At 70.7% G+C, this 82,899-nt stretch carries 85 protein-coding genes and 3 pseudogenes (1 of these 88 running past the window's edge); 44 read left to right on the top strand and 44 right to left on the bottom strand.

Going from position 1 to position 82,899, the window contains the following annotated elements:
• Positions 1–169 precede the first annotated feature (169 nt).
• Positions 170–1,309, bottom strand: a complete 1,140-nt coding sequence (locus tag AB0C35_RS19100) for an Mrp/NBP35 family ATP-binding protein (RefSeq protein WP_358457377.1) — start codon at positions 1,307–1,309, stop codon at positions 170–172.
• Between the two features lie 109 nt (positions 1,310–1,418).
• Here AB0C35_RS19100 and AB0C35_RS19095 point away from each other — a divergent pair, with 109 nt between their 5' ends.
• Complete coding sequence (locus AB0C35_RS19095; RefSeq protein WP_358457375.1) at positions 1,419–1,868, top strand: MarR family transcriptional regulator; 450 nt, start codon at positions 1,419–1,421, stop codon at positions 1,866–1,868.
• A gap of 91 nt (positions 1,869–1,959) precedes the next feature.
• Positions 1,960–2,683 (top strand): annotated as a pseudogene (locus AB0C35_RS19090) (DDE-type integrase/transposase/recombinase); the annotation flags it as partial.
• A 60-nt stretch (positions 2,684–2,743) separates the two neighbouring features.
• Here AB0C35_RS19090 and sigJ read toward each other — a convergent pair.
• From sigJ to AB0C35_RS19070, 4 genes are all read right to left on the bottom strand, one after another.
• Positions 2,744–3,595, bottom strand: coding sequence for an RNA polymerase sigma factor SigJ (sigJ, locus tag AB0C35_RS19085; protein ID WP_358457373.1), 852 nt, complete (start codon positions 3,593–3,595; stop codon positions 2,744–2,746).
• A complete protein-coding gene (locus AB0C35_RS19080; RefSeq protein WP_358457370.1) occupies positions 3,592–4,170 on the bottom strand; it encodes a carboxymuconolactone decarboxylase family protein in 579 nt (192 codons plus the stop codon). Before AB0C35_RS19080 ends, sigJ begins: the two co-directional genes overlap by 4 nt.
• A gap of 388 nt (positions 4,171–4,558) precedes the next feature.
• Positions 4,559–5,053 carry a DUF1003 domain-containing protein gene (locus AB0C35_RS19075; RefSeq protein ID WP_358457367.1) on the bottom strand — a complete coding sequence of 165 codons (495 nt, stop codon included), beginning with the start codon at positions 5,051–5,053 and terminating at the stop codon, positions 4,559–4,561.
• Positions 5,053–6,351: a CBS domain-containing protein gene (locus AB0C35_RS19070; RefSeq protein ID WP_358457364.1), complete on the bottom strand. Its 1,299-nt coding sequence runs from the start codon at positions 6,349–6,351 to the stop codon at positions 5,053–5,055. Before AB0C35_RS19070 ends, AB0C35_RS19075 begins: the two co-directional genes overlap by 1 nt.
• Positions 6,352–6,491: 140 nt before the next feature.
• Here AB0C35_RS19070 and AB0C35_RS19065 point away from each other — a divergent pair, with 140 nt between their 5' ends.
• A complete protein-coding gene (locus tag AB0C35_RS19065; protein ID WP_358457361.1) occupies positions 6,492–7,391 on the top strand; it encodes an RNA polymerase sigma-70 factor in 900 nt (299 codons plus the stop codon).
• A gap of 19 nt (positions 7,392–7,410) precedes the next feature.
• Here AB0C35_RS19065 and AB0C35_RS19060 read toward each other — a convergent pair whose 3' ends face one another.
• On the bottom strand, positions 7,411–7,923 hold the full coding sequence (locus AB0C35_RS19060; protein WP_358457358.1) for a hypothetical protein: 513 nt from the start codon (positions 7,921–7,923) through the stop codon (positions 7,411–7,413).
• A gap of 39 nt (positions 7,924–7,962) precedes the next feature.
• Between AB0C35_RS19060 and AB0C35_RS19055 the strand changes: the two genes are divergently transcribed.
• Complete coding sequence (locus tag AB0C35_RS19055; RefSeq protein WP_358457355.1) at positions 7,963–8,916, top strand: CoA ester lyase; 954 nt, start codon at positions 7,963–7,965, stop codon at positions 8,914–8,916.
• A 66-nt stretch (positions 8,917–8,982) separates the two neighbouring features.
• Positions 8,983–10,329, top strand: coding sequence for a CPBP family glutamic-type intramembrane protease (locus AB0C35_RS19050; protein WP_358457352.1), 1,347 nt, complete (start codon positions 8,983–8,985; stop codon positions 10,327–10,329).
• Positions 10,330–10,340: 11 nt separating this feature from the next.
• Here the strand turns inward: AB0C35_RS19050 and AB0C35_RS19045 are convergent, their stop codons facing one another.
• Entirely contained in the window at positions 10,341–10,730 is a 390-nt protein-coding gene (locus AB0C35_RS19045) for an NUDIX domain-containing protein (protein WP_358457349.1), read from the bottom strand.
• An 84-nt stretch (positions 10,731–10,814) separates the two neighbouring features.
• Between AB0C35_RS19045 and AB0C35_RS19040 the strand changes: the two genes are divergently transcribed.
• From AB0C35_RS19040 to AB0C35_RS19025, 4 genes are read left to right on the top strand one after another with little or no spacing between them, the layout of a single operon-like run.
• Complete coding sequence (locus tag AB0C35_RS19040; RefSeq protein ID WP_358457346.1) at positions 10,815–11,462, top strand: DUF6758 family protein; 648 nt, start codon at positions 10,815–10,817, stop codon at positions 11,460–11,462.
• 22 nt (positions 11,463–11,484) lie between these two features.
• Positions 11,485–12,351, top strand: a complete 867-nt coding sequence (locus AB0C35_RS19035) for a PHP domain-containing protein (protein WP_358457343.1) — start codon at positions 11,485–11,487, stop codon at positions 12,349–12,351.
• A 10-nt stretch (positions 12,352–12,361) separates the two neighbouring features.
• Positions 12,362–13,066 carry an MBL fold metallo-hydrolase gene (locus tag AB0C35_RS19030; protein WP_358457340.1) on the top strand — a complete coding sequence of 235 codons (705 nt, stop codon included), beginning with the start codon at positions 12,362–12,364 and terminating at the stop codon, positions 13,064–13,066.
• Between the two features lie 7 nt (positions 13,067–13,073).
• Positions 13,074–13,967, top strand: a complete 894-nt coding sequence (locus AB0C35_RS19025) for a PD-(D/E)XK nuclease family protein (protein ID WP_358457337.1) — start codon at positions 13,074–13,076, stop codon at positions 13,965–13,967.
• A 46-nt stretch (positions 13,968–14,013) separates the two neighbouring features.
• Here AB0C35_RS19025 and AB0C35_RS19020 read toward each other — a convergent pair whose 3' ends face one another.
• The 11 genes from AB0C35_RS19020 to AB0C35_RS18970 all read right to left on the bottom strand — a co-directional run bounded on the left by AB0C35_RS19020 (position 14,014) and on the right by AB0C35_RS18970 (position 20,679).
• Positions 14,014–14,922, bottom strand: a complete 909-nt coding sequence (locus tag AB0C35_RS19020) for an oxygenase MpaB family protein (RefSeq protein ID WP_358457334.1) — start codon at positions 14,920–14,922, stop codon at positions 14,014–14,016.
• Positions 14,923–15,006: 84 nt separating this feature from the next.
• Positions 15,007–15,516, bottom strand: coding sequence for an NUDIX domain-containing protein (locus AB0C35_RS19015; RefSeq protein WP_358457331.1), 510 nt, complete (start codon positions 15,514–15,516; stop codon positions 15,007–15,009).
• Positions 15,492–15,860 carry a hypothetical protein gene (locus tag AB0C35_RS19010; RefSeq protein ID WP_358457328.1) on the bottom strand — a complete coding sequence of 123 codons (369 nt, stop codon included), beginning with the start codon at positions 15,858–15,860 and terminating at the stop codon, positions 15,492–15,494. Before AB0C35_RS19010 ends, AB0C35_RS19015 begins: the two co-directional genes overlap by 25 nt.
• Positions 15,861–15,947: 87 nt before the next feature.
• Positions 15,948–16,769 (bottom strand): alpha/beta hydrolase, encoded by an 822-nt coding sequence (locus AB0C35_RS19005; RefSeq protein ID WP_358457325.1) that lies wholly within the window; start codon positions 16,767–16,769, stop codon positions 15,948–15,950.
• A gap of 70 nt (positions 16,770–16,839) precedes the next feature.
• The gene (locus AB0C35_RS19000; RefSeq protein WP_358457322.1) at positions 16,840–17,337 is read right to left on the bottom strand and encodes an SRPBCC family protein; all 498 of its coding nucleotides are present in this window, start codon (positions 17,335–17,337) and stop codon (positions 16,840–16,842) included.
• Positions 17,334–17,708, bottom strand: a complete 375-nt coding sequence (locus AB0C35_RS18995; RefSeq protein WP_358457319.1) for a metalloregulator ArsR/SmtB family transcription factor — start codon at positions 17,706–17,708, stop codon at positions 17,334–17,336. Before AB0C35_RS18995 ends, AB0C35_RS19000 begins: the two co-directional genes overlap by 4 nt.
• 69 nt (positions 17,709–17,777) lie before the next feature.
• Positions 17,778–18,074, bottom strand: a complete 297-nt coding sequence (locus tag AB0C35_RS18990; protein ID WP_358457316.1) for a hypothetical protein — start codon at positions 18,072–18,074, stop codon at positions 17,778–17,780.
• A 10-nt stretch (positions 18,075–18,084) separates the two neighbouring features.
• Entirely contained in the window at positions 18,085–18,276 is a 192-nt protein-coding gene (locus AB0C35_RS18985) for a DUF1059 domain-containing protein (RefSeq protein WP_358457313.1), read from the bottom strand.
• A 313-nt stretch (positions 18,277–18,589) separates the two neighbouring features.
• The gene (locus tag AB0C35_RS18980; protein WP_358457310.1) at positions 18,590–19,429 is read right to left on the bottom strand and encodes a helix-turn-helix transcriptional regulator; all 840 of its coding nucleotides are present in this window, start codon (positions 19,427–19,429) and stop codon (positions 18,590–18,592) included.
• Positions 19,430–19,531: 102 nt separating this feature from the next.
• Positions 19,532–19,900 carry a DUF4440 domain-containing protein gene (locus AB0C35_RS18975; RefSeq protein ID WP_358457307.1) on the bottom strand — a complete coding sequence of 123 codons (369 nt, stop codon included), beginning with the start codon at positions 19,898–19,900 and terminating at the stop codon, positions 19,532–19,534.
• Positions 19,897–20,679, bottom strand: coding sequence for an NmrA family transcriptional regulator (locus AB0C35_RS18970; protein ID WP_358457304.1), 783 nt, complete (start codon positions 20,677–20,679; stop codon positions 19,897–19,899). The genes AB0C35_RS18975 and AB0C35_RS18970 overlap by 4 nt, the downstream gene beginning before the upstream one ends.
• A gap of 41 nt (positions 20,680–20,720) precedes the next feature.
• Here AB0C35_RS18970 and AB0C35_RS18965 point away from each other — a divergent pair, with 41 nt between their 5' ends.
• On the top strand, positions 20,721–21,641 hold the full coding sequence (locus tag AB0C35_RS18965; protein WP_358457301.1) for an AraC family transcriptional regulator: 921 nt from the start codon (positions 20,721–20,723) through the stop codon (positions 21,639–21,641).
• 24 nt (positions 21,642–21,665) lie between these two features.
• Here AB0C35_RS18965 and AB0C35_RS18960 read toward each other — a convergent pair whose 3' ends face one another.
• Positions 21,666–22,244 (bottom strand): carboxymuconolactone decarboxylase family protein, encoded by a 579-nt coding sequence (locus AB0C35_RS18960; protein WP_358457298.1) that lies wholly within the window; start codon positions 22,242–22,244, stop codon positions 21,666–21,668.
• A gap of 156 nt (positions 22,245–22,400) precedes the next feature.
• Here AB0C35_RS18960 and AB0C35_RS18955 point away from each other — a divergent pair, with 156 nt between their 5' ends.
• Positions 22,401–22,685: a helix-turn-helix domain-containing protein gene (locus AB0C35_RS18955; protein WP_358457296.1), complete on the top strand. Its 285-nt coding sequence runs from the start codon at positions 22,401–22,403 to the stop codon at positions 22,683–22,685.
• A 27-nt stretch (positions 22,686–22,712) separates the two neighbouring features.
• Here AB0C35_RS18955 and AB0C35_RS18950 read toward each other — a convergent pair whose 3' ends face one another.
• Positions 22,713–23,219 carry a PH domain-containing protein gene (locus AB0C35_RS18950; RefSeq protein WP_358457293.1) on the bottom strand — a complete coding sequence of 169 codons (507 nt, stop codon included), beginning with the start codon at positions 23,217–23,219 and terminating at the stop codon, positions 22,713–22,715.
• A gap of 56 nt (positions 23,220–23,275) precedes the next feature.
• A complete protein-coding gene (locus tag AB0C35_RS18945) occupies positions 23,276–24,154 on the bottom strand; it encodes an alpha/beta fold hydrolase (RefSeq protein WP_358457290.1) in 879 nt (292 codons plus the stop codon).
• Positions 24,155–24,223: 69 nt separating this feature from the next.
• Here AB0C35_RS18945 and AB0C35_RS18940 point away from each other — a divergent pair, with 69 nt between their 5' ends.
• Complete coding sequence (locus tag AB0C35_RS18940) at positions 24,224–24,910, top strand: glycerophosphodiester phosphodiesterase family protein (protein WP_358457287.1); 687 nt, start codon at positions 24,224–24,226, stop codon at positions 24,908–24,910.
• Positions 24,911–24,965: 55 nt separating this feature from the next.
• Here AB0C35_RS18940 and AB0C35_RS18935 read toward each other — a convergent pair whose 3' ends face one another.
• The 8 genes from AB0C35_RS18935 to ligD (AB0C35_RS18900) all read right to left on the bottom strand — a co-directional run bounded on the left by AB0C35_RS18935 (position 24,966) and on the right by ligD (AB0C35_RS18900) (position 32,252).
• Positions 24,966–26,477, bottom strand: coding sequence for a DEAD/DEAH box helicase (locus AB0C35_RS18935; RefSeq protein ID WP_358457382.1), 1,512 nt, complete (start codon positions 26,475–26,477; stop codon positions 24,966–24,968).
• A gap of 523 nt (positions 26,478–27,000) precedes the next feature.
• A complete protein-coding gene (locus AB0C35_RS18930; protein WP_358457285.1) occupies positions 27,001–27,297 on the bottom strand; it encodes a hypothetical protein in 297 nt (98 codons plus the stop codon).
• 124 nt (positions 27,298–27,421) lie between these two features.
• Complete coding sequence (locus AB0C35_RS18925; RefSeq protein WP_358457282.1) at positions 27,422–27,655, bottom strand: DUF3107 domain-containing protein; 234 nt, start codon at positions 27,653–27,655, stop codon at positions 27,422–27,424.
• Between the two features lie 152 nt (positions 27,656–27,807).
• Positions 27,808–28,437, bottom strand: coding sequence for a TetR/AcrR family transcriptional regulator (locus AB0C35_RS18920; protein ID WP_358457279.1), 630 nt, complete (start codon positions 28,435–28,437; stop codon positions 27,808–27,810).
• Between the two features lie 233 nt (positions 28,438–28,670).
• Positions 28,671–28,883, bottom strand: a complete 213-nt coding sequence (locus AB0C35_RS18915) for a hypothetical protein (RefSeq protein WP_358457276.1) — start codon at positions 28,881–28,883, stop codon at positions 28,671–28,673.
• A 41-nt stretch (positions 28,884–28,924) separates the two neighbouring features.
• The gene (locus AB0C35_RS18910; RefSeq protein ID WP_358457273.1) at positions 28,925–30,250 is read right to left on the bottom strand and encodes an NAD(P)/FAD-dependent oxidoreductase; all 1,326 of its coding nucleotides are present in this window, start codon (positions 30,248–30,250) and stop codon (positions 28,925–28,927) included.
• Between the two features lie 104 nt (positions 30,251–30,354).
• Positions 30,355–31,263, bottom strand: a complete 909-nt coding sequence (ligD, locus tag AB0C35_RS18905; RefSeq protein WP_358457271.1) for a non-homologous end-joining DNA ligase — start codon at positions 31,261–31,263, stop codon at positions 30,355–30,357.
• 14 nt (positions 31,264–31,277) lie between these two features.
• A complete protein-coding gene (gene ligD, locus AB0C35_RS18900) occupies positions 31,278–32,252 on the bottom strand; it encodes a non-homologous end-joining DNA ligase (protein ID WP_358457268.1) in 975 nt (324 codons plus the stop codon).
• Positions 32,253–32,416: 164 nt separating this feature from the next.
• Between ligD (AB0C35_RS18900) and AB0C35_RS18895 the strand changes: the two genes are divergently transcribed.
• On the top strand, positions 32,417–33,316 hold the full coding sequence (locus AB0C35_RS18895; protein WP_358457265.1) for a Ku protein: 900 nt from the start codon (positions 32,417–32,419) through the stop codon (positions 33,314–33,316).
• A 215-nt stretch (positions 33,317–33,531) separates the two neighbouring features.
• Here the strand turns inward: AB0C35_RS18895 and AB0C35_RS18890 are convergent, their stop codons facing one another.
• On the bottom strand, positions 33,532–33,834 hold the full coding sequence (locus AB0C35_RS18890; RefSeq protein WP_358457263.1) for a hypothetical protein: 303 nt from the start codon (positions 33,832–33,834) through the stop codon (positions 33,532–33,534).
• Positions 33,835–34,046: 212 nt separating this feature from the next.
• Entirely contained in the window at positions 34,047–36,224 is a 2,178-nt protein-coding gene (locus AB0C35_RS18885) for an MMPL family transporter (RefSeq protein WP_358457260.1), read from the bottom strand.
• 175 nt (positions 36,225–36,399) lie between these two features.
• Between AB0C35_RS18885 and AB0C35_RS18880 the strand changes: the two genes are divergently transcribed.
• The 8 genes and pseudogenes from AB0C35_RS18880 to AB0C35_RS18845 all read left to right on the top strand — a co-directional run bounded on the left by AB0C35_RS18880 (position 36,400) and on the right by AB0C35_RS18845 (position 44,879).
• A complete protein-coding gene (locus tag AB0C35_RS18880; RefSeq protein ID WP_358457258.1) occupies positions 36,400–37,119 on the top strand; it encodes a TetR/AcrR family transcriptional regulator in 720 nt (239 codons plus the stop codon).
• A gap of 208 nt (positions 37,120–37,327) precedes the next feature.
• Positions 37,328–38,146 carry an MBL fold metallo-hydrolase gene (locus AB0C35_RS18875; RefSeq protein WP_358457255.1) on the top strand — a complete coding sequence of 273 codons (819 nt, stop codon included), beginning with the start codon at positions 37,328–37,330 and terminating at the stop codon, positions 38,144–38,146.
• Positions 38,143–38,706 carry a DUF3237 family protein gene (locus AB0C35_RS18870; protein ID WP_358457253.1) on the top strand — a complete coding sequence of 188 codons (564 nt, stop codon included), beginning with the start codon at positions 38,143–38,145 and terminating at the stop codon, positions 38,704–38,706. Before AB0C35_RS18875 ends, AB0C35_RS18870 begins: the two co-directional genes overlap by 4 nt.
• 146 nt (positions 38,707–38,852) lie before the next feature.
• Positions 38,853–39,506 (top strand): annotated as a pseudogene (locus tag AB0C35_RS18865) (maleylpyruvate isomerase family mycothiol-dependent enzyme); the annotation flags it as partial.
• A gap of 75 nt (positions 39,507–39,581) precedes the next feature.
• Positions 39,582–42,482, top strand: a complete 2,901-nt coding sequence (locus AB0C35_RS18860; protein ID WP_358457251.1) for an AAA family ATPase — start codon at positions 39,582–39,584, stop codon at positions 42,480–42,482.
• 54 nt (positions 42,483–42,536) lie between these two features.
• A complete protein-coding gene (locus AB0C35_RS18855; RefSeq protein WP_358457249.1) occupies positions 42,537–43,571 on the top strand; it encodes a class I SAM-dependent methyltransferase in 1,035 nt (344 codons plus the stop codon).
• A gap of 163 nt (positions 43,572–43,734) precedes the next feature.
• Positions 43,735–44,310, top strand: a complete 576-nt coding sequence (locus tag AB0C35_RS18850; protein WP_358457247.1) for a GNAT family N-acetyltransferase — start codon at positions 43,735–43,737, stop codon at positions 44,308–44,310.
• Positions 44,307–44,879 carry a suppressor of fused domain protein gene (locus AB0C35_RS18845; protein ID WP_358457245.1) on the top strand — a complete coding sequence of 191 codons (573 nt, stop codon included), beginning with the start codon at positions 44,307–44,309 and terminating at the stop codon, positions 44,877–44,879. The genes AB0C35_RS18850 and AB0C35_RS18845 overlap by 4 nt, the downstream gene beginning before the upstream one ends.
• A 53-nt stretch (positions 44,880–44,932) precedes the next feature.
• On the opposite strand, the gene AB0C35_RS18840 is transcribed toward AB0C35_RS18845, so the two are convergent.
• The 3 genes and pseudogenes from AB0C35_RS18840 to AB0C35_RS18830 all read right to left on the bottom strand — a co-directional run.
• Entirely contained in the window at positions 44,933–45,775 is an 843-nt protein-coding gene (locus AB0C35_RS18840) for an SGNH/GDSL hydrolase family protein (RefSeq protein WP_358457242.1), read from the bottom strand.
• A 365-nt stretch (positions 45,776–46,140) separates the two neighbouring features.
• Complete coding sequence (locus AB0C35_RS18835) at positions 46,141–47,061, bottom strand: DUF1963 domain-containing protein (protein ID WP_358457380.1); 921 nt, start codon at positions 47,059–47,061, stop codon at positions 46,141–46,143.
• Between the two features lie 303 nt (positions 47,062–47,364).
• Positions 47,365–47,481: pseudogene (locus tag AB0C35_RS18830) on the bottom strand (DUF397 domain-containing protein); the annotation flags it as partial.
• 378 nt (positions 47,482–47,859) lie between these two features.
• On the opposite strand from AB0C35_RS18830, the gene AB0C35_RS18825 reads away from it, so the two are divergent.
• The 4 genes from AB0C35_RS18825 (at position 47,860) to AB0C35_RS18810 (ending at position 50,758) form a co-directional block, all read left to right on the top strand.
• The gene (locus AB0C35_RS18825; protein WP_358457239.1) at positions 47,860–48,195 is read left to right on the top strand and encodes a hypothetical protein; all 336 of its coding nucleotides are present in this window, start codon (positions 47,860–47,862) and stop codon (positions 48,193–48,195) included.
• A 759-nt stretch (positions 48,196–48,954) separates the two neighbouring features.
• Positions 48,955–49,455, top strand: coding sequence for a hypothetical protein (locus AB0C35_RS18820; protein WP_358457236.1), 501 nt, complete (start codon positions 48,955–48,957; stop codon positions 49,453–49,455).
• Between the two features lie 270 nt (positions 49,456–49,725).
• Entirely contained in the window at positions 49,726–50,217 is a 492-nt protein-coding gene (locus tag AB0C35_RS18815; protein WP_358457233.1) for a hypothetical protein, read from the top strand.
• Between the two features lie 232 nt (positions 50,218–50,449).
• Positions 50,450–50,758 (top strand): MafI family immunity protein, encoded by a 309-nt coding sequence (locus tag AB0C35_RS18810; RefSeq protein WP_358457230.1) that lies wholly within the window; start codon positions 50,450–50,452, stop codon positions 50,756–50,758.
• A gap of 23 nt (positions 50,759–50,781) precedes the next feature.
• Here the strand turns inward: AB0C35_RS18810 and AB0C35_RS18805 are convergent, their stop codons facing one another.
• The 3 genes from AB0C35_RS18805 to AB0C35_RS18795 form a co-directional block, all read right to left on the bottom strand.
• On the bottom strand, positions 50,782–51,075 hold the full coding sequence (locus tag AB0C35_RS18805) for a hypothetical protein (RefSeq protein ID WP_358457227.1): 294 nt from the start codon (positions 51,073–51,075) through the stop codon (positions 50,782–50,784).
• Between the two features lie 1,196 nt (positions 51,076–52,271).
• On the bottom strand, positions 52,272–52,520 hold the full coding sequence (locus AB0C35_RS18800) for a DUF397 domain-containing protein (RefSeq protein ID WP_358457224.1): 249 nt from the start codon (positions 52,518–52,520) through the stop codon (positions 52,272–52,274).
• 183 nt (positions 52,521–52,703) lie between these two features.
• A complete protein-coding gene (locus AB0C35_RS18795; protein WP_358457222.1) occupies positions 52,704–53,813 on the bottom strand; it encodes an ISAs1 family transposase in 1,110 nt (369 codons plus the stop codon).
• Between the two features lie 579 nt (positions 53,814–54,392).
• Between AB0C35_RS18795 and AB0C35_RS18790 the strand changes: the two genes are divergently transcribed.
• The gene (locus tag AB0C35_RS18790) at positions 54,393–54,764 is read left to right on the top strand and encodes a hypothetical protein (RefSeq protein ID WP_358457219.1); all 372 of its coding nucleotides are present in this window, start codon (positions 54,393–54,395) and stop codon (positions 54,762–54,764) included.
• A gap of 31 nt (positions 54,765–54,795) precedes the next feature.
• On the top strand, positions 54,796–55,371 hold the full coding sequence (locus AB0C35_RS18785) for a hypothetical protein (protein WP_358457217.1): 576 nt from the start codon (positions 54,796–54,798) through the stop codon (positions 55,369–55,371).
• Between the two features lie 546 nt (positions 55,372–55,917).
• On the opposite strand, the gene AB0C35_RS18780 is transcribed toward AB0C35_RS18785, so the two are convergent.
• Positions 55,918–56,166, bottom strand: coding sequence for a DUF397 domain-containing protein (locus tag AB0C35_RS18780; protein ID WP_358457214.1), 249 nt, complete (start codon positions 56,164–56,166; stop codon positions 55,918–55,920).
• On the bottom strand, positions 56,163–57,020 hold the full coding sequence (locus tag AB0C35_RS18775; protein WP_358457211.1) for a helix-turn-helix transcriptional regulator: 858 nt from the start codon (positions 57,018–57,020) through the stop codon (positions 56,163–56,165). The genes AB0C35_RS18780 and AB0C35_RS18775 overlap by 4 nt, the downstream gene beginning before the upstream one ends.
• A gap of 197 nt (positions 57,021–57,217) precedes the next feature.
• Between AB0C35_RS18775 and AB0C35_RS18770 the strand changes: the two genes are divergently transcribed.
• A complete protein-coding gene (locus tag AB0C35_RS18770) occupies positions 57,218–57,508 on the top strand; it encodes a hypothetical protein (RefSeq protein WP_358457209.1) in 291 nt (96 codons plus the stop codon).
• A 55-nt stretch (positions 57,509–57,563) separates the two neighbouring features.
• On the opposite strand, the gene moeZ is transcribed toward AB0C35_RS18770, so the two are convergent.
• Complete coding sequence (gene moeZ / locus AB0C35_RS18765) at positions 57,564–58,745, bottom strand: adenylyltransferase/sulfurtransferase MoeZ (protein ID WP_358457208.1); 1,182 nt, start codon at positions 58,743–58,745, stop codon at positions 57,564–57,566.
• Positions 58,746–59,052: 307 nt separating this feature from the next.
• On the opposite strand from moeZ, the gene AB0C35_RS18760 reads away from it, so the two are divergent.
• The 3 genes from AB0C35_RS18760 to AB0C35_RS18750 are packed head-to-tail and all read left to right on the top strand — an operon-like array spanning position 59,053 to position 61,631.
• Positions 59,053–59,799 (top strand): hypothetical protein, encoded by a 747-nt coding sequence (locus AB0C35_RS18760; protein WP_358457206.1) that lies wholly within the window; start codon positions 59,053–59,055, stop codon positions 59,797–59,799.
• A 27-nt stretch (positions 59,800–59,826) separates the two neighbouring features.
• Positions 59,827–61,245 carry a S8 family serine peptidase gene (locus AB0C35_RS18755; protein WP_358457203.1) on the top strand — a complete coding sequence of 473 codons (1,419 nt, stop codon included), beginning with the start codon at positions 59,827–59,829 and terminating at the stop codon, positions 61,243–61,245.
• Between the two features lie 47 nt (positions 61,246–61,292).
• Positions 61,293–61,631, top strand: a complete 339-nt coding sequence (locus AB0C35_RS18750) for an MGMT family protein (protein ID WP_358457200.1) — start codon at positions 61,293–61,295, stop codon at positions 61,629–61,631.
• A 135-nt stretch (positions 61,632–61,766) separates the two neighbouring features.
• Here AB0C35_RS18750 and AB0C35_RS18745 read toward each other — a convergent pair whose 3' ends face one another.
• Positions 61,767–62,498, bottom strand: a complete 732-nt coding sequence (locus tag AB0C35_RS18745) for a YoaK family protein (RefSeq protein ID WP_358457197.1) — start codon at positions 62,496–62,498, stop codon at positions 61,767–61,769.
• 9 nt (positions 62,499–62,507) lie between these two features.
• Positions 62,508–64,181, bottom strand: a complete 1,674-nt coding sequence (locus AB0C35_RS18740) for a hypothetical protein (protein WP_358457194.1) — start codon at positions 64,179–64,181, stop codon at positions 62,508–62,510.
• 257 nt (positions 64,182–64,438) lie between these two features.
• Here AB0C35_RS18740 and AB0C35_RS18735 point away from each other — a divergent pair, with 257 nt between their 5' ends.
• From AB0C35_RS18735 to AB0C35_RS18700, 8 genes are all read left to right on the top strand, one after another.
• Entirely contained in the window at positions 64,439–66,070 is a 1,632-nt protein-coding gene (locus AB0C35_RS18735; RefSeq protein ID WP_358457191.1) for a gamma-glutamyltransferase, read from the top strand.
• On the top strand, positions 66,063–66,518 hold the full coding sequence (locus AB0C35_RS18730) for a RidA family protein (RefSeq protein WP_358457188.1): 456 nt from the start codon (positions 66,063–66,065) through the stop codon (positions 66,516–66,518). The genes AB0C35_RS18735 and AB0C35_RS18730 overlap by 8 nt, the downstream gene beginning before the upstream one ends.
• A 15-nt stretch (positions 66,519–66,533) precedes the next feature.
• Positions 66,534–67,970, top strand: coding sequence for an aldehyde dehydrogenase family protein (locus tag AB0C35_RS18725; RefSeq protein WP_358457185.1), 1,437 nt, complete (start codon positions 66,534–66,536; stop codon positions 67,968–67,970).
• A 34-nt stretch (positions 67,971–68,004) separates the two neighbouring features.
• Positions 68,005–68,718 carry an iron-containing redox enzyme family protein gene (locus tag AB0C35_RS18720; protein WP_358457182.1) on the top strand — a complete coding sequence of 238 codons (714 nt, stop codon included), beginning with the start codon at positions 68,005–68,007 and terminating at the stop codon, positions 68,716–68,718.
• A gap of 71 nt (positions 68,719–68,789) precedes the next feature.
• Positions 68,790–69,134, top strand: a complete 345-nt coding sequence (locus AB0C35_RS18715) for a Rieske 2Fe-2S domain-containing protein (protein WP_358457180.1) — start codon at positions 68,790–68,792, stop codon at positions 69,132–69,134.
• On the top strand, positions 69,131–70,351 hold the full coding sequence (locus AB0C35_RS18710) for an FAD-dependent oxidoreductase (protein WP_358457177.1): 1,221 nt from the start codon (positions 69,131–69,133) through the stop codon (positions 70,349–70,351). The genes AB0C35_RS18715 and AB0C35_RS18710 overlap by 4 nt, the downstream gene beginning before the upstream one ends.
• Before the next feature lie 43 nt (positions 70,352–70,394).
• Entirely contained in the window at positions 70,395–70,757 is a 363-nt protein-coding gene (locus AB0C35_RS18705; protein WP_358457174.1) for a Rieske 2Fe-2S domain-containing protein, read from the top strand.
• Positions 70,744–72,096, top strand: coding sequence for an MFS transporter (locus tag AB0C35_RS18700; protein ID WP_358457171.1), 1,353 nt, complete (start codon positions 70,744–70,746; stop codon positions 72,094–72,096). Before AB0C35_RS18705 ends, AB0C35_RS18700 begins: the two co-directional genes overlap by 14 nt.
• A 212-nt stretch (positions 72,097–72,308) precedes the next feature.
• Here AB0C35_RS18700 and AB0C35_RS18695 read toward each other — a convergent pair whose 3' ends face one another.
• Positions 72,309–74,078 carry a helix-turn-helix domain-containing protein gene (locus AB0C35_RS18695; protein WP_358457168.1) on the bottom strand — a complete coding sequence of 590 codons (1,770 nt, stop codon included), beginning with the start codon at positions 74,076–74,078 and terminating at the stop codon, positions 72,309–72,311.
• Positions 74,079–74,280: 202 nt separating this feature from the next.
• Here AB0C35_RS18695 and AB0C35_RS18690 point away from each other — a divergent pair, with 202 nt between their 5' ends.
• The 5 genes from AB0C35_RS18690 to AB0C35_RS18670 all read left to right on the top strand — a co-directional run bounded on the left by AB0C35_RS18690 (position 74,281) and on the right by AB0C35_RS18670 (position 82,677).
• Positions 74,281–74,724, top strand: a complete 444-nt coding sequence (locus AB0C35_RS18690) for a heme-binding protein (protein ID WP_358457165.1) — start codon at positions 74,281–74,283, stop codon at positions 74,722–74,724.
• A gap of 138 nt (positions 74,725–74,862) precedes the next feature.
• A complete protein-coding gene (locus tag AB0C35_RS18685; RefSeq protein ID WP_358457162.1) occupies positions 74,863–78,036 on the top strand; it encodes an ATP-dependent DNA helicase in 3,174 nt (1,057 codons plus the stop codon).
• A 29-nt stretch (positions 78,037–78,065) separates the two neighbouring features.
• Complete coding sequence (locus tag AB0C35_RS18680; RefSeq protein WP_358457159.1) at positions 78,066–81,446, top strand: ATP-dependent DNA helicase; 3,381 nt, start codon at positions 78,066–78,068, stop codon at positions 81,444–81,446.
• A gap of 94 nt (positions 81,447–81,540) precedes the next feature.
• Positions 81,541–82,320 carry a methyltransferase domain-containing protein gene (locus AB0C35_RS18675; protein ID WP_358457156.1) on the top strand — a complete coding sequence of 260 codons (780 nt, stop codon included), beginning with the start codon at positions 81,541–81,543 and terminating at the stop codon, positions 82,318–82,320.
• Positions 82,321–82,374: 54 nt separating this feature from the next.
• Positions 82,375–82,677, top strand: a complete 303-nt coding sequence (locus AB0C35_RS18670; RefSeq protein ID WP_358457153.1) for a hypothetical protein — start codon at positions 82,375–82,377, stop codon at positions 82,675–82,677.
• A 47-nt stretch (positions 82,678–82,724) separates the two neighbouring features.
• Here the strand turns inward: AB0C35_RS18670 and AB0C35_RS18665 are convergent, their stop codons facing one another.
• Positions 82,725–82,899: the 3' portion of an HD domain-containing protein gene (locus tag AB0C35_RS18665; protein ID WP_358457150.1), read on the bottom strand. The gene runs 464 nt beyond the window's last position; 175 of the gene's 639 nt are visible here — the last part of the coding sequence; its start codon lies beyond the right edge, outside the window; the stop codon is at positions 82,725–82,727.

The raw sequence follows: 82,899 nt of genomic DNA, 5'->3' as shown, positions 1-82,899 counted from the left end.
CCACGGCTCGGCCACCTTGGCGAACAGCCGGTAGGTGCCGCCGTAGGCGTCGTCCGGGATGATCACGTGGTCGCCGGGCCGGCAGACCGCGCGCCTCCGGCGCCTGGGGCGCCTCCGGCCGCACGACCCGTGGCCGGTGGTTGGGGTTGTAGTCGGGTGGCTGTCTTGGTTAGTGCTTCTTGGGGGAGATGCCTAGGGACACGCCTGCCAGGCCGCGGCTGCGGCCTGCGAGGTTGTCGGCGATGGTGCGGAGTTCCTTGGCGGCGCCGGCGTCCGGGTCGGACAGGACCAGCGGGCGGCCCTCGTCGCCGCCCTCGCGGAGCCGCGGGTCGATCTGCACCTGGCCGAGCAGGGGGACGCGGGTCCCGAGCGTCTTCGTCAGGGCGTCCGCTACCGTCTGGCCGCCGCCCTCGCCGAAGATGTACTGCTGCTCGCCGCAGTGCGGGCACGTCAGGTACGACATGTTCTCGATCACGCCGACGACCTGCTGGTGGGTCTGCGCGGAGATCGCGCCGGCCCGCTCGGCGACCTCGGCGGCCGCCTGCTGCGGGGTGGTGACGACGAGGATCTCCGCGGACGGCAGCAGCTGCGCGACGGAGATCGCGATGTCGCCGGTGCCGGGTGGCAGGTCCATCAGGAGGATGTCGAGGTCGCCCCAGTAGACGTCGGAGAGGAACTGCTGCAGCGCCCGGTGCAGCATCGGCCCCCGCCACACGACCGGCTGGTTGCCGGCGGTGAACATGCCGACCGAGATGACCTTCACGTCATGCGCCGTCGGCGGCATGATCATGTCCTGGACCTTGGTGGGCGAGCCCTCCACCCCGAGCATGCGCGGCACCGAGTGGCCGTAGATGTCGGCGTCGACGACCCCGACCTTGCGGCCCTGCGCGGCCAGCGCGGCGGCCAGGTTGACGGTCACCGACGACTTGCCGACGCCGCCCTTGCCGCTCGCGACGGCGTACACCTTGGTCAGCGAGCCGGGCCTGGCGAACGGGATCTCCTTGGCGGGCTCGCCGCCGCGCAGCTTGGTCTGCAGGTCCTTGCGCTGCTCCTCGCTCATCACGTCGAGTTCGACGCGCACCGAGGTCACGCCGCCGAGTTTGGAGACGGCCTCCGTGACGTTCTTGGTGATGGAGTCCTTCATGGGACATCCGGCCACGGTCAGAAAGACGCCGACGCTGACGGTGCCGTCCGCGTCGATGTCGATGCTCTTGACCATGTCGAGCTCGGTGATGGGCTTGCGGATCTCAGGATCGTTCACGGTGGCGAGCGCCGCGGTCACCTGCTCGGTCGTCAACTGGGAGGCCATACGCCCATGGTATGAACCCAATGCAAGAACCCGCCAATCAGGGTGCCGGTCCTCACACCGCGTGTGCGTCCGCATCGCGCGGGAAGCGGCGCGGCCGTAACATCGGGGCGTGACAAGCAGCACGATCTCGGCCACCGAGCTGACCGTCTGGCGCGGCATGCTCCGCGCCCAGGCGCAGATCTCCCGCCGGCTTCAGGCCGACCTGCTGGCGCACCACGACCTCGCGCTGGGCTCCTACGACGTCCTCATGCATCTCGGCGAGGCCCCCGGCGGGCGGCTCCGGATGAACGATCTCGCCGACCGCGTCCTGCTGTCGCGCAGCGGGCTGACCCGGCTCGTCGACCGGCTGGAGCGCGAGGGGCTGGTCGTCCGGCAGTCCTGCCCGAGCGACGCCCGCGGCCTGTACGCCGTCCTGACGTCCGCCGGGCGGGCCCGGCTGGCCGAGGCCGCGCCCACCTACCGGCAGGGCGTCCGGGACCACATGCTCAGCCGGCTGGACGAGCCCGACCTGCGCACCTTCCAGCTCATCCTGGACAAGCTCACCGCCGAGCAGGTCTGAGGGCTAGGTGTCCTTGGCCATGATCTTGGTGACACCTGACCGGTGGTGGGCCGGGTTCGGAGCCTGGGCTGGGACGGGCTGGCCGAGCGGCGCAGCGGGCCCGCGTTCATGTCTGTCGCGGACGCCTGCCGAGACCGAGCAGCAAGTGCTGGCCACCCGGGAACGCCTTCGCGCGGGATCCGACCACATCGCCGCCGCGACCGGCGTGCTGGCCCGCACCGTCACCCGCATCCTGGGCCGCCGCCACGCCGCCGTGCTGTCGGCCTGCGACCCGGTGACCGGCGGCGGATCCGGGCATCCCGCATGAGCCCGCGGCGCTATGAGCACCCGGCGCCGGGCGACATGATCCATCTGGACGTCAAGAAACTCGGCCGGATCCCCGACGGCGGCGGCTGGCGCGTGCACGGCCGCAGCGAAGCCGTGCGCGGCCGGGGAATCGGCTGCGACCACGTCCACACCGCCATCGACGACCACTCCCGGCTCGCCTACGCCGAGGTCCTGCCCGACGAGAAGGGCACCACCAGCGCCGCCTTCTTCATCCGCGCCGCCGCCTACTTCGCCGCCGCGGCATCCCCCGCATCCAGCGGATCCTGACCGACAGCGCCATGAACTACCGTGACAGCCACGCCTTCCAGCAGGCGTGCGCCGAGCTGGGCGCCGGGCAGAAGTGCAGCCGCCTCCGGTGCATATGGATTAACGGTAAGGCCGAACGACTCAACCGCACCCTGGCCGCCGAGTGGGCCTACCGCCGGCCCTGCACCAGCAACGACCAGCGCACACAGGCCCTGGCCCCCTGGCTCGAGCACTACAACACCCCCACAACCTCCTGCGCCACCTGCCCGACCGGATCGCCCATATTGGTGCGGTTGCAGGGGCTATCTGGCGAGTTCGGCCGGCACCTCCAACCGCGTCAGCTTCTGCGGGTTGGCCACCGCGTGGATCCGGGTCACGCGCCCGTCCTCCACCACCAGGCTCACTGCGGCCACCTGGCCATCGATCTCGACCCGTCCGGCCGGCGCCCCGTTGAGCCAAACGGTCGACACCTTCCAGTTCGGGCGTGCGAGCAGTTCCGCGACGAGTCCGGCCCCGTAGATCGGAGCCCGGGCGGCGGACGCGAGCCCGCCGCCGTCGGCGATCAAGACCACGTCCGGCGCCATGACGTCCATCAGCTCCCCTACCTGCCCGGTGCGCACCGCCGCCAGGAACCGCTCCACCACGGCTTGCTGCTCCGACCGGCTCACCCGCATCCGGGGCCGTCGAGCCGCCACACGCTTGCGGGCCCGCCGCGCGATCTGCCGCACCGTGGCCGCGGGCTTGTCGATGGCCTCGGCGATCTCGCCGTAGGGCATCTCGAAGACTTCGCGGAGCACGAACACCGCACGTTCCGTCGGAGCGAGCGTTTCCAGCACGGTCAGCATCGCGATCGAGACACTCTCCGCGAGGTCGATGTCCTCGGCGACGTCGGGACTGGTCAGCAGCGGTTCCGGCAGCCATTCGCCGACGTAGTCCTCGCGGCGGCGTGACAGCGTGCGCAGGCGGTTGAGCGCCTGCCGGGTGACGATCCGGACCAGATAGGCCCGCGGGGCGCTCACCTGCGCGTGGTCGATGGCGGCCCACCGCAGCCAGGAATCCTGCAGGACGTCCTCCGCGTCGACCGCCGACCCGAGCATCTCGTAGGCGACGGTGAACAGCAGGCTGCGGTGGGTGAGGAACACGTCTTCGGTCATGCCGTCGAGGCCGCGCCGGGCCCGTCCGGGACCTCGGCCAGCGGAATTTCGCAGGCTTCGGAGAAGCCCTGCGAGGTGACCCCGTTCGCCACGTTTGCCCTGGTCGCCATATTGGCATAGGCGATGAACACGGTGATCTCGACCATCGCCGCCGGGCCGAGCCGCCCCAGCAGACTCGCATACTGCTCGTCGGTGACGGTCGGCGGCGTGCTCGACATGGCCTCGGCGTACTCCATCACGTCCCGCTCCAGCGGGGTGAAGACATCCGAGGTCCGCCAGCGCGGCACCTGGCTCGCCTTGGTCAGGTCCAGATTGTCGTTCTGAGCCTGGAAGTAGCCGACGTCGAGGCACCAGCTGCAGCCGATCTGCGCCGCGACGGCCATGTGCGCGAACGACTTGAGGCTCGTGTCGGCCGCACTCCACGCGCCCACCTTGGCGCCGACCTCCAGATTGTCCCTGGCGAGCGCGGGGCTGTGCCACAGCACCTCGACGTTCTCGGGCACACCACCGAGTTGCTTGATCATGTTCTCTTTGAGCTCGTCGGGAAGCTCGGCCTTCGGGACGCGCAGCGTCATGATGTTCTCCCTACGGGTTCGCGTTCGCAGTTCGGCATGAAGACACCGCCGGCCCCTCGAACGTGACAGCAGGGCCGGAAAGGACCCATTTCCGATGCGGCGCAAGTACCGGCCGGGCGTTGACAGCGCAGAAAGCCGGCCCACGTGGTTAGGGAGCGTTCGAGTGCCGGGCCGATCCCAGCGGTCCTTGAAAATCTCCCAAACCGTGGAGGCTGCCACCTTCACGCTGAGCACCAGCAACTCGCTGTGCACCCGCCGGTACCCCAACTCGGGTTCTCCCGCACCATGCGAAGCACGAGCATGCGCAACGGAGCCCACCGGCTCGCATGCCTCTCACCTGGATGGACGTGATTTTTCGGCAAGCGCACGTCCACAGCGCCAAGTACAGCTAGGCCGCGGAGTCCTTGGTGTCCAGCTCCCGCATCATCTGCTGGAGTTCCGAGCGCAGGAAGTCGCGGGTGACGACCTCGCTGACCGCCACCCGCAGCCCGGCGATCTCCCGGGTCAGGTACTCGGTGTCGGCGATGGTGCGCTCGTTCCTCGCCCGGTCCTGCTCGTACTGGACGCGGTCACGGTCGTCCTGGCGGTTCTGCGCGAGCAGGATCAGCGGCGCGGCGTAGGACGCCTGGACCGACAGGATCAGCGTCAGGAAGATGAACGGGTAGGGGTCGAACCGCAGGAACGGCGGCGCGAGAAGGTTCCACGACAGCCACACGGTGATGAACGCGGTCAGGTAGACCAGGAAGCGGGCCGTCCCCAGGAACCGTGCGATCCGCTCGGACAGCCGCCCGAACGACTCGGGATCGTAGTGGGGCCGCGGCACGAACGTCCGGCGGATCTCCCTCGGCTGGTCCAGGCGTGCGGTCATCTGGCGTGTCGTCATCACATGTTCCCCCGGAGTGCCTCTTCCTCGGGATCCGCGGTCTCCTCGGCGGTGGCGTCCATCAGGGCCTCCCGCCAGTCCACGGGCAGCAGATGGTCGAGGACGTCGTCGATGGTCACCGACCCCAGCAGGTGGCCGTTCTCGTCCACGACGGCGCCCGCGACGAGGTTGTAGGTGGCCAGGAACATCGCGACGGCCTCCAGCGACATGGTGGGCCGCAGCGGGTCCAGCTCGGTGTCCGCGATCCCGGCGACGAGCGTCGGCGGCGGCTCCCGCAGCAGCTTCTGGAAGTGGACCGTCCCGAGGTAGCGGCCGGTCGGCGTCGCGGTCGGCGGGCGGCACACGTACACCTGCGCGGCCAGGGCCGGGTTCAGGTCGGGTTGCCTGATCAGCGCGAGCGCCTCGGCGACCGTCGCGTCCGGCGCGACGATCACCGGGTCGGTCGTCATCAGGCCGCCGGCCGAGTAGTCCTCGTAGGTCAGCAGCCTGCGCAGCGGCGCCGCCTCCTGCGGCTCCATCAGCGTCAGCAGCTGCTCCCGCTGCTCGGTGGGCAGATCCCCGAGCAGGTCGGCGGCGTCGTCGGGGCCCATGGCCTCCAGGACGTCCGCTGCCCGGTCCACGCCGAGCTTGCCGAGGATCTCGATCTGGTCGTCCTCGGGCAGCTCCTCCAGGACGTCGGCGAGCCGCTCGTCGTCGAGCGCTGCGGCGACCTCCGCGCGCCGCTTCTCCGACAGCTCGTGCACGATGCCGGCGAGGTCGGCGGGCTTCATCTGCTCGAACGCGGCGATGAGCCCGGCCGCGCCCTGGCCGTGCTCGACGGCGGAGAACCCCTCGACGGCGTCCCAGTCCACGACGAGGCTCTCGCCGCGTTTGCGGAGCCCCCGCCCGGTCCTGCGGCGCACCGCGACCTTGCCGATCAGCCAGTCCCGGGTGCGGGTCGGCTCCATCGCCACGTCGACGACCGAGACGGGTTCGCCGTCATCGCGGAACCGGATCGTCCGGTCCAGCATCTCGGCGATGACCAGCGTCTCGGACTCGCGTTTGCGGAACCGCCGCATGTTCAGCCGCCCGTCGAAGACGACGGCGTCCGCCTCGATCACCGTCACCCGCGTGATCGGCAGGAACACGGCGTGGCGCGAGGCGACCTCCACCACCAGCCCCAGCGCCCGCGGCGGCCGCGGCGCCAGCCGCAGCGCCACCACGACATCGCGGATCCGGCCGACCTGGTCGCCGGCGGGGTCGAACACCGCGACCCCCGCGAGCCGGGCGATGAACACCCGTGTCGGAGCTCCGCTCATGGCCAGGACACTACCCATGATCTCCCGCCTGATCCGGGACCGGGCGGGTGATACCGGACGCCGCGGGGAAGGACGTGTCACATCTCGCGCAGCCGCCCCGTCTCCGTGGTGACGCGGGACCGTATGAAAGGCTGACGATCATGAGTGAGGCGTTCGCGGAGCCGTTCGAGGAGCACCGGAACCTCCTCTTCGCGGTGGCGTACCGGATGCTGGGCACGGCCGCCGACGCGGAGGACGCCGTGCAGGACGCGTGGCTCCGCTGGTCCGCGGCGGACCGCTCGGACGTCGCCGAACCCAAGGCCTACCTCGTCCGGATCACGACCAACGTCGCGCTGGACCGGCTTCGGTCGGCGCGGGCCCGGCGCGAGACGTATGTCGGGCCGTGGCTGCCCGAGCCGATGCTGACCTCCCCGGACGTCGCCGAGGACGCGGAGATGTCGGAGTCGGTGTCGATGGCGATGCTCGTCGTCCTGGAGACGCTGAGCCCGCTGGAACGCGCCGTGTTCGTCCTCAAGGAGGTGTTCGGCTACCCGTACGCCGAGATCGCCAAGGCGCTGGACCGCGCGGAGACGTCGGTGCGGCAGCTCGGCACCCGCGCCCGCAAGCACGTGGAGGCGCGGCGTCCCCGCTTCGAGACGGGCGGCGCGGAGCGGCGGGAGGCCACCGAGCGGTTCTTCGACGCCGTCCTCGGCGGCGACATCAACCGGCTCATGGAGGTCCTCGCCCCCGATGTCGCGCTGTGGACGGACGGCGGCGGCAAGGTCAGGGCGGCGCGGCGCGTCATCCACGGCGCGACCAAGGTGAGCCGCTGGCTCTCGGCGATCACCGGCCAGCCGTACGCGGGCGTCGAACCCGCCGACATGCGGGTCCGGCGCGTCTACATCAACGGCGAGCCCGCGCTGGTCGTGGACGGCCCCGACGGCCCGATCAGCACCGTCACCGCCGACATCGACGACGAGGGCCGGATCCTGGCCGTCCACCTGGTCGCCAACCCCGACAAGCTCCACGCCATCGCGGAGGGCCGCCGGCTGCCGATGTGACGCCCCCGGGCCGGCGCCTCTACCGGTCGACGCGGCGGCGTTTGCCGCCGTACATGCGGGGCGGCGCGCCCGCGGTCGTCGCGGGTGTCGGGACGGGACGGACGGTGGCGTAGTCGCCCGCGGACACGGCGGGCTCGGCGGCCTCGAAGACGGGGGTGAGCCGGACGATCCACGACTCGGTGGCCCAGCGTTCCACCTGGCCCTCGTGGGACGCGGCGTTCAGGCGGTCCTTGGCCAGCAGGGGCGTCACGGCGTCCCACAGCTCGGAGCCCGGCTCGACCGGCTCGGCGTCGGCGACGAACGAGATGAGCCGGCCGCCCTTGTCCTTGCTGCGCAGGATCACCGTCACGTGCGTGGACTCCGGCAGGCCCGGCAGCGGCTGCTCGCCCTCCCCGCCGGTCAGCACGTAGGCGGAGCCGTCGTGCCACACGTGCCAGGCGGCCCTCGGCTGCGGCAGTCCGGGCAGGTCCAGCCACAGCAGCCCCGACTTCTTGGCCGCCTCCTCCACCAGCGCCCGGTTTAGCTCACCCATGCTCTGAGGGTCTCACACCCGCTGGATAGCATCCGGGCCATGCGCTCTCGACGTACCACGCTCGCGGTCCCCGGCAGCAATCCCCGCTTCATCGAGAAGGCGCAGGGGCTCCCCGCCGACGAGATCTTCCTCGACCTGGAGGACGCCGTCGCGCCGTCCGCGAAGGAGGAGGCCCGCAGGACCGTCGTCGCCGCGCTCAACGAGGGGGAGTGGGCGGGCAAGACCCGGGTGGTGCGCGTCAACGACCTGGACACCCACTGGGCCTACCGGGACGTGATCGAGGTCGTGGAGGGCGCCGGCGCGAACCTCGACGCCGTCATGCTGCCCAAGGTGCGGGACGCCGGCCACGTCCAGTGGCTCGACCGGCTGCTCACCCAGATCGAGGGGGCCACGGGCCTGCCCGCCGGCGGCATCGGCATCGAGGCCCAGATCGAGGACGCGCGCGGAATGGTCGCCATCGACGCGATCGCCGCGTCCTCGCCGCGGCTGGAGTCGCTCGTCCTCGGCCCCGGCGACCTCATGGCGTCGATCAACATGAAGACCCTGGTCGTCGGCGAGCAGCCGCCCGGCTACACCGAGGGCGACGCCTACCACTACATCCTCATGCGGATCCTGATGGCCGCCCGCGCCAACGATCTTCAGGCCGTCGACGGGCCGTACTTCAACGTCCGGGACGTGGAGGCGTTCACGCGGGTCGCGCGGCGCTCCGCCGCGCTGGGGTTCGACGGCAAGTGGGTGCTGCACCCGTCCCAGATCGAGGCCGGGAACGCGGTGTTCTCCCCGTCCCAGGACGACTACGACCACGCCGAACTGATCCTCGACGCCTACGACCACTTCGTCACGGTCGAGGGGCGCGGCGCCGCCACCCTCGGCGACGAGATGATCGACGAGGCGTCCCGGAAGATGGCGCTCGTCGTCGCGGCCAAGGGCCGGGCGGCGGGGATGACCCGCACCAAGCGCTTCGACCCGCCGGGCGCGGGCCTCCGGAAATGAAAAGCATTCACTGAATGCCCCGTACGATTCGTATCACGTACGCGAAGGCTTTCTGGAGGGCCCAACGTGTCAGAACCAGGGGATGCCGACGGCTGGGCCCCGCTGGACCCCGACCTTTCCGGCGACCGGCCGAGGCCGGCGGAGCCGCCGCCCCGGGAGCCGTACTCCCAGGAGGACCGGCCGCCGTACGGCCCGCCGCCTGAGCAGGCGCAGCAGCCCTACACGGCGGGGATGCCGTACTGGCCGGGCGCACCGGCGCAGCCGCCCGGGTGGGACCAGCAGTACGGGGCCGCCCCGTACGGGCAGGCGTATCCGGGGTATCCGGGGTACGGGGCGCAGCCCGTGAGGACGTCCTGGACGGTCGCGGCTCCGGCGGGGAGCCCGTTCCACAGGCTGGCGCGCAACGGCTCGCACCGGTGGTGGCGCCCGCTGGTGGGGAGCCTGGCGATCGCGGGCATCGGCCTGAGCCTGGCGATGGGGCTCATGCTCGCCGGGATGATCATCCGGGTGGTGGTCACCGGTGAGCTGCCCGAGACGACCGGCGCCGACCCGAACACGATCTTCGGTGACGACACGGCCGACCTGGCGTTCAACCTGGCCGCGCTCGCGGTGTTCCTGCCGGTGGCGGTGTTCGCGGCCTGGGGGATTCAGCGGCGGAGGCCCGGCACGCTCTCGTCGGTGGCGGGACGGCTGCGCTGGAAGTGGATGCTGGTCTGCTGCGGCCTGGCGATCCTGTTCTGCATCGTGGCGTACGGGACGTCGCTCTTGGCGGCCGTCGGCATGGACGACCAGTCAGGCGGGGACGAGCACTGGGTCGGGTGGGACAAGTTCCTCGTTCCGGCCATCGTCATCATCCTGCTGGTGCCGTTCCAGGCGGCGGCGGAGGAGTACGTCTTCCGCGGCTGGGTCCTGCAAGCCGTCGGCGCCTGCACGCTGGAGAACGCCCGGGGACGCGTCGGACAGCCGTTCAGCGTCGTGTTCCGGACGCCCTGGCCCGGCATCGTGATCGGGTCGGCGCTGTTCACGGCCGGGCACGGCTACACCGGCTGGGGCATCCTCGACATCTTCGTCTTCGGCGCCATCGCGGCCTGGCTGGCGGTCCGCACCGGCGGGCTGGAGGCGAGCATCGCCCTGCACGTGTTCAACAACCTGCTGGCGTTCCTCGGCTCGGCCACGATCGGGCAGCTGGACATCGAGCAGGGCGGGGTCCCGTGGCAGGTCGTCGTGGCCGACATCGTCCCGATGGTGCTGTTCGCGGCGGCCGCCGTCTGGCTGGCGCGGCGGATGCGGGTCCAGACCGTCACCGCCGACCCCACCGACTCCGCCGGCTCCACCGACCCTGCCGGCCCCACTGACTCCGCCGCCGACGACGTCCCGGTGACGGCGGACAGCCCCCCGGCGCACGCCTCATAGCGGTCCCACGGTCATAGGAGGCCCCACAGGGCGAGGGCGTCCAGCAGTCCGGGCGTGACGGGCAGGTCGCGCAGCCCGTCCGGGGTGACCCACCGCACCTCGGACGCGTCGTCCCCGGCGCGGAGCGTCCCGCCCGTGACCGTCGCGACGTAGTCGTGGATGTCGTAGGTGACGCCGCCGGGCCCCGGCCGTTCCACCCTCCCGGCCGGAGCGCCGACGGCGACGTCCAGCCCGGTCTCCTCCTTCAGCTCCCGCGCGACCGCGGCCGGGTCGTCCTCGCCGGGTTCGACCCGCCCGCCCGGGATGGACCACAGTCCCTCGCCCGGCGGGCGCCCGCGCCGCACCATGAGCAGCCGCCCCCGCTCGTCCCGGACGATCCCGCCGACGCACCGTATACGCATGACCCCATCTTGTTCCGCCCTTTCCCAGGTGGCGACCCGCGTGACCTTGACGAGCCGGGACGTGGCCGCGCAGTGTGGGTAGTCATGAGGGCGGAGCCCACATGCCCGCGCTGCGCGGGTCCCGTTCAAGCGCCGGGTCTCTGGTCGAGCGACTGGACCTGCGGCGTGCACGGCGCCGTACTGCCGAGGCAGCCGTCCAAGCGACCCGGCCCGGACGGGCTGGCCGCCGTGCTGCGCGACGCGAGAGTCCCCGTCTGGACGCCCTGGCCCCTTCCGCTGGGCTGGCTCGTCACGGGGTTCGCCACGGTCGGGGACGACCGCAGCGGCGCGCGGGCGACGGCCGTCGCCGTGTCCGGGCCGGGGCTGCTCGGCGGCCCCGCCGACATGCTGCTGATCGCCGAGCAGCCGGGCATCGGCCTCGGCGCCCACTACGCGGGGCTGGACGGCGCCGACCCCGGTGAGATGTTCGACGGCAGCCCGCCGCACGTGAAGCTCGACGTGAGCGGCCCCGCGGCGACCTGCGGCCATTCGGTGCCGATGTGGGCGGTCGACGGCAGATCCGACCGGGCCGTCTACGTGGGCGAGGCGATGGGCGACTGGCTGTGGACGGTGCTGTGGCCCGCCGACGCCGGCCTCCTCATGCTGGAGCGCCAGAACCTGCTCGATCTGCGCGAGCCGGGGATGGAGCTCGACCTCCCCTACGGCGCGTACAGCCCGCGGCTCGACGACTGACGCCCCTGATATGAACGGGGGCATGCGGATCGACCTGCACAGCCACAGCGACGTGTCCGACGGCACCCGGCCGCCCGCGGAGGTCGTCCGGCTGGCGCGGGCGAAGGGACTGGACGTCCTGGCGCTCACCGACCACGACACCGTCGCCGGCTGGGACGAGGCCGCCGGCGCGCTGCCCGCGGGCCTGACCCTCGTCCCCGGCGTCGAGCTGTCGTGCAAGCACGGCGGCCGCAGCCTGCACATGCTCGGCTACCTGTTCGACCCGGAGGAGCCGGCGCTGGCCGCCGAACTCGCCCGGATCTGCGACGACCGGGTGATCAGGGCGCGGGGCATGGTGGACCGGCTCCGCGAACTCGGCGTGGACGTCACCTGGGGCATGGTCCGCGCCCTGGCCAAGGGCGAGGCGGTCGGACGTCCGCACATCGCGCGGGCCATGGTCGAGGCGGGCGCGGTGGAGACGGACGACGAGGCGTTCACCGCGCGGTGGATCGCGCCGGGCGGCCGCGCCTACGTCGACCGGTACGCGCTCGACCCGGAGCGGGCGATCGGGCTCGTCCGCGCGGCCGGGGGAGTGTGCGTCCTGGCGCATCCGAGGGCGCGGCGGCGCGGATACGTCTTCGCGGACGCGGTGATCGAGGAACTCGCCGCCGCCGGCCTCGCCGGGATCGAGGCCGACCACCCCGACCACATCCCGGAGGACCGCGCCCACCTGCGGGATCTCGCCGCCGCCCTGGGGCTGGTCGTCACGGGTTCCAGCGATGATCACGGCGCCCCTACCGGCGACCGCCTCGGCGCCGAGACCACCGCGCCGGACGCCTACGAGGAACTGGTCGCCGGTGCGTCCGGCGATGATCTCCGTCTGCCCGACCGGGGGCCCGAATCACGGTAGGGTGCCAAGGGTGGACGCGCGCATCGAACAGGTGGTGACGTCGGGGCAGCTCGCCCTCGACGACACCGACCACGACGTCGAGAACAACACCTATCTCATCGGTGACGACGACGAGGTCATCGTGATCGACCCGGCGTACGACGCCGAGGCCATCCTCAAGGAGGTCGGTGACCGCGAGGTCATGGCCGTCCTGCTCACCGACGGCAACGAGCACCACCTCAACGTGGTCCTCGAAGTCGCCGCCGCAGGCGAGGAGGACGAGGAGAACTGGGCCCCGATCGCGCTGCACCGCGCCGACCGGCTGCTGTGGCGCGATTTCTTCGGCCGCCTCGCCAAGGAGGAGGATGACGAGGACGACGCCAAGGCGCTGAAGTCCCTCGAACCCGACATCTGGCTGGAGGACGGCGGCGTCTTCGAGATCGGCGACGCCCAGCTGGAGATCGTGCACACCCCGGGCCACACGCCCGGCAGCGTCTGCGTGATCAGCGAGCAGCTCGGCGCCCTGTTCTCCGGCGACACCCTGCACCGCGGCCGTCCCGGCTCCATCGGCGGCGTCTACGAGGACCTGCGCAAGCAGCTCAACTCGATCGGCGCGCTGCTGACCCCGCTGCCGAAGGACCTGAAGGTCCTGCCCGCCCAGGGCGAGGAGACCACGGTCGGCGAGGAGGACGCCCGCTGGGAGTCGTGGGGCGCGCTCGCGCAGGACGACGACTGACCCGGCGTTGAACGCCGAGCAGCTGGGCTTCGAGGGGATGCCCCGGCGCCTGTACACGTGCACGCCGTCGCGGCTGAACACGTGGCTCGACTGCCCGCGCCGCTACCGGATGACCTACCTCGATCGTCCGATGCCGCCGAAGGGCCCGCCGTGGGCGCACAACAGCGTCGGCGCGAGCGTCCACAACGCCCTCGCCGGCTGGTGGCGGCTGCCCGTCAGCGAACGGACCCCCGAGGCCGCCGGGAGCCTGCTGACCCGGGGCTGGCTGACGGACGGTTTCCGCGACGACGCCCAGTCCGCCGAGTGGCGTGACCGGGCCCGCGAGATGACCGAACGCTACGCGGCGGGCCTCGACCCGTCCGACGAGCCGGTCGGCGTCGAACGCACGGTCGCGACCCGCACCGACCGCATCGCCGTGTCCGGCCGCATCGACCGCCTGGACGCCCGCGGCCCGGAACTCGTCGTCGTCGACTACAAGACGGGACGCCGTCCCCTCACCTCCGACGACGCGCGCGGCTCCCTCGCCCTGGCGATCTACGCCGTCGCCGCGTCCCGCGTGCTGCGGCGCCCCTGCCACCGCGTCGAACTGCACCACCTGCCGTCCGGTGAGGTCGCGGAGTGGGAGCACACGGACGAGTCGCTGGCCCGGCACATGCGCCGCGCCGAGCAGATCGCCGGCGAGGCCGCCGAGGCGGACGAGGCGTACCGCGCGCTGGTTCCCAAGCCCCGCCCGGCCGACCCCCGCCCGGCCGTCGTCGACCACACGCCGCACGACGAGCGGTTTCCGCCCCGTCCGGGCAATCTGTGCTCGTGGTGCGACTTCGCCCGCCACTGCCCGGAGGGCCAGGAGGCCGCCCCGCGCAAGGACCCGTGGGCGGCGCTCCCCGTGGAAACCCCTTGACCGCTCGCTCACTCGAAGGCGCTCATAAGCCGCGAGTCAACGCCGGCTAGGCCGATGTGAGGGCCTTGCCGGCGGGCCAGCGCCTCGGGTCCCGGAGGCCGAACAGGCCCTTGCTCACGTCGTATCCCTCGGCGGCCAGCCGCTGCCGGGTGCGTTCGAGCATGTCGCGGGTGGGCTTGGCGAACGCGTAGTCGTGCAGCCGCTCCGGTACCGAGTTCATCGCCAGGCGGAACGACCTGAGCGCCGCCGTCACCGCCGGCTGCGGCACCTCGGGCAGCGCCCCGTACATGCCGCGGGCCCAGTCGGGCAGCGAGTAGTAGCAGAGCGCGCCGAACGGGAAGTAGCCGGGCTTGCCGGGAGCGAGGAACCTCAGGTTCTCCGGCATCGTCGGCCACATCAGGAACCGGACGGTCTCCGCCGCCTCCTCGGTGACGCGCAGCCGCGGCCGCATCTCGGCGAAGAACGCCTCCATGTCGGCGACGCTGCCGGGGACGTCCTCCGCATGCAGCCCGACCAGCGTCGCCGATTTGCGCTGCTCTTCGAGGTACCGGTCGGCCATGGCATCGGTCAGCAGAAGCCCGCCCCGACGCGCCACCTCCAGGTAGGAGTAGACCTCGGCGCAGTGCACCCACAGCAGAAGTTCGGGCTGGTCGAGCCGTTCCTTCTTGCCGGTGTCGTGGTTGAGGATGCGCAGGCTCCGGTGGATCTCGCGGACCCTGTAGGCGGCCTCCCCGACCTCCTCGGGGCTGCCGAACGTGCCGAGGCCGACGAAGTCGGACGTCCGCTGGAGCCGCCCGAAGGGGTCCTCACGGAAGTTGGAGTTCTGCCAGACGCCCCACATGGCCATCGGATGCAGAGCCTGGAGCATCAGGCTGCGCACCCCGCCGACCCACATGGACCGGTCGAGGTGGACGCGCCAGGTGACGCTCTCGGGGGGCTGGACGGTCGCGGGCATTCACTACCTCCATGAGACAAACTCAAGTAAGTGTGTCATTACCCGTTGGGGCCCGCGACACCGCCCCCCACCCGAGCCGCGAGCTCAGGCGGGCCGCCCCGCCCGGTACCGTCCGAGCAGCTCGATCACTTCGTGCTTGAGGTCGCCCACGAAGTCCTCGCCCGGGATGTCCATGAACTCCTCCGCCGGCACCCAGCGGAGCTCGGAATGGTTCGAGGACGCGGGCTCCCTGCCCCCGACCCTGCGGCACAGGAACCGGATGCCCGGGATGACCGGCTCCCCGGGCTCCCGGATCGTGTAGAACACATGCAGATCTTCGAGGACGTCCACGTCCAGCCCGAGTTCGAGCCGGAAATGACGCCGGACCCCGTCCGCGAACGTCTCCGACCTGCGCAGCTGCCCGCCGCAGCCCTCCAGTAGTCCCGGGAACAGCCGCCGCCCGGGCGCCCGCCGGGCCACCAGCAGCCGGAGCCGCCCGCCGTCGTCGGAGACGCACGTCCCGGCCACGTGCACCTCCGGCGTCTCCCGCAGCCGCTCACGCGGGACGAACTGCGAGGCGATCTCCGCGGTCACCCAGACACGCGCCTCGCCCATGCCGCGCAGAATGCGCTCAGTTCCGCGCCGTGCCCGACACGGCGGCCGAACTCCCGGCAGTGCCGCGCGAAGTCGGCGTCGACCTGCCGCACCGCGTTCAGCGTCCGGGCGAGCAGCCGGCTCACCTCCGCCCGGCTGAGGTCCGCGTCGATCCGCCGGTAGATGAGCGCCCCGTCCCCCCGCGACCTGATCTCGAACGCCGGAGCCTTGAACCGGGCCCGCAGGACCGCCATGAAACCGTCGATGAAACCGCGGAGGTTGACGAACACCTCGTTGGCCTCCGACCATCTGCTGAACCCGCGCACGTCGGTGAAGATCACGAGCGCGTTGACGCCTTCGGCCACCGGCCCCTCCGTGTCCTGTCCCCGATGCGTGACGAATCCGAGGATCTCAGACCCGCCCGCCGGGGGACACGACCATGGCCGCCGGGCTCAGGGGAGTTCGGCCAGGACCTCTCGGAGGCGGACGGCGAAGCGGGCGGGATCCTCGGTGAAGCCGCCGTGGCCGCCGGGGAACAGTGTCGGCTCGATCCCGAGGGCGCCGGCGAGCGCCCGGGTCGCGCGGTCGCAGAGTTCGCCGGCCGAGTTCTCACCGATGGCGGCGACGACGTGGGTCCCGCTGGAACGCAAGGCGGCGACGTCCGGAGGCCAGAACGTGGTCTCGAACAACTCGTGCTCGAACCAGCGGCGTTCGTCGGTGACCCGCTGCGGATCGCGTTCGCCGCCGAACATCTGCTCCAGCGCCCCCTCGGGCAGGACGATGCCGGCCTGGGCCATGAACTTCCCCCACGCCCCGATGACGTCGCCGGCGAGGTAGGTGGCGATCAGGTCGTCGGTCCCCTTGCGGATCTCCTCGCGGTCGTCCAGCAGCTCGGCGAGCGGGGGCTCGTGGGCGATGACCGCGCGGGCCTGCTCGGGATGGGCCTGCGCGAGCGCCAGGACGGTGCAGGCCCCGCCGCTGGACCCCAGCGCCACGGCCGGGCCCGCGTCCACGTGCGCGATGAGCCGGGCCAGGTCGGCGGCGCGCAGCGGCGGCGTCGAGTCCTGCCTGGGGTCGTCCACCGGGCTCCGCTGGATCCCCCTGGGGTCGGTGGTGAGGACGGTGTGGTCCGTCGCGAGCAGGTCGGCCAGCGGCTCGAACGCCTGGGCGTCCATCGGGGCGCCGACGAACGCCAGCAGCGGCCCGCTCCCGCGCACCTCGTAGTGCAGCCGGGCGTCGTCCACCCGAAGGGTTCCGGTGGATGCAGTCGTCATGGGTCCTCCAGGTCAGAGTCGTTTCAAAGGTCGACTCGCGAAACCGGGAAAACTCATCGGCGGACCGGTTTCAGCCCGCGGCCAGGCCCTCGTAGTACTCGCGCTGCGCCGGGTAGTAGTCGTCGAACTCGGGCGCGCCGGTGCCCAGGACGAGCGCCGCGAGCCGGTCGAGGTAGTACTCCCAGCCCGGCCCGATCGAGCCCGGGTCGGCGCCGGGTTCCAGGTGGTGGACGAACGTCAGCGTCGTCACGCCCCCGGCCTCTTCGAGCCGTGCCTTCAGGTGCCAGCGGCCGTACTCGTCGATGTTCTCGACCTCGAGCCGGCGCGGCGGCTCGCAGGCGATGATCGTCATGTCGCTCTCCGGCTGGCCGTCCTCCAGCGTCAGCTTGAGCCGGACCGTGGCGCCCGGCCGCCCCTCACCGCTCCAGTGCGCGAACCAGCGGGCCGTCCGCTCCGGCTCGGTGAGGCTCGCCCAGACGTCCTCGATTCCCGCCTTGAACTCGCGCGTCATCGTCAGGTCGGTGCCTGTGGCGGCGGCTATCAGCCGGCCGGTGGGCGTGGGGCTCATGCTGTGCTCCTCGAATCCCTGGGCGGTGCTTCCTCGTCCGCACGCGTACGGTCGCGGCGCGTCCGGTGGACTTCCGTCTCCAGCGCGTCGAGGCGCTGCTCCCACACCTGCCCGCGGACGGTGGACAGCCACCGTTCGATCTCCTGCAGAGGCCGGTGGTCGACCTGGTAGTGCCGTTCCCGGCCCACCAGCTCGGCGCTGATCAGCCCCGCCTCGCGCAGCACCCGCAGGTGCCGGCTCACGGCGGGACGGCTGATCTCCGGAAACGCGGCCGCCAACGCCCCGGCGGTCCGCGGCCCGGCCACGAGCAGGACCACGATGCGCCGCCGCACCGGATCGGCCACCGCGTCGAAGACGTCCACGGCAAACATGTAACCATCATGTTACGCGTTTGTCCAGCGATCAGGCGGGGGCGTGGACGCACCCCCGCCTGGTACCGGTCAGAGTGATTCGTCGCGCATGACGTCCAGGTTCATGAACCGTGGACCGTTGGTGCACCGGGCCTGGATCTCCGCGGCGATGTGCCGGGTCTCGGCCAGATCGTTGTTGCGCATCGCCGCCTCGTACGACGGGAACTCGACGATGTCCACGAAGTGGGCCGGATTGTCATGGTCCCGCGTGTGGGTCTCGTGCGACGCGGTCCGCTTGCCCTCGGTGGTGGTCGCCCACTCGTCGAACAGCGCGTCGAGTTCGTCCGGGCGGTTGGTCTCGTACTCGATGATCTGCACGAAAGTCATGTGCGGCCCCCTAACGGACGCTCAGTTCCTCGTTCTTGAGCCCGCGGCGGATCTCATCCCGCAGTTCGGGGCTGTCGGTGTGCCCGTGCACCGAGGCCGCGTGCTCGGCGGCGGCGCGGACGACCTCGTCCTCCTCGCCGGCGATGGTGAGCGTGCACCCGGACTCGCTCGGCATGTCCCGGCAGTCGACTACTTTCCGCATCGTTCCTCCCCCCGAGCGGGCGGCCGCGTCGTCGGAACGATGAGACTCCACGGCGCCGACCGTCACACCCGCCGAAATAGTCACGTTCGTTACCGAGCGTGGCATATGCCCAGTTCGATGGGAAGGTCGGCCGGGGTGGGGCCCCGCCAAGTCTCGGTCACGAACGCATTGCCCGCGCTTCAGCCGGCGCCCCGATCGGACGCCAGCCCGACGTGGCCGCCCACGTCATCGTCACGGGCCAGGCCCTGACCCTCGACGGCGGCCTCGAACTGACCTGACTCAACCAGCGGCGGCCGCCCGCCGGGCCGGTTCGCTACTGCTCGGCCAAGGTGGTGCGGAGGTCGGTCAGGTAGGTGCGGGAGTCTTCGGGGGTGAGGGTCACCTCTTCGATCCTGTGCCAGGTGTCCCAGAGGTCGGCCTGGGCGGCGTCTATGCCGAGGGCCGTGTGGACGATGGAGATGCGGTCGGGGAGGCCGGGGTATTCCAGGACGTCGAAGGAGCCGTTGATTCCCGCGTGGACGCCGGTGTCCGGGGGGATGACGCGGACGGTGGACCGGCCGTCGGCGGGGAGGTCGAGCAGGTGGGTGAGTTGGGCGCGGAGGACGTCCGGCGGCCCGCCGTGGTGTTCCAGCATGAAGCCGTCGAGGATCACGTCGAGGGTGCGGGGCTCGCCGCCGGGGCGGTGCTGCTGGCGGCTGCGCAGGAGGTCCCATTCCTGCTCCACGTCCACCTCGGGGATGTGGTGCTCGAACACCAGGCGGGCGTACTCCTCGCAGCGGGCCAGCTCGGGGATCCGGCCGATGCCGAAGGTGTGGACGAGCGAGGACTCCGACTCGACGGTGTAGATGTCGCGGACGAGCGCCTTCATGCGTCCCACGTGGTGGGCGAGCCACGGCGGGCCTTCGGGGCGGGAGGCCAGGTCGACCAGGACGTCCCGGATGTGGCGCGGGGTGCCGTAGGCGTCCAGGATCTCGGCGACCTGGGCCGGCGTCACGGGCCCGAAGCCCGTTTCGACGCGGGCCAGCCAGTCGGCGTTGACGCCGAGGTGGGACGCCGCATCGCTGTAGGAGAGTTCGAGGATCTCGCGGATCCGGCGCAGATGCTGCCCCAGGCTCCGCGCGTTGATGTTGGGGGCTCGGTAATCCACCGGCATGCGGCCAGCGTAGGACGGAGCCGCCTGCGGTGTGTGGCTTTCCGGTCACTGAACGCTGATCGAGGGGTGCTCGGGCCGGGTGTCTGCCCGGCCCGAGCATGCTCAGCGTGTCCAGGTTTCGTGGAGGCCGCGCCAGCGGAGGCCGTTGCGGGCGCCCGGGTCGGGAACCATGATCGCGACGGCTCGCCGGGCGCTGTCGGGATGGTGTTCCTCGTACGTGACGACGGCCAGTCCGTCGCGGTCCAGGAGCACGCGTGGTTCGACGATCTGGATGTGCAGGCCGGGTGCGGTGCCGTGGGCCTTCTCCATGGCGGTGCGCAGATCCGGGAGTGTGAGCATGGCGCCGTCCGGGTCGTACCAGGTGAAGTCAGGCGTGTGCATGTCGAAGAAGCCGCCCAGGCCGGTCGCCGTTCCGTTCAGCCAGGACTCGATGAAGCGGTGGTGCTCGACGACCTCCTCGACGGCGTTCATCGGGCGGCCCACGTGCGGAGCGGAGTGAGGTCGACGCCGAAGAGGGCCTCCACCTTGTCCGGGTCGCCGTCGTAGAAGTTCGCGTTCTCCGGGGCGGAAACCCAGCGGTAGGTGCCCGCGACTCCCGTCGCGGCGGCCTCGCCGATCACCGGGGTCATGAACGCCTGGAACGCGTCGGGCTCCAGCGGGACGTAGTCCGCGCCGAAGGCGGACGCGAGTTCCGGGCCGGTGATGACGTCCCTGCCGCCGATGTCCACCGAGGTTCCGACGAGGTCGTCGCGGTCCAAGGCGGCGGCGGTGAGGGCGCCGAGGTCGTCGTGGGCGAGCCAGGCCACCCGGTGGCCGGGCGGGATCGGGTAGGGCAGGACGCCGCCGGCCGGATGGAGGTTCTCCAGGTAGACGGGCGGACGCAGCACGACGGTGGGGATGCCGGAGTCGAGCAGGGCGTCGGCCGCGTCGCGTCTGGTCTCGAAGGCGGCGACGGACGTTCGAGCGGCGGGCAGCCGGTTGCTCGTGTTGAGGACGAGCCGTTCGCAGTGGCGGGCTGAGGCGATGATGTTGTCCACGTACCGCGCCACGAGGTCCCGGTCGAACACCATGGGCAGGGTCACCGACGCGCGGGACACGCCCCCGAAGGCGTCCCGCACCGCGGCCGGGTCGGCGAGGTCGCCGTGCTTGCGGCTGAAGCCGCGGACGCTGTGCCCGTCCCTTTCGAGGCGCTTCGCGACGGCGCCGCCCTGTGCGCCGGTCGCGCCGATCACCAGGTATGTCTCGGTCATGGTGCCCAGCCTGCCGAAGGCGGGGAGTACCTTCTATAAGCGTGAGTCCTGGTGTGATTAACGATCGTCCAGCCGATCTTCTCGATGAGCTGCTCGCTCCGCTGCGGCTGGAGGGCGTGTTCGTCAGCCGCTGGGAGGCGCGGGCGCCGTGGGGGTTCCGGGGTGACCAGGAGCGCAACGCGATCCTGCACTACGTGCGGTCCGGTGAATGCGCGATCACGATGCCCGGGTCGTCCGAGCCGGTCATGCTGGGCCCGGGCGAGCTGGCGATCTTCCCGTACGGGACGGCGCACGAGCTGGCGGACCGGCCGGGGCGCGCCACGACCCCGCTGGATCTGATGCTCCCCGGACGTCCGGCGGGGTCCACGACCGAGGTACGGGTGGACGGGCCCGGCCGCGTGACCGATCTGCTTTGCGGCGGCCTCCACTACGACGAGGCCGCGATGTCGCCGCTGTACCGGTCGCTGCCGGAGATCATCGTGCTCGACCGCGGGGTGCTGGCCGCCGAGCCGCTGCTGTCCGGGACGCTGGAGGGGCTGACCGAGCGGTACGGGGGCCTTGCCGCGCTGCGCGCGTTCGAGCTGGTCTTCGTGCTGGCGCTCAGGGTGGCGCTGGAGCGCCTCGGCGGCATGCCGCCGGCACTGCGCGACCCGGCGATCGGGCGGGCGCTGCTGGCGATCCAGACCCGTTACGCCGAGCCGTGGACGCTGGAGTCGCTAGCCCGGGAGGCGCGGATGTCGCGGTCGGCGTTCGCGGCGGCGTTCACCCGGCTGGTCGGTGAGGCGCCCGCCCGCCATCTGGCCGGGCGGAGGATGCGGGAGGCGGCCCGGTTGCTCGCCGAGACGGCGACGCCGCTGGCGGGGATTCCCGAACGGGTCGGGTACCGGTCGTCGGTGGGCTTCCACCTGGCGTTCCGCCGCCATTTCGGAGTCCCGCCCGGCGAGTACCGCCGGGCGGCGTAGCCGGGCGCGCTCCAGCCGGCCGGCTCAGGGGCGATAGTCGGTGAACGCCGGAGTGCCGGGTTCGGGCGGGAGGCGCAGAACGCGCGCGACAAAGGAGATCGCGTGATACCAGCCGCACAGCAGGAGGAGGTCCACGGCCGCTTCGTCGCCGATCGCGCGGGTCAGCTCCCGCCACTGGTCGTCGGACAGGTCGTTGGTGTCGCACAGGGCGTCCACGGCGTGGAGCACCGCGCGGTCGGCGGGATCGGTCCAGCAGGCGTCGCCCGGGCCGCCGGCGACGATGGAGCGGATCTGGTCGCCGTCGAGCCCGGCCTTCGCGGTGAAGACCGCGGTGTGGATTCCCCACTCGTACTCGGCCCCGCATCGCACGGTGGTGCGGTCGATCACCAGCTCGCGGTGGCGCAGGGTCAGGGCCGACTCGCGTGACAGGTAGTACCGTCCCCAGCCGTGGATTCCGCGTGCCCGCTCCGGCCGGCGGGCGAAGATCCTGAACAGGGCGATGGGCGGGCCCAGCGCTTCCAGGGCCGTGGCCGTCTGGGCGTCGTACGGGGGTTCGACGGGATCGAGCCGTGGCGGTACCGTCTGCTTTGAAAATCGAGGCATACGAGGACGCTAACACGACATGCTTCGAAAATAGAAGCGGATATCCGCGATCTGGGAGGACGTTGACCCATGGCACTCGGCTCAGACCGGCCGGCCGGCTCGCCAACACCGCTGCCAGGCCGGCCGGTCCGGGGATCGGCCGGCGGACGGCCGATCATGGCGCTGTTCGATCTGCTCGGCCGCCGCTGGGCCCTGCGTGTCATCTGGGAACTCGCCCAGGCCCCGGCGTCCACGTTCCGCGAGTTGCAACGGCGCTGTGACCGCGTCTCCTCCAGCGTGCTGGCGCAACGGCTCGCCGAGCTGGACGAGGCCGGCATCATCGAGCGCGCGGACCGCGGGTACACGCTGACCGCCGACGGCCGGGATCTGTGCACGGACCTCATGAGGCTTGAGCGGTGGGCCACTCGCTGGGCGGCGAAGGGGACGTCCACGGAAGGGTGACCCCCGCGTCGGCCAGAAGGGCCGTACCTAGGGGGACGTCGTGGTGGTTTCGCCCCTGTGGTGGGCTTCCCAGGTTTCCCGCAGGTAGGCGTATTGGGTGCGGAGGCGTCGCGGGGCTTGCGGCGGGGCGTGGGCGTAGCGCTCGCCGTGTTCCGTGCCGTGGAAGACGCTGACCGGAACGAGCAGCAGAAGCCGCTTCTTGCCTCCCGCCTGCACTTCCACATCCCAGAAGCGGCCCTTGAAACCCGTCGAAACGTCGGTGATCTCGTCCCAGGGCAGGTGCTCCCGCTTGAAGGTGTGGACGATGTCGATGCCGTCCTCGCCGATCACCACCCGCTTGCGCAGGGACATCGCGCAGGCGAAGGAGAGGTAGAGGGCGCCGACCATGATCACGCCCACGCCCAGGAGCCGGCCGAACGAGTAGTCCGGCAGTTCTCCCGAGATCGTCAGGTTGAGGCACCAGAAGAACAGGTACGCGCAGAAGGCGGCGCCGAAGGCCATGAGGGCCAGCGATCGATAGCTCCGCAGGGTCATCCGGAAAGTCTGGCCGGTTCGTCCGTTCGCCGTGCCGGATGCGACCGGAAGTGGTCTCAGCGGAGGTTCTGCTCGGCCTGGCCCCAGAAGGCCAGGAGGGCGGCGGCCGTGGTTTCGGGGGCGTCCCAGGCGGGGGAGTGGGCGGCGCCGGGGATGACGACCTTGGACGCGTTGAGGCGTTCGGCCATCACGGCCTGGACGGCGGGCTCCCAGGCGTCGTCGTCCTCGCCGTAGAGGACGAGGGTGCGCAGGCCGGCGCCGGCGCAGTGCTTGGCGAGTTCGTCGACGCGGTCGGGGGCGGTGAGGATCTCGTTGGACATGCAGACCAGGCCCCTCTCGGAGTTGCCGAGCGTGCGGGCCTTGATGAAAGCGATGATCTCCTCCTGGAGACCGCGTCCGTTGTAGTCGGGTTCGAGGGCGATCGACCAGATCGCTTCCATGCCGAGTTCGGGAATGGCGTCGCGGAGGGCCTTGGCCTTGTCCGCGGTCGGCCCGGTGATGGCCGCGGGGCCCGAGCTCATCAGGGTGAACGACGCGGGACGGACCCGGTCGGCGAGCACCGCCTCGCGGCAGACCAGGCCGCCGAACGAGTGGGCGACGAGGTGCGCCGGCTCGGGGCCGAGGGTCTCCAGCAGGGCGCTGATGTCCTCGCCGAGCGCGGCACGGGTGTAGGCGGACGGGTCGTCCGGCCCGATGGACTCGTACTGGCCGCGCATGTCGATCGACACGACCCGGCGGCCGGACGCCGCGAGCGTGTGCAGGACGGCGAGGAAGTCCTCCTTGCTGCCGGTGAGGCCGGGGACGAGGAGGGCGGGGCGGCGTTCGGGCACACCGGATCCCGGAAGGGCCTCCAGGGCGGCGAAGGCGCCGCGGGAGGTCTCGATGTTCGTCCGGCGAACGCCGGGGGGCAGGCTCAGGAACCGGGGCGTACTCACGGGGAACCACCCTAGTCAATGGGCGGCAACGCCCACGGGTGAAAAAGTTTCGGTGGTAGCGTCGGCACCGTGCGTCCGAAGCCTGCCATCTCCGCGCACCGCCGCGACGAAGGCGGCCTGACCGGGCTCAGCGCGGCCGCCGAGTCCGGGGCCGAGTACGTGGAGATCGACATCAGGCGGACGGGGGACGGGCGGCTCGTCGTCCACCATGACCCGGAGCTCGCCGGGCTGCCGCTGAAACGGCTCACCTACGAACGGGTCCAGGAGCTGTCGCCGCGGCCCGTCCCGCTGGTCGGCGAGGCGATGCAGATCATCGCCGGGCGGGCGCAGGGGCATCTGGACCTCAAGGAACGCGGCTGCGAGCACGAGACCGTGGCGCTGGCGATCGACGCGTTCGGGCGGGACGGCTTCGTCGTCACCACCCGCGAGGTCCTGTCGCTCGTGCAGATCAAGAGGGCCTTCCCGGGGGTGCGGACGGCCCTGTCGGTGGGACGCAACCTGTGGGAGAAGGGCGTCGCGAACGACTTCGCGCCGCTGCGCCTGATCCGCAAGGCGGGCGCCGACATGGTCGCCGTCAACCACCGGCTGGCCCGCGTCGGGGTGCTGCGCCAGTGCGGCCGCGCGGGGATCCCCGCGATGGTCTGGACGGTCAACGCCGAACCGGTCATGCGGCGGTTCCTCGACGACCCGCGCGTCGCGGTCCTCGTCACCGACCATCCAGGCACCGCGTTGAAACTGCGGGACGCGCAGCCCTGAGACCGCGACTCAACCGCGAGACCGAGCGGGGTCTCGCGGTTGGTGCTGTGCGGAGTCAGGCGCTCTGCGACGCCTCGGTCGTTCCGGTCGTCGGCTTGCCGGCGCGGGTGCGCCGGCGCGACCGGCTGCGCTTGCGCTCCGTGGCGACGGCGTCGACGACGTTGTCGTCCGCGGCGGTCTCTTTGCGGGAGGCCGCCCCACCGGCGACCGCGGTGTCGGCCTCCGTCGCGGTGGCCTCCACCGGCTTGCCGGCGCGGGTGCGGGTCCGGTTGCCCTTGCGGCGCCGCGGCCGCGGCCGCTCCCGGTCACGGTCGTGGCCGCGGTCACGGTCGTGGCCGCGGTCGTGGCTGCGGGTCTTGCCCGTCTCGCCGATGTCCTCCAGCTCCTCGGCGTCCAGCCCGGCGCGGCCGTGCCGCTGGTCCTTCGGCAGCTTGCCCTTCGTGCCCTCGGGAATGCCGAGCACGGAGAAGAAGTGCGGGGACGTGGAGTAGGTCTCCTCCGGTGTGGCGAACGGCAGGTCGAGCGTGCCGTTGATCAGCTTCCACCGGGTGAGGTCGGACCAGTCGACGAACGTGACGGAGACGCCCTCCTTGCCCGCGCGGCCGGTCCGGCCGATGCGGTGCACGTAGGTGTCGGCGCTGTCGGGGCACTCGTAGTTGACGACATGGGTGACGTCGTCGACGTCGAGACCGCGGGCCGCGACGTCGGTGGCGACCAGCACGCCGATCTTGCCGCTGCGGAACGCGCGGAGCGCCCGCTCACGCTGGCTCTGACCGAGATCGCCGTGCACGGCGGCGGCGTCGAAACCCCGCTGCACCAGATCGGCGGCGACCCGGTCGCAGGCCCGCTTGGTCTGGCAGAAGATCATGGTCAGCCCGCGTCCGTCGGCCTGCAGAAGACGCGCGATCATCTCCGGCTTGTCCATCTGATGGGCCTGGAACACGTGCTGGACGACCTGCGGCGTCGCGTCCGACTCGGTGTGCGACTCGGCCCGCACATTGGTGGGACGGGTCAGGTAGCGGCGCGACAGTGCGACGATCTCGCCCGGCATGGTCGCCGAGAACATCATCGTCTGCCGCTGCGCCGGGATCCGGTCGATGATCCGCTCGATGTCCGGCAGGAAGCCGAGGTCGAGCATCCGGTCGGCCTCGTCCAGCACCAGGATCCCGACCTGCGACAGGTCAAGGTGCTTCTGCTTGACGAGGTCGAGCAGACGGCCCGGGGTGCCGACGACGACGTCGACGCCCTCGCGGAGCGCGTCGATCTGCGGCTCGTACGCGCGGCCGCCGTAGACCGACAGGACGCGGGAGCCGAGCTTGCCGCCGGCGACGAGGAGGTCGTCGGTGACCTGAAGGGCCAGCTCGCGGGTCGGGGCCACCACGAGCGCCTGCGGCGCTCGGCCGCCGTGCTCGATGCGCTGCAGCAGCGCGGCTCCGAACGCGAGGGTCTTGCCGGTGCCCGTGCGGGCCTGGCCGATGATGTCGTGCCCGCCCAGCGCGATCGGCAGGGCGAGCTCCTGGATGGGGAACGCATCGACGATGCCCTCTGCTTCGAGGGCATCTGCTATCTCGGGTACGACCCCGAGTTCACGAAAGGTAGTCAGGGCTTTCAGCCTCCAATATGCGGGGTCTCCGCTCCCCGGTGCGGCGCGGCTCGCCGGAGGGCGCGGCCGTGTGGGCGCGCCCGCCGATCGTTCCTTGGGCCGCGCGCTCGCGCGGGAGGGACCAGCCGTTGATCAAAATCCGTCGGCGACCGCAGTCAGGGGTTGAAAGCAGTCACTCGCTGTGGCTGCGTGCGGTCACACTCCGCGACGCAGTGTACCGACCGTTGATTGCATACACCAATAGCCGATCAGTGGACTCAACATTTCCACGGTTTCATCTATTCCATGCCCCGCCCGCCAGGGAGTATCCGCCGCCGCCGGAACCGGGCGGACGGCCGGTCGAGGGGCCTGTCAGAACGGCCACATCCGGACATCGGGGCACGGGAACGGGGGAAGCCCCCGCCTGCAGGTGGCGGGGGCTTCCGGCCGGTGGAGGCAGGGGGGAGCCCGCACCGCGTGACTCGGTCCCCCTGGAGACTTCGCCGCCCTAGAAGGTGCGGCGGCCGGGGCGCCAGCCGTGGCGCCGGCCCTTGCGGCCGTCGCCGCGGGTGTTCAGCGAGGTGAGCGCGGCCACCCCCAGCGCGGCGATCACCACGGCGAACACGACGGCGATCAGCGTTCCCGCGCCGAGCGCGTCGGCGATGACTCCGCCGACGAGGGCGCCGGCGATCCCGACGAGGATCGTGAGCAGGACACCGATCGGGTTGCGTCCGGGGACGAGCAGCCGTGCCAGGGCTCCGATGACGGCACCGACGACGATGAACCAGAGGATCGTCGTGAGCATGTCGATCATCCATTCCGTTTTCCGTGGGCCCGGGGGCCCGTGGTCGGAGATCGATATGCCCGCTGTGCCGGAATGAAACAAAGGGCAGGTCAAGGCCCGGTGGAACGGGGTAAACCCGCGCCGCTCACGCGTACTTGGAGCCGAAGCCCACGTTGCGCTGCTCGTCCTCGGAGATCTCCAGGTAGCCGACCCGTTCGGCGGGGACGACGACCCGGCCGGCGCGGCGGTCCTGGAGCACGAAAACCCCGCGCGGCTCGGACAGCGCGTCGGCCAGCGCCTCCTGGACCTCGTCGGCCGACTGCCCGGTGTCTACCACGAGTTCCTTCGGAACGTTCTGCACACCGATGCGAACCTGCACGCGATGCTCCCGTCGTCGATCGACGTCCCGCCGACCACCGGCGGGCTCTTCTCCCGATCGTCGCACGGAGATCGTCGGATGCGCCGTCACGGCGTTCGGCCGAGGGTGAAACCCGGCGCGGGGGCGGCCTGCGCGTCGCCCCCCCGGGGCCGTCAGGTGGACTCGGTCGACAGGGGGAAGCCGGAGATGCCGCGCCAGGCCAGCCGGGCGATGATCTTCTCGGCGGTGTCCTTCGGGATCGCCCGGTGCTGCGACAGCCAGAAGCGGGCGCTGACCTCCGCCATGCCGACGAGGCCCATGCCGAGCAGGTGCGCCTCCTCGGCCGGGGCGTTGGTGTCCTCGGCGATGACCTGGGCGATCATCTCGGCGCATTGCTGGTTGGCGCGGTCGACGCGCGCCCGCACGGGCGCGACGTTGCGCAGGTCGGACTCGAAGACGAGGCGGTACGCCTCGCCGTCTCCGGCCACGAAGTCGTAGAAGGCCTGCATGCTCGCCTGGACGCGCAGTTTGTTGTCCGTGGTGGACTCAAGGGCGTCGCGGACGATCTTCACCAGGGCCTCGGCGTGCTCGTCCAGCAGGGCCAGGTACAGCTCCAGCTTGCCCGGGAAATGCTGGTAGAGCACGGGTTTGCTGACGCCTGCGCGCTCGGCGATCTCGTCCATCGCCGCCGCGTGGTACCCCTGCGCGACGAACACCTCTTGGGCCGCGCCGAGCAGTTGCCTGCGGCGCGCCAGTCGCGGCAGCCTCGTGCCGCGGGGGCGTGCGTCCGGGGTCGCGGTCACCACACTCTCCGATCAACGATCTAGCGGCGGTCGGGGGATCCGCCGCGCGGGAACAACCTCATCATCCTACGTGCGAGTAACTCCGCCGGTCACGGCCAAAGCACGCCGACGTTCCTCACGCAGGTCAGTGTATTTCCGGCGAGGGTCTCCGGCATCCACCGCGGCACCTTCCGGAAACTTTGTTGACTGTGCCGGGGACCAGCGGGGCCGCCCGTGCGGGGGCCGGGCGGGCGTCACCGGTAGTCGTCCTCATCGAGCGGCACCTCGAACCGCTGCTCGACCACGTCCGCCTCGTTGACGTCGTCCGGCACCTGCGCGTACCACTCGCGGGGGCGCTCGTCCTCGTCGAGCGCGGCCCGCTGCTCGGCGGCATCGGCCTCGTTGGCCTCGCCCGCGGTGTCCGCGCCGCCCGGTGCGGGCGGGTCCAGATCGTCAGTCTCGCTCATCACGCGTCCTCCTCATGCGTCCTTTTCCAAGAACGGCTGCCTCACAGGTTCGCGGCCAGTTCCCGAAGCGGCGCCTCGACGGACTCGCCGTAGGTCGGGAACGCGTGGACGACGTCGGTGAGCAGGCTCAGCGGCGTCTCCGCACGGATGGCCAGCGCGATCTCGCTCATCCACTCCTCGGCGTTGAGTCCGGCGGCGGCGGCGCCGACCAGCACCCCGCGGGACCGGTCGGCGTACAGCTCCACCCGGCCGCGTTCGTCGGCCTCGACCGCCGCCCGGGCCGTTGCGGCGAGGTCGTACCCGGCGGTGTGGAGGTCTATGCCGAGTTCGGCGGCCTGCCTGGGCGAGATCCCCACCGCGTAGACGGTGGGCGTGGTGTAGACGACGCGGGGGACCGCGCGGTAGTCGGCCTCGCGGCGCCGCCCGAGGAGGTTGGACAGCGCCACCTGCGCCTGGTAGCGCGCGGCGTGGGTGGTGCGGGCGATGCCGGTGACGTCCCCCGCCGCCCAGACCCGGCCCGCGTCGGACGGCACCCGGCACGTCTCGTCCACCGGTATCCCGTGCCCCGGCGCGAAGGCGACGCCGAGGTTCTCCAGCCCGATCCCCTCGACGCGGGGACGGCGGCCGGCGGCGACGAGGACGCGGTCGGCGTCGAGCGTCCCGCCGTCCGACAGCCACAGCCGCAGCCCGGTGTCCTTGCGCCCCGCATGGCCGGCGTCGGCGCCGAGCCGCAGGTCGACGCCCATCCGGCGCAGCGCGTCGGCGAGGACCTCCCCGGCGAACGGCGCCTCGGCGGTCAGCAGCCTCCCGGACGCCTCGACGACCGAGACCTGCGACCCGAACGACGCGTACACCTGCGCCATCTCGCAGCCGACCGGGCCGCCGCCGAGGATCACCAGCCGGCGCGGCAGGTCCGGCACCGACAGCGCCTCGTCGCTCGTCCACAGCGGGACGTCGGCGAGGCCGTCGACGTGCGGGATCACCGGCTCGCTGCCGGTGCAGACGACGAGGTCGTCGAAGCCGTGCCCGGCCCCGTCCACCTCGATCAGGCCCGGTCCGGCGACGTGGCCCCGGCCGCGCAGGACGGTCACGCCGGCCTCGGCCATCCGCGCGACGGCCGGATCGTCGCCGCGGTGCCCGGCCAGCGCGTCGCGCCGGGCGAGGGCCATCTCCCACGTCTCGCCGCGCCGCGCCGACAGCAGCAGCGACTTGGACGGCACGCACGCGAAGTACGGCGACTCCCCGCCGACCAGGCGTCTCTCGACGAGCGCGACGTCCCGGCCCGCGCGGGCGAGCCCGGACGCCACCAGTTCCCCGGCCGTTCCCCCGCCCAGCACCACGGCGTCGTAGTGGTGGTTGTCCGCCAACTGTTCATCCTTCCGCCGTGTCCCCGCGACCATGGTGGCGGAATCCGGCGCCGGAGAGTGCCGATTCGAACACATAGGGCACGCGAAAGAATCGAGAGGGCCGGCTAGGGGAGAGGCCGGTGGTCCTTCAGCAGCGGCTCCAGGAGGTCGCCGTGTTTCTCGACGCGGCCGAGGACGTCGCCCGGGGTGAACACCAGGTCGGCGACGTCCTCGCAGGACTCCAGCTCGTCCCACGTGATGGGGGTCGAGACGGACGGGCGGCTCGCGGCGCGCAGCGAGTAGGGGGCGACGGTCGTCTTCGCGGGGTTGTTCTGGCTCCAGTCGACGAAGATCTTGCCCTTGCGCAGCCGCTTGTCCATCTTCGCGACGACCAGCCGGGGATGCTCCTCGGCGAGCCGCTGCGCGGCGGCCTTGGCGTACTCCGACGTCCGCTCCGCCTCCTTGGGCTCCTTGACCGGGACATACAGGTGCAGCCCCTTCTTCCCGCTCGTCTTCGGGTAGGACTCCAGGCCGTCCTCGGCGAGCACGTCGCGGAGCAGCGCCGCCACTTCGCACGCCTCCACGATGGTGGCGGGCGGGCCCGGGTCCAGGTCGAAGACGACCAGATCGGGTGCATGCACCTTGCCGCGCGCCCCGACCTTCCACTGCGGCACGTGCAGTTCTAGCGCGGCGAGGTTGGCGCACCACACGAGCGTTGGCAGGTCGTCGACGACGACGAAGTCGAGCGTGTCGCGCCCCGTCGAACTGCCGGGAGTGGGGATCGTGGCCGTCCGCACCCAGTCCGGGGTGTGGGACGGCGCGTTCTTCTCGAAGAACTTGCCGCCGTCCACCCCGTCCGGCCACCGGATCCGGGTCGCGGCACGGTCCTTCAGGTGCGGCAGCATCACCGGGGCTATGCGGGCGTAGTAGTCGATGACCTCGCCCTTGGTGAACTCCGGGTAGAGGTTTTTGTCGAGGTTGGACAGCGAGAGCTGCTGCCCTTCGACCTCCACGGTCGTCCGCTTACCGGCCACAGGTCCTCCAGGATCTACTGCTCACTGGTGACCTCCAGCGGGTCCTTGTCGTCGCGGAGGCCGCGCCAGGACGGGAAGCGGAGGCGGCCGTCCCTGGTGCGCTCGCTGTAGGCGACCTCCCCGACGAGTTGTGGCTCAACCCATTGGGCGTCACGGGCGAACTCGCGCGGGACGGGTTCGTCGTAGGGGCTCGTGGGGCGCCGCAGGGGCCACAGCGTCTCGTACAGCTCGTCCAGGGCGCGGTCGGTGAAGCCGGTGCCGACGTGCCCGACGAAGCCCAGCAGCCCTTTGACGTCGTACTCGCCGAGGAGCAGCGAGCCCACGCCGCCTTCGCGCCGTCCCTTGCCGGGTTTCCAGCCGCAGACGATGACCTCGCGTGTCATGAAGTTCTTGACCTTGCGCCAGAAGTCGACGCGCCGGCCCGGACGGTACGGGGAGTCGAGGCGTTTTGCGAGCACCCCCTCAAGGTGCTGCTCCCGGGTGAAGGCGAGTAACTCGTTCACCTGCGCGGTGTCGCCGCCGTGCAGGTACGGGGGCACCTCCACCGGGCCGGTTCCGGCCAGGTCCAGTTCGTCCAGCAGGGTGCGGCGGTCGGCGTACGGCATGTCGTACAGGACGTGCCCGTCCAGGAACAGGATGTCGAACACCACGTACCTGACGGGCACCTCCCGGATCAGTCTGGGGTCGGGCTGGGTCACGTGCATGCGGCGCTGGAGGCGTTCGAAGCTGGGCCGTCCCTCCTCGAACGCGACGACCTCGCCGTCGAGGACGACGTCGTGGTGGGGGAGGAGATCGACCAGGGCGGACAGCTCCGGGTAGCGGCTCGTGACGTCGTTGCCGCGCCGCCCAGTGGCCCGGACGCCGTCGGCGGAGACGTGCGACAGGACGCGGACGCCGTCCCATTTCAGCTCCAGGCCCCACTGCTCGCCGTCGGAGGGAAGGTTCCCGGTGGCGGCCATCATCGGCTCAACCGGCCACGGCATGGTCATACCGCCGTCTTACCCGGTCCGGCCCCGCAGAAAAGGATCAAGGGTCCGTTCTGGCGCAAATCGAACGAGCTTGCGACGCTATGGACGGGAAACGTGCTGGGTCGGGACGTGGTGGGTTGTCGGGACGTGGTGGGTTGTCGGAACGTGGTGGGTAGGGACTGGTCATGCGCAGTATCTGGAAGGGCGCCATCTCGTTCGGGCTGGTGACGATCCCGGTGAAGCTGTATTCGGCGACCGAGCAGAGGGACGTCAGCTTCCATCAGGTGCACCGGGAGGACGGGGCGCGCATCAAGTACAAGCGCGTGTGCACCGCCGACGGCGAGGAGGTGCCGTACTCCGACATCGCCAAGGGGTACGAGCTGCCGAGCGGCGAGATGGTGATCCTCACCGACGAGGACTTCGCGGACCTGCCGCTGACGTCCAGCCGCCGGATCGACGTCCTGCAGTTCGTGGAGGCGGAGGAGGTCGACCCGATCTACTTCGCGAAGTCGTACTACCTGGAGCCCGACGCGCAGGGCGCCAAGCCGTACGTGCTGCTGCGGGACGCGCTGGAGAGCTCGGGCCAGGTCGCCATCGTCAAGATCGCGATCCGGCAGCGGGAGTCGCTGGCGACGCTGCGGGTCCGGCAGGGCGTGTTCGTGCTGGAGACGATGCTGTGGCCGGACGAGGTCCGCACGCCCGACTTCCCGTTCCTGGACGAGGACATCGAGACCCGCAAGCAGGAACTGTCGATGGCGACGTCGCTGATCGAGTCGATGGAGGGGGAGTTCGACCCGTCGGAGTACAAGGACGCCTACCGGGAGGCCCTCCAGTCGGTGATCGACGCCAAGATCGAGGGCCGGGAGGTGGCGCGGCCCGCCGAGGGTCCCGAGGAGGAGCCCGCCGCCGACCTGCTCAGCGCGCTGCGCGCGAGCGTCGAGGCGGCCAAGAAGAGCCGCGGCGAGAAGGACGGCAAGGCCGCGTCCGGCAAGGGCGGGGCGGAGAAGAAGCCGGCCGCGCGCAAGTCGTCGAAGCCGGGCCAGAAGAAAGAGCCGGCGAAGAGCCGCAGCCGCAAGTCGGCCTGAGCGCCCGCACCCGGGCACGGACCCGCCCGCCGCCGCCGGGCTCGATCTTGACGTCGAGCCAGATCTCCTTCTTGGAGGGCGGGGCACCGTCCGGAGCGTCCGGGTTCTGGTAGTGCGGCCCGGCATCCTCGGGCTTGGGTCCGCACTTGTTCACGTGGACGTGCGTCGGGGCGGGACCTGCTCGTCGGGGCGGGACCTGGCCGTCGGGGCGGGATCTAGTTGTCGCGGCGGGCGGTGAGGACGCGGGCGAGCGCAGTGGCGGCGGCGGACGGGTCGGCGGCCGGCGCGATGCGCTCGCCCCAGCCGTAGAAGTACGACCAGCTGTCGTCCGACCGTTCCCGGGCCGCGATGACGTTCTCGTTCATCGCCCGCGTCCGCGGGTCGGCGACGATCGCGCAGGGCCACCGGTCGGCGGGGGCGGCGACCTCGACGGCCCAGCCGCGGGAGCGCAGTTCGTCGGTCAGGCGCTCAAGGTGCCCGAGTGCCGTCTCGGCATCGCTGATCACCTGCGTGGACATGGTGCCTCCAAAGGAACGACCCGTAAATGTGATGAGAGAGTCGCCGGGGCCTGTGCCGTGGGGCGTGTCACGCGAGGTGCCGCCGGTGGGACGACGCTGTGCCGCCGGTCGAATGACGTTCAGTCTTCCGGCGGGTGAGGGAGATCACAAGCGGTTTGCACGCATTGGCGGCCGGCGCGTCGCACGCGCCGGCCGCCGGAACGGGCCGGGGGTCAGCCCACGGGCTCCAGTTCCGTCCGGGGCGGCGGCGCGGGCGAGTCGCCCTCGCGGATGCCGTACCGGCGGTAGAGCCTGGCGAGCGGGCCGGGCGCCCACCAGTTCGCGCGGCCCAGCAGCCGCATCGTCGCGGGCACCAGCAGCGCCCGGACGATCGTCGCGTCGAGCGCGATCGCGATGGCCATCCCGACGCCGGTCATCTTGATGAACGTGATGCCCGAGGTCGCGAACGCGCCGATCACGACGATGAACAGCACGGCGGCGCTGGTGATGATGGCGCCGGTGCGCCGGACGCCGGCGGCGACCGCCGCGGTGTTGTCGCCGGTCAGGTCGTACTGCTCGCGGACCCGCGACAGCAGGAACACCTCGTAGTCCATCGAGATGCCGAACAGCATGGCCAGCATCAGGATCGGCATCGCCGGGGAGATCGTGCCGGTCGCGGTGAAGTTCAGCAGCCCGGACAGATGCCCGTCCTGGAAGATCAGCACGACCGCGCCGAACGTGGCCGCCAGCGACAGCGTGTTCATCACGATGGCCTTCAGCGGCAGCAGGACCGACCCGAACGCCAGGAACAGCAGGGCGAACGTCGCGCCGCCGACGAGGACGGCGAGCCAGGGCAGGGTCGAGCCGATGCTGTCGAGCTGGTCGACGACGCCGGCGGTGGCGCCCCCGACGTGCGACTGCGCGCCGGGCGGTGCGGGTACGTCCCTGACGTCCTGGACGAGGGCGCGGGCGGCGTCGGAGTTGGGGTCGGCGTCGTAGCGCAGCGCGATCCGCGTCGTGGTGCCCTCGGCGCCGGTCACGGTCGCGTCCGTGACCCCGGGCAGCGCGGCCAGGCGGTCCCCGTACGCCTGGACCGCGGCCCGGTCGGACGTCCCCGTCACCACGGCCTCGATCGGGCTCGTGGCGTTGCGCGGGAACTGCGTCTCCAGCGTCTCGGCGACGACGCGGGCGTCGGCGCCGTCCGGCATGACCCTGGCGTCCACGCCGCCCCAGCCGATGCGCAGGAACGGGGCGCCGAGCGCCAGGAGCAGCGCCACGGTGGCGACGACGTAGATCAGCGGCCGGCGCATGACGCTGTGCGCCACCCGGCCCCACCAGCCGTCGATGCGGCTCTCCGCGCCGTCCTCGCGGTTCCGGCCGCGCCGCCGGATCGACAGCGCGTTCACCTTCGGGCCGAGCGCGGCCAGCAGCGCGGGCAGCACGGTCAGCGCCCCGACCATGCAGACGACCACGGTCGCGATCCCGCCGTAGCCCATCGAGACGAGGAACTTCTGGTCGAACAGCAGCAGCCCGGACAGCGACACGGCGACGGTCACGCCGGACACCGCGACGGTGCGTCCGGCGGTGGCCATGGTCGCGGCGAGGGCGTCCTCGGCCGTGCGGCCGTCGCGCCGGATCTCCTCCCGGAACCGGCTCACCATGAACAGCCCGTAGTCGATGGCGAGGCCGAGCCCGAGGAACGTGGTGATGTTCACCGCGAAGATCGACACGTCGGTGACGTAGGTGAGCGCGTGCAGCGCGGTGAACGAGCCGAGGATGGCCAGGCCGCCGACCAGAAGCGGCAGGCTCGCCGACACCAGCCCGCCGAAGATCAGCACGAGCAGCACCAGCAGCACGGGGATGGCCATGGCCTCGGCGCGCGCGATGTCGGACGAGACGCGCTCGTTGATCGCGGTCTCGGTGGCGACGTCCCCGCCGGCCTTGGCGGTGAGGCCGCCGCCGACCTCGGTCAGGTCGTCCCGGATCGACTCGTAGGCGCTGTCCCTCGCCTCCTGGTCGGCGCCCGCCAGTTCCAGGACGGCGTAGGTCGCGGTGCGGTCCTGGCTGACGAACTGCGGCGACCGGGTCGTCCAGTACGTGGCGGTGCCGGCGACCTTGTCCGCCGGGAGGCCCGACAGGGCCCGCTCGACCGCCGCCCGGTACGCCGGGTCGTCCACGGTCGTGCCGCCCTGGTAGAGGATCACGACGTCGGCCGCGTCCCGTCCGAGGTCGCGTTCGGCGATCTGTGCCGCCTTCGCGCTCTCACTGCCCGGTGTGTCGAATCCGCCGGACGAGGTCAGCGCGCCGAAGACGCCCGTCCCCCACACGCCGGCGAAGACCAGTGCCGCGCCCGCCACCGCGAGGATCCACCTGCGCCGCCTGTGGACCCATCGGCCCCATCGATCGAACATCGTCCTCTCCCCTGTCCAGTGACATCCGTGAGCTTCAGTGAATGCCGTTTACTACGAATGGTGTTAACATTGCATACGATGTTCGCTTTAGTCAAGGCTGTTTCTGGGGAATCATGCGGGGACGGCCGGTCGCGGGCCGGCGAGGCCGGCAGGCACCAGGAAAGAGGGCGGCGTAGTGGGAACACGGCGTGATCGGCTGCGCGCTGCGACGGTCAAGGAGATCTCCGAGACCGCCCGGCGGATCCTCGTCAAGGAGGGCCCCGAGGCGGTGACGCTCCGGGCGATCGCCCGGGACATGGGGATGACCGCGCCGGCCCTCTACCGCTACTTCGGCAGCCACGGCGAGCTGCTGCGGCACCTGGTCGGCGACATCTTCACCGAGCTGACGGGCGAGCTGCACACCGCGATGAAGGCCGTCCCGCCGGGCGACATGAGCGGCAAGCTCCTGGCGGTGTCGCGCCGGTTCCGCCACTGGGCGCTGGCGCACCCGCGCGAGTACGCGCTCTTGTTCGGCGCCCCCGTGCGCGGTGCCGCCGACCGGGAGGAGGGCGACTTCGCCGAGGACTGCGCCCGCAGGTTCGGCTGGACGTTCATGGCCCTGTTCCTGGAACTGTGGAACAAGAAGCCGTTCCCCATCGTGTCCGACGACGAGATCGCCCCCGCCCTGCGCCCGCAGCTCGCCCGCTACCGCGACGAGGTCGTCGGCGTCGACCTGCCGCTCGGGGTGATCCAGCAGTTCCTCAAGTGCTGGATCAGGCTGCAGGGCGGCGTCAGCCTCGACGTCTTCGGCCACCTGCAGTTCGCCCTCGAAGACGCCGAGCCGATGTTCGAGCTGATGCTCGCCGAGATAGTCCCCTCGCTGGGCCTGACCTACACCCCGCCCGCCCGCGACTGACCGCCGGGCCGAAGCCCTGCGAGGAGGCCGCCGCCGAACACCGCGCCCCGGCTGGACACCGGCTGAACACCGCCCCCGGCGGCCCGGACGTCCGAAACGGGCGCGTCCGCTAACTGGGTGGCCGGTGTCGTTAGCCGGGGGGTTTCCGCCGCTGTGGGGGCCGGGGCGGGCGGCGGAGGGTGGGAAGCGTCCGAAAGGAGGACGCACCATGCAACCCACTCTGGGTGAACCGTTCTCGGCGGTTCCCGACGTCCATGTGATCCCGACCTACTGGCCCGTCCCCGGCGCGGGCGTGCTGCCGATGAACGCCTTTCTCCTGCACGCCGAGGAGCCGGTCCTGGTGGACACCGGCGCCGGAGTGCTGGCCGGCGAGTTCCTGGCCGCGCTCGAATCCCTGATCGACATCGCGGACCTGCGGTGGATCTGGCTGACGCACGAGGACCGCGACCACACCGGCAGCCTGGGCCGGCTGCTGGAGCTGGCGCCGCAGGCCACGGTGATCAGCAGTTTCCTGAGCGTGGGCCGGATCATGCCCGAGCACCCGTTCCCGCTGGACCGGCTGCGGGTGGTCAACCCCGGCGACAAGGTGCACGTGGGGGACCGCACCCTGGAGACGATCCGGCCGCCGCTGTTCGACAGTCCCGGCACCACCGGGTTCATCGACGGCCTGTCGGGGGCGCTGTTCAGCTCCGACTGCTTCGGCGCCCCGCTGCCCGACCTGGACGAGGCGGCCGCCGCCTCGGTCTCCGACCTGCCGTTCGAGACCGTCGCCGCCGGGCAGCTCGCCTGGGCCACCGTCGACAGCCCGTGGGTGTCGACGGCGGACCCCGCCCGGCTCGGCGCGGCGCTGGAGTCGGTCGTCCGGCTGCGGCCCAGCGCCGTGCTCAGCTCGCACCTGCCGCCCGTCCACGAGCGCGTCGAGGAGATGGCCGGCCGGCTGCGCGCCGCGCCGGACGCCGACCCGGTGCCGCCCACCACCCACGACCAGCTGACCGCCCTGCTCGCCACGATGGAGCCCGCATCATGACCGACATCCGCACCGGCACGACCGACACCGACACGACCGACACCGACACGACCGACACCGACACGACCGGCACCGACACGACCGCCCGCGACGGCGTGGTCTACCGCTTCGAGGGGCGGCTCACCGAGAGCCTGCCCGTCGGCCTCACCCCGGACGGCCCGCGCTGGGACAACCACTTCGGCGGCAAGATCACCGAGGGGGAGTTCGCGGGGGCCGCGGTGACCGGGATCGACTACTTCCGGGTCCGCGCCGACGGGGTCGGGGTGGTGGACGCGCGGGAGCTGATGACCGTGGACGGCCATCGGGTCGCGGTGACCGTCACCGGGTACATCCTGCCGCCCGCGGACCTGGAGGCGCCTCCGCCGGAGGTGCTGGCCGCCCCGGACTTCACCTTCCCGGACGTCCCGTTCAAGATCGAGGCGATGGCCGTCTTCGAGACGGGGGCGCCGGAGCTGGCCCACCTCAACCGGCTCGCCGTGATCCACAACGGCACGGTCAACATGGCCACCGGGGAACTCCATGTCGAGGCACGCCGTTTCGGGGGCACGAAAACGGAGTGATGGCTGAGGGGCCACACCGCCGCAGCCGGCAGCTCGGGCCCGCACCCGCCGACGCTAGGAGGCCGTCGTGATCACCGTCGACCGCATTCCCCGGCTGTCACCGGGGCGGGCCGCGCGGCTGGCGCGGGAGGAGCACCGCAGGTTCCGCCGCTCGCTGGAGGGGGCTGTCGGACGCCGACTGGGCGCGGCCGACCGACTGCCCGGACTGGGACGTGCGCCAGATCGTGGCGCACGTCACCGGCGCGACCGAGGCCAACGCCCGGCCGGCGGAGATGCTGCGCCAGCTGCGGCACGGCCGCCGGGGCCGGTGGATCGAGGTCGACCGGGTGAACGCGATGCAGGTCGCCGAGCGCGACGGGCCGTCCCCGGCGGAGCTGGTCGAGCGGCTGCGGCGCGCCGAGGGACGTGCGGTGCGGGCCCGCATGGCGCAGGCGCGGCTGGCCGGGTTCGTGCCGCTGCCGGTCGGCGATCCGATCAACGAGACCTGGCGGCTGCGGTACCTGCTGCGCCTGATCTACACCAGGGACGTGTGGATGCACCGCATCGACATCGCCCGCGCCTGCGGCCGGCCGCTGGAGCTGGGGGCAGGCCATGACGGCAGGCTCGTGGCCGACCTGGTCCGTGAATGGGCCGTCCGGCACGCGCGGCCGTTCGTGCTGGAGCTGACCGGCCCGGCGGGCGGCCGGTTCCGGAGCGGGGAGGACGGCCCCGGCATCGAGCTGGACGCCATCGAGTTCGCCCGCGTCCTGTCGGGCCGGGCGCGGGGGGACGGGCTGCTCGCCGTCACGGTCCCGTTCTGAGGCGCATTCCGGACAGGCACCCGAGGGCGGTGTGCGCCGATAATGGGCGGGGGCGCCGACCTCGGGGGGAGCACCATGTCCGGTACGCCGCCGTTTCCCGGCACCGCCGAGCTGACCAGCTCGGCCATCGTCGGCCGGGAGTCCGAGCTCGACCTGCTCGCCCGCGCGGTGCGGGCGGCGGCGGACGGGCGCGGCGGGATGCTGGCGCTGGCCGGGGAGGCCGGCATCGGCAAGAGCCGGCTGCGCGCCGCCGCCGAGGCCGACGCCCGCCGGCGCGGCCTGCCCGTCCTGGCGGGGCGGGCCGCGGACACGGCGGTGGCCGAGCCGTTCCGGCCGCTCAGCGAGGCGCTGGCGCGGCACTGGCGGGACGGGGGACCTCCCGGTGACCCGCGGCTGCGGCCGCTGCTGCCCACCCTGGGCCAGCTGGTCCCGGGCTGGCGCACCGGCGACCGGGACCCCGTCTCGCTGGCCGCCGTCTGCGAGGCGGTGCTGCGGCTGCTGGCGGTGGTCGGCGACCGCTCCGGTGCGCTGCTGGTGATCGAGGACGCGCACTGGTGCGACGCCGAGACCCTGGCGGTGCTGGAGTACCTGGCCGACAACGCCGACGCGCACCGCACGCTGTGCCTGGTCACGCTGCGGACCGACCCGCCGGGCCCGGCGGGGGACACGATCCGGCGGCTGGCCGACCGCCGCGCAGCCGCCGTCGTGCCGCTGGAGCGCATGGACGGCGCCGCCATCGACACCCTTGTGCTGTCCTGCCTGCGGGAACAGGCCGTCCCCGAACCGCTGCTCGACCATGTGCGGCAGCGCGCGGACGGCGTGCCGTTCTATGTCGAGGAGCTGCTGGCCGGCCTGGTCCGCTCGGGCGCGCTCGTCCGGGACGACGACGGCTGGCGGCTGCGCGGCACGTTGAACGCGCAGGTGCCCGGCACGATGGGGGAGTCGGTACGGCGCGGCCTGGAGTCATTGACGCCCGCGGCGCAGCGGACGCTCCTCGCCGCCGCCCTCCTCGGCCGCCGTTTCGACTGGCGGCTGCTCCCGGAGGTCACCGGGCTCGGACGCGACGAGGTCGCGGCGGCGCTTCGGGAGGCCGCGAACGCCCGGCTCCTTACGGTCGAGGCGGGCGCACTGGTGTTCCGGCATGCGCTGGTCCGCGAGCGGATCCGGGCGCTGCTGCTGCCGTCCGACCACGCGATCCTGGGCGCCCGCGCCCTCGCGGCCATCGAACGGGCGCACCCCGGCCTGCCGGGCTCACGGTGCGAGCTGGCCGCCGAGCTGGCAGAGGCGACCGGTGACCGTGAACGCGCCGTGACCCACCTGACGGAGGCCGCCCGGCGGGCCCGCGACAGGGGCGCCCTGGCCAGCGCCGAACCTCTGCTGAGGCGCGCCGTGGACCTGTCTCCGCCGGCGCGGGGCCCGGTCGGAGCGCTGGCCGAGGTGCTCGCCCTCGCGGGCGAGGTCGACGAGGCGCTGAAGCTGGCCGCCGTCGCGCTGGAGAACACCCCCGGCCCGGACGGCGCGCAGACCGACCTGGAGCTGGCGCTTGCCAGGGCGATGCTGGCGGCGGGCCGCCACGATGAGGCGTCCGCTCACGCCGACCGGGCCGGGGTTCGCGCCGCCGGGCCGCACCACCACGACCGGCAGGCCCGGGCGACCGCGCTTCAGGCGCTGATCGCGGTGGACGCGGGACGGCTGGACGCGGCGGTCCGCCTCGCCGAAGAGGTGCTGGGCAGCTTCCCGGGCCCGGCCGAGGCGCACTGCCAGGCGCTGGAGGCGACCGGCCGCGCCACCCGCGTCCACGACCTCGCCCGCGCCGAGTCGGCGTTCGAGTCGGCACTGGCGCTCGCCGATCGGCACGGGCTGAGCCTGTGGCGGGCCCGCGCACTCCAGGAACTGGGCACCATCGACCTGTTCGACCGGCTGCGCGCCGACCGGCTGCAGCAGGCCCGCGGCGCCGCGATCGAGGCCGGTTCCCCCGCCATCGCCGCGGTCGCCGACATGCACCTCGCGCTGGTGTGGGTCTGCCGCGGCCATCCGGTCACCGCGCGCCGCCCCGCCGAGCGGGCGGTGGCGGTGTCGCGGCGGCTCGGCCTGTCCCTGCTGCCCTATGCCCTGGTGACACTCGCCCGCACCTACGCGCACGAGCGTGACCACGTGGCCGTCGACCGGGTGACCGCCGAGATCGAGTCTCTCGCTCCCGGCGATCCGGCGGTGGAGGCGGCCGTGGACGGCAACGTCCACGTCATGCTGGCGCTGCACGAGGCCGACCGGCAGGGTGCCCTCGCGGCCCTCGACCGCGCCACCGGCCTCCTGGACACCCTCCCCGGCGAGCACTTCCCGCACTGGGGCCTGTGGGCGCTGCTGCGCGTCCTCGACGACGACGCCACCGCCACGGGCGCGGACGTCCTGCGGCGGGCGAGACGCGGGGCGGGCTCGGACACCCGGTTCAACGTCGCACTGCTGCGCGCCGCCGACGCCGTCCTGGCCGGGCGGCGCGGCGACCACGACCGCGCGTCCCGCGACTTCGACGGCGCGCTCGCGCTGATCGGGCACTACCAGGAGCCCGAGTTCCTGCACCACCTCACCTGCTGGACGGTGGCCCCGGCGGCGCTGGCCGACGGCTGGGGCGAACCGGTGACCTGGCTGAGCGCGGCCGTCCGCTGGTTCGCCGCAGGCCGCTACGAGCCGCTGGCCACGTCCTGCCGGGTGCTGCTGCGTCAGGCGGGGGCGCCGGTGCCGCGCGCGGGCCGCGGCGCCGCCGCCGTCCCCGACGACCTGCGGGAGATGGGCGTGACCAGCCGGGAGATGGACGTGCTCGTGCTGCTCGCCGAACGGCTGTCCAACAAGGAGATCGCCGACCGGCTCGTCCTGTCGCCTCGCACGGTGGAGAAGCACGTCACCAGCCTGCTGCTGAAGACCGGGTCCGCCGACCGCGCCGCCCTGGCCCGCCTTAGCCGGGTGCACCCGGACCGTTAACCGGGTGCCCGCCCCGCCCGACGCGCCGCCCCCCGCCGCCCGAGACTCGGCGGCATGAACACCGAACTCATCGAGCGGTACGCCGGGCAGGTCGCGCAGGCCTACACCGGCGCGGCCACCACCGCGGCGATCGTCGCCGGCGACCGGCTCGGCCTCTACGACGCCCTGGCCCGGCTGGGCTCCGCGACGCCGGGCGAACTCGCCGCCGCCACCGGATGCCACGAGCGTTACCTCCGCGAATGGGCGCACCAGCAGACGGCCGCCGGACTGCTGCACCACCACGACGGCCGCTTCACACTGCCGCCCGAGGGCCGCGCGGTGCTCGCCGACCCGGCGTCTCCGGCGTCGATGGCCGGTGGCGCGCTCCTGCCCACCGGCTGGTTCCAGAACATCGACCACCTGACCGACTCCTTCCGTGCCGGAACGGGCATCGCCTGGGACCGGCAGCCCCAGGCCGTCCACGAGGGCACGGCCCGCTTCTTCGAGAGCGCCTACCGGGCGAACCTGATCGGCTCGTGGCTGCCCGCACTCGACGGTGTCGAACAGCGCCTCCGGGACGGCATCACCGTCGCGGACGTGGGCTGCGGCTTCGGCGCGAGCACCCGCCTGATGGCCGAGGCCTACCCGGCGTCGACCTTCGTCGGCTACGACCGCCACGAGCCGTCGGTACGGGCGGCCCGATCGCAGCCGCTGCCACCCGGCCTGCGCTTCGAGGTGGCAGCCGCCGACGCCTACCCGGCCGGCGGCTACGGCCTCATCTGCATGTTCGACACCTTCCACGACCTCAGCGACCCCCTGGCCGCCGCCGCGCACGCCCGCAAGGCACTCGTCGCGGACGGCACGCTCCTGCTCGTGGAGCCCGCCGCCGAGGACGACCCCGCCGCCAACCTCGCCGAGCCCATGGCCGCGTTCTCCTACGCCGCGTCCCTGTTCCAGTGCCTGCCCACGTCCCTAGCCGAACCCCCGCGCTACGGGCTCGGCGCCCAGGCGGGAGCAGAGGCCGTCCGGGAAATCCTCCTCAAAGCGGGCTTCACCGACTTCCACATCGCCGCCCGCACCCCGGTCAACGCCGTCTACCAGGCCCGCTGACCAAAACGGCCCCTGGCAGGACCACGCCCCGATGCGCCTACCAAACCGGTGAGACCTTCCGCGGCCTGCAGGCGAACCCGGGCTTCCACTCCGTGGTCTCCCGGGACTTCACCGTCCTGCCGGAGCCCACAAAGATCACCGGTCCCGGGTTTACCATCGAACGGTGATTGCATGGCGGCGCGTCACCGAGGACGATTTCCCGCTGCTCGGCCAATGGCTGCGGCAACCGTACGTGGCGCGCTGGTGGAACCACGACTCCTCACCCGAAGGCGTCGCACGCGACTTCGGCCCCGCGGCCCGGCGAGAGGAACCCTCCGAAGACTGGCTGGCCCTCCTGGACGGACGCCCGTTCGGCCTGGTCCAACGCTGCCGCCTGGCCGACTACCCCGAATACCTGGACGAACTGACGCCGGTGATGACCGTTCCGGACGGAGCGGTGAGCATCGACTACCTGATCGGCGAGCCGGACCTCGTCGGACGCGGACTCGGCACGCGAATGATCCAGGCGATGATCGAGCGGACCTGGCACGACTACCCGGACGCGACATGCGTGATCGTCCCGGTCGTGGCGGCCAACCGCGCGTCCTGGCGAGCCCTGGGAAAGGCCGGCCTGCAACGCGTGGCCGAAGGCGACCTCACCCCGGACAACCCCATCGACGACCCCGCCCACGTCATCTACCGCATCGACAGAGACGATCGCCGGACCGACCGCGGGCCTACGGATGCGCCGAGGCTATGACTGAAGAAGCCGCACGGCTGCTCGCTCTCGAACGCCATGTTCGCGGCTTCTGGGATGGCCACATCGTGGAGGCTGCAACCTGGGAGCACGGGCCGATCCTGGAACGGATCCCACGCTTTTCCACCTACCGCGTGCTTCCCAAGCGAGCTGGTGAGGCTTGGGTCTACGTGACGGTGGGGTGCTCGCTTTTCGATCCTGCCCCCGGAGGAACAGAGTTCTTCGTCATGTCGCCTTTGCCTGACGAAGCCCACTCCGAAACTCTGGCAATGGTCGGCCACTATCACTCGTTTGAGGCCCATAGACTCGACGTTGGGTCGGTCATCCATATTGGCCGCCCATTGACGCGGGGTTCACGTATGGATCACCTCCTAGTCAGTCTTCCTTACCCGTATGGCCCGGATCTCGAATGGTCACCGCCGAAGGCCGGTGAAGCTCGATTCTTGTGGCTGCTTCCGATCCATCAGAGCGAGGCTGAGTTCATTGAGAGCGAGATGCTTGATGAATTCGAGTCCCTAATGGATGCCAGGAGCGTGAACATTCTGGACCTCAATCGAGATCCGATCGTCTAGAACCACCTGTCTGCCCGCGGAGATGGCGGAGTGGGCCGTGGCGGGAGCGTGGGTCACGGACACTGTGCGGCGGCTTGGGTGATCTCACTGGTGAGGACGAGCTTGCCGACGGCGTTCAGGTGAAGGTCGTCGCTTCCGAACCAGACGTCCTGGCCCTGGCTGTAGGTGTGGTGGTCCCACGAGAGCTGGGCGAAGTCGCGGAGCTTGAAACTGTCGGTGCCGGACGCGTTGGCCTGGGCACGCAGCTCCTGGTTGATGGACTGCGCCGCCCACGCGTAGTGCCAGGGGTCGGCGGTCCAGTAGGTCGCGAGGTTGTCGGGGCCGGTCACGAAGACCACGCACTTCCCGTCCGCGCGCAGCTCGTCCAGGATCGTGCGGAGCCCGTCGATCGTGGAGTCGAGCCGGGCCTGCCGGTCGGCCGGCGTGCCCGCGAGCGCGACCCACCCCGCGTCGTTCGCGCCGAGCGCGATCACGTACCCCTGCGGGTCGTGCTGGAGCAGGCCGCGGTACTCGTCCAGCAGGTAGGAGTCGGCCTTGACCAGCCCGGTCGTACCGGGGGTGGCGACCCAGCGGCGTCCCCCGTGCCCCTCGACCTCGGCCCGCATACCGGCGGCGTTGAGATTGCCCTGCACGTACCCCTGAAGGTGCTGCTGGTTATAGCTGGAGTCGTTGAGACTCTGTGTAAGGCTGTTCCCGAGAACAGCGATCTTCGGATTACCGGCGCCCCCATTGGCGAACGGGGCGAGATAGACGGTGCACGCCCCGTCCGGCGCGACGAACCGAGGCGACAGATAGGTGGCGACCGGGGTGCCGCCGATCGCCGCAAGGTCTCCCTGCTGCTGGAACGCGCTTGCCAAGGGGTTGCCCCACGCGCTCGGCAGGTTGTCCCAGCGCAATTGCCATGTTTGCGTCGAGGCGTCGGTCCATGCTCCGCTCGGGAGGGTCCGGCGCTGCAGCCCCGTAGCGTGGGCGACCGGCCCATAACCCGAGCTGGTGACTTCATAATCGACCCGCCAGGCGACTCCCGGACCCTGGCAGATCTGGGTGCCGGTCTCCGCGACAGCGGGCGACGCGGTCACCACCCCTCCGGCGGCAAGCACCGCAGCACTCGCTCCGATAGCCACTGACCTGCGGATATGCGACGCCATTGGTGACCGCCTTCGTAGGGGGTTCCCTGCGCTCCCACCATCGCACGAATCGTGCCAGTAATCACTGGCCGAGTATGGCCACGCCCCGGACGGCGCGAAGGCCGGCGATCACGTCAGGGATTGGCGTTCATGTGGACGGACACCAGATCGAAGCGCCGTGCCTCCAAGTCCCGCCTTTTGATCGCCCAGTACACGATGGCGGACCACAGGTGCTCCAAGCCCGGTCGCCATTCGGCCAAGAGCACCCAGTCCTCGGACTTGAACCGCCTATCGGGCGGGCTTCCCGCGTGATTCGACGCACAATCGACGACGGGATCCCCGAACCCCTCGTTGTCCAGCGCGTACCCGCCGATGCGCAGCGGAACGGAACCGGACTCCTCCGCGGTCATCGAGTCGATCCGGCTCCACACCTCACGCAGGTCCTCGGCGCGGGGATGTGCGGCAAGGTCGAGGGCGATTTCTTGTTTCTCTATGAAGGAGTGATCAGGCAGGGATACGTCTTCCCGGTAGTGCAGTTCACCCTGGAGTTCGTTGTCGAAATCCATGTCCGCTTGCAGGTCACCCGGATCGTAGTCGTACTCCACGTGGCGCACTTGGACGGTCGTACCGGCGGGGATGTACACCGCCGATCCGTCGCAACCGTCCAGGTCGGGGAATGCGAACAACAGAAGGTGGCCGTCGCGCGGCAGGGGGAGGTTCGTCACGTCCTCGGGCAGGGCTGCGAAATCAATGGTCGCGATGAGGTGTTCCGGGAGGTCCCCGTCCAGCGCGGGAACGTGGAGGTCGGGCGGAAGCATCACCGGACCCCCGAGGCGACCCACAGGCGGCCCCTGCGCCTCTGTGGTCAGTTTGACGCGCCGACGGGCCAACTCCAGCCAGCGCTCCACGTCCTCGGGCGGAATCCCTGATTCGAGCGCCGCGCGACGAAAGCGGTCCAACTTCTCCCGAAGTGCCAGGGGCAACGAGCCCGCGGTGCCGGGTTCCGCGCTGCGTCTGCCGGATCCGGCCGATGAAGCTTCGGACTTGTCAGGCAAGAGGTGCTCCAGTGGGTTGCTTCGATCGATTCGCCTGCTCCGCTCGTCCCGCTGGACCGGCGGACACGGGGGCACTCTTGCACATAGACCCGACAATCGTCGGGACAACGGCGTCCATGCCTCACGTGCGGTGTTCTTGACGTCTGGGCAACGAGGCCGTGAGCGCATCTCAGGCGGAAAAGTCGAACTCTCCGTTGCGGACGCCAGCGAGGAGGGCTTGCCATTCGGCGCGGGGTGTAGAGGATGACTTCGGCGTCGGGGACGGTGGCTGTGGCGGACGGCGACACGGTCGGTGCAGTCCACGAGGGGGCCTGCCTCGACACAGTTGCCGCCGTGGTCCGGGCTGAAGGTGCTGATGTGCCAGGCGACGTGTGCGCGTTCCTCGGGGGTGAGGGTGTCGCGTGGTTCCGTGGTGCTCAACGCTCCTCCTCCCGCTTCCCTGGCCGATCATAGAACTCGACCCGATCCAGGCGCACTGGTGTCATGGTGGTTCGTCACACCTCCCGACGTTTCCCACCGCCCGGGCCCAGTTTGTGAGCACGCCGCCGTATGTTCTTCCCGTGAGGATGTCACCTGACATTGACGGTGTTCCGGAGCCCGCGAGTCCAACCTCGCCGTCCGCCGACCCCACACGGACGAACCGATTAGCGATCATTGCGCTGGTCACCGGTGCCGCCGGCCTGGTGGTGTTCGCGATCGGCTTCGCCGTCGCCAGCTCTGGCATGTCCGGCGCCTGGCTTGCCACGCGACGGTCCTGCCGGTCACAACCGGCGGGGGCGCGGACAAGGAGGTCCTTGCGTGGGAGACGGGCTGATTCCATGGAGTGTTCAAATGCAGGTTTCTCAACGGCTCGCCCAGTACCTGGAGCGAAGTCTTCCGCAGGATTTGTCGGCAGACCTCATCGCATCTCTCGAGTGCTTCGATGAGACCAATGTCGACGGTCAGGATGCGGAGCGTGTTGGTGCTGCAATCGCTATTCTTGTCGGTCGTGGAGTTGCCTCTGAGGATGTCATTGGACTGGCTCAGCGGGACTGGCGAGATCTCCTTATGGCATCTGGTCTCGGTGGTGATGATTGGCGCGATACACTGACTACCTACCTCGATTCCGATGGTTCAGCAACACCTAATCCGTAATTTGCGGCGTGTTTGATCCGGCAGTTGTAATAAGCCACACTGACGAGCGAGAAGGATCCCATTGAGGCGAAGGTCTACGTCCGCTGCGCCGAGCGGGGCACGGCGCATCTTCGGTCAGAACCCGCTGGCGCATCTGCTGCTGCGCATCGGGGGCTAACCAGCGGGAGTGGGCGAGCGGGGAGAAATACCGCCCTCTGCCTGGTCGCCGACAAGAACGGCCCACTCACCCGCTCGGCGATCCCGAAGTGAGGACCGGTCGAGTGCGACACTAAGAGCGTGTCTCATGTGGGCGGGTGTGGCCTGCGAGATAATCCGGGATCGTGTCGGATCTTGCACTCCGGTTGGTGCCGGATGAGTTGTGGGAGTGGGAGGTGGTCGAGTCGTTGGTCCCGGGTTCGCGCCGCGTCGGCAGGGTGGTGGGAGGGCGGGTGTGGACGATCGGGCGGTGTTCACCGCGATCGTGACGTGCTGACCAGGGGGTGTGCGTGGCGGCATCTGCCGGGTGAGTTCGGGGTGAGCGTGCCGACCGTGCATCGCCGGTTCACCGCCTGGACCAGCTGAGCTGTGGCCGCACCTGCATCATGCGGTGCTGGACGAGTGGGGCGCCCGCGGGCAGGTGGGACTGGGCGTCGGCGATCGTGGACGCCGGCGCCGTCCGTCGTCCCTCAAGAAGAAATACAAATTGACTCAAATGAGTACCGTGGCCGGGACTCCGGAAGAAACGTTGAATACCTTGAACATGAGTAGGAGGACTTAGAATTGATTATCATTCCTCGAGTTCTCAATAAGCTCCTCCATGAGGTCGATGAGAGTCATGCCCGGACCCTCGCCCTGAGATTCGCTGAGCAAAGCCTACTGGGTGCACAAAGCATTCTCGACCCAGCCCTTGCGAAAGTCTCACTCTCTTATATTGCCGCAGCTCGAGACTTTATGAAGAGTGGTGATATTGCCGGGTTGCAGATCGCCCACGACCAATACTTCAAAGCGCGAGAGGGTGTCGACGACGTTTCGGCGGCCGTGAGTTGGGTCGCCTGCATTGCGGTAATGGCTGCCTGTCAAAGAAATATGGAGCAGGCTGGAATCGTCGTAAGAGAATCATTCATCCCGTCGGTTTTCGATGTGGCTCACGAGGCGCAGAAGGTTGCGGGACGGAAGGACTTAAAGGATCCCCGAGGTCCGCAGGTGGCAAGGAGAGCGCGATGGGAACAGGCCAGGCGGCAGCTTGTTCTCCTTATTGAATCTGCGCCATTTCCAGAATGACTCGCCGTTGATGACGGTCTCGATGCGCGTGACCTGGCCGGATTGGGTTCTTCTACTGTTCCCATGGATCGTCGACCACCGCTGGAAGTTACCGCTGTTTGTGTGACCTGGATGAACGCAGGGCGCCGTCAAAGTCTGTTTCTGCTGGTCTGTGCGATGATTGGAGGACGAGGCCGGGTCGCGGATGGTCTGGTGGCGGGCCTAGAGCTCCCTCTCTAATAGGCGTCATCAGATGAACGATACCGATTACAGAAATGCTGGTGAGTATGTATGCTGATCAAAGAGGGAGACCTTGTGTCGATTCCGGCAACCAGTAAGACATATTGCGTAGGCCAAGTTGCAGCAATAGCGGAAACTTCCTTCCTTATTGCCACTTTTATTCCACATTTTATGGTGAACGGCCGCCTTCCAAAATTGGAGGATATTGACTTTTCGAGTCCCGTCTTCTTGGTCGAGACGATGGATGAGTACGTCGAGTCAGGGCGCTGGAAAGTTCTCGGCGGCCGGATGCCTCTAGAATTTCCGATCCCTGCTTTCAAGGTGCAAGTAGGCTTTGATGTCGATTTCTATATTCAGAATTTTCGCGGCGAAATAGGAAGAAAAGCGTCACAAGCGGAAGTGGATAGACTGCGCACCCACACCTCGTTCTCTCCGAGTCTGGTGGAAGACGCTATCCGGGCTGAGCGACAGCTTGGAGAATGGAATAAGATATACGATATAATGTGGGCCGATCCAGCCCAGGCTATCGAGTATATATTCTGACTGAGCGCCATCAGATCGGGGCGGCGGATCGGGTAGAAGCCCGACTCGAACCGGCTGACGGTCCATGGGACACCGACAAGATCCTTTGACGGAGTAGCGGACGTGGCGAGTAGCCCGTCAAGCACATGGACGTGGCAAACAGGTTCGCATGATTCCATGTACACCAGGAGGGGTGCGCCGTCTCGCGTTAAGAATGAGGGCGTTCATAATGGTGTAAATATCCGTGTAATCTATGTACCCGCTACTGGCCGGGTCATCACGGGCTTCCCGATCGGGTGATTTTATGCACTACAGCCAGGGGCAGGCGGACATACTTTCTCTGCTGCAGAGGTCGCCGATTACGAATAGTGACGTCCGGAAGGACGTTACTGAACTCGTCTATGTGGGAGAAATGGGGTTGGCGTTCGATACTCTTTGTTCCTGGATTTATCAAGAGGAGCTCCGGATATCCCGTGAACTTTATAAAGATCTTGTCGCGCTCTCCATCCGGTTGGAGGAACATAACGCAGTACAGGGACTTGACGAATTAATTGCCGAGTAAAGGCGATAGCAGCCATGGGCTTTCTACCTGGTCAGATGCAGGTTCTCGAGCTCCCGCCATGGCCAGCCAGCGAGGTTGGCCTGGATGGTGGGCTGATTTCCCTTGATCGAGAACAGCCAGTGCCCGCCCTTGGTGCGGACCAGCCGCGCCAGTGGCTCGCGGGAGTGCGGACAGTCGGCCGTGACCAGTGTCGTGGCATCAATCAGCCGCTGGCCAGGGCTTTCACCGCCGCGACTCCATCCCCGGCGATCATCGGCTCGTGCCCGAGCGTGGTGCCGCGTCGTGCCGGACGGCCCGGCGACCGCTTCCTGCCGCATCGACCCGTCCTGGCTCCACGAGCGGGCGCCTTCATCGTCGGTGTCGCCGCGCGATCCACCCGACAAAGCCTCGTCCAGACGACCGAAGTGCCCTCCGCCACGATCCTGCGGAACGTGCGCTCCGACGGCGCCCGCCCCCGGTTTCCGGTCCGTTCAACGATCACCGACTCGCCTTCTCCCCAGCTCCATAGTCCCTGGAATGGGCATCCAGTGGCTACATCAAAGTACAATCCGGTTTCACGAGCACTCTGAGCCTGGCGCATGGGAGGGTGGGTGAAGTGATTAAGCAATCAGCGGAAATGGAATGGCAATGCAGCGAATGTGACAGCGCGGCGAGTTGCTATGTTATTCAGCTGATTTTTCAGGGAGAGCTTCGTTGGGACGCGGAGTGCGAGTGTGAAACATGTGGCATGTCCACGCACTCAGGGGGGACGGGTGAGGCGCCGCAAGACATTCGCTCCGCACTCCTGACTGAAAATGGTTTGGCGACGCTTCTTCTTCCGGCGGGCAATCCTCGACCGGTGAAACTCCTCAAGGTTTTGCGCGAAGCCATTGGAGGCTCGTATGCCGACATCAGGTCCAGTGCTCGCGAACTGGTCGACTCTAGCCGAAAGGGGACTCTAGTCGAAATGGAGTTCTTGGCGATTAGACTACGAGAACAAAGAATTGAGGCGGAAGTGGTCCTCTCCGGGTTCCTGGATTAGGGTTTCTTTTGAGGTTTGCTACTTTTGAGGATCGCAGGATCCAGGTCATCGATATAGACGATGTCGGCGATGAGCGTGTGTTGGAGTTCGTTGATCCTTCGACGGACCCAGACGGTGCCGTTCTTGCCGTTTTCAGCTCATCTGATGACTGGTCAAGTGCGCAAGTGAGTATCAGTCCAAGAGTTGAAAGCGTGTCTGTCGAGTTCATGAAATGGGCTCTACAAGTCGCCCAGGATATAATGCTGATGCCTGAGCCTAAAGCCACCGAGTGAGTTCGAGTGGATCTGCGGGGCTACCTTTTGTGATTCTGGGTGTGCTCGTCCCGCCGCTCACGGTTGTGTGGCTTGTCCACAAGCTCGGCTGGAGTCGTGAACGCTCGGATCGGCGAGCTTGAGGCGCGGCTCACGGTATGTTCTCGGTGACTTGGCTGGGCTGCCGGCCGCTGACCGTGGCGTGTTGGTTGAATAGATTCTGCAGCTCAGGCGTTTTACTTCAGGTGAAGAAGTCGAATTCTCCGTTGCGGACGCCGGCGAGGAAGGCTTGCCATTCGGCGCGGGTGTAGAGGATGACTTCGGCGTCGGGGCGGTGGCTGTGGCGGACGGCTACGCGGTCGGTGCCGTCTGTGAGGGGGCCTGCCTCGACGCAGTTGCCGCCGTTGTTGGGGCTGTAGGTGCTGATGTGCCAAGCGACTTCGGTGCGTTCTTGGGGACTGAGTTGGCGCGGGGTCTGTGCCGTGCTCATTGCCATTCCTCTGTGATTACCGAGATCAAATCGGCTGACTCCGCCGATCCGGGGGCCGAGGCTTCGTGTCCAGCGTACGTTCGTGCGAACCGTTCGCTCTCGGGTGCCTCGATGTAAAGGGCACCTGCCATCGTCTCGGTGTAGGCCACCTCTGGGAAGGGGGCAGGGACACGGCAAAGTCGTTCATGCGGTTTGAAGCAGCGTGACGGTGCGTTGCGGGTCGCGGGCGTGGTGCCGGTTGGCGGCGGCGATGTTGGCGTGCCCGTCGAGGCGGAGCAGGCTGATCGCGAAGCTGCGTAGCGTGGCCATCACGCGGGGCGCGTTTCCGGTCCTGACCAGCGATTTGTCCTCTTGGTAGGTGACGTCGCGGACCCAATGCAGCCGGTTTTCGATATGCCGGTGACCTCGCACCCACGATGCGAGCGTCGCCGGGTCGGCGCTGTGGCCGTCGGCGCTGGTGACCAGGTAGACCACCTCGACCGTCTTCTTTCCGCCCCGGGTGACGGTGCGCCGCAGCTGCGCGATCTGGGCCGCGCCCGTGAACTCGATCCATGCCGGCGCCGACGCGACCTTGATCGTGCGCCGGGTCCGGCGGCCACGGCCCTTGGTCACCGTCGAGACTGCCGGGACATCGGCCCAGGGCAGCTTCTTCAACCGCCGCTGCAGCGTGGGGATGTTGCCCTTCACCGTCATCACGTAGTCCGCGCCGCGGGCGATGACCAGCTCGGCGGTGCCGGCCTGGGTGTGCAGCGCATCCATGGTGATCACCGCCCCGGTCAGGTCGGTGAAGGCCCGCAGCAGGTCCCGGACGGCAGGAATCTCACTGGTCTTGGCCGCGACCGCGACCGGCCCGAGGACCGCACCGGCGCCATGTGCCAGGGCCGCGACCAGATGCGGCGCTTTGCTGTCCTTGTCGCGGGCGCCGCGGATGGTCTTTCCGTCGATCGCGATCACCAGCCGGCCGCCGGCGCGAGCGGCCCGTGTCCACAGCCAGGCTCCCAGGATCGCGTCCAGGGTGCCGGCGTCGACCGTGGCGAACACCCGCCGGAACGTCGACTCTTCTGCGGCCCCGCGAGCGGCGCGCAGCGCGTCCAGCACCTGGTCGCCGGCGTCGGCGGCCCATTGGCCGATCGCGGCGAACGAACGCGATCCGGCGGCCACTGCTGCGATTCCCACCGCGAGCACGCTCACCAGCGTGTGCCGCCGACCGCGCCTGCGGCGGGGATCGGGCACCTGCGCGAGCAGATCCAGCAGGTACTGGCCACGGGCAGCAGAAACAGAGGAAGATGTCATCGGCGGGTGGGTCCTCGCGAACGGCGATGGTGAGTGTGAGAACTTCCATCGAACCGCTCGGGGCCCTCCCGCCACTTGCGAACCCGCAGAGCCAACCAGCGGCTTAATAAAACCCGCAGGTCACAGCCTCACTTCACGACCTTGCCGGATCCCTGCCGACGCAGTACAGGGACTTGACGAATTAATTGCCTAGTGAAAGGCAATAGAATGTCCAGGAATAGCCAATAGTGATGTGGTCATCGCCACCGATGCTCACCCCTTCGGGGTCACTGACGACATCAACGCCTGGGTCCAAGCTGCAGACCTCGAGCCCGGCATGTGGCTCCGTACGAGCGCCGTGGTTATCAATCCATCAAATCCACGCTCGCCTGTCGGCTGGGTGGTCGAGCTCGGCTCGTGCCCGAGCGTGGTGCCGCGTCGTGCAGCATTGAGCCGTCCTGGTTCCACGAGCGGGCGCCTTCATCGTCGGTGTCGCCGCGCGATCCACCCGGACAAAGCCTCGTCCATACGACCCGAAGAGCCCTCCTCCACGATCCTGCGGAACGTGCGCTCCGACGGCTCCCCGGGGGAGGGTGAGGCGTGTATCGATGGTCGTTCCATGAATTCGCCGGCGCCGAAGAGGTGCAGCGCTTGAGCGCGCGGGCCGACGTTCCTGATGCTCCGCTGCTGCTGACATCCTTCGTGGTGGAGGTTGCTGGTGACGTTGGTGCGTACGCGAGGCGTGTGCGGTCCGCCTTGGTGGCGGGCGTCCAGCTTGCTGTTCGGGGAGAATTTGAATCCGACAAACTGCCCGAATTGAAGGTCCCCGGATGGTTTTCCTCTACTGAGGAAGGTGAAGTGGGTGACTTGGCCGAGGTGTTCGAATCAATCGACGGGCGGCGCCGGTACGTTGAGCATTGCGGAGAGGATCCCTGGGAACTTCAGGATTGGCTCTGGAGTATCGAGTCGTAGTCAGGAGATAACTGCGTGAAATGAGGCCCAAATGAAGGAACACGAAATAGATGAAGATCTCCTGACGGTCCTCGGGGCACTGAGGTTGGCGCGAATGATTCCGTTACTCTCCGTTATCGAGACCCCGCTCCTAGAGGCTGTAGACGAAATCGTCCATGTCTACGGTGAGATGAGAGGGGGTGTTCGCTTGGAAGCGATCGATGCGATAACCGACTGGCGTTCCAAGGCTGGAAATATGGAGGAATCTGCCTCCACGACGTACTTTCAGTCGACTGCCGGTGGGGTGGCCCTGGCCGTGGCCGGTGAGACATTCATCGAAAGACGTGCGTCGGTGATCCAGTACAGTCCGGGCAATTTCTGGGAGGCGTGCGACAATATAGTGCACCGAGTTAGCGGCTATCAAATGGTGGAATTTGGTGAGCTCAAGACCACACTCGCAGGAGTTGAATATATGTGGCAAAATCAAGATTTGAAATGCATGGAGAAAATGCAGAATTTGAGAGCGGGCTTTGAGCTTCAGCTCCAGAAAATTCAAGCCAAGAGTGATCAAAGATTTGCTGTTGCTCGCGCAATCGCGCGCTGTGCGGGTTGGCAGATTCGACTCTAGGCGAAATGGAATTTTGGCGATTGGACTACGAGAGCAAGGAATTGGGACTGAAGTAGAAAGTGGAAGTCGGCAAAGTTCATAGCCGTCGACTTTTCGTGTGGTGAACTCAGCGGGTGAATAATCGCTGTTTTAGAAATTGCAGGAGCCGTAAGCGGTGCGTGGGCATGATGATGCCGGTGGAGCTTCGGACGCAATTGACTCAAATGAGGACTGTGGCCGGGACCCCAGAAGAAATGTTGGATACCTTGAGCCTTTTCCACCAGCGCTTATTGGTTGGTGATCACAGCATGATCGCTGGCGGCGTGGCGGGCCCTGAAACGTGAAGAAGCCCTGGTAGGGCGGATGATCTCTCACAACCCATCGCCACCGACACTCACCCCTTCTGGGTCACCGGCGACATCAACTGAGTGATCTGCGGGGCTACTTTTGTGGTTTTGGGTGTACTCGTCCCGCCGCTCACAGTATGTTCTCGGCGACCTGGTTGGGCTGCCGGCCGTTGACCGTGGCGTGTTGGTTGAAAAGATTCTGCAGCTCAGGCGTTTTACCTCAGGTGAAGAAGTCGAATTCTCCGTTGTGGACGCCGGCGAGGAAGGCTTGCCATTCGGCGCGGGTGTAGAGGATGACTTCGGCGTCGGGGCGGTGGCTGTGGCGGACGGCGACGCGGTCGGTGCCGTCCGTGAGGGGGCCTGCTTCGACGCAGTTGCCGCCGCCGTTGGGGCTGTAGCTGCTGATGTGCCAGGCGACGTGGGTGCGTTCCTCGGGGTTAAGGGTGTCGCGTGGTTCTGTCGTGCTCAACGCTCCTCCTCCGCTATCGCCGCGATCATCGCAACGGATTCGGCCGACCCGAGGGCCATGGCCATGTGGCCATCGTAGGCATGGACGAATCGCGAAATGTCGGGTGCCTCGGTGTAGATCGCACCCGCCAGCGTCTCTGTGTAGGCGACCTCGGGGAAGGGGCTCGGCATCCGGAAGATCTCGAAGCTTCCGTAAACGCTCGCCAGCTTTCCGGCCCCCAGTGGGAGCACTCGGATGTCCACTGTCGGCAACGCCGAGAGCTTGATCAGGTGGCGAAGTTGATCCCTGGTGACATGCGGCGCCCCGACCCTGCGACGCAGCACGGCCTCGTCCAGGATAGCGGTCACATGCGGCGGGTCAGTCTTGTGCAAGACCTGCTGGCGCGTCATGCGGAGTTCGTACCAACGTTTGATCTGCTCGTCCGTGGCCTCGTACTCGTCTGCCTGGATTACACGGTCGGCGTACGCAGGAGACTGAAGGAGGCCGGGCACGACCATTGCCGCATATGACCGGATGTGGGTGGCGCGGGACTCCAGCCAGACGTAGTCGATCAGGGAACCTGCGACGTCGTCGGCGTACCCGTCCCACCAGCCCTTCTGCCAGACGTCCTTGCTGAGGTTGAGCAGCTTCTCGCGAAGTGCCGGGTTGGAGACTCCGTACAGGTCGAGGAGCGCGAGCAGGTCGGGACGTCGGATCGGGTAGAAGCCCGTCTCGTACCGGCTGAGCGTCGCGGTGTCGCGCTGCAGGTACTCGGCGGCCTCCTTGAGGAGGATTCCCTTGCTGTCGCGAAGTTCGCGGAGTTGCTGTCCCAGCCACTGCGAACGGAGGGTCCCCGGCCTGGATGTAGCCGCCATCTTTCAGCCTTCCATGATCGCTCGGAAGTCCTGGAGCGAATTACTCAAAGCAACTTGCCCTGTGTTGTATGCGATGCGACTATACCGACAGTGTCCGGATGGATGCAGTGAGTTCCGCAAATGAGGGTGAGCCGGGACGGATCAACGCTTGGCGGCTACGTCCGTCCCGGCCCGGTCGCTCGGAAGGGAGCACCCGGATGGATGACGTCCACGAATCCGAACTACCGACTGTCTACCACGCGGACGTGGCGGAGTGGGCCGTGGCGCTTGGTGGAGGTGTGGCGCCGAGGCTGTTCGCTCTCGTGCGGGAGGTCCTCGGCGAGGGCGACGCTGTTGTGGATGAGGTGGTGGCGTACGGGATCGTCCTGCCGGATGGGTCGGCTGCCACGGTGCCGTTGAGCGGGCGGGGGTTCGGGCGGTGGCTCACTCCGGAGAGCGCGTCGCGGCGGATGGTCTCGGATCTGGTCTGGCTCTCGCCGGTGCCATGAGCCTGACGTAGCGAGGCCCCCGGAACTCTCGAAGAGTCCGGGGGCCTTGGGTGCGTCAGTAGGACGGCTGGCTGGGGTCGATCTGGTTGACCCAGGCCAGGACGCCGCCGCCCACGTGGACGGCGTCGGCGAAGCCGGCGTTCTTGACCACGGCGAGGGCCTCGGCGGAGCGGACGCCCGACTTGCAGTGCAGGACGATCTTCTTGTCCTGGGGGAGGCGCTCCAGGGCGGAGCCGTTGAGGAACTCGCCCTTCGGGATCAGCGTCGCGCCCGGGATCGAGACGATCTCGTACTCGTTGGGCTCGCGGACGTCCACCAGGAAGATGTCGTCGCCGCTGTCCTGCATGGCCTTGAGGTCGAGGACGGTGATCGTGGAGTCCTTCGCGGCCTCGGTGGCCTCTTCGGAGACCGCGCCGCAGAACGCCTCGTAGTCCTCGAGGAGCTCGGTCTGCGTCGGGTTCTTGCCGCACAGCGGGCACTCGGGGTCCTTGCGGACCTTGACCGACCGGTACGTCATCTCCAGCGCGTCGTAGATCATCAGGCGGCCGACGAGGGGCTCGCCGATGCCGGTGAGGAGCTTGATGCCCTCGTTCACCTGGATGGAGCCGATCGAGGAGCACAGCACGCCGAGGACGCCGCCCTCCGCGCAGGACGGGACCATGCCGGGCGGCGGGGGCTCGGGGTAGAGGCAGCGGTAGCAGGGGCCGTGCTCGGCCCAGAAGACGGACGCCTGGCCGTCGAAGCGGTAGATCGAGCCCCACACGTACGGCTTGCCGAGCAGCACGGCCGCGTCGTTCACCATGTAGCGGGTCGCGAAGTTGTCGGTGCCGTCGAGGATCAGGTCGTACTCGGAGAAGATGTCCATGATGTTGTCGCGGTCGAGCGCGGTGTTGTGCGGCACCACGTTGATCAGCGGGTTGATCTCACGGACGGCTTCGGCGGCGGACTCGACCTTCGGCTTGCCGAGGGACGACTGCTTGTGGATGATCTGCCGCTGGAGGTTGGACTCGTCCACGACGTCGAAGTCGATGACGCCGAGGGTGCCCACGCCGGCGGCGGCGAGGTAGAGCAGGGCGGGGGAGCCGAGGCCGCCGGCGCCCACGATCAGGACCTTGGAGTTCTTCAGTCGCTTCTGCCCGGACATGCCCACGTCGGGGATGATCAGGTGTCGCGAGTAGCGGTTGACCTCGTCGCGGGTGAGCTCCGCTGCGGGCTCGACCAGAGGTGGCAACGACACGGTGGGTGCTCCTGTGCTGACGCTCGGCTGTGTTTAGGGCGGGACATCTTCGTCCTCACCCCGCACAACCTTGCCATGTGCCGCCGCATTCCCGGGCGGCGGACGCCCCGGACGGGCCCCTAACCCCAATGTCAGGGCGGAATGTCGCGAAGCACAGTTAATCTTGACTGTTGTGGCATTCCTGCCCCCCTCTCAGCAGCCGCCCCCGCCGCGGCCCCCGTACCCGCCCGGCATGCCCGGCGGCCCTCCGTACGGTCATCGCGCGGGCCCGTACGCGGGTCCCCCGGGTCCCCCTCCCGCGCGTCCCGTGACGGTGCTCGGCCTGACTGGGCGGCAGTGGATGGTCGTCGCGCTCGTCGTCGGATGCTGCTACCTGGTCACCACCGGGATCTCCTTCACCGGCGCCTGGGCGACCCTCACCCGCGAGCCCACCAACGCCGAGTTGCAGGTGGCGGCGAACAAGGAGGTGGCGCGCCGCTGGCAGGCGTGGCCCGCGCAGCGCATCTTCCCCGAGCGGCTTCCCTACAGCCCGCAGACGGGGCACACCGAGTACGCCTCCCGGACGGGCATCGTCCCGGACACCGGGTGCGCGCAGGCCGTGGACGCCCAGATCGCGAAGACGATCCGCAGGCACGGCTGCAAGGCCGTCCTGCGCGCCACCTACGTCGACCAGCTCCTGGGCGTCGTCGTCACGGTCGGCGTGGTGGTGTTCCCTGATCCCTGGAAGGCCGACAAGGCGTACAAGGAACTGCCCGGCTCGAAGGGCCCGGACGGTTCCGGCTCGGTGAGTCCCGCGCTGCACGCGGCGCCGTTCCCCGGGACGGCGTCCGCCCGGTTCACCGACGAGGCCCGGCAGGACCGGACCAGCGACCGCGGCGGACCGTACGTCGTGCTGACGACGTCGGGCCAGACCGACGGCCGCCCCGCGGCGGCGGTCACGAAGGAACGGCCGGGTGAGCCGTTCGCCCTGGCACCGCAGATCGCCCACGTGGTCGCGCGGTCGCTGTCCGCCAAGGCCCTGCCCGACTGCTCCAAGCCCGAGTGGCAGTGCTGACGGGAGAGCGATGCTGACAGGAGGGCGATGCTGACCCGAGTTCCGGCGCCGGCCCGGGTGCCGAGATCCCGGCGCGTTGTGGCCGCCGTCTTCGCGGTGGCGCTGGGCGGGACGTGGCTCATGCCCGTCCCCGCGCACGCCGACATGGTCCGCGACCGGCAGCGGCCCATCCTCAAGACGCTCGGCATGGACGCCGCGTGGAAGATCACCCGGGGCAAGGGCGTCACCGTCGCCGTGGTCGACTCCGGAGTCAACGCCGGCCACGCCGACCTGGCCGGGTCGGTCACCACCGGCCCCAACATGCTCGAAGAGGTCGACGGCGGGTCCACCCCGACGCAGGCGCACGGCACGGCGATGGCGTCGCTGATCGCCGGGCACGGCCACGGCCCGGGCGGCCGCAACGGGGTCATCGGGATCGCGCCGGACGCTCGCGTCCTGTCCGTCCGGGTGATCAGCGAGCCGGAGGACCCGAACTACCTCCGCTACCGGACGTCGGAGAAGGCCGACCACTCGGTGGCCCGCGGCATCCGCTACGCCGCCGACCACGGCGCCGACGTCATCAACCTCTCGCTCGGCAAGGACAACGAGGTCGGCGACGAACGCGCCGCCATCGGCTACGCCATCGGCAAGGGCATCGCCGTGGTCTCCGCGGTCGGCAACGAAGGCGACGACGAGCGCACGCTCGACGGCGACGGGTTCGCGCCGTACTCCTACCCGGCGTCCTACCCGGGCGTCATCGCGGTCGCCGCCACCGAGGGGGACCACTCCCGCGCCCCGTTCTCCAACCGCAACTTCTCGGTGCTGCTGTCCGCGCCGGGGAAGGACCTGCCGGTCGCCGGGCCCGACGGCCGGTACTTCCTGAGCAGCGGCACCAGCGACTCCAGCGCGGTCGTCTCCGGGATCGTCGCGCTGATCCGCGCCAAGTACCCCGACCTGACGCCGGCGCTGATCGCTCAGGCGCTGATCGAGAGCACGAAGCACGGACCCTCGGGCGGCTACAACGCGGAGGTCGGGTTCGGCGAGGTGCACGCGTCCCGCGCTCTGGCGGCGGCCGGGACGCTGGCGGCCGCCGGTTCCGGCGCGGCGAAGGGCAAACCCGCCGGTCAGCGTTTCGGGAAGGACGTCCCCGGCCCCGTCGAGGTCATCGAGCGCCCCGCCTGGGTCAGCACGCTGATCATCGTGATCGTGGCGGCCGGGATCGGCGGGACGATCGCCGCGGTCGCGATCTCGATGACGTTCTGGCGCCGCCACCCCCGGACGGCGGGAGGTCCGCCGGCGGGCCCGCGGCCCGTCCCGGCCGGGGGGCCGCGGCCCGTCCCGCCGCGCGCCGGCCCCTACGGCCCGCCGTTCGGGCAGCAGCCGCAGGGCCGTCCGCAGTTCAACCCGCCGAGGCCGCCGCCTCCCCGGCCGCCCGGCCCGACGGGCGGCCCACCACCGCCCATGTGATCGGCGCGAAACCGGCCTGACGGAGCGCGAGGGGGCAGAATTGGCGGGTGCATGCAGACCCTGACGAGTACGCCGAAGCGGTCCTGGACGCCGTCGAGCTGATCCCGCCGGGGTGCGTCATGTCGTACGGCGACGTCGCCGAGCTGGTCGGGCGGGGCGGGCCCCGGCAGGTCGGGCGCGTGATGTCCCTGTACGGGGGCGGGGTCCCGTGGTGGCGGGTCATCCGCGCGGACGGGAGCCCGCCGAAATGCCACGAGGGACGCGCCCACGAGCACTACCGTGCCGAGGGGACGCCCCTGCGCCCCGACGGCCGCCGCGTCGACATGACCCGGGCCCGCTGGCCGGGCCCGTCCCAGCACGACCCGGCCGGGCCGGCCGGGTCCTGATCGGACGGGTCCTGATCGGACGGGTCCTGATCGGACGGGTCCTGATCGGACGGGTCCTGATCGGACGGGTCCTGATCGGACGGGCCCTTGTCGGGCGCCGGTTCTGTTCGGGCGGGGCCTGGTCGGCGCGTCTCGTCAGGAACGGTGGAGGCGGAAGGCGAGGGCGACGACGGTCGCCAGGACCGCCGGGCTGAGGGCGGCGGCCAGGACGGGGGCGTGGGCCATCAGGGCGCCCGCCACCGCGGCGCCGGCGGCGAGACTGAGGATCACGGCGGTGCGCAGGCCGGACGCCGCGCTCCCGCCAACCGCGAACGCCCCCATCATCGACGTGAGCGTCCCGGTGACGAACGTGGTGGTGATGCCGTCGGCGGACATGCTGCGAGCCGCGGCCGTCTGCGCGCCCATCGCGGTGGACGACAGGGCGATGAGGGCGACCAGCGCGCCGCCGTGCGGTTCGGCGCCCGCCTGCGCCCAGCCTGCGAGGAACGCCGTCTGGAGGGCGAGTACGACGCCGAGGACGGCGGTGACGCGTCTCGGCCAGACCCGCCCGGGTACGGGGCGCCCGGCGATGTGGAAGCCCGCGAGCAGCCCCAGCGCGAACGCGACCGTGGCGGCGCCGCAGCGGGCCAGGTCGGGCCCGTGGCCCTCGCCGGCGGCGAGCCCGAACAGGACGATGTTGCCGGTCATGTTGGCGGTGAAGACCTTCTCCATGCCGAGGAACCCGACGACGTCGGTCGTCCCGGCGCCGAAGGTGAGCAGCACCAGCAGCACGGCACGCAGCCGGAGCGCGCCGGCCGGGCGTTCCCCCGCGTCCCCCGCCGCCGCTGCTGGCGCGGCGGCGGGGGACAGTTCGGACGAGGCGGTCAAGGCACCCCCCTAGTAGATGATCAGTCCGATCACGGTGGACACGACCAGTCCGGCCATGACGGGCAGGAACGAGCGGCGGACGAGTTCGAGCACGGGGACCCGCGCGAACCCCGCCACCGCGATCAGCGACGACCAGGCGACGAGGACGCCGCCGCCGGCCCAGATGCAGCCCATCTGCCCGATCGCGGCGAGCAGCGCCGGGTCGACGCCGGACGCAGGGCCGAGCGTTCCGGCCAGCGAGCCGGTGAGGGGCAGGCCGGAGAACCCGGACCCGTCCAGCCCGGTGATCATTCCGATGATCAGCACGCCGAAGCCGACGACGTACTGGCTGTCCGGGATGGCCTCCTGCATCTGCGTGACGATGTCGAACAGGAAGGCGGGCGTCGCCGCGCCCTCCTCCATGCCCATGATCCGTCCGGCGAAGTCGGCGTTGCCGATGAAGAAGAACCCGGCGATGGGGATGACGATGCCCATCGCCTTCATGGAGAAGACCAGGCCGTCCACGATGTGGTCGGCGCACCGCTCCAGGCTGCCCCGGCCGTCCTTGGCGATCGTGGCGGCCAGCAGCAGCGCCGTGGCGACGCCGCCGACGAGCGCGGCCGCGTCGCCGCCCACGACCTCGGGGACGAGGCCGGTGAACTTGCCCAGCATCATGTAGCCGACCAGCCCGATGAGCGCGATCGGGACGATCGCGGCGAACGTCTTGGAACGCCGGGGGCAGTCGGCGCCGGGCCGGTCGCCCCCGCCCATCGACGACAGCGCCTCACGTGCCATCGCGTCGCCCGATCCGCCGTCCGCCTCGCCGGAGCGCGGCCGCGGCACGGTGACCGAATCAGAACCCGAGCCCGAGCCTGCGCCCGAGCCCGAACCTGCGCCCGAGCCGGATCCGGGCCCGGAGTCGAGGACGGCCACGCCGCCCTCCCCGCCGCCCGTCGCCGCCGGTTCCGTCTGGACGACGCGTCGCCGCAGCACCCGGGTGAGCGAACGGCGCGGCGCCGGGATCGCCATCTCCGACTCGCCGGCCTCCCAGCGTTCGAGGAGCACGGCGTCCGGCTTCCTGAACTCCGACCGGTTCATCAGGTACCCGAGGACGAGCGCGACCCCGCCGGTGATCAGCGACAGCACCATGGCGCGGTCGGCGACCGCGCCGGCGTCGACCCCGGCCGCCTTGGCCGACAGGCCGGGCGCGACCTGGATGACGTAGTCGCTGGACAGCGCCATCCCCTGCCCGGCTAGGGCGATCGCGACCCCCGCGGTGATCGGCGGGAGTCCCGCGGCGATCGCGGCCGGCAGCAGGATGGCGCCCATCAGCGGCACCGCCGGTGTCGGCCAGAAGAACAGGCTGATGACGTAGGTGACGCCCGCGAGCACCCAGAACGCGGAGTGCCCGGTCCGCATGACGACGCGGAACGGCTCCACCATGCGGCGGTCGGCGCCGAGGGCGCGCAGCGACCCGAGCAGCGCGGTCACCAGCGCGATGATCAGGAAGATGCTGAACAGCTCGGTGGCCGCGGTCAGGCTGGCGTTGAAGATCGACTCCAGTCCCGTGGCGAAGTCGCCGGTGAACACCCAGGCGCAGAGGAACGTCGCCGCGACCGCGGGGATGACGACGTTCTTGCGGGCGATCATGACGGCGATGATGAGGATGATTCCGGACAGATAGATCCAGTGAGCGGCTCCCAAAGCGCGCCCCCTCCCTGTACGCGCGCCCTTTTCGAGTCCGACGGGCGCAACGGTTGCAGAGAATGTGCTCGATGGCTCGTGGGTGAACAATGAGGAACGTGCACACTGCGCGGCTAGTCATTTTGTGCACCATGTCGGGCGTCCCGCCAGTGAACCCGCAGCGCACCGGCCCAGTGTGCACGGTGCCCAAGGAAAGTGGGAGATCTTCGGCCATCGGCCCCTATCGGTGCTGATCAGCGCCGCCGAGACTGGGCGGCATGACAGCAGCCAACGCGTCGACGCCGGCCGAGTTCGGGTGCCCGGGCCGCGGCCCGGCGGTCGCCTCCGGCGGGATGGTCGCCTCGAGCCATCCGGCGGTGAGCCTCGCCGGCGCCCGCGTCCTCGCCTCTGGCGGGAACGCCGTGGACGCCGCCCTGGCCATGGCCGCGATGTCGTGGCTCGCCCTTCCCGGGCAGTGCGGCGTCGGCGGCGACGCGTTCGCGCTGCTGCGCCGCCCGGACGGGTCCGTCGCCGCGTTCGGCGGCAGCGGCTTCGGCCCGGACGGCGGGGAGCCCGCCTTCTACCGGGACCGCGGCCTGTCCGCCGTCCCCCTCGAAGGCGCGCTGGCCGTCGCGGTCCCCGGTGCGGTCGCCGCGCTCGCCGCATTGCACGCGGACTCGGCGTCCCGGGACCTGCCCGAGTTGTGGGCGCCCGCGGCCGCCGCCGCCGAGGACGGCCTGCCCTGCACCTTCAAGACGCGCGCCGACATCGTCGAACGCCGCGACGCGCTCTCCCGCGACCCGGGGACGGCGGAGGTCTTCCTCCCCGGCGGCCGCGTCCCCCGCGTCGGCGAACCGATCTTCCAGCGCGCCCTGGCCATGACGCTCCGCCGCCTGGCCGGGGACCCGCACGACCTCTACACGGGCGGTCTCGCCGGACGCTCCGTGGACGCGCTGGCCGGCGCCGGGGCACCGTTCTCCGGCCACGAGTGGACGGCCACCGGCCGGTCCGTCCCCGAACAGGCGCTGACCTGCACGTACCAGGGGCGGACGGTCCACCTGACCCCGCCGCCCACGCCGGGCTGGATGGTCGCGCAGCAGGCGGGGCTCTGCGACGGCGTGCCGGCGGAACTGCCGTGGCTGTCGCCGGAGGCCGTCCACCGGATGGCGTGCGCCGCCCGCGTCGCCTTCGCCGACCGCCTCGCCGGCTGCGGCGCCGACAGCGGCCACTGGCGCGGCCTGCTCGCCCCGGCCGCGCTCTCGGCCGCCCGCGCCCGCCTCGACTCCGGCGACCTGCCGCCGAGCGTCGCCCCGCCGGTCCCGGTAGGCGGCGACACGACGTCCATGGTCGCCGTGGACGCGGAGGGACGCGCGGTGAGCCTCATCCACTCGCTGGCGTTCACGTTCGGCGCCCGGATCACCGTCCCGGGGACCGGCATCGTCCTCAACAACCGCCTGGGCCGCGGCGCGTACCTGATCGACGGCCACCCCAACGAGGTCCGCCCGCGCCGCCGGCCCCTGCACACGCTGAACGCGTGGCTCGTCACCGACGCCGCCGGCCGCCTGCTGCACGTCGGCAACACCCCCGGCGGGGACGGCCAGGTCCAGTGGAACACCCAGCTCATCTCGCACCTGCTCGACCACGGCCACGACCCCGCGACGGCCGTGGCGGCGCCCCGCTTCACCGTCCACCCGGGCAGCGACGCCGACGTCCTGGGCCGCCCGCCGGAACTGCGCGTCGAGTCGCGGCTCGGCCCGTCCCGGATCGAGGCGCTCAGGTCGTACGGCCATGACGTCACCGTCCAGGGCCCCTGGGACGCGGGCGGCAGCGCCCAGATCATCTCGGTCGCGGACGGCGCCCTCCTCGGTGCCTCCGACCCTCGCCAGGACGGGGTGGCCCTCGGTGTCTGACCAGCCCATGCCCGAGTTCCCCGCCGTCCCCCGCCCGCAGGGCGCCTACATCCCGGCGGTGGCCGAACGGCTCCGCGCGGGCGACCTGCTGATCACGAGCGCCGGCATGACCCCGCGCGTGGACGGCCGCCTGACCGCGACCGGCCTCGTCGGCCGCGACCTGGACGTCACCCGGGCCCGGACGGCGGCCGCCGTCGCCGCCCGCAACGCGGTCGCCGCCGTGACCGTCGGGGATCCCGGCTGCGTGCGCCGGTGGCTGCGCATGACCGTCTACGTGGCCTGCACCGACGACTTCACCGACCTGTCCGCCGTGGCGGACGGCGCCTCGGCCGTCCTGGACGAGCTGACCCCCGGCCTCGGACGTCCCGCGCGCAGCGCCATCGGCGTCCGGGCCCTCCCCGGCGGCGCTCCCGTGGAGGTCGAGCTGACCGCGCTGGCACGCGAGTAGTGAGGACGACCGAAGATGCACAGTGGCCTGAACCTGATCGGCGGTGAGTGGGCGCCCGGTTCATCGGGCGCCACGTTCCGGCGGCGGAACCCCGCCCGGCCGGGCGACGTCATCGGGGAGTTCCCCGAGTCGTCGGCGGCGGACGTGGCCGAGGCCGTCAGCGGCGCCGCCGAGGGCGCGCGCATCTGGGCCGCGACCCACGCGGAGAAGCGCGCCGACGTGCTTGAGGCCGCCGCGCGGTGGCTGGAGTCGCGGGCGGACGAACTGGTCGTCGAACTGGTGCGCGAGGAGGGCAAGACCCGCGCCGAGGCGGCGATGGAGATCTCCCGGACGCCCCGCAATCTGCGGTTCTACGCGGCCGAGGCCGTCCGCATCAACGGGGAGAGCTACCCGGCGGCCGACGGCGGCGTCGTCTACACGCGGCGGGAGCCCGTCGGGGTCGTCGGCGCGATCACGCCGTGGAACTTTCCGCTGAACATCCCGTCCCGCAAGATCGGCCCCGCGCTGGCGGCGGGCAACGCGGTGGTGTTCAAGCCGAGCCCGGTGACGCCGCTGCTGGCGCAGCGCCTCGTGGAGGCGTTGCTGGCCGGCGGGCTGCCGCCGCAGGTGATCGCGCTCGTGCACGGCGGCGCCGAGGCGGGGGCTGCACTGGCCGCCGACGAACGGGTCGCGGCGGTGACGTTCACAGGTTCCAACGCCACGGGACGGGCCGTCCACGCCGCGGCCGGGCCCACCCGGCGCGCGCAACTGGAGATGGGCGGCAAGAACCCGGTCGTCGTCCTGGACGACGCGGACCTGGAACGCGCCACGCAGATCATCGTCAAGGGCGCGTTCGGGCTGTCCGGGCAGGCGTGCACGGGGACGAGCCGGGTCATCGCGCACCGGGCCGTCCACGACGAGCTGCTCGACCGGGTCGCCCGCGCCGCCGAGGCCCGTGTCGTCGGCGACGGGCTGCGCGACGGCGTCGACATGGGGCCGCTCGCCGCCGGCTTCCAGATGGAGAAGTTCCTCGGCTACGTGCGGATCGGCGAGGAGGAGGGCGCGAAGCTCACCACCGGCGGGCGGCGCCTCCACGGCGAGGGCCACTTCGTGCGGCCGGCGGTCTTCGAAGGCGTGACCCCGGACATGCGGATCGCCCGCGAGGAGATCTTCGGGCCGGTGCTGGCGTTCCAGCGCGCGTCCGGGTTCGACGAGGCCGCCGAGCTGGCGAACGGCACCCGCTACGGGCTGTCCGCCGGGATCGTCACCCGGGACCTCGACCGGGCGCTGGAGTTCGCGCGGCGGTCCGAGAGCGGACTGGTGAAGGTCAACCAGCCGACGTCCGGAATGGCGATGACCGTGCCGTTCGGCGGGCTCAAGGAGTCGGGCACCCAGACGTTCAAGGAGCAGGCGGGGCCCTCGATGATGCTCTTCTACACGCAAGAGAAAAGCGTCTACATATCGCCCAGTTAATCGGCCCGAGAAAGGGCAGGGAAGGAGAAGGGAAATGGCAGAGCTGCTGTCCAGGGACGCGTTCCGCGCGGAGCTGGAGAACGCCATCAAGGGCCGCGAGGCCAAGAACGCCTCGTTCAGCAAGGCGTGGGCCGACGGCGCGCTCAAGCGGGAGCACTTCGCCCGCTGGGCCGAGAACCACTACCACTACGTCGGCCCGTTCGCCGACTACCTCGCCTACGTCTACGCCAACACGCCCGACGAGTTCACCGGCGCCAAGGACTTCACGCTCCAGAACATGTACGAGGAGGAACTCGCCGACATCCGCCACACCGACCTGCTCATCCGGTTCGCCGAGGCGTGCGGCACCACCAAGGAGCGCGTCGAGGACCCCGACAACATGAACGCCATCACCCGGGGCCTGCAGTCGTGGTGCTACGCCGTCGCGATGCGGGAGCACTTCGTGGTCGCCACCGCCGCACTCGTCGTCGGCCTGGAGTCGCAGGTCCCGAGCATCTACAAGAAGCAGATCGTGCCGCTGCGCGAGGTGTACGGGTTCACCGAGGACGAGATCGAGTTCTTCGACCTGCACATCACCTCCGACGTCGTGCACGGGGAGCGCGGCTACCAGATCGTCCTCGACCACGCCGACACGCCGGAGCTCCAGCAGCGGTGCCTGCGGATGTGCCGGTGGGGCGCGGAGATGCGGTTCTCCTACACCCAGGGCCTCTACGACAGCTACGTCCGGCCCGGCCTCGTCACCACCTGATCCGATTCCGACCCGGCGGCGGGGCGGTCGGCCCGTCCCGCCGCCGTCCCACACGTGAGGAGGGACGCCCCGTGGAAAAGCAGCTCGGCCGGCAGGTCGGGGAGTGGGTGCAGGCCGCCACGCTCGCGGAGGTGCGCAGGCGCAGGCGCCTCGCCGTGGACGTGGCGGGACGGCCCATCGCCCTGTTCCTGGTCGGCGACGACGTCTACGCGCTGGACGACACGTGCATCCACAAGCAGCGGTCGCTGTCCAAGGGCGCCGTCCTGAACGGGCGGGTGATCTGCCCGGGGCACCAGTGGGTCTTCGACCCGGCGACCGGCCAGGTGGAGGGCCAGGACGAGTGCCAGCCGAGCCACGCCGTCCGGATCGCCGACGGCGTCGTCTACGTCGACCCGCAGCCTAGGGAACGAACATGATCGAATCAGTTGTCGTGGCGGGGGCGGGGCAGACCGCCGCGGTCGCCGCCCGCACGCTGCGCCGCCGCGGCTTCGACGGCCGCCTCACGCTGGTCGGCGCCGAGCACGAGGCCCCCTACCAGCGTCCGCCGCTGTCGAAGGAGTACCTCGCGGGGGAGCAGGACCGCGACGAGCTGTGCGTACTCACCCCGGAATGGTGCGAGGCGAACGACGTGGAGTTGCGGCTCGGCGTCCGGGCGGCCGCGATCCGTCCCGGTGACCGGTCGCTCGAGCTGGCGGACGGCTCGTCGCTGCGCGGCGACGCTCTGCTCATCGCGACGGGCGGGCGTCCGAGACACCTGCCCGGCGTCACCGGCGACCGCGTCCGCTACCTGCGGACCATCGCCGACGCCGACCGGCTCCGCGCCGAACTGCGGCCCGGCGCGCGGGTCGTGGTGATCGGCGCCGGGTTCATCGGCTGCGAGGTCGCCTCGGCGGCGATCGGCCTCGGCGCGCACGTCACGGTGATCGAGCAGGCGGGACGTCCGCTCGGGCACGTCCTCGGCGACCTGATGGGCGACGTGATGGCCGCGCTGCTCCGCACGAACGGCGTGGACCTGCGCACCGGCGAGAAGGTCGAGCACTACGCCGAGACCGCGTCCGGCGCAGTCGTCACCACCGGCGGCGGGACGTCCCTGGAGGCGGACGTGGTCGTCGTCGGCGCCGGGATGGTGCCGAACGTCGAGCCCGTCACCGGAGCCGGGATCGACACCGCCGGCGGCGTCGCCGTCGACGAGTACTGCCGGACCGGCGTCGACGGCGTCTACGCGGCCGGCGACGTCGCCCGCCAGTGGCGGCCGCATCTGGGACGCCACGTCCGCGCCGAGCACTTCGACAACGCCAGCACGCAGGGCATGGCGGCGGCGAAGAACATCCTCGGCGGGAAGTCCGCGCACACCGTCCCGCCGTGGTTCTGGTCCGACCAGTTCGGGCACGCCCTCCAGCACGCGGGCCACGGGGACGGCACCGACCGGCTCGTCGTCCGGGGCCGCGTCGAGGACTTCGACTTCATCGCCTTCTACCTGTCCGGCGGCGTCCTGCGCGCCGCGTTCACCGTCGACCGCGGCGGTGACCTCGCGGTCGCCCGGCAGCTCATCGCGGCCGGGGCCGTCCTCGACCCCGACGTCCTGCGCGACGAGGACGCCGACCTGGCCGACCTGTTCGACGCGCTCGGCTGAGACCGCGCAGCGGAGATTGCGCGGCCGAGACAAGGAGCGACTCATGGAATACCAGCGCGTGGCCCGGTCCGGGCAGGTGCCCGACGGCGTCGTCCGCCGCTTCTTCGTGGGCGAGGCGGAGGTCGCCGTCGCCCGCTGGGACGGCGAGGTGCACGCCATGGCGAACTACTGCACCCACCTCGACTGCCTGCTGTCATCGGGCCGGGCGACCGAGGACGGGCTGCTGTGCTCCTGCCACGGCAGCGTGTTCGACTTCGCGACCGGCGAGCCGGTCACGCCCCCCGCCACGAAGCCGGTCAAGGTGTATCCGGCGAAGGAGGAGGACGGGCAGATCTTCGTGCACGTCCCCCCGGAGGACGCGGCGGGCGGCGGCCCACGGCGGCGGAGGCCCGTTGGCCGAGGCTGACCCGCCGCGGCCGCTGGGCCGCGGCGACTGGGCGGTGCTCGTCCCGCTGCTGCTCGGCACGTTCACCGGCACGGTCGCCAACACGATCGTCAACGTTCCGCTGACCCTCATCATGCGGGACCTGGACGCCCCCATCGCCGCCGGGACGCTGATCGTCGTCGGCTTCACGCTCACGTTCGCCGTCCTGCTGCCGCTGTCGGGGTGGCTCGGCGACCGCTACGGGCCCCGCCGGATCTTCATCGCCGCGATGACCCTGCTCGGCCTCGCGTCGGCCGGCGCAGGGCTCGCCGTCGACCTGCCGACGCTCGTCGCCGCGCGGGCCGCCCAGGGCGTCGCGACCGCCGCGATCCTGCCCGCCGTCATGGCGGTGATCGCGTCGCGGTTCCACGGCGGCGGCCGCGGCCGGGCCCTCGGGCTGTGGGCGGCGGCCAACGGCGTCGGCCAGGCCGCCGGGCCCACCCTCGGCGGCGGGCTGGCCACCTGGTTCGGCTGGCACGCGGTGTTCTGGCCGATCGTCCCGCTGTGCTTCGCCGCCGCCGCGCTCGCCGCCCGGTTCGTCCCGGCGACGCGGGGGCGGCGGGTCCCGCTCGACTGGCGCGGCGCGGCCCTGCTCACCCTCGCCGCGGGCCTCGGCCTCGGCGCGACCTCCGCCGCCGCGACCCTCGGCGCGACGTCGCCCGCCGTATGGTGCGGCGCCCTCGCCGCGCTGCTCACCGCCGCCGCCTACGTGGCGTCCTCGCGCGGGCGGCCCAACGCGTTCCTTCCGCCGCGGTTGCTGCTGGAGGTCCGCTACCTGCGTTCCTGCCTCAGCGCCTTCGCGCAGATGTTCTGCCTCGGCGCGACGCTGCTCGCCGTGCCCGTCTACCTCACCACCGAGCGGCACACCGGAACCCTGTACGCGGGGGCCGTCCTGGTGAGCCTGCCCGTCGTGATGTCGGTGCTGGGGCCGGTCACGGGCGTCCTCATGGAACGCCTGTCGCCGCGTGCCGTGCTGCGCGGCGGCCTCGTCGTCCTCATCGCCGGGCAGGTGCTGGTCGCCGCCGTCCTCGCCGCGTCCGGGGCGGTGCCGTGGCTGCTCGCCGCCCTCGCCCTGACCGGGGCGGGGGTCGCGTTCGTCCAGACGCCCGCCGCGACCGGCGCCACCCGGTCCGGGGCCGGACGCCGCGGCGCCGGGCTCGGCCTGTTCAACCTGCTGCGGTTCGGCGGGTCGGCCCTCGGCGCCGCCTGGGTCGGCGCCGTCCTCGACCAGGCCCCCGCCTACGGCATCGTGTTCGCCGTCTGCGCCGCGACGGCCGCGCTCGGCCTCCTGGCGTCCTTCGCCGGCCCCGACCCCACCTGAGCCGGCCCAGGGGATAGATCAGCCCCCAGGGGTCGGTCAGCCCCGGGGGTTGGTGAGCCCCCGGGGCGGTCAGCCCCCGGGGTTGGTCAGCCCCGGGGGTCGGTCAGCTCCGGAGCAGGTCAGCCCCCAGGACGGTCAGCCCCGGGGTTGGTTAGCCCCCGAGACGGTCATCCCCGGGCAGGTAGCCAAGACCAGGCAAGCCAAAGAGCAGGTCAGCGGGGGAGGGCGGTGGGTGGGGCCAGTTCGTCGGCGAGGGTGCCACTCACTGTCGTCAGCGTGTCGATGTGGTGTGCCAGCCAGAACGTGAACTGGGCCTCCGCCGACCGGATGTCCATGCGCAGGATGCGCGACGCCCGGTCCAGCTTGTACAGCATCGTGTTGCGGTGCATGCCGAGCTCGCGTGCGGCGGCGTTCAGGTTGCCCGACGTCCTGATGTAGGCGAGGACGATCCGTTCCAGGTCGCCGCCGTTCGCGCGGCGCAGCGGGGCCAGCGTCTCCCGCGCGAACGACGTCGCCTCCGCGCTGCCCGCCACGTCCTTCAGCGCGGCGAAGACCCGCAGGTCGTCGTAGCCGCACACGGGGACGGCGGCGGCGTGCCGGGCGAGGCCCATGGTCAGCCGCGCCTCGTGGTATCCGGCCGCGACCCCGGCGGCGCCCTGCCCCGGACGGCCGTGCGTGATGCGCAGGTCGTCGCCGAGCTGCGGACGCAGCGCCAGGTGCAGCCGCTCGGCGAACCTTGCGGCCTCCCCGCGCTGCCGGACGGGGTCGTGCCCCGCGCCGACCTGCTGGATCACCACGATCGTCGAGCTGATCGCGGCGGTCAGGGCGCAGCCGCCCGGTTCGAGCTGCTGTGCGGTGCGGGTCGCCGTCACCGTCCGGCGCAGGTAGTCGCGGCCGACGGGCAGCAGCGACGGCGCGGCCACCACGTGCACGGCGAAATGGCCGTCCACGTCGAAACCGTGGTGGCGGGCCCGCGCGCCCAGCTCGTAGGAGTCGGCGAACCGGCCGTGGACGAGCGCCTCCACGAAGTCGCCGCGCGCCCGCTCCTCCGCCGCCCGCACCGACCGCTGCCGCAGCATCTCCGACCCGACCAGCGTCGCGCCGTGCTCGGCGATCACCCGGTGCTGCGCGAGGTCGTGCGGGTCCGGCGGGCAGGCCCGCTCGATCATCAGCATCCGCCCGAAGATCTTGCCGCCCACCAGGACGGGCGTGACGAGCACGTGCACCGGCGGCCCCTCCGGGACGACCCGCACCCGCACCTCGGCCGCGCGGGTGTTGCCGTTCGCGAACTCGGGATGGTCCTCGGGACGGCCGAGATCGCCGGGCAGGGCGAGGAGCAGCGCGTCCGGGTCGGGCGGAGCGGCGTCGGGCGCCTCCTCCCACGCCAGGCGCTCCCCGTCCGCGTCGCAGATGAGGACGCTGCACCGCGACAGCCCGACGACCGCGCGGGCCATGGCCGGCACGCCGGGGCCGCGCGCCAGCACCTCGCCGAGCGCGCGGTGGACGCGGGACCCGTACTCCAGGATGTGCGCGGACTGCGCCAGCGCCTTCTGCCCGATGAGCCGGCTCACCGCGCGGTAGTCGGCCTCCGCGGGCAGGACCAGCAACGGAACGCCGGCGGCGTCGGCGGCGCGGGCGGCCGCCGACAGGTCGGGCGCGAGGTCGGCGTCGGCGCCGGGCTGACGCCAGGCCAGCAGCGCGGCGGCGTCCCGGCGGGCCAGCTCCGTCACGAGGGCGACGGCCTCCTCCGCCGGGGCGAGCGCCGTCACCGGCAGGTGGACGGCGACGCCGGCGAGATCGGGCTCGGCGCCCGCCGCCTCGGTGTAGCGGCGCGTCTCCGACAGCGGGAGGCACCAGCCGACGCCGCGTCCCAGCCCCGCGCCCCCGGCCACGAGGGTGTCGCGCAGCAGCGGCTCCGCCAGCAGGGTGCCGACCGGCAGGTGGTCTTCGGTGGTCGTCAGGGTCGCAGGGTGATGTGCCATGTGCCCACATCCCGTCCGGTTCGTTCGGCAGAGTGTACATAGCCTCGATGGGCATGGGCCTTCGAGACTGACGGGAGTGAAGGGAATTCGTGGCGGACGGCGAGTGAGGGAAAAACCGTCAATCACATCCTGCTTTACCATTCCGAATCCGGCAATACCCCTCATTTAGAAATTGGGGGTGGCGCCCGACTGGAGGTTTCCCGTGCACACCGTTCACCGGCTCACCCTCGAAGACGCCCTCATCATGCTGACCGCGGCGGAGGAGGAGGCCCGCCGGATCGGGGTGAAGCAGACGATCTGCATCGCCGACGACGGCGCCCACCCCATCGCGGTTCACCGGATGACGGGCGCCCGCCTCACCGGCGTGGACATCGCCATCGCGAAGGCGTTCACGGCCGCCGGCCACCAGCGCGACACCCACAAATTCAACGAGCCGCCGAACGGTCCCGCGCTGCCGGGCAACGAGGCGTTCGGCATCAACCAGATGCACCCCGGCAAATTCGCGATCTTCGTGGGCGGGTTCCCGATCGTCCACGAGGGCGAGGTCGTCGGCGCCGTCGGAGTCAGCGGCGGGAACGGCGACCAGGACAAGGCCGTCGGCGCCGCCGCCCTGCGCGCCTTCAAGGAGAAGGTCGCCCTCGGATAGCGCTGCCGGAGCCGCCGCCCTGCGCGCCTTCAAGGAGAAGGTGGCCACGGCGTGAGCGTCGGCTGGGGCGGGGCCACCTTGGCGACTTGCGTGTGTTGTGGTCAGAACAGTCACGGTGATCTGTTCCAATGAACTGTTGTGCCGTCTGCTTCCTACCGTCTCGTGCGCCGCGCGGGCCCCGCGCGGGCCGTCCCGCCCGTGCTCGACGAGCAGCAGCGGCGGGTGGTGGAGCATGCCGGCGGGCCGATGCTGGTGCTGGCCGGCCCCGGCACCGGGAAGACCACGACGATCGTCGAGGCGGTCGTCGACCGCATCGAGAACCGGGGCGCCGACCCGGAGCGCGTGCTCGTCCTGACGTTCAGCCGCAAGGCGGCGGGGGAGTTGCGGGAGCGGATCACCGGGCGGCTGCAGCGGACGACGCGCACGCCCCTGGCCCTCACCTTCCACAGCTACGCCTACGCGCTGCTCAGGCGCGACGCCGTGTCGAACGAAGAGCCGGCCCCGCGGCTGCTGTCCGGGCCAGAGCAGCTGCTGGAAGTGCGCCGCCTGCTGGAGGGCGAGCTGGCGGACGGGGCGCGTGACTGGCCGGAACGGCTGCGGGCCGCTCTGGCGACGCGCGGGTTCGCCGAAGAACTGCGCGACTTCACCTTGCGGGCGGTCGAGCGGCAGTACATCGCGGAAGACCTCGTCGCGCTCGGACGCATGCGCGGACGCGACGACTGGCCCGCCATCGGCGCGTTCATGGACCGGTACGTCGAACGGTTCGCGCTGGACCCCGTCCCCACCTACGACTACGGCGAGCTGATTCACATGGCCGCAGGCATGCTCGCGGACGAGGAAGTCCGGATCCGGGAGCAGGACGCCTACGACGTCGTGTTCGTTGACGAGTACCAGGACACCGACCCTGCGCAGGAGGCCCTGCTGCACTACCTCGCCGGGGGCGGACGCGACCTCGTCGTCGTCGGCGACCCCGACCAGTCCATCTACGGGTTCCGCGGCGCCGACGTGCGCGGCATTCAGGAGTTCCCCAACCGCTTCCTCACGCTGGACGGAGACCCCGCACCCGTCGTGGCGCTGCGGACATGCCGCCGGATGGGCCCCGAGATCCTGACCGCGTCCCGGCGCATCGCGCGCCGCCTCCCCGCGGGGACGGCCGGCGCCGCCGAACACCGAGCCCTGCATCCCGTGGAGGAGCTGGACGAGGGGGAGGTGCGGGCCGTGATCGCCGACTCCGAGAGCCAGGAGTCGGCGCTGGTGGCGGACGAGCTTCGCCGCGCCCACCTGCTGGACGGTGTTCCGTGGTCGCGGATGGCGGTCCTTGTGCGGAGCGCCGTGCGGCAGGTTCCGGTGCTGCGGCGTGCGCTCGCCCAGGCCGGTGTCCCGGTGGTGGTCGCGGGCGACGAGGTCCCCCTGATCAGCGAACCCGCCGTCCGGCCGTTCCTGATCCTGCTGCGGGCGGCGCTGAAGAAGGGATACCTGGACGAGGTCGTCGCAGAAGACCTGCTGACGGGCCCGCTGGGCGGAGCCGACGCGCTCGCCATGCGCCGCCTGAAGCGGGCCCTGCGCGATCTGGAGGAGCTGTCGGGCGGTCAGCGTCCGCTCGGCGAGCTGCTGGTCGCCGCGGTCGACGACCCGCGTGAGTTGATACTCGTCCACGAGAAGGTCCGGGCACCGGCCGAACGGATCGCGCACCTCATCGACGTGGCGCGGCGCAGCGTCCACGACGGCGGGACCGCCGAGGACGTGCTGTGGGCGGTGTGGCAGGAGAGCGGCCAGGCCGACGTGCTGCTGGGGCAGAGCGTCAAGGGCGGGACGCGCGGCGCGGCGGCCGACCGCGACCTCGACGCCGTCGTGGCGCTGTTCGACCATGCCGCACGGTTCGTCGACCGGCTTCCCCAGGCGGGGCCCGAACTGTTCGTCGACAACATCGCGTCCCAGGAGATCGCCGGCGACACGCTCGCCGAGCAGGCGCCGCAGGGCGAGGCCGTCCGGATCCTCACCGCGCACCGCTCGAAGGGACTGGAATGGGACGTGGTCGTCGTCGCCGGCGTCCAGGAGGGCGTCTGGCCGGACGTGCGGCTGCGCGGATCGCTGCTGGGCGTCGAGGAGATGGTCGAGCACGCCGCCGGGTCCGAGCCGGACGGCGAGGCCGCGGCCGGCGCGTCCATGGCGGCGAAGATGCTGGACGAGGAACGCCGCCTGTTCTACGTGGCCGTCACCCGCGCCCGGAAACGGCTCGTTGTCACGGCCGTCGGCGGCGACGACACCGAGGAGCGGCCGTCCCGGTTCCTCAACGAGCTGCTCCCCGGCGCGATCGAGCAATCGCAGCTCGACGAGAAGACCCGGTGGCTTTCGCTGTCCGCGCTCGTCGCCGACCTGCGTTCCGCCGTCGCTGACCCGTCCCGCCCAGAGCCGCTGAGACGTGCCGCCGCCGCGCATCTGGCGCGGCTCGCGCGCGCGGGCGTGCGGGGCGCGAAGCCGGAGAATTGGTACGCCATCACCGCGCTGTCCGATTCGGGGCCCGCGTTCGCCGAGGACGAGCAGATCGCCATCTCGCCGTCCCAGGTCGAGGCGTTCACCACGTGCGGGCTGCGCTGGCTGCTCGCCTCCGCGGTCGGCGCGCAAGAGGGCGGGCCCAACGAGTACAGCACGATGGGCAAGGTCATCCACGCGGTCGCCGAGATGGCCGGCGCGGACGACGGCATCAGCGAGGTCCACGTCGCCGAACGGCTCGACGAGATCTGGAACGACCTGGAGTTCCGCAGCTCGTGGTACTCCGAGAAGCAGCGCGAGCAGGCCACTCGGATGGTCGACAGGTTCCTCGCCTGGCACCGCGACAACCCCAACGAGGTCGTCGCGCTGGAGGAGTCGTTCAAGGTCGACCTGGGCCGCGTCGTCATCAAGGGCCGCATCGACCGCGCCGAACGGGACGAGCAGGGCCGCGCGGTCATCATCGACGTCAAGACGTCCTCCACCGCCGTCCCCAAGGACGACCTGGCCCGCCACCCGCAGCTCGGCGTCTACCAGTACGCGGTGATGCTCGGCGCGTTCGAGCGGCACGGGCTGATCGAGCCCGGCGGCGCGAAGCTCGTCCAGGTGGGCAAGGCCGCGTTCACCGCCAAGGCGCGCGAGCAGGAGCAGCCGCCGCCCGCCGAGGACGAGGACCCCGAGTGGCCGAAGAAGCTCATCGAGGTCGTCGCGACCGGCATGGCCGGCGACGTCTTCCAGGCGCGGGCGAACGACAAGTGTCGCACCTGTCCCGTACGCTCTTGCTGCCCCGTTCATGACGAGGGCGGCCAGGTCGGGGAGTAGCTGTCGGGGACTAGCTCGGGGGGAGTGGGGTGATCACGCCGGGAGAGCTGGCCCGGCTGCTGGAGATCCCGGAGCCGACCGACGAGCAGGCCCGGGTGATCGAGGCGCCGATGGCGCCGATGGCGGTGATCGCGGGCGCCGGGTCCGGTAAGAGCGAGACGATGGCCGCACGGGTGGTGTGGCTGGTCGCGAACGGCTTCGTCCGGCCGGAACGCGTCCTCGGCCTCACCTTCACCCGGAAGGCGGCCGCGGAACTCGGCGTGCGCGTGCGCAAACGGCTCGACAAGCTGCGCGAGGTCCTGCCGGACGACGAGCTGGAGCGGCTCGGCGGCGAGGCGCTGTTCGACGGCGAGCCGATGGTGTCGACGTACCACTCCTACGCCGCGCGGCTGTTCGGCGACCATGCGCTGCGCGAGGCCCTCGAACCCACGATGCGGCTGATCTCACCCGCGGTGGCCTGGCAGATCTGCTCGCGGGTCGTCGACGCCTACAACGGCCCGATGGACCGCATCGAATGGCAGCCCGACACCGTCACCAAGGCCGTCATGGAGATGGCCGGCGACCTCTCGGAGCATCTGCGGACGGCAGAGGACGTCCGCAAGGTCGGGACATGGCTGGACGAACGGTTCGCCGCCGTGAAGAAGCCGCTCAAGGCGCAGCGCGACATCCTCGCCAAGCACGCTGTCCGCGAGCAGATGATGCCGCTCATCGAGGCGTACGGGCGGGCCAAGGCCGGCCGGGAGGTCATCGACCACGGCGACCAGATGGCCCTCGCCGCGCGGATCGCCTACAAGCATCCCGAGGTCGGGATGATCGAACGGTCGCGGTTCTCCGTCGTCCTGCTCGACGAGTACCAGGACACGAGCCAGGCGCAGCTCGTCCTGCTCAAGTCGCTGTTCGCGGGCGGGCATCCGGTGACGGCGGTCGGCGACCCCTGCCAGTCGATCTACGGCTGGCGGGGCGCCAGCGCCGGCAACCTGCTGCGGTTCGCGTACGACTTCCCGTTGCAGCCGGGTGTCGCCGGGGGGCGCCCGGTCCCGGCGCCCGTCGTCCAGCTGAGCCGGTCGTTCCGCAACGGCGAGCAGATCCTGGAGGCGGCGGCCAAGGTCCAGGAGGAGCTGCGGGCGGAGACGAAGGCCGTGCCCCGGCTCATCCCCGGCGCGGGGCGCGAGAACCGCGGGCGCGTCGAGTGCGCGCTCTTCCACACCGTCGAGGACGAGGCCGACCGCATCGCCGCTCGGATCGCCCAGCTCATGGCCGCCGACCCCGAGACGGCGCCCGACCGCGGCCCGCAGGTGCAGCCCCTCCAGTACTCCGACGTCGCCGTCCTCGCCCGGAAACGGTCGCAGTTCCCGCTCATCAGGCGGGCCTTGGAGGCGCGCGGCATCCCGGTCGAGGTCGTCGGCCTGGGCGGGCTCCTCACCGTCCCCGAGGTCCAGGACGTCGTCGCCACCCTCCGCGCCATGCACGACCCGACGGCGGGCGCGTCCCTGGCCCGGCTCCTCACGGGCCCGCGCTGGCGCCTGGGCCCGCGCGACCTCGTCGCCCTCGGCCGGCGCGCCCGGACCCTCGCCCAGGAGGCGGCGCGCGACGTCACACCGCCGGAGACGCCGGAGACGCCGGAGACGCCGGAGGCCAAGCCGGAGGAACCGGAGGCCGCACCGCCGGACGAGGGCGAGGACCCGCTCCACCAGCTCGTCAGCGAGCTGAACCAGGAGACCGGCAGCCTGGTCGACGCGCTCGACGACCTCGGCCCGCCGGAGGCGTACTCCCCGGAGGGCCACGGGCGGCTGCGGCGGCTCCGCGACGAGCTGCGGATGCTGCGCGGCCAGGTCGGGCTGCCGCTGCCCGACCTCGTCAACGAGGTGGAACGCGCCCTCGGCCTCGACATCGAGGTCGCCGCGCGGTCCGGGCTCGACCCCGTCACCGCCCGCGCCGACCTCGACGCCTTCATCGACGCCGCCGCCACGTTCGCCGGCGACGCCGAGGACCCGACGCTCGGCGCGTTCCTCGCGTACCTGAAGGCGGCCGAGACGGAGGAGTTCGGGCTGGAGGCGGGGCGGGTCGGGGAGACCGACAGCGTCAAGCTCCTCACCGTCCACGCGTCCAAGGGCCTCGAATGGCCGGTGGTCGTCGTCCCCGGGCTGTCGTTCGTCCCGCAGAAGAACGGCGGCCCCGCCAAGGGCTCGATATTCCCGTCGCCGCCGCAGAACGCCACCCGCTGGACCGCGAACCCGCGCGTCCTGCCGTTCATGCTGCGCGGCGACCGCGCCGACCTGCCCCCGCTGCCCGGCCTGGACAAGGACGACCTCGCCGCGTTCGACCAGGCGTGCTCCGAACGCGACCTGCGGGAGGAGAGGCGGCTGGCCTACGTCGCGGTCACCCGCGCGTCCAGCCTCCTGATCACCACCGGCTACTGGTGGGGATCGTCGGGCCGCCCGCTCGGCCCGTCCCCGTTCCTCGAAGAGGTCCGGGCGGTCTGCCTGGCCGGGGCCGGGTCCGTGGCCGTCTGGGCCGACCCGCCGGAGGAGGGCGCCGCCAACCCGCTGCTCGCCGACCCCGACGAGGCGCAGTGGCCCGTGGTGCCCGGCGGCCGCGGCCATTCCGACATCTCGGCCCGCGAACGGTACGAAGCCGTAGTCGAGGCCGCCCGCATGGTCGAGGACGAGATGGCCGGGCGGACGCGGCACTGGGCCGGCGACGCGGGCCTGTCCGACGCCGACCGCGCCCGCATGTCCGCGTGGGCGCGCGACGTCGAGCTGCTGCTCGCCGAACGCGACCGGGGACGTGGCGGCGACGGCCTGGTCGTCGACCTTCCCGCGCACCTGTCGGTGTCGTCGCTGGTGTCGCTCGCCCGCGACCCGGCGGCCCTCGCCCGGCAGATCCGCCGCCCGATGCCGCGCCCGCCCGCCCCGTACGCGCGGCGCGGCACCGCGTTCCACGCCTGGCTGGAGAGCCGCTGGGGGCAGCAGCGCCTCCTCGACCCCGACGAGCTGCCCGGCGCCGCCGACGAGGGCGCCGCCGACGACGCGCAGCTCGCGCGGCTGCGCTCCCGTTTCGAGGAGTCGGAGTGGGCCTCACGTGAGCCGCTCGACATCGAGGTCCCGTTCGAGACCGTCATCGGCGACCGCCTGATCCGGGGCCGCATGGACGCGGTGTTCCGCTCGGGCGGCGGAGGCTACGAGGTCGTCGACTGGAAGACCGGCTCGCCGCCGCCCGCCGAGGAGGCCCGGTTCGTGTCGGTGCAGCTCGCCGCGTACCGGCTGGCGTGGGCGGAACTGGCCGGCGTGGACGTCGGCCAGGTCAGCGCGGCGTTCCATTACGTCAGCGCCAACGTCACGGTCCGCCCGGCCGACCTGCTCGGCGCGGACGGCCTCGCCGCGCTGCTGGACGGCATACCCGCTGCCTGATTTGTCCGAGAATGTCGAGTGATGAGTCTCACTTCCCTCTGTTCACCATGCGTGCTTTCGGGGATGATCCGGGCAACAATGCGAGGGAGGCGGCGTGACGGTTACCCATGACGAGAAGGTCGTACGGGAATTCTCCAAGCAGGCGGCCGGGTTCGCCGATCCGGCGCGGAACGCCGCGTTCACCCGTCACCTGGACCGGCTCGTCCATTTCATGGAGCCGGAACTCGACCTCGAGGACGTCGTCCTGGAGGTCGCGGCCGGCACCGCGCTCGTGTCCCGGGCGATCGCCCGGCGCGTCCGCCACGTGACGGCCCTCGACCTCACTCCGGCGATGCTCACCGAGGGCAAGCGCGACGCCGACCACGCGGGCCTCACGAACGTCACCTTCACGCGCGGCGACGCCACCGCCCTGCCCTACCTCGACCGGTCGTTCACGCTCGTCGTCACCCGCTTCTCACTGCACCAGGTCGCCGACCCGGAGGCCGTCGTGAAGGAGATGGCCCGGGTCAGCCGCCCCGGCGCCGCGCTGATCATCGCCGACCTGATCCGCCCGGACGGCATCGACGGCGACCCCGACCGCATCGAACGCCTCCGCGACCCCTCGCACGGCACCGCCCTCACCGAATCGCAGATCGCGGACCTCGTCACGGCCTCCGGCGCGGAGGTGAAACGCGCCGAGCGGTTCGAGTACACCCGCCCGCTCGACCCGTGGCTGGAGTTCTCCCAGACACCCGACGACGTCGCCGCGCAGATCAGGCGGGAACTGCAGGACGAACTGGACGGCGGCCCGGCGACCGGAATGCGTCCGAGCAAGCCCGACGGCGTCCTGCACTTCACGCACACCTATCTCTTCCAGCAGGCGATCGTCGGATAACGTTTTCGACCGGATGTTCGACGTGAGTCGCTCACGTGTTCTAGATTATCGAACATGGGTTCTAGTAACGTGCGCTCCCTCGATCGCGAGCCGGCCGCGCTGGCGATGCGCATCGGCGTCGTCGCGGCCGAGGCCGCCCTCGCCACCTTCGCCCGCAACCTCGACCTCGACGACCTTGAGGACGGCGTCGACTTCCAGGGCGCCATCGGCCCCGCCGAATGGCCCGTGTTCTCCCTGGTCATCGACACCCTCGCCGAGGCGGGCCCGGGCGACCGCCGGTCCCTGGACGAGCGCCGCGCCGACGCCCTCAACGACCTGGCCCGGATCTGCATGGCCGCCAAGAACCGCGTCGCCTGACCGCCCGGCCCGGCGCCGCCGGGTCCTCCACGGCCGGCGGGCCGGGTCTATTCGGGCCAGGCGGAGTTCTTGACGATCTCGACGAAGTCGGCGCGGACGAATCCGGGCACGTAGTGGGCGAGGACGTCGGCCTTGATGTTGCCGAACGTCGTCTCGGGGCGGTCCTTGATGCCCTCGGTGAACGCGGCCAGGATCCGGTTCTTGAAGTCCGGGCGGGGGTGC

Source organism: Spirillospora sp. NPDC048819, assembly GCF_040650055.1.
In the GTDB taxonomy this organism is placed as follows: domain Bacteria; phylum Actinomycetota; class Actinomycetes; order Streptosporangiales; family Streptosporangiaceae; genus Spirillospora.
This window is presented reverse-complemented; position numbering and strand designations above follow the sequence as displayed.

What these genes read in the sequence shown, in the direction of transcription:
- AB0C35_RS19100 (WP_358457377.1), bottom strand. Translation starts at nt 1,309, where the DNA reads ATGGCCTCCCAGTTGACGACCGAGCAGGTGACCGCGGCGCTCGCCACC.
- sigJ (WP_358457373.1), bottom strand. Translation starts at nt 3,595, where the DNA reads ATGACCGAAGACGTGTTCCTCACCCACCGCAGCCTGCTGTTCACCGTC.
- AB0C35_RS19080 (WP_358457370.1), bottom strand. Translation starts at nt 4,170, where the DNA reads ATGACGCTGCGCGTCCCGAAGGCCGAGCTTCCCGACGAGCTCAAAGAG.
- AB0C35_RS19075 (WP_358457367.1), bottom strand. Translation starts at nt 5,053, where the DNA reads ATGACGACACGCCAGATGACCGCACGCCTGGACCAGCCGAGGGAGATC.
- AB0C35_RS19070 (WP_358457364.1), bottom strand. Translation starts at nt 6,351, where the DNA reads ATGAGCGGAGCTCCGACACGGGTGTTCATCGCCCGGCTCGCGGGGGTC.
- AB0C35_RS19065 (WP_358457361.1), top strand. Translation starts at nt 6,492, where the DNA reads ATGAGTGAGGCGTTCGCGGAGCCGTTCGAGGAGCACCGGAACCTCCTC.
- AB0C35_RS19060 (WP_358457358.1), bottom strand. Translation starts at nt 7,923, where the DNA reads ATGGGTGAGCTAAACCGGGCGCTGGTGGAGGAGGCGGCCAAGAAGTCG.
- AB0C35_RS19055 (WP_358457355.1), top strand. Translation starts at nt 7,963, where the DNA reads ATGCGCTCTCGACGTACCACGCTCGCGGTCCCCGGCAGCAATCCCCGC.
- AB0C35_RS19045 (WP_358457349.1), bottom strand. Translation starts at nt 10,730, where the DNA reads ATGCGTATACGGTGCGTCGGCGGGATCGTCCGGGACGAGCGGGGGCGG.
- AB0C35_RS19040 (WP_358457346.1), top strand. Translation starts at nt 10,815, where the DNA reads ATGAGGGCGGAGCCCACATGCCCGCGCTGCGCGGGTCCCGTTCAAGCG.
- AB0C35_RS19035 (WP_358457343.1), top strand. Translation starts at nt 11,485, where the DNA reads ATGCGGATCGACCTGCACAGCCACAGCGACGTGTCCGACGGCACCCGG.
- AB0C35_RS19020 (WP_358457334.1), bottom strand. Translation starts at nt 14,922, where the DNA reads ATGCCCGCGACCGTCCAGCCCCCCGAGAGCGTCACCTGGCGCGTCCAC.
- AB0C35_RS19015 (WP_358457331.1), bottom strand. Translation starts at nt 15,516, where the DNA reads ATGGGCGAGGCGCGTGTCTGGGTGACCGCGGAGATCGCCTCGCAGTTC.
- AB0C35_RS19005 (WP_358457325.1), bottom strand. Translation starts at nt 16,769, where the DNA reads ATGACGACTGCATCCACCGGAACCCTTCGGGTGGACGACGCCCGGCTG.
- AB0C35_RS19000 (WP_358457322.1), bottom strand. Translation starts at nt 17,337, where the DNA reads ATGAGCCCCACGCCCACCGGCCGGCTGATAGCCGCCGCCACAGGCACC.
- AB0C35_RS18995 (WP_358457319.1), bottom strand. Translation starts at nt 17,708, where the DNA reads ATGTTTGCCGTGGACGTCTTCGACGCGGTGGCCGATCCGGTGCGGCGG.
- AB0C35_RS18990 (WP_358457316.1), bottom strand. Translation starts at nt 18,074, where the DNA reads ATGACTTTCGTGCAGATCATCGAGTACGAGACCAACCGCCCGGACGAA.
- AB0C35_RS18985 (WP_358457313.1), bottom strand. Translation starts at nt 18,276, where the DNA reads ATGCGGAAAGTAGTCGACTGCCGGGACATGCCGAGCGAGTCCGGGTGC.
- AB0C35_RS18980 (WP_358457310.1), bottom strand. Translation starts at nt 19,429, where the DNA reads ATGCCGGTGGATTACCGAGCCCCCAACATCAACGCGCGGAGCCTGGGG.
- AB0C35_RS18975 (WP_358457307.1), bottom strand. Translation starts at nt 19,900, where the DNA reads ATGAACGCCGTCGAGGAGGTCGTCGAGCACCACCGCTTCATCGAGTCC.
- AB0C35_RS18970 (WP_358457304.1), bottom strand. Translation starts at nt 20,679, where the DNA reads ATGACCGAGACATACCTGGTGATCGGCGCGACCGGCGCACAGGGCGGC.
- AB0C35_RS18960 (WP_358457298.1), bottom strand. Translation starts at nt 22,244, where the DNA reads ATGCCTCGATTTTCAAAGCAGACGGTACCGCCACGGCTCGATCCCGTC.
- AB0C35_RS18955 (WP_358457296.1), top strand. Translation starts at nt 22,401, where the DNA reads ATGGCGCTGTTCGATCTGCTCGGCCGCCGCTGGGCCCTGCGTGTCATC.
- AB0C35_RS18950 (WP_358457293.1), bottom strand. Translation starts at nt 23,219, where the DNA reads ATGACCCTGCGGAGCTATCGATCGCTGGCCCTCATGGCCTTCGGCGCC.
- AB0C35_RS18930 (WP_358457285.1), bottom strand. Translation starts at nt 27,297, where the DNA reads ATGCTCACGACGATCCTCTGGTTCATCGTCGTCGGTGCCGTCATCGGA.
- AB0C35_RS18915 (WP_358457276.1), bottom strand. Translation starts at nt 28,883, where the DNA reads ATGAGCGAGACTGACGATCTGGACCCGCCCGCACCGGGCGGCGCGGAC.
- ligD (WP_358457268.1), bottom strand. Translation starts at nt 32,252, where the DNA reads ATGACCATGCCGTGGCCGGTTGAGCCGATGATGGCCGCCACCGGGAAC.
- AB0C35_RS18895 (WP_358457265.1), top strand. Translation starts at nt 32,417, where the DNA reads ATGCGCAGTATCTGGAAGGGCGCCATCTCGTTCGGGCTGGTGACGATC.
- AB0C35_RS18890 (WP_358457263.1), bottom strand. Translation starts at nt 33,834, where the DNA reads ATGTCCACGCAGGTGATCAGCGATGCCGAGACGGCACTCGGGCACCTT.
- AB0C35_RS18885 (WP_358457260.1), bottom strand. Translation starts at nt 36,224, where the DNA reads ATGTTCGATCGATGGGGCCGATGGGTCCACAGGCGGCGCAGGTGGATC.
- AB0C35_RS18875 (WP_358457255.1), top strand. Translation starts at nt 37,328, where the DNA reads ATGCAACCCACTCTGGGTGAACCGTTCTCGGCGGTTCCCGACGTCCAT.
- AB0C35_RS18870 (WP_358457253.1), top strand. Translation starts at nt 38,143, where the DNA reads ATGACCGACATCCGCACCGGCACGACCGACACCGACACGACCGACACC.
- AB0C35_RS18860 (WP_358457251.1), top strand. Translation starts at nt 39,582, where the DNA reads ATGTCCGGTACGCCGCCGTTTCCCGGCACCGCCGAGCTGACCAGCTCG.
- AB0C35_RS18855 (WP_358457249.1), top strand. Translation starts at nt 42,537, where the DNA reads ATGAACACCGAACTCATCGAGCGGTACGCCGGGCAGGTCGCGCAGGCC.
- AB0C35_RS18845 (WP_358457245.1), top strand. Translation starts at nt 44,307, where the DNA reads ATGACTGAAGAAGCCGCACGGCTGCTCGCTCTCGAACGCCATGTTCGC.
- AB0C35_RS18815 (WP_358457233.1), top strand. Translation starts at nt 49,726, where the DNA reads ATGCTGATCAAAGAGGGAGACCTTGTGTCGATTCCGGCAACCAGTAAG.
- AB0C35_RS18810 (WP_358457230.1), top strand. Translation starts at nt 50,450, where the DNA reads ATGTACCCGCTACTGGCCGGGTCATCACGGGCTTCCCGATCGGGTGAT.
- AB0C35_RS18805 (WP_358457227.1), bottom strand. Translation starts at nt 51,075, where the DNA reads ATGCGGCAGGAAGCGGTCGCCGGGCCGTCCGGCACGACGCGGCACCAC.
- AB0C35_RS18800 (WP_358457224.1), bottom strand. Translation starts at nt 52,520, where the DNA reads ATGAGCACGGCACAGACCCCGCGCCAACTCAGTCCCCAAGAACGCACC.
- AB0C35_RS18795 (WP_358457222.1), bottom strand. Translation starts at nt 53,813, where the DNA reads ATGACATCTTCCTCTGTTTCTGCTGCCCGTGGCCAGTACCTGCTGGAT.
- AB0C35_RS18785 (WP_358457217.1), top strand. Translation starts at nt 54,796, where the DNA reads ATGAAGGAACACGAAATAGATGAAGATCTCCTGACGGTCCTCGGGGCA.
- AB0C35_RS18775 (WP_358457211.1), bottom strand. Translation starts at nt 57,020, where the DNA reads ATGGCGGCTACATCCAGGCCGGGGACCCTCCGTTCGCAGTGGCTGGGA.
- AB0C35_RS18770 (WP_358457209.1), top strand. Translation starts at nt 57,218, where the DNA reads ATGGATGACGTCCACGAATCCGAACTACCGACTGTCTACCACGCGGAC.
- AB0C35_RS18755 (WP_358457203.1), top strand. Translation starts at nt 59,827, where the DNA reads ATGCTGACCCGAGTTCCGGCGCCGGCCCGGGTGCCGAGATCCCGGCGC.
- AB0C35_RS18735 (WP_358457191.1), top strand. Translation starts at nt 64,439, where the DNA reads ATGACAGCAGCCAACGCGTCGACGCCGGCCGAGTTCGGGTGCCCGGGC.
- AB0C35_RS18725 (WP_358457185.1), top strand. Translation starts at nt 66,534, where the DNA reads ATGCACAGTGGCCTGAACCTGATCGGCGGTGAGTGGGCGCCCGGTTCA.
- AB0C35_RS18720 (WP_358457182.1), top strand. Translation starts at nt 68,005, where the DNA reads ATGGCAGAGCTGCTGTCCAGGGACGCGTTCCGCGCGGAGCTGGAGAAC.
- AB0C35_RS18710 (WP_358457177.1), top strand. Translation starts at nt 69,131, where the DNA reads ATGATCGAATCAGTTGTCGTGGCGGGGGCGGGGCAGACCGCCGCGGTC.
- AB0C35_RS18705 (WP_358457174.1), top strand. Translation starts at nt 70,395, where the DNA reads ATGGAATACCAGCGCGTGGCCCGGTCCGGGCAGGTGCCCGACGGCGTC.
- AB0C35_RS18695 (WP_358457168.1), bottom strand. Translation starts at nt 74,078, where the DNA reads ATGGCACATCACCCTGCGACCCTGACGACCACCGAAGACCACCTGCCG.
- AB0C35_RS18670 (WP_358457153.1), top strand. Translation starts at nt 82,375, where the DNA reads ATGGGTTCTAGTAACGTGCGCTCCCTCGATCGCGAGCCGGCCGCGCTG.